This window comes from Nocardioides sp. CCNWLW239, assembly GCF_037137035.1.
GTDB lineage: Bacteria > Actinomycetota > Actinomycetes > Propionibacteriales > Nocardioidaceae > Nocardioides.
Map to the genome: position 1 here is coordinate 280,332 of NZ_JBBBNW010000003.1, position 112,598 is coordinate 392,929.

The following is a 112,598-nucleotide window of genomic DNA, read 5'->3' on the forward strand; positions in this document are numbered from 1 at the left end:
TGCTGCTCACGGTCGCGACCGTGAACCTGCTCGGCTGGGCGATCTCGGGTGCGTTGCTGTTCGTCGGCGCCGCCTGGTCCCTCGGCAGCCGCACGCTGGTGCGCGACGTGCTCGTCGGGCTCGTCCTCGCCGTCGCCAGCTGGTACGCCTTCCACGTCGGTCTGGGCATCCCGCTCACCCCTGGCGTGCTCGACGGGATCCTGTGAGGACTGACTGATGGACAACTTCCAACTGCTCATGGGCGGCCTCGAGTCCGCCCTGACCCCGATGAACCTGCTCTACGCCGCCCTCGGCGTGCTGCTGGGCACCTTCGTCGGCGTGCTGCCCGGCATCGGGCCGGCGATGGCCATCGCGCTGCTGCTGCCCGTGACGTACCGGCTCGAGCCGACCAGCGCCTTCATCATGTTCGCCGGCCTCTACTACGGCGGCATGTACGGCGGCTCCACCACCTCGATCCTGCTGAACACACCGGGGGAGTCCGCCTCGGTGATGACGGCACTGGAGGGCAACCGGATGGCCCGGGCGGGACGTGGCGCGCAGGCGCTGGCGACCGCCGCGGTCGGCTCGTTCATCGCCGGCACCATCGGCACGATCCTGGTGGCCTTCTTCTCCCCGGCGCTGGCCGATGTGGCCGTCGAGCTGGGCGCGCCCTCGTACTTCGCGCTGATGGTGCTGGCCCTGGTCATGACCACGACCGTGCTCGGCACCTCGGCCCTGCGCGGGTTCGCCGCGCTGTTCCTCGGCCTGTCGATCGGTCTGGTCGGACTCGACCTCAACACCGGTCAGCCGCGCCTCACCTTCGGGGTGACCCAGCTCGTCGACCGGCTCGACATCGTCGTGGTCGCGGTCGGCATCTTCGCCCTCGGCGAGGCACTCTGGGTGGCCGCGCACCTGCGGCGGAAGCCGGCGCACGTGATCCCGGTCGGCCGTCCCTGGCTCTCGCGCGACGACTGGGGCCGCTCCTGGAAGCCGTGGCTGCGCGGCACCGCGTTCGGGTTCCCGTTCGGCGCGCTGCCGGCCGGTGGCGCCGAGATCCCGACCTTCCTCTCCTACCTGACCGAGCGGAAGCTCTCCAAGCGCGACGACTTCGGCCGCGGTGCCATCGAGGGTGTCGCCGGTCCCGAGGCGGCCAACAACGCCTCGGCCGCCGGGATGTTCGTGCCGATGCTCGCCCTCGGTCTGCCGGTGACCGCCACCGCGGCGGTGATGCTCTCGGCGCTCCAGGGCTACGGCATCACGCCCGGACCGCAGCTGATGACCGATCACGCCGACCTGGTGTGGACGCTGCTGGCCAGCCTGCTGATCGGCAACACCCTGCTGCTGGTGCTCAACCTGCCGCTGGCGCCGCTGTGGGCGCGTCTGCTGCGGATCCCGCGACCGCAGCTCTACGCGGGCATCCTGTTCTTCGCCTGCCTCGGGGCGTACGCCACCAACATGGACCCCTTCGACATCGGGCTGCTGGTCGCGTTCGGTCTGCTCGGGCTGATGATGCGCCGCTTCGGTCTTCCGGTGCTACCGCTGATCCTCGGCGTCATCCTGGGGCCGCTCATGGAGACGAAGCTGCGCGAGGCGCTGACCATCTCGGGCGGTGACTACACGGCGCTGCTCAGCGAGCCGCTCGCAGTGGTCATCTACGTCCTGATCGCACTGTTCATCCTGGGCCGGCCGTTCATCGCCCGGCTCCGGGCACGGGCCGAGCAGTCGGCCGACCCCGACGAGCTCGAGGACGAGAAGGAGCTGGCACAGTCATGAGTGATACTCCCGCAGGTGGATGGGTGGTCGTAGCGTGGGCGCCCGACGTCTTCGGCGCGGTCGCGCTGGACTGGGCGCTCGCCGACGCCGAGCGTCGTGACCGGGGTGTCGTGGTCGTGAACGCCTCCCGGGGCGACGCCCTGGTCGACGACCGCTACGCCCTGGAGGACCAGGTCGCCGAGCTCGAGCGCCGGCTCACCGAGTCCGGCCGACCCCACGAGATCCGGCAGTCCATCGACCCGGACGTCGCCGGCGCCGTCCTCGACGCCGCCGAGCAGCTCGACGCCCGGCTGATCGTGGTCGGTCTGCGGCGGCGTACGCCGGTCGGCAAGCTGCTGATGGGCAGCGTCGCGCAACGGATCCTGCTCGGCGCCTCCTGCCCGGTCCTCTCCGTGAAGCCGGGCTCGGTGCCCGACTGATCCGACTTCGGGTCGCCGCGGCGACTTCGACGTGAGGAGCAGAGGTGAACCGACGGCCCCCGGTGCCGGTGAACATGGCACCGGGGGCGGACGGCTCGGCAGCCGATCAGGCTGGCGGAGTCACTCCACGCAGGACATCGATCTGGATGATGTCATCCGCAGCCCGTTGAAGCTTCGCATCGCTGGTCAGCAGAGGAAGATCGAGCTCGACGGCCAGCGCGACGAAGAGCGCGTCGTACATCCTCAGCATCTTCGTCGATGCGAGTCGAGCCGCGCGCTCCAAACGATCGGGGGTCGTCTCCTGCACCGTCACGCCGATGTCGTCGATCACACGAACCGCTGCGGCGAACTCGTCGGTGGTGAGCAGCTTGGTCAAGAGGCCCTTCTTCCGAAGGACGCCGGCGACCTCGATTCTCGCAAAATCGATCGTCGTCACAGAAGTCCGCTCGGTGATGAGGTCATCGTGGAGCTCCCGCGCATGTTCGAAGCCATCCTGGTCGACAAACCAGCGCACGAAGACGCCGGTGTCGACGACATAGGCGTCAGCCACGTCCGCCATCACGCAGGGCGTCAAGCTCCTCATCGACACCAGTCACGCCAGTCATCCGTTCCTGAACTGACCTGAGCGTCGCCACCGCCCGAATTCTGCGCTCGTCGCGGCGAATCAACTGCAGAACCGGGGCCAGTTGCTCTTCGGGCAACTGGTCCACCAGTTGGTGCAGTTCCTCACGCATCGCGCTCATGACGACAGTGTACGGCGCGACGGTTCGGTGTGTAGGGCGTGCGCCCGTCATACTTCACGGTGATGAGCACTGCCACCGAACCCTCCGCCGAGACCGCCCCGACCGACCAGCCGCTGGTGTCGGTCGCCATGGTCACCCTCGGGTGCACCCGCAACGAGGTGGACTCCGAGGAGCTCGCCGGTCGGCTGACGGCCGGCGGCTTCCGGCTGGTCGCCGACCCGGACGAGGCCGACACCGTGGTGGTCAACACCTGCGGCTTCGTCGAGCAGGCGAAGAAGGACTCGGTCGACACGCTGCTCGAGGCCGCCGACCTCAAGGAGAACGGCCGCGCGCAGGCTGTCGTCGCGGTCGGCTGCATGGCCGAGCGCTACGGCAAGGACCTGGCCGCCGAGCTGCCGGAGGCCGACGCGGTGCTCGGCTTCGACGACTACCCCGACATCGCCGCCAAGCTCCGGGCGATCCTGGCGGGCGAGACCCACCACCCCCACACCCCCCAGGACCGGCGCCTGCTACTCCCGATCTCCCCGGTCGAGCGCGACGCCTCCGCCATCTCGGTCCCCGGCATGGCTGCGGTCGACCAGGTGCCTGGTTTCGCCGGACGTACGCGGCTCGACGACGCCCCTTGGGCGCCGCTGAAGCTCGCCTCGGGCTGCGACCGGCGCTGCACCTTCTGCGCGATCCCGCAGTTCCGCGGCTCGTTCGTGTCGCGTCGGCCGAGCGACGTGCTCCACGAGGGCCAGTGGCTCGCGGAACAGGGCGTCAAGGAGCTCTTCCTGGTCTCGGAGAACTCCACCTCCTACGGCAAGGACCTCGGCGACATCCGGCTGCTCGAGACGCTCCTGCCGGAGCTGGCCGGCATCGACGGCATCGAGCGCGTCCGCGTCTCCTACCTGCAGCCCGCCGAGACCCGGCCTGACCTGCTCAAGGTCATCGCCACCACGCCCGGTGTGACGCCCTACTTCGACCTGAGCTTCCAGCACGCCTCCAACGCGGTCCTGCGGCGGATGAAGCGGTTCGGTGACCCGGAGAGCTTCCTCGGGCTGCTCGAGCAGATCCGTGGCTACGCGCCGACCGCCGGCGTACGCTCCAACGTCATCGTCGGTTTCCCCGGCGAGACCGAGGAGGACCTCGAGATCCTCACCGACTTCCTGGTCGCGGCGCGCATGGACGTCACCGGGGTCTTCGGCTACTCCGACGAGGAGGGCACCGAGGCCGCCGGTTTCGACGACTCCCTCAAGCTGGACGAGGACGAGATCCGCGCCCGGGTCGAGCACGTCAACGAGCTCGTCGAGGAGCTCACGGCCCAGCGCGCCGAGGAGCGGATCGGGGAGCAGGTCGTCGTCCTCGTCGAGGAGGTCGCCGACGGGGAGATTCTCGGCCGGGCCGCCCACCAGGGGCCCGAGGTCGACGGGATGACCTCGCTCGAGGGTGATGTCGAGGGCGTACGTCCGGGTGATCTCGTGACCGCCACCGTCACCGCCTCCGAAGGCGTTGACCTCGTCGCGACGGTGAACGGCTAGGGTGCGGCTCGTGGACGAGACGACGGCGGCCGAGAAGACCAGCAACTGGAACGTACCCAACGCGCTGACCACGCTGCGGATCCTCGCGGTGCCGTTCTTCGCGTGGGCGCTGCTCGCCGACGGCGGCGACAACCCGACCCTGCGCTGGGTCGCGTTCGCGATCTTCGCGCTGGCGATGATCACCGACAAGATCGACGGTGACCTGGCCCGCAAGCACAACCTGATCACCGACTTCGGCAAGATCGCCGACCCGATCGCCGACAAGGCGGTCACCGGGATGGCGTTCATCGGCCTCTCGATCGTCGGCGACATCTGGTGGTGGGTCACCATCATCGTGCTGCTGCGCGAGTGGAGCGTCACGCTGCTGCGGCTCTCGGTGCTGAAGAAGATCGTGATCGCGGCCGACCAGCTCGGCAAGATCAAGACCACCGTGCAGGCGGTCGCGCTCGGCGGCCTGCTGCTGCCGCTCCCGCACGGCTCGGCGCACGGCGGCGCATTCGGCGACGCCCTCGCCCTCGAGCTGCTCTTCTACGCCTTCCAGGCCTGTCTCGCGGTCGCGGTCGCGCTGACGATGTGGTCGGGTGCGCAGTTCTTCCACGGCGTGTGGAAGCAGCGCGCCTCGTTCCGCTCCTGACCGCGCTCATCCAGAGTTGCGGGTAGTTGAAACTCCGTTACCGGACGTTCATCGAAGTTCCCCGCCACGAGGGCGCACCTCGCGTTATGGTCACGTGGTTTCGGTCGGTGCTGATTCGGGCAGACCGCCCAACCTCATCAACCTTCCACGCGGGGAGTCATCCATGTTCTCAGCACGTCAGGTGCTCGGTTCAGCGGTCGGCCTGACCGCGGCCGTCGCCGGCCTCGGCGCGGTCGCCATCCCGTCCGCCCAGGCCACCACCGAGCCCGTCGCCATCGCCGACATCCAGGGCACCGGCACCACCAGCCCGTACGACGGCCAGACGGTCACCACCAGCGGCATCGTCACCGCGGCCTACCCGTCGGGCGGCTTCTTCGGGTTCTACCTCCAGACGCCCGGCACCGGCGGAGCGCTCGACCTCGCGTCCCACGACGCCTCCGACGCGGTCTTCGTCTACCAGCCCCGGTCGGCTGGCCCGGTCACGGTCGAGCCAGGAGACGCGGTGACGGTGACCGGTGAGGTGACCGAGTACGCCGGACTGACCGAGGTGTCGGTGCCGACCGCTTCCGGGATCGTCACCGACGGCACCGGGTCGATCGAGCCGGTCGTCTCGCAGTGGCCGGCGACCGACGCGCAGAAGGAGTCCCTGGAGGGCATGCTCTTCGCGCCGCAGGGCGAGGTCACGGTGAGCAACACCTATGGTGTCGAGAACTTCGGCGAGCTCGGCCTCGCCCACGGTGACCGCCCGCTGATCCAGCCGACCGAGGTGGCCCGGCCCGGGTCCGACGAGGCCGCGGCGGTCGAGGCCGACAACGCCGCTCGCGGGATCGTGCTCGACGACGGCTCCTCGACCACGCTGCGTCCGCCGACGAGTCGCACGATCCCCTACGTCTCCAACACCTCGCCCGTCGTGGTCGGTGCGTCCGTCGACTTCCGCGGCCCGGTGATCCTCTCCGAGGGCGGTTCGCCCTCGGCGCCGACCTACCGGCTCCAGCCCACCCGCGTCGCCACCGCCGACCCCGCGTCGTGGCCGGCAGACTTCGGCGACGTACGCAGCTCCGCACCCGACGCGGCCAAGATCGGCCACGCCGACGTGAAGATCGCCTCCTTCAACGTCCTCAACTACTTCACCACGCTGGGCGACGCGAACGACGACAACATCGGGGACGGTGGCTGCACCGCCTACAAGGACCGGTCCGGCGACGGCAACAACGTCAGCGGCGGCTGCGACCAGCGTGGTGCCTGGGACCCGGCCGACTTCGCTCGCCAGCAGTCGAAGATCGTCTCCGCGATCAACGCGCTCGACGCCGACGTCGTCGGGCTGATGGAGATCGAGAACTCGGCGCGCTTGGGCGAGACGCCCGACGAGGCGACCCGCTCGCTGGTCGCCGCGCTCAACGCGGCCGCCGGCCGCGAGGTCTGGACCGCCAACCCGTCCTCGGCAGAGCTGCCCGACGCCGCCGGCTCTGACGTGATCACCAACGCGATCATCTACAAGCGCTCAGCCGTACGCCGCCTCGGCGAGGCCCGCGCGCTGGGCGACCAGAGCGGCGACGACGAGGCCTTCGGCAACGCCCGTGAGCCGATCGGCCAGATCTTCAAGCCCGTCGACGGCGGCGCCCCGTTCTTCTTCGTGGTCAACCACTTCAAGTCGAAGGGCTCGCCCGGTCCGTGGCCGGGCGACGGTGACACCGGCGACGGCCAGGGCGCCTCGAACGAGTCGCGGGTCCGGCAGGCGACCGCGCTGGTCTCGTGGGTCTCCTCGATCCGGTCCCAGACCGGGGTTGCCGACGTGGCACTGGCCGGTGACTTCAACGCCTACACCCAGGAGGACCCGATGCAGGTCCTCTACGAGGCCGGCTACGCCGACTCCGAGACGTTGAGCGGCAACGAGGAGTACAGCTACTCCTTCTCCGGCCTGTCCGGCTCGCTCGACCACGTACTGCTCAACCAGCACGCCCAGCGCCGATTCACCGGCTCGGACATCTGGAAGATCAACTCGGGGGAGTCGCTGCTCCTCGAATACAGCCGCTACAACTACACCGGCGCCGACCTGCACACCGACTCGCCGTTCCGCTCCTCCGACCACGACCCGGTCGTCGTCGGGCTGAAGCGCAACGCCGGTCGCTGAGACCGCGCCGAGTCGGCTCGTCACGACGAGCCGACTCGGTGGCGGGTTCGTCCGCTACGTTCCTTACATGGGAAATGTCGAAGAACTCCACGCTGCCCTGCGGGACGCGGACGCCACGCTGGCGACGGCCGAGTCCCTGACCGCCGGACGTCTGGCCGCGATGCTCACCGACCCTCCGGGGGCGTCGAAGACGTTCCGCGGGGGTTTCGTGACGTACGCGACGGAGCTGAAGCACCTCCTGCTGGGCGTCCCCGTCTCGGTGATCGAGACCGTGGGGGTGGTCTCCGCGGAGTGCGCCGCGGCGATGGCCGCCGGTGCGAGGGAGCGGTCGGGATCGACGTACGGGCTCGCGACCACGGGTGTGGCCGGGCCCGAGGAGCAGGAGGGAAAGCCCGTCGGGACGGTGTATCTGGGCGTTTCCGGTCCGCACGGCGAAACAACGGCGCTGCTCGGGCTGTCGGGCTCGCGCATGGAGATCCAGCGTGATACGTGTTTGTTCGCTGTCGATGAACTACTCCGACTACTTCGGCGGGAACATCGAACGGTCAGGTAGCGTTGGACAAGGACGTCACCCAGATGTCGGTGACTTGTGAACTGTAGGAGGCTGACCGCAATGGTGCTCTTCCGTCGACTGCTCGGCGAGGTGCTTCGTGCCCAGCGGCTCGAGCGCGGGATGACCCTGCGCGAGGTCTCCGCCGAGGCACGCGTGAGTCTCGGTTACATCTCCGAGGTCGAGCGTGGCCAGAAGGAGGCCTCCTCCGAGCTTCTCGCCTCGCTCTGCAGCGCCCTCGACGTGGCGCTCTCCGACGTGCTTCGCGACGTGTCCGACGCGGTCGCCCTCGAGGAGGCGACCATCCTCCGGATGCCGGTCCGCGCCACGGCCGACGTCGCCGCCGCCTGATCCTCCCCAATCTCGGGGAGATTCTTTCCCAGGTGTCTCAAGACGGACGTTTCCGTCTCCTTGCATGATGTGGGCCCACGACGGGCCCCGGTTTCATGGGGAGATGGTGTCATGCACATGGCTGTCGAGAACGAGCTTCCAGACATGGCGGTCCCGGCGTCGCGACGAGATCCCGCCCTGCTCGAGGCCGAGCTCTTCGGGCTGGAGGAGACCCTGAACATCCTCCGCGACGAGTTCTCCTCGGTCGCCCCCAGCGAGCGCGTCCACGTCGTCCGGCACATGCGTGACACGCGCGTGCGGATCGCGCGGATCCGGATGCAGCTGCTGCACGGCTTTCCGTCCTAGGACTGACACCTGGGGCAGTGGTAGGCCGGGCGCTCCTTGCCGAGGGGGCCGACCTTGGTCAGCGTGACCGCGCCGCCGCAGCGCCGGCACGTGCGGCGGCCGTAGACCCACATCTGCCGGGAGCGTGACCAGTCGGCCTTCATCAGGTCGCGGGTGCGCTGGAGCATCCGGGGGAGCTTGTCGCCGGCCTCCGCGACCGTACGCAGCGGGCTGATCCCGGCGATGAAGCAGGTCTCCGCGGCGTAGATCGTGCCGATGCCGGCGAGGTTCGTCTGGTCGCGCAGCGCCTCGAAGAGGAGTCGATCGGGCTCGCGGGTGAGACGCTCGAGGGCCGCATCAGGATCCCAGTCGTCGGCGAGGATGTCCGGGCCGATATGGGCGAGCAGCCGCTCCTCCTCATCACGACGGACGAGCTCGACGATGCCGAGCAGGAAGCCGACCGCCTCGGTCTGCTCGGTGCGGAGCACCACCCGCGCCTGGAAGCCGGGCTTCGGCCAGCGCCGGCCGGCTTCGAGGATCCGCCAGGACCCCTCCATCTTCAGGTGGGTGTGCAGCGTCCACTCGCCCGTGGGATGGTCGATCCGGGTCAGCAGGTGCTTGCCGCGGGAGACGGTCTCGCGGACCGTGCCGCCGGACAGGTCGACGGTGGCCAGCTGCGGGACCCGGAAGTCCGTACGCGTGAGCACCTGCCCCGACAGTCCCTTGTCGAGTCGCCTGGCGGTGCGGAGGACCGCGTCACCCTCGGGCACGTCCTCACCTGCCCGGTGAGGTCAGGCGCAGGCCGCGCGGGGTGGCGATGAAGCCGGCGTACTGGAGCGCCTGCCGCAGCGGGGTCTCTCCCGAGCCGAGCAACGGGGCGCCGTCGGCCTTCTCGACCGTCAGCCGTCCCAGCGCGCCACGACGGACGGCATCGGCGAGGGCTTCGGCGGCCGGCTCGAGGAGGTTGGGGTCCTCGGACCAGGTCAGCAGTGTGCGGCCGCCGCGCTCGACGTACAGTGCCAGCTCGCCGTCGACCAGCACCACGATGGCGCCCGCCTTGCGTCCTGGCCGGTGGCCCTCCTCCGAGACCGGCCAGGGAAGCGCCGCGCCGTAGGGATTGGCGGGGTCGGTCGCGGCGAGCGCGAGCGCGACGGGCTTGTCGGAGGGGGCGACCCGGGAGAACGTACGCAGCCGGTCGACCGAGCCCGCGGTGCCGAACTGGGCGGCACCCAGGCCCTCGACGAAGTAGCCCCGCCTGGCCCTTCCGGACTCCTCGAAGGCGCTGAGCACCTTGTAGACGGCGGCGAATCCTCCGGGCGTGCGCTCGGACTGCACCGCGCCGCGGGTGACCACGCCGTGACGCTCCAGCAGTCGCTCGGCGGCCGCGTGGGCGCGCTTGGTCGGATCCGGGTCGGGCTCGGGCAGGATCGTCCACCGCCCGGCCGCCTCCGGGAGGCTGGCCCGGGCCGGCATCCGCGCGCCTCCGGTGTAGCGGCCGCCCCGGGCACGCGGCGGTGGGCGTCTCGAGCGGTGCGAAGGAGTGCCGGATCGGGTCAGCGCCCGCAGCGGCAGCAGCGTGTCGTTGCTGACCCGGCCCGACCAGACCAGCTCCCACAGCGCTGCGCTCAGGTCGGCGTCGCTCGGCGTCTTCTCGTCGCCGGCCGCCACGGTCCGGGCGAGCTGGTGGAAGAACCAGGCGCCACCGGGCTCCAGGGCTTCGAGGAGCCGTTCGGCCAGCGGACCCGGCGGCATCTCGGTGGGCGGTGGCAGGGTCAGCTCGGCGGTGTCGGCCGGGTGCAGCGAGACCCAGCCGTCGGTGCCCGGCAGGGTGCCGTGGCCGGCCCAGAGCACCTCGCCGCCGGCGGTGAGCTCGTCGAGGTATGCCGGCTCGTAGTCGACCACTCGTGCCGGGAGGATCAGGCTCTCCAGCGCACTGGCCGGCACCGGGCAGCCGGCGAGCTGGTCGACCACGCTCAGCACCCCGTCGACCCCGCGCAGCGCGCCCTTGCGTACGGACGCCTTCTGCCACGCCGGAAGGAACCTGCCCAGCGCCGCCGGCTCGACGGGCTCGACCTCCTTGCGCAGCCGGGCCAGGGAGCGCCGGCGCAGCATCCGGAGCACGTCGGCGTCACACCACTCCAGCCCGCTTCCGCCCGGCCGGAACTCGCCGTCGAGCACCCGCCCGCGTGCCGAGAGCCGGGCCAGGGCGTGCCGCACGACCGCCTCACCCAGCCCCAGCCTGGCAGCCACATCGGCGGCTGTGAACGGCCCGTGCGACCGGGCATACCGCGAGACCAGATCGCCGACCGGGTCCTCGACGGGCTCGGTGAACGCCGACGGTACGCCCGGCGGAACCGCCACGCCCAGCCCGTCCCTGAGCCTGGCCACGTCCTCGACCACCGCCCACCGAGCTTCTCCCGCGACCCGAACCTCGACCACCCGCCGCGCCGTCGCCAGCGTTTCCAACATCGCCGAGACGTCACCCCGGTCGGCCGAGGCGTCGCTGGCGTCGGCCGAGAGGTCGCTGGCGTCGGTCGAAACGTCACTGGCGCTGGCCGAGACGTCCGTAGGTGACGTCTCGGCCGATGGGGCTGACGCCTCGGCCGACGTACGTGACGCCTCGGCAGGGGTGGTGCGTGACGTGACCTCGTCGAGGGTGAGGGGGCCGATGGTGCGGATGAGGTCGGTGATGCCCTCGGCGCCACGGGCGCGTCGGCCGGGGGCGAGGCGCTGCAGCTCGGACTCCACCTCGGCCAGCACCTCGGGGTCGAGCAGCTCGCGGAGCTCGGCGCGGCCGAGGAGCTCGGCAAGAAGGCCCTGGTCGAGGGTGAGTGCGGCGGCGCGGCGTTCGGCCAGCGGGGAGTCGCCCTCGTAGAGGAACTGGGCGACGTAGCCGAACAGGAGCGACTGGGCGTAGGGCGACGGGGTCGGGGTGGCGACATCGACGATGGAGATCTCGCGCCGGTCGATGCGCTGGAGGAGGCCGACGAGGGAGGGGAGGTCGTAGACGTCGCGGAGACACTCGCGGACGGCCTCGAGGATGATCGGGAAGCTCGGGTAGTGCGAGGCGACCTCGAGCAGGGCGGCGGAGCGCTGGCGCTGCTGCCACAGCGGCGAGCGCCGGCCCGGGTCGCGACGGGGGAGGAGCAGCGCTCGCGCCGCGCACTCGCGGAAGCGGCTGGCGAAGAGGGCCGAGCCACCGACCTCGGTGGTGACCAGGTCCTCGATCTCGTCGGGCTCGAAGACGATCAGCTCGCCGGTCGGCGCTTCGGCATCGGTGTCGGGGAGCCGGATCACGATGCCGTCGTCGCTGTCGATCGCCTGCCCGTCGACGCCGTAGCGCTCGCGGATCCGGGCATTGATCGCCAAGGCCCATGGGGCATGGACGGGGCGGCCGTAGGGGGAGTGGACGACCAGCCGCCAGTCGCCGAGCTCGTCGCGGAACCGCTCGACGACGATGGTGCTGTCGGAGGGGATGACGTTGGTGGCCTCGGTCTGCTCGTGCAGGTAGGTGACCAGGTTGGCGGCGGCGTAGGTGTCCAGGCCGTCTTCCTGCGCCCGCGCCTCGGCCTTCGCCCGGGGCAGCGCGGCGAGCTCGCGGGCGTAGGCACCGACGGCCTCGCCGAGCTCGGCGGGACGGCCCAGCGAGTCGCCCTTCCAGAACGGCAACCTGCCCGGGATCCCCGGAGCCGGGGTCACCAGCACCCGGTCGTGGGTGATGTCCTCGATCCGCCAGGACGTCGCGCCCAGTGCGAACACGTCGCCGACCCGCGACTCGTAGACCATCTCCTCATCGAGCTCGCCGACGCGTCTCCCCACACCTTCCCCGACCAGATAGACGCCGAAGAGGCCACGGTCGGGAATCGTGCCACCGCTGGTGACGGCGAGCCGCTGCGCGCCCGGCCGCCCGGTGACGGTCCCGGCGACCCGGTCCCACACGATGCGCGGGCGCAGCTCGGCGAACTCCTCGCTCGGATAGCGCCCGGCGAGCAGATCGAGGGTGGCGTCGTAGGCGGAGCGGGGGAGTGTGGCGTAGGACGCGGTCCGCCTGACCATCGTGAACAGCTCGTCGACGTCCCAGGTGTCCAGTGCGGTGGCGGCGACGATCTGCTGGGCGAGCACGTCGAGCGGGTTGGCCGGCAGGCTCATCGACTCGATCAGCCCGGCGCGCATCCGTTGCACCGAGACCGCGGTCTGGGCTAGGTCGCCGCGATGCTTCGGGAAGAGCACCCCGCGAGAGACCTCGCCGACCTGGTGGCCGGCCCGCCCGACGCGCTGGAGCGCGGAGGCGACGCTCGGCGGTGACTCGATCTGGACCACGAGGTCGACCGCACCCATGTCGATGCCGAGCTCGAGGCTCGAGGTCGCGACCACCGCGGGCAGGCGACCGGACTTGAGGTCGTCCTCGATGAGCGCGCGCTGCTCCTTGGACACCGAGCCGTGGTGGGCCTTGGCGATCACCGGGGCCGCGCCGTGCGACTGCCCCGACTGCGCCATCACCTGTGCAGGCGGCGGCCCCGTCTGGAAGACGCGGTCAGAGGCGATCTCGTTGAGCCGCGCGGTCAGTCGCTCCGCGATCCGGCGGGAGTTGGCGAAGACGATGGTGGAACGGTGAGCGGTGACCAGGTCGGCGACATGCTCCTCGACGTGCGGCCAGATCGAGGAGGCTCGCTGGGGATCGTCGTCCTCCTCCTCGCTGTAGGGGCTCGGCGCGGTCATGTCCTCGACCGGCACGACGACGCTCAGGTCCCACCGCTTCTCGGCAGGGGGCGCGACGATCTCGACGGGCTGCGCGCCGCCGAGATAGCGCGCCACCTCCTCCAGCGGCCGCACGGTCGCGGAGAGCCCGATCCGCTGGGCCGGCTTCTTCAGCAGAGCATCGAGGCGCTCCAGCGTCAGCGCCAGGTGGGAGCCGCGCTTGGTCGCCGCCACCGCATGCACCTCGTCGACGATCACCGTCTCGACGCTGCGCAGCGTCTCGCGCGCCTGGCTGGTCAGCATCAGGAACAGCGACTCGGGTGTGGTGATCAGGATGTCCGGGGGAGCGGTCGTCAGGCGTCGCCGGTCCGCCGCGGTGGTGTCACCCGAGCGCACCCCCACCCGCACCTCGGGCGCCTCGACGCCCAACCGCTCGGCGGTCTGACGGATCCCCACCAGCGGACTGCGCAGGTTGCGCTCGACGTCGACGCCGAGCGCCTTGAGCGGGGAGATGTAGAGGACCCGGCAACGCTCCTTCTTCTCCGGCACCGGCTCGGTCAGCAGCTTGTCGATCGACCACAGGAACGCGCTGAGCGTCTTCCCCGACCCGGTGGGCGCCACGACCAGCGCGTTGCGCCCCGCCCCGATCGCCTCCCAGGCTCCCGCCTGTGCCGCGGTCGGCGCAGCGAAGGCAGCCTGGAACCACGTACGTGTCGGGTCGCTGAACTGCGCCAACGCCGAATCCGTGCTGCCGCTCATGGGACAAACCTAGTCGCGACCACCGACACTCAGCGGTCACACTGACGTCATGCACCTCATCGTCCTCTTCGGCCCGCAGGCGGTCGGCAAGATGAGCGTCGGCCGGGAGATCGCGTCCCGGACGACCTACCGCCTGCTGCACAACCACGCCACGATCGAGCCGCTGCTGGAGGTCTTCGACTGGGGGACCCAGCCGTTCACCATCCTGAAGAGGGAGTTCCGCAGGCGCGTGATCGAGGAGGCGGTGGCGTACGACCTTCCGGGGTTGATCCTGACCTACGCCTGGGCGCTGGACGTTCCTGCGGACACCGCGGAGGTCGAGCGGATGATCGCGCCCGCGGTCGAGGCGGGCGCGCGGATCGACTTCGTCGAGCTGTACGCCGACGTGGCGATCCGGCTCGCCCGCGAGGGCACGCCCGAACGGCTGGCTGCGAAGCCGTCCAAGCGCGACGGCGAATGGGCACGCAGGGACGTCATCAGCGCGAACGAGCGCTGGGAGCTCTCGACAGGTCCCGAGGTGCCGTTCCCGCTCGACTTCCCGCACTTCGTCATCGACAACACCGATCTGTCCGCAGCCGAGGTGGCCGAGAAGATCATCGCGAGGCTGGGGCTGCCGAGCTGAACATCCCCCACCGCCGACCGGGATGTGGTCCAATCCCGCTGTGGACCTCGCGCTCGACCTGACGGACCGATCGGTCAGATCAGCATCGCTCTACCAGGCTCTGCGCGACGCGCTCGGTGACGGCAGGCTGAAGGCGGGCGACCGTCTTCCCGCGAGCCGGGCGCTGGCCAAGGACCTCGGCATCTCGCGCAACACGGTCGCCACCGTCTACGAGCGTCTGGTGGCGGAGGGTTTCCTGGAGTCGCGCGTGGGCGCGGGGACGTACGTCGCCGAGACCACCCGACGTCACCGGGACAAGGCCCCAGGAGCCCTGAGCCCGCGCCCCGGCTGGCGGTGGGCTCCCCGGCCGACGAGCGGAGAGGCCGCGGCCCCGGCGTACGACCTGCGGGTGGGGATCCCCGACGCCGAGCTCTTCCCGTTCGACACCTGGCGACGGATCCTGACCGCCGAGTCGCGACTGCGGGGTCACCATCCCGGGACCTATGCCGGGCCCGCCGGTCTGCCGAGGCTGCGCGAGGCGCTGGCGCACACGGTGGCCTACCACCGCGGGGTGCGGGCCGACCCGGGCCAGATCGTGGTCACCAACGGCACCCAGCAGGCGCTCGACCTCATCGCCCGGGTGCTCCTGGAGCCGGGCGACATCGTCGCGGTGGAGGACCCGGGCTACCCGTCCGCGCGCGACCTCTTCGCCTCCCACGGGGCCCGCGTCGTGCCGGTCCCGGTCGACGAGGACGGGCTGGTCGTCGACCGCCTCCCGGAGCAGACGAGGCTCGTCTACACGACCCCGAGCCACCAGTTCCCGCTCGGCGTACGCCTCTCCCTCCCACGTCGCCGAGCCCTGCTCGCGTTCGCCGACACCCACGGTGCGGGCATCGTCGAGGACGACTACGACAGCGAGTTCCGGTTCACCGAACGGCCCCTCGAACCGCTGCACGCCCTCGACGACCAGGGCCGGGTGATCTACGTCGGCACCTTCTCCAAGTCGCTGCTGCCGAGCCTGCGCACCGGCTACCTGGTCGCGCCGGACTCCTTGGTCGACAGCCTGGTCGCCGCCAAGCAGCTCACCGACGCCTTCGGCCCCGTCCAGTCCCAGGCCGCGCTGGCCCGCTTCTTGGAGGAGGGCCTGCTCGCCCGCCACGTACGCAAGGCGTCCAAGACGTACGCCGAGCGTCGATCTCTCCTCCTCGAGACCCTTGCGACCTGGCCGGTCGAGGTGCTCCCGTCGGCTGCCGGGCTGCACCTCTCCGCCTACGCGGAGCTCCCAGGCGACCTGCCCGAACGCGCCGCCGCCGAGGGGCTGGCGCTGGACACGATCGCCGCTCACCGCTTGCTGCCCGGCCACGACGGGCTGTTCCTAGGCTACGGAGCCGTCCGGACAGAGAGCCTGCCCCGCGGGCTCCAGATCTTGGCCGCTCTTGCGGGCTGGGCCTGACCGGTCTCGGCGTGACGTGGCCAGCGACCACGCCAGACCGGCCCCGCCACAGAGCACCGGGCCGAGCAGGTGGGCACCGGTGAGACCCAGCAGGATCAGTGCCGCGACCAGTGAGCAGACCGCTGCCCACCACGAGCGCCCACCGCGCGGCAGCAGCCGCAGCGCGGCCGCCGCCCCGACCACGTAGAGCAGCGCGAACGTGCCCGAGGCCATCAGCAGAGCAGCATCGGTGGAGGCACCGACGACCCAGGTCACCGCGAGGGTGCCCAGCGCGACCGCGCAGATCGTGAGCAGCGAGCGCCGCGGGATCGCGGACGCCGGAGCGGCCAGGAACCGCGGCAGCCCGCCCTCACGGGCCAGCGACGCCCCCAGCCGCGACCCGCCTGCGAAGTAGGCGTTGATCGCTCCGATGGTCAGCAGCACCGCGACGACGGCGGTGACCGGCCGCGCGGGTTCTCCGAAGCCCAGGACGAGCAGATCCGCCAACGGTGCGGCCCCGGACGTCGACCCGAGCGAGGCCACCGTCACGAACGCGATCCCGAGGTAGAGCACGGTCACCACGACCAGCGCGATGACGGTCGCCCGGCGGATGTCGCGCGTCGGGTCGCGATACTCGGCCGAGAGCGACGACAGGATCTCCCAGCCCGCGAACGCCCACACCAGCATCGCCGCGGCGGTGCCGACGGAGCCCCACCCGTACGGCGCGAACGGCGTCAGGCGGCCCAGCTCGGCGTGCGGCAGCGCCACCAGGACCGCGACCGCGAGCAGCACCGCGATCGACCCGGCGATGGCCAGCTGCACACCTCCGGACACCTTGATCCCGAACCAGTTCATGACGGTGACCAGCACGATGATCGCCGCGGTCGCCGCCAGGTTCATGCCCTGGCCGCCACCGAACGCGTCGGCGACGTACGCGCCACCGAACCCGGCAGCGACCGGCGCCCCCACACCGATGGTCAGGTAGAACGCCCAGCCGACCATCGTGGCGACGTGCGAGTTGAACGCGAGCCGAGCGTAGGTCGCCACCCCGCCGCCGTCCGGATGCCGCGCGCCGAGCGCAGCGAACGTGGCCGCCAGCGGCACCGAGAGCACGATCAGCGCCAGCCAGGCCACGAGCGAGGCCGGCCCGGCCTCGCTCGCCGCCAGGGCGGGCAGGGAGATGACACCGGTGCCGAGCACTGCACCGAGGGTGAGAGCCGCGCCCTGGGGCACGGAGAGTCCGTCGTTGTTCACGACAGCGACGCTAGTGAGCGCAGCGCCCGCTGCGCCCGGCCAATCCGGCGTCCGTCTCCTGGGCCAATCCGAGCCGATCAGCGTACGTTGCGTCGCACCCGCTCCTCATACGCCGCCCGTGCCGCCGGGTCGACGCCGGCGAGCAGCTGCGAGGCGTTGGTGGCTCGGTCGACGAAGTCCTGGAACCGGCGAGGCATCGCCTGGGTGATCTTGGTCAGCGACTGGGCCCAGCCAGGCACCCAGACCTCAGGCCGCGGCTCGCGGATGACCGACTCGATCGCCTCCGCGACGTCCTCGGCGGTGACCGGCTTCATCCCCTTGGCGGGCGGCACGCCGTCGGAGAGCTCGGTCTGCACGACCGCCGGGAGGATGAGCGAGACGTCGACCCCGGAGGGTGCCAGCTCCATCCGCAGCGCCTCGGAGAAGCCGACCACGGCGAACTTCGAGGCCGAGTAGGTCGCCGCGTCGGGCACCGGCACCCGGCCGACGGCCGAGGCGACGTTGACGATGTGGCCCTGCCCGCGGTCGACCATGGCCGGTGCGACGGCCTTGATCCCGTTGATCGGGCCGTGCACGTTGACCTCGAAGATCGCCCGGGTGAGCGCGTCGTCCTCCTTCAGGGCCGGGCCGAGCGGCATGATCCCGGCGTTGTTGACCAGCACGTCCCAGGGGCCCAGGTCGGCGACGGCGTCGAGAAACGTCCGCCAGGAGGCCGGGTCGGTGACGTCCAGGCGTGCCGCCTTGACCCGTGACCCGGACGAGTCCACGACGTCGGCGAGCAGGTCGGGGTCGAGGTCGCCCACGGCGACGGAGGCCCCGGCACGAGCCAGGCGCTCGACGGTGGCGCGGCCGATGCCGCGGGCGCCACCGGTGACGATGACGGACATTCCCTCGATGGGACGGCTCATGACTCTCCTTCGCTGCTGCGGACCAGGCTGCGTACGGCTTTTCTGTCGGTCTTCCCGACGCTGGTGACGGGCACGGCGTCGAGGATCCGCACCTCGCGCGGATATTTGTGCGGTGCGAGCCGTGTCTTGGCGAAGGCGATCAGCTCCTCGGGAGTGGTGCGCACGCCGGGATGGAGGGCGACGACCGCGACGACCTCCTCGCCTCGCTGGGTGTCGGGGCGGCCGACCACCGCCGCGGCCGTCACCGCCTCGTGGGCGAGCAGCGCGTCCTCGACGTCGCGCGGGAAGATGTTGAACCCGCCGCGGATGATCAGGTCCTTGATCCGGTCGTCGACGTAGAGGTAGCCGTCGGCGTCGAAGTGGCCGATGTCGCCGGTGTGCAGCCAGCCGTCGACGACGGTGCTCGCGGTCTGCTCGGGATCGTTCCAGTAGCCCTGCATCACCCCGGGACCACGCACCCAGATCTCGCCCTCCTCGCCCGTCGGCACCGGTGAACCGTCGGGGCCGGCGATGATCACCTCGGCGTGGGACAGCGGCTTGCCGACGCTGCCCGGTCGCGACTCCTCCAGCGTCGAGGCGGCGATCACCGCGCTCGACTCGGTGCAGCCGTATCCCTCCAGGATCGTCACCCCGAAGGCCTCCTCGGCCTTCTCCCGCAGCGCCGGCAGCAGCGGCGCGCCACCGCTGCCGAAGGAGCGCAGCGAGCTCAGGTCGTAGTCCTGGTAGGGCTGGTCGAGCAGCATCTGCAGCATCGAGGGCACCACCGTGCTCGCCTCCACCCGGTGCTCCTGGGCGAGCTCGAGCCATCCCTTGGCGTCGAACCACCGCTGCAGCACCGAGCTCTGCGGGCGCGAGGAGTGCAGGCCGCTGATGACCACGATCAGGCCGTACGCATGGGAGAGCGGCAGCGGCAACAGCCACCGTGTGGTGCCCTGGCTCTCTCCGACCCGGTGGAGCGCGTGACCGGACTCCCACAGCCCGCGGTGGCTGAGCATCACGCCCTTGGCCCGGCCGGTGGTGCCACCGGTGTAGAGCAGTGCAGCGAGGTCGCCGTCGCCGCGTGGAGCGATGTCGATCGGGGCGGCGCCCTCCAGACTCTCGTACGCCACCACCCCCGGCTCCTCGCCGACGTCTCCGGCGACGATGACGGTGAGCTCGAGACCCTCCGAGGCGGCCCGCACCAACGGCAGCAGCTCGGGCGTGACGATCGCGGCCCTGGCCCCGGAGTCCTCCAGGATGTGGCGCAGCTCGGGCGGGGTCTGCAGGAAGATCACCGGAGTCACGACGGCACCGACGCGCCACAGGGCTCGGTAGCTGACGAACACCTCCGGCGTGTTCATGGTGAGCACCACCACCCGGTCACCCGGCTCGATCCCGAGCTCGCGCAGACCGCCGGCGACCCGGGCGGACCGCTCGGCGATCTCACCCGACGAGTGCCAGGTGCCTTCGAAGAAGATCGCGGGGTGATCGCCGAGCCGGGCATAGGACTCCTCGGCCAGCACCGCCAGGTTGTGGGCGCCGGGCCCTGCCAACTGTCCGCTCATCGTGCCCCCAGCTTCCGCAGCGCCTTGAGCTGTCCGTTGCCGAGCGCGACGAACTTCTCGATCGTCTGCCCCTTGAACGGCCCGATCGGGCCCATCCGGGAGGCCGCGACGGTCTGGGCGTCGGTGAACTTCCGGATCCCGTCCGCGCCGTGGCGGCGTCCGAGCCCGCTCGATCCCATGCCGCCCATCCCTGCCTCGATGCTTCCTGCCGCCAGCGCGGCGCCGTCGTTGATGTTGACCGCGCCGGCACGGATGCGGCGGGCGATCATGTCGGCCTCGCGTACGTTCTTGCTGAACACGCTGGCCGAGAGCCCGGCCTCGCCCTGGTTGGCGATGCGGACCGCCTCCTCGTCGGAGTCGGCGCGGTAGAGCGCCACGACCGGGCCGAAGGTCTCACCTAGGCACAGGTCCATCTCGTCGGTGACTCCTTCCAGCACCGTCGGGGCGAACGCATAGGGCCCCACCTCGGGGAGCGGCTCGCCGCCGGCGAGCACGGTCGCCCCCTTCATCACCGCGTCGGTGACGTGCGCGGTGACCTTGTCGAGCTGCGCCTGCGAGGCCAGCGAGCCGACGTCGACCGAGTAGTCGAAGACCTGACCGACCACCTGGCCCTCGGTCTCCGCGACCAGCGCCTGCCGGAAGGCGTCGTAGACGTCGGTGTGCACCACCACACGCTCGATGTGGACGCACATCTGGCCGGTGTTGGCGAACGCCGCGATCACCGTGCCGCGGGCGGCCTGGGCGAGGTCGGCGTCGCGGCGGACGATGAGCGGGTTCTTTCCACCGAGCTCCAGGGAGGCGCCGATCAGCCGGCCCGCGGCCCGCTGGGCCACGATCCTTCCCGTCGCCGTCGAGCCGGTGAAGGCGATGTAGTCGACGTTGTCGATGACCGCCTCGCCGGTGGCCGCTCCCGGACCGGTGACGACCTGCCAGACGTGCTCGGGCAGCCCGGCCTCGGCCATCAGCGCCCGCGCCCACAGCAGCGTCAACGGCGCCTGCGGGTCGGCCTTGCTGATCACAGCCGCGCCGGCCAGCAGGGCCGGGATGGCGTCACCGACCCCGAGGTAGAGCGGGTAGTTCCACGGCGAGATGATCCCGACGACCTTCTTCGGGACCCGCACCTCCTTCACCGAGGTGACGCCGGGGATGGCGCCGCGGACCCGTTGGTCGGCCAGGTAGGCCGGGCCGCGGCGGGCGTAGTGGCGAGCGATGGTGCCGACCTGCAGGATCTCCTGCCAGGCGTGGAAACGGGCCTTGCCCATCTCCCACTGGATCAGGTCGAGCACCTCGTCCTGGCGCTCGACCAGCAGGTCGTGGAAGCGGAGCATGACCTCGGCACGGTCCCGGAACTCGAGCGTGGCCCAGTCGGGCTGTGCGGCTCGTGCCGTGGCCGCCGCCTCGGCGACGTCCGCTGCGGTGACCGACGGCACCGGGGCCGTCGGCAGGGCGTCGTATGGTGCGGTCGCGGTCAACGTGCCGTCGCCGCCCGAGACCGGGGCTGACACCCAGCGGGTCCAGGAGGCGAGCCGCGCGTCGTCGACCCATCCGGGACGTACGCTCGCGGCCTCCGTTGTCTTCGTGGTCATCGGTCTCCTCAGATCCGGGTCAGTTGGATGGGGTTGCCGTCCTTCGGGAACGGCAGCGAGCTGTTGTCGAGCGGTGCGCGGTAGCCGGGGGAGACGCTCCACCGGTAGTCGCGCAGGAGCCGGTGCAGGATCGACTTGACCTCCAGGCCGGCGAAGTAGAGGCCGATGCACTTGTGCACCCCGCCGCCGAAGGGCTCCCAGGCCATCCGATGGCTCTTGTCCTCCCGCCGGTGCGGCGCGAACCGCTCGGGGTCGAAGACAGACGGGTTGGTCCAGAGTTCTTCCATCATGTGGCTGAACTGGACCCCGACCATCACGCCCGTGTCCTCTGGGATCCTGACGCCGAGGAGACGGGTCTCCTTGACCGTACGCCGGATCAGCGCCGGCACCGGAGCGCGCAGTCGCAGCGCCTCCTTCATGACCAGGTCGAGGCTGGTGAGGCTCTCGAGTTCGGGCATCGTCGGCGCGGGGCCGAGCGCGAGGGACTCCTCGCGGCAGCGTTGCTGCCACTGCGGATGCTGGCCGAGATACTGCAGCATCGTCGAGGTGGTGATGGTCGAGGTGTCGTGCGCGGCCATCATCAGGAAGATCATGTGGTTGACGACGTCCTCGTCGCTGAACCGCTCGCCGTCGTCGGTCTCGATGTGGCATAGCACCGAGAAGATGTCGTCGGTCTGCTGTGCTCGCTTGGCCGGCAGATAGTGGCGCAGGAAGCCCTCCAGCACCTTCCGGCCGCGGAACGCGCGGCCCCAGCGGGTGAACGGAACATCGGCACGTACGACGCCCGCGGCCGCCTGCACGCAGGCGATGAACGCCCGGTTGACCCGGTCCATCTCGGCCCGGCTGGTCTCGGCCGCGCCGCCCATGAAGATGTCCGCGGCGATGTCGAGGGTCAGCTGCTTGAGCCTCGGGTAGGCCTGGAACGCCGGCGCGTTGGCCCAACCGCGCATGCCCTGGGCGATCGCCGGATGCATCGCGGCGGTGTAGGTGGCGAGCCGGTCGCGGGTGAAGGCCTCCTGCAGGATCCGGCGGTGGGCGTGGTGCTCCTCGAAGTCGAGCAGCATCAGGCCGCGGTCGAAGAAGGGACCGACGATCTGACCCCACGCCGGCCCGTTGGCGTACGCCTTGTCCTTGTTGCGCAGCACCGCCTCGCAGGCGTCCGGCCCGAGCGCGACCACCGCGGTCTCGCCGGCGCGGAAGAACGGCGAGACCGGACCGTACGTCTCCCACTGGTGTCGATAGAAGCCGACCGGGTCCCGGGAGTAGTCCAGCAGCCGGCCGACCCAGGGCAGGCCGCGGTCGCCGGGGGCGAGTCGTGGGATCTCGCGAAGTGTCTCGGTCGCTGTCATGGTGCCTGATCCATCGTCTGACCTCCCGGTCCCGAGTGACGTGTCCGAGGTTAGTCAGGTAGAACGTGTTCCCGCAGCCGTTCGCGCGCTCCGGTGGTCGAGCTTGTCGAGATGACCTGCCACCGCGATCTCACCCGTGGGCGGTCGGGCATGGATGCGCCGTGTCCGTTGTTGAGATGGGCGTGGAGAGCTACGAGTCAGTGGTGATCGGTGCTGGTCAGGCCGGGTTGTCGGCGTCCTACCACCTCAGCCGGCTGGGCGTACGCCACGTCGTGCTCGACGCCGAGCGGCGCCCCGGTGGCGCCTGGCAGCATCGCTGGGACTCGCTGACCATGCACGACGTGCACGGTGTCGCCGACCTGCCGGACGGACGGGCACCGGGGGAGTCCGGTGAACAGGCCAACGTCGCGGTGCCGAGCTGGTTCGGGCTCTACGAGTCGATGCACGACCTTCCGGTGGAGCGCCCGGTGAAGGTCACCTCGGTGACGTCGGCCGGGGACCTGCTCGCGGTGCACTCTGCCGACGGGCGTACGTGGTTCACCCGCACCCTCGTCAACGCGACCGGCACCTGGACGCGGCCGTTCGTCCCGCACTACCCGGGCGCCTCGACGTTCCTGGGGGAGCAGGTGCACACCCACGACTACCCTGGCGCCGAGCACTTCCGGGGTTCACGGGTCGCTGTCGTCGGTGGAGGCGCGTCGGCGGTGCAGTTCCTCGGCGAGCTCGCGCCGGTGACCTCGGTGCTCTGGGTCACGCGGCGGGAGCCGGTCTGGCGCTCCGACTTCGACGCCGAACGCGGCCGCGAGGCCGTCACGCTGGTCGCCGAGCGGGTCGAGGCCGGCCTGCCGCCGGCGAGCGTTGTGAGCGTCACCGGCCTCTCGCTGCGCCCGCAGGAGCAGGAGGCCGCGCGGCTCGGGGTCTACGAGCGCCGGCTGCCCATGTTCGCCCGGATCGAGCCGACCGGGCTGCGCTGGGAGTCAGGGGAGTTCGAGCCGGTCGACGCGATCCTGTGGGCCACCGGGTTCCGCCCTGCCGTCACCCACCTCGCGCCGCTGCATCTGCGCAGCCCGCACGGCGGGATCCCGCTGCTGCGCGAGTCCGCTGACGTGCAGACAGCGGTCACCGCTGCGTACGACCCGCGCGTCCAGCTCGTCGGCTACGGCCCCTCCGCGAGCACCATCGGAGCCAATCGTGCCGGCCGGGCCGCCGCGCGCGCCGTACGCCGGCAGCTGGCCGCGTCCGGCGAGCTCGTGACTCAGTGAGCCGTCGTCATAGCGCGCCGAGATCGGCGGAGATCCAGTGCTCTGGCGTGAGCCGGATCGTGACCTCGGGCGGAAAGCTCGCGGCCTGCGCTAGGTAGGCATCGGCCGCCTCGGGAGGCAGGTAGCGCCGCGCCATCGCCTCTGCTTCGCCCTCCGCGGCATCCGCGATCTGTACCGGCCCTTCGATGGACACGTAGCGGACCGTCGGGTCGAGGCGCTCGACCATCAGGGTGCAGCGTCCTGCGGCTCTGATGAGCTTGGCCTTCAGCGAGTCCTTTCCGGTGACGAACCAGGCGTCGCCGCCGGGGGTGTAGTCGTACCAGATCGGGACCGTCAGGGGTGCTCGTCCGTCTTCTCGGGCTACGGAGAGGGCTGCGATCAGGGGTTGGGTCAGGAGCTCTTCGCGGTCTGCTAGTGGGATGCCCATGTGGTTGACGGTACGTCGGGGTGGCGGGGTGGTCGAGCCTGCCGATCTCCCTGCCGGGGCGTTTCTTGTGGGTTGGGCTGGGCCGCCGACCCTCCTTCTACGGTCTTCTCGATCTGGACCGGCGTCAAGGACGCCCTTCGGGCGCCGGCTTCGCCGGCCGCTTCGCGGTCCTGGACTCCGGACCAGATCGAGAAAAACTTGGCTGGCTATCGGGACGGCGGCCCCGGTGTGGCCGGGAGGCGATCTCTGCTCGGGACGGCAAGGTTTCGCGGGATGAAGGGTGGCCCTTCGGGCCACTTACCAACCACAAGAACGACGACGTACGCACACCGCTAAAACCACAGTTGACCTGCACCTATGGATGGTTAGGTATCCAATCTGAGCGTAGAATCAGAGCCATCACAACACGCCTCTCAACACTCCGGGAAGGAGGAGGCAACGATGAGTCTGGACAGCAGGATCGACGCGACCACATCAAGCATCGACGCCTCCCTCGACGACCTCCTCGACCGGGACCCGATCTACTGGCCCACCTCCCAGAAGAAGGCGATGCTGGCCTGGCTCGCGAAGACCGAAGCACGACAGGCTGCGTTGAGACTGCGGATCCTGGCCGCCTCCGGTGACATCGCCGCTGAGACGGGCGACAAGGACGCCTCCGCGTGGATGCGGGCCGAACTCCTGGTCGACAAGGGCACCGCGAGATCTGCGATCAAGCTCGCCGGCGCGCTGAACAGATACGACCTCGTCGCCGCCGAACTTGCTGCCGGCCAACTGTCCGAGGCGAAAGCCCAGGTCATCACCCGTGCCCTCGACACGCTAGATGCCGACCCGGTCGTTACCCGGGAGGACCTGGTGCTCGCGGAGAAGCTGTTGGTCGAGGAGGCCAGTCGGTTGACCGCCAACCAGCTCCGCATCGCCGGCAAACGGATTCTGGAACGGGTCGACCCGGTCCGGTTCGACGAAGCCGAAGCCCAAGCACTCCTCGCCGAAGAGCAACGCGCCTTACAGAAGACCGCATTGCGGATCTGGGACAACCGGGATGGGACCGTCGGGTTCGAGGGTGTGCTGCCGGTCTCGGTCGGGATGCGGTTCAAGACCATGGTCGAGGCCTACGCCCAGCCCCGTAAGCAGCAGTTGGTGGAGAAGGGTGCGGTGCTGCCGCCGTGGGAACGACTCTTGGGCCACGGGTTCGCGAGGCTGCTCGAGACCATCGACCCTGCCGTCCTGCCCCGACACGGCGGTGACGCGACCGTCGTGAATGTTGTGATCTCCCTCGAGGATCTCCGCAAAGAGCTCGGGACCGCGACACTTGGGTTCGACGAGACCAACGGCACCACCATCACCGCCGCTGAGGCCAGGAAGATGGCCTGCAACGCCACCATCATCCCCTGGATCCTGGGCAGCGACGGTGAGGTTCTCGATGCCGGTCGCGCGAGCAGGTTCTTCCAGCCCATCCAGCGCAAAGCGCTCCGGTTGCAGCAGAAGTGCTGCCAGGCCGAAGGGTGTGACATGCCACCGGAATGGTGCGATGCCCATCACCTCGATCCCTGGAGCACCGGAGGAAGGACCGACCTCAAAGACGGGGTCTTGTTGTGCCCACATCATCACCGGCTCGCGCACCTACCGGCGTACACGCACGAGCGGCTACCCGACGGCACCATCAGATTCACCCGTCGGTCTTAGGATCCGCGACCCGGAACAACCTGCGCCGAAAGATGAGTATCGGCGCTCACGCCAGATCGGAGAGGACCTTCGACACTGGGCAGGTGAAAACTCTGTGGGTGGTGCTGGCCGTCGTGGCGCTGACTCTGGTCGGCGGTGTCGGGGCGTTCTGGGTGTGGGCTCAGGGAGCGCCCGCGGAGGCGCGGACGCACACGCGCGCGGTGGCGATCTTCAACGCGATGGAGACCTATGCCGGCTCAACGGTCTACGACCAGGCGCGCGAGGGGGAGCGGGAGGGCGAGGTGGAGATCATGGTGGCGACAGACAGCCCCGACGACGGACGTCGGATCGTGCTGGCCATCACGGCACACCACGAGTGCAGGACCAACTGGGAGTGCGCCACCAGGATCTGGCCCGACTCCTCGAACACCTACTCCGCCACGCGCTGCTTCGAGTGGTCGGAGCAACGCGAGTGGGACACCGCCGACGAGGTCGACTGCCCGAAGACGAGGGAGATCGACACGACTCCGGCGGAGACCGTCGAGCTGCCGGACGATGCCGAGGCTCGGCTCGAGAAGGCACTGCGCGCGGACGAGCCGGCGGCGAGCGTACGTGCTCTCACCGATCTTCCGGGGCTCGCGGTGCGGGAGGAGGGGGCGCGGCTCTACGTCGCCTCCGGCGGGGTCACCGGTTACTGGAGCGGGCGGGCGGCCACTGGCTGTCTGCTGGGGTGGAGGGTCGGCGGGGAGGTCGAGGTCGTGCGCCTCTCCGCGAGCCCGCACGAGGATCCGTTGAGCTGCAGCTGGGAGGATGCTCGAGCCCGGGCGCAGGAGTGATCGTGTTGGCCGTCCGGGGAGACTGAAGGCATGCGACGGATCGGTGTGCTGGGTGGGATGAGCTGGGAGTCGACGGCGGAGTACTACCGCCTGCTCAACGAGATCGCGGCGGAACGGCTCGGCGGGCTGCACTCGGCAGACCTGCTCGTACGCTCCGTGGACTTCGCCGAGATCGAGGAGATGCAGGCCGCCGGCGAGTGGGAGCGGGCGGGGGAGCGGCTCGCCGTGGAGGCGGGCACCCTCAGCGATGCCGGGGCGGAGGTGATCGTGCTGGCGACCAACACGATGCACAAGGTGGCGGGCGCGTTGGAGACGACCTACGGCGACCGGTTCCTGCATCTCGGGGACACCACCGCGACAGCGGTGCGTACGGCGGGCGTCCGCCAGGTGGGCCTGCTCGGCACCGGGTTCACGATGTCGCAGCCGTTCTACGCCGACCGGCTCCGTGGCCACGGTCTCGACGTCACCGTCCCCGGCGAGCGGGACCAGGAGACTGTGCACCGGATCATCTACGAGGAGCTGTGCCTGGGGAGGTTCCTGGACAGCTCACGCGAGGCGTACCTCGAGGTCATCGACCGGCTGGTCGCCGACGGGTGCGAGGGCGTGATCCTGGGCTGCACCGAGATCGAGCTGCTCCTGCCGATGGAGACGTACGCCGGTGTGCCGCTGTTCCCGACGACCCGGCTGCACTGCGAGGCCGCGATCGTGGCGGCGCTCAGGCCCGAGGATCAGCGCGGTGCTGCAGCCCACTCCTCGGCGAGGATCGCGTAGGAGAGACCGTCGAGCCAGCCGCGGGTGCGGTGTAGGGAGTCCTTGACCGTGTGCGACTCACGTCGCATCCCGAGGCGCTCCATCAGCCGCCAGGACGCCACGTTGTCGGCGAAGCACTCCGCCACCACGCGACGCAGCCCCAGCGGCCCGAAGCAGACGTCCATCACCGCGCGCACGGCCTCGGTGGCGTAGCCGTTGCCCTGGTGGTCGGGGGCGATGGTCCAGCCGAGCTCGGCCTGGGTGCCGTTGGCCTGCTCGCGCACCTCGGTCTGCGACCACGGGTCGGTGATCCGCAGCATCAGGTCGCCGACGATGACGCCGTCGCGTTCGATCACCAGGGCAGGCTCCAGCACGTCGGGGCGCTCGAAGATCCGGCGGTAGGCGTCGATGTCCGCGAACGCGCTCGTCACCCACTCGGCCACCTCGGGGAGGCTCCGGAAGGCCCAGGTCGGCTCGATGTCGTCCAGCGACATCCGACGGATCACGAGCCGTTCGGTGCGCAGCGGCCACTCGGCCTTCACCAGCGGATCGGGGCGGGTGTCGATCATGCGCTCACCTTCGCATCTTCCCGCTCCGGGACGCCACCGAGTTCTTCGGGGAGATCGTCGTGGCGTACGACCAAGGAGGTGACCGCGCGGGTGAGGCAGACGTAGAGGCGGCGGAGACCGGTGCCGCGGTCCGGCTCACCGGCGACGATCGCGGCGGGGTCGGAGACGACCACGTGGTCGAACTCGAGGCCCTTCGCCAGCGAGGCCGGGACCAGGTCGAGATGGGCGTCGAACTCGGTCTCCTCGTCTGCTGGCACCCCGATCTCGGCGAAGGCGAGCCCGGCCTCGGTCAGCTCGACGCGGACCGCCGCCAGCGAGGCGTCGGGCACGATCAGGCCCACCGACCCGGGGCGCTCCAACGCGCCGGCGAGCGCCTCGACGACGGTCGAGGTGGTGAAGGTGAGGTCGCCGCGCGCCCGCCGCACCGCGACCGGCGGCTCCAGATCGGGTGCGATGTGGGGGAGGAGCCGGGCGGCGTACGCGATCACGTCGGCCGGCACCCGGAACCCGCGGGTCAGCTGCTCGACATGGCCGTCGGGCTTACCGAGATGAGCCAGCGCATCGGCCCAGGAGGACGAGGCCCACGGTGTGGTCGCCTGGGCCAGGTCGCCGAGGATCGTCAGTGACCCGGTGGTCGAGCGGCGGCCGAGAGCGCGGAGCATCATCGCGGAGAGGTCCTGGGCCTCGTCGGCGACGATGTGGGCCACCGACGGCGTACGGTCGAGCAGGTCGGCGATCTCGTCGAGGAGCACCAGGTCGGCCAGCGACCAGCGGGCCGCTCCGGCCGAGCGGGGCGGTCGCTCCCACAGCAGCGCCTCCTGCTCGGCCTCGTCCAGCACGCCGTCGGCCACCTCCGCCAGCCATGCCGCGTCGGTGAACAGACGGAACAGGACACGCGCGGGCTTCAGATCGGGCCAGAGCGCGGCGGCGTAGTCCTTGACCGGCTTGGTCCGCGCCACCGCATCGTGCACCCGGTCGTCGGGCGAGTCGCCCGATCGCTCCATCTGGACCAGCACCCGGTGAGCGAGCGCGCGGGGGAGCAGGGCGCGGCCCGCGGCGTACCGCAGATCGTTGGCGCGCAGCCCGTCCAGCGCTTCCCGGGCCTCGTAGGACGGCACCCGCCAGCGCCGCGACCCGCGCGGGACGACCAAGGCCTCCTCGGGCTCGCGGACGTGGGACCAGACCGCCCGGCGGAGCACCTCGGCCATGCGTACGTCGCCCTTCAGCGTCGCCACCGGCGCGCTCTCCTCCGTCCGGACCGCGCCGTAGCCGGAGACCAGCTCCGCGATCGTCGCCTGCTTGGCCTCGATCTCGCCGAGCGCGGGGAGCACGTCGCGGATGTAGCGCAGGAACGAGGCGTTCGGCCCGATGATCAGCACCCCGCGCCGGGTCAGCTGGTCGCGGTGTGCATAGAGAAGGTAGGCCGCGCGGTGCAGCCCTACGGCCGTCTTCCCGGTCCCGGGGGCACCCTGCACGACGATCGTCTGCGACAGGTCGGCACGGACCAGGACGTCCTGCTCGGGCTGGATGGTGGCGACGATGTCGCGCATCGGCCCCACGCGGGGTCGCTCGATCTCGGCCTCGAGGATCGCCGAGTGCTCCTGCTCCGACCCGGCGTCGGTGAGCGACTCGTCCTCGAAGGCGGTCAGCTCGCCGTGGGAGAAGCCGTAGCGCCGTCGCCGCTCCAGACCCATCGGAACGGTCCGTGACGCCCGGTAGAACGGGACGCTCACCGGTGCCCGCCAGTCGACCACCATCGGGTCGCCGGCGCTGTCGGTGATGTGTCGCCGGCCGATGTGGAAGCTCTCCTCGCCGGCGGCCTCGGTCCGGTCGATGCGGCCGAAGAAGAGCGGTACGTCCGGATCGTCGGCGAGCTGCTCGAGCCTTCGCGCGAGCGTGGCGTCGAGGATCTCGGCGCTGACCCAGTTTCCGGCGTCGGAGGAGTCCAGCGCTTCCACCCGCCGGCGCATCCGGGCCAGATCCTGCCGGGAAGCGGCCAGGTGGGCCCGTTCGGCCTCGAGATCGTCGTGGGTGGCGGACCCGTCGCTGGGTGCGTCTATGGGCATGACTGGATCATCGCTCCTCCGTCGGCTGCTGGGGTGGTTCGACCGGGCGTGGGGTCAAAGGGTCCAACATAGGCGACCGCCACGCGGCCGCCCAACAGGTTTAACGCGCCGCGTAACGGCCACCTTGCCGGCCACCGGGATGCAACAATTGGCGCGTGAGCCTGTTCGATCGCTTCCGGAACCGCGGGTCGCGCATGAGCCGTCCCACGGGCGAGAGCTACACCGGATCCACCAGGGTGCGCGCTGCGGACTCCACCGACCAGAAGCATCTCGAGCAGTTCGTCGAGACCCGAAGGGGCGTCGAGGGGTTCGTCGAGCCGCGCACCGCCGTCAGCGAGGTGACCCTGCTGCTGGTCGCCCACGACGGCGAGTGGACCCGACGGCGGGTGCCGTCGGCGCAGTGGGCGCACACGTTCGCCAACAAGCACCAGGTCCCGTCCTACGACGCGGCCGTGGTCGGCGTACCGCAGCGGATGCGCGACTACAACCGGCGCCAGAAGCAGCAGGGCACGCAGGGTCAGTAGGCGTCGAGCGCCCGTCGGCCCGACGAACGCCGACGAACTCGGTCGAGACTGTCGGCGCTCGCCACTAGTCTTTGCCGACGTGGGTGACGACCTGATGATCTCGGCGCGCGGGCTGCGCAAGTCCTTCGGCGGCTTCGAGGCGGTGCGCGGCATCGACGTGTCGGTGCGGCCCGGGGTTGCCTACGGATTCCTGGGGCCCAACGGCGCCGGCAAGTCCTCGACGATGCGGATGATCTGCTGCGTCTCGCCGCCGAGCGACGGAGAGCTGCGGGTCTTCGGGATGGACCCGGCCAAGGACGGGCCGAAGATCAAGGCGCGGCTCGGGGTGTGCCCGCAGGAGGACACCCTCGACGTCGAGCTCAACGTCTACGACAACCTCTTCGTCTACGGTCGCTACTTCGGGCTGCCGAGGGCCGAGGTGAAGGGCCGGATCGAGGAGCTGCTCGACTTCGTCCAGCTCACCGACAAGGCCAAGGCGAAGGTCGACGACCTCTCCGGCGGCATGAAGCGGCGCCTGACGATCGCCCGCAGCCTGATCAACCGCCCCGAGATCCTGGTGCTCGACGAGCCGACCACGGGCCTGGACCCGCAGGCGCGCCATGTCATCTGGGACCGGCTCTTCCGGCTCAAGCAGGCGGGCGTCACCCTGCTGCTGACCACCCACTACATGGACGAGGCCGAGCAGCTGTGCGATGAGCTCGTGGTGATGGACCAGGGCCGGATCGTCGCCCACGGCACCCCGCTGGGACTGATCCAGCAGCACTCCACCCGCGAGGTCGCCGAGCTGCGCTTCGGCGTGGGCGAGCACGAGGCGCTCGCCGCCAAGGTGGAGGACCTCGCCGAGCGGATCGAGGTGCTGCCCGACCGGCTGCTGCTCTACAGCGACGACGGCGAGGCGGTCATCGAGGCCGTCCACAGCCGCGACCTGGCGCCGGTGGCCACCCTGGTGCGGCGCGCCTCGCTCGAGGACGTCTTCCTGCACCTGACCGGCCGGACGTTGGTCGACTGATGGCCGACTACGCCGACTCGGGCCCGGCCACCGCGCCGACCGCGCCCTCGGGGCTGGTCGCGGGTGCCCTGCGGATGGTCGACTACTGGCTCACGGTCGTGGCCCGCACCTGGAAGGGCGGGGTGATCACCACCTTCGTGACGCCGTTCTTCTACGTGCTCGCGCTGGGCGTGCTGCTGGGTGGTTTCGTGACGGCCGATCCGGCCACACTCGAGGGCGCGGACTCCTATCTGGCGTTCGTCGCGCCGGGCATGGTCGCCGCCCATGCGATGACGATCGCATTCTCCGAGATGACCTATCCCGTCTACGGCATGGTCAAGTGGCAGCGGATCTATTTCTCGATGATCGCCTCACCGCTGACCGCGTCCCACATCGTGCTGGCCCAGCTGGGCTTCCTGGTGCTGCGCACGCTCTTCGCCTGCGGCGTCTTCCTGCTCGTCCTGGCGCCCTTCGGGGTCTTCGAGACCTGGTGGGGTGTCCTCGTCGCGTGGCTGGCGCAGGGGCTGGTCGTGCTGGCCTTCGGTGCCCCGGTGCTGCTCTTCTCGCTCTCGATCAAGAGCGAGGAGTCCTTCGCGCTGATCTTCCGGCTCGGGATGATCCCGCTGACCCTCTTCTCCGGCACGTTCTTCCCCGTCGCCAACCTGGGGCCGGTGCTGGAGAAGGTCGCGATGGCCTCACCGCTGTGGCAGGGCGTCAACCTGACCCGGATGCTCGCGCTGGGCGAGATCGACTGGGGCCTGGCCGCGATCCACGTCGTCTACCTCGGGTTGCTCAGCGCGGTCTGCTGGTGGTTCGCGGTCCGCCGGCTCGGCGAGAGGCTGGTCTCCTGAGATGGCACTCTTCAATGCTGCCGTGGGCGCCACCGTCGCCCGGCCGCTGCGTGGCGGCGAGGCCGCCCGGCTGCTGCTGTGGCGCAACGTCCTCGTCTACCGGCGGGCCTGGCTGGTGTTCGTCACCGGCTTCCTGGAGCCGGTCTTCTACCTGTTCTCCATCGGGATCGGCGTGGGCGCGATGGTGGTCGGCTTCGAATACGCCGGGAAGCCGGTCGACTACCGCGAGTTCGTCGCGCCCGGCATGATCGCCGCCTCGGCGATGAACGGGTCGCTGCTGGACGCGACGTTCAACTTCTTCTTCAAGCTCAAATACAACAAGCTCTACGACCAGATGCTGGCCACGCCGCTGCGCACCGTCGACATCGCGGTCGGCGAGCTCCTCTGGAACCAGCTGCGCAGCGGGATCTACGTGACGGCGTTCCTGCTGATCATGGTCGCGATGGACCTCGTGCACTCCTGGTGGGCGCTCCTGGTCGTGCCCGCGGCGCTGCTGATCGGGTCGGCCTTCGGAGCCGTGGGCATGGCCCTGACGACCTACATGACCTCCTGGCAGGACTTCGAGAAGGTCACGCTCGCGATGATGCCGATGTTCCTGTTCAGCGCCACCTTCTTCCCGGTCACGGCCTACCCCGAGTGGCTGCGGTGGGTCGTGGAGGTCACGCCGCTCTACCGAGGCGTCGTGCTGTGCCGGGACCTGACCCTCGGGGTGCCGTCGTGGGGCGCGCTGGTCTCGGTGGTCTATCTGCTGGTGTTCGGTGCGATCGGGCTCGTCGTCGTGCGACGGCGGCTCGACTCCCTACTCCTCACCTGACCGGCAGCAACTCGCGTCTCACAGGCAGGATCTCCCTCGTGGCGGAGCGGTCGGGCCGTCAGGATTGAGTCATGACCTACGACGCGATCACGCCCGACACCAAGGACTGGACCTGGGTCCTCGACCGGCCGTGCCCGGAGTGCGGGTTCACCGCCGGAGCGGTGACCGCGGACCAGCTGCCCGAGATCGTGCGGGACAACGCGACGTACTGGGAGGTCTATCTCGCCGGGGACAACGTGCGCGACCGGCCGCAGCCGGGGGTGTGGTCGGCACTGGAGTACGCCGCCCACGTACGTGACGTCCATCGGGTCTTCGCCGAGCGGGTGGCGCTGATGCTGACCGAGGACGAGCCGCAGTTCGCCAACTGGGACCAGGACGCCACCGCCCGAGAGTCCGACTACGCCGGCCAGGACCCCGACGTCGTCGCGGAGGAGCTGATGGACGCCGCCGATCTGGTGGCCACGACCTACGAGAAGGTCCCGCCGGACGCGTGGGGCCGCCGCGGGGTCCGCTCCAACGGCGACGTGTTCAGCATCGAGTCGCTGGGGCGCTACCACCTCCATGACGTCGTCCACCACCTGTGGGACGTACGCTCCGCCGCCAAGCAGGCGACGGTCGCCGCCTACGACGCCAGCGTGGCGACGTACGTCCAGGCCACCTCGTTCTCGGAGCAGACCCGTTCGCTCCTCGACCGGTTCCTGGCCGAGCTCGAGCCCGGCGACCACGTCCTCGAGATCGGCACCGGACCGGGCCACGACGCGAAGGCGCTCGAGGCCGGGGGAGTGCGGGTGCGACGCACCGACATCAGTGAGGGGTTCGTGGCGCACCTGCGCAAGCAGGGGTACGCCGCGGCCTGCCTGGACCCGCTCACCGACGACCTGCGCGACCCGGTTCACCCCGACGACCCCTACGCCGCGGTCTGGGCCTCGGCGACGTTGCTGCACGTGGCCAGGGACGACTTCGGGACGGTGCTCGGGCGGCTCGCCGAGGTCACTCGGCCGGGCGGTGCGCTGCACGTGTCGATGAAGGAGGGTGACGGCGAGGAGTGGACCAACCGCGGCCACGTGGAGGCTCCTCGGCTCTTCGTCTACTGGCGCGAGGCCGAGCTGCGGGCGGCGCTGGAGGCTGCCGGCTGGGAGGTGCTGGAGGTCGGGCACGCCGACGGCCGGCTGGGCGACGTCTGGCTCGACGTGCTCGCCCGCCGGCGTTCCTGAGGCTGAGTAGCATTCGGGGCGATGAGACACACGGAGTTCTGGTCCCGGATGGACGACGCGCTCGGCGCGGGCTACGCGCGAGCGTGGGCGCGCCAGTTCGTGATGGGCGACCTGGGCGGTCGCACCGCCCAGGAGGCGCTCGACGACGGCGTGCCTCCCAAGGAGGTCTGGGCCGCGGTCTGGAAGGCCCTGGAGCTGCCGGCGCGTGAGCGGTGACGCTGGTCGAGCAGTCCGCGGTGGCCGCGGTCCAGAAGCGCACCATTCTCACCCTGGTCGCCACCCAGGCGGTCGGGGCGATGGGGATCACGATCGGCATCGCGACCGCCTCGCTGCTGGCGCGCGACCTGTCCGGCTCGGAGTCGATGGCAGGGCTCTCCCAGACGACCCAGGTGCTGGGTGCCGCGGTGGCTGCGTACGTTCTCGGGCGGGTGATGGATGCACGCGGGCGCCGGTTCGGGCTGCTGGCGGGCTACCTGCTCGGGGCCGCCGGAGGGCTGCTGGCCGTGGTGGCCGGAGTGGTCGGCTCGATGGCGCTGCTGCTGGTCGGCGCGGTGCTGCTGGGCGCGACGACAGCAGCGAACAACGGCGCTCGCTATGCGGCCACCGACCTGGCGCCGGCGACGAGTCGCGCGCGGGCGTTGTCGGTCGTGGTCTGGGCGACCACGTTCGGCGCCGTCGTCGGACCCAACCTGACCGGGGTCGCCGAGCTCTTCACCGATGCGGTCGGGATCCCGGTGCTCACCGGGCCGTTCGCTCTCGGTGCTGTCGCGATGCTGGCGGCGGCGCTGGTGGTCGGGATCTTCCTGCGTCCCGATCCGCTGCTGGTCGCTCGGGAGGGCGCTCCGCCCGCTGAGTCGTCACCGGCGGTCGAGCCTGTCGAGACGACCAGCTGGCGTCGCGCGCTCGCAGTGATCCGGGCGCGGCCCGCGCTCGCGGCGGCGGTGGTCGGACAGGCCGCGGCGCACGCCACGATGGTGGCGGTGATGGTGATGACCCCGCTCCACATGGAGCACGGTGGCGCCGGCCTGGAGATCATCGGCCTGGTGATCAGCGGGCACGTCCTGGGCATGTTCGCCTTCGCACCGGTCGCCGGCTGGCTCGCAGACCGCGTCGGCCGGGCCGATGTGATGGCGCTCGGCGGCGGGGTGCTCCTGGTCGCTCTGGTGCTGTGTGCCGCGGCCCCGGAGGGCAGCTCCGGACGCATCTTCGCCGGGCTCTTCCTGCTCGGCCTCGGCTGGTCGCTGGCGACGATCGCGGCCGCCACCTCGGTCGCGGACCACACTCCGCTGGAGGTGCGTGCCGACGTGCAGGGCACCGCCGACCTGATCATGGGCGTTGCCGCTGCTGCCGCGGGGGCGGTGTCCGGGATCGTCGTCGACGTAGCCGGATATCCGGTGCTCGCGCTCGGCACGATCCTGCTCGTCGTGGTGCTGTTCGGGGCGGCGTACGTGGGACGTCGGACGGCCTGACGTCTGCCGGAGCGGGCAGGGCCGGTGGCCGGCGCCTGCCCGCTCGACATCGTCAGCCCAGGAGCTTCTCCATGGTGTCGATCTCGGCCGTCTGGGACTCGATGATCGTCCCGGCCAGGTCGACGGCGGGCTTGAACCGGCCCTCGTCCTGCTCGGTCTCGGACATCTCGATCGCGCCCTCGTGGTGCTCGATCATCATCGTCAGCCACATGTCGCCGAACTCGGCGTCAGAGGCGTTCTCGAGGGCGTCCATGTCCTCGGCCGACATCATCCCGGGCATGTCGTCGTCCATGCCCTCCATCGCGTCGGACATGCTGCTGTCCTCCTCACCGTGACCCTCGTGACCGCCGTTGACGTGGTCGCGCATGGTCGAGGGCACTTCCTCACCCCACTCCTGGAGCCACCCGGACATGGTCTCGATCTCGGGGCTCTGGGCCGCGCGGATCGAGTCCGCGAGCTCTTGGACCTCGGGCTCGAGCTCGCGGTCCATGGTCAGGTCGACCATCGACAGCGCCTGGGCGTGGTGCTGGATCATGTCGGTCGCGAAGGCGACGTCGGCCTTGTTGTGCTCGGTCTCCGAGAGTTCCTGTGGCTGGGCGCTCTCCTCGCTGCCACCGCAGGCGGACAGTGTCAGCAGCGCGGCCAGGCCTGCCGCCGCCCAGGTTGTGCGGATGAGGTGTCGTTGCGTACGCATCTGTTGTTTCTCCTCGTCATGTGCTGTTCTCGGGCATCGCCGACCCGGCTGCGGACCGAGGCGCGGGCCTCGGATCGCGGCCAGGTCAGGCTGCTCAGCACCTGATGACGGAGTAAGCCCATGCGGAGGGCGGGCCGGTCGCGGGATGGGTGGCGCGGGGCGGGGACACCGTGCTGTGGGACCAGCTGAGGGCCCGGCGGAACCACCAGACGGGCGTACGCCGCCACAACCCGCTCAGGAGCAGCACGCCCGCCGCGAGCAGGAACGCGACGCACATCATCATCGCCGCATGTCCCTCACCGCCAGGGTGATCAGCGGGAGCGGTCGATCCGTGCTCGGCATGGTCGAGAGCATGGGAGTGGTCGACGTGGACCGCGGGCAGGCTCAGCGAGGCGTGCTCGCCACCGGCGCGGGTGCCGTGAAGACTCAACGCGTGCATGGCCAGCAGGCCGGCGACCGTGACCACGACCGCTGCCAGCAGACCGACGCGCGCGACCCGGGTCGTTCGCTGCTGTCGTCGCGCTGCCGTCCACACACAGCACACCCTAAGGAGTCGTCCGCCGTCGGACAAAGCGGGCTCGGGGTCGGGATACCGCTTGCGGACGTATACCCCCATGGGGTATGAATTGCGGAGTAGGAACAGCCAACGATCGAGCAAGGGAGCGACATGACGTCGCACGACGAGCACGCGCACGCCGGACACGACCACGCCGAGCACCAGCACTCGGTGCACGAGGGTCACGGCGACCACGGCGGGCATACCGGACACGGTGGGCACGCCGGGCACGGTGGGCACGCCGGGCACGGTGGCGGGATCAACGCGATGGCGGCGAGCGCCACGCTGCACTGCCTCACCGGGTGTGCGATCGGTGAGATCGCCGGACTGATGATCGGGACTGCGGTCGGGCTGAGCACGGGATGGACGATCGTCCTGGCCGTCACGCTGGCCTTCGTCTTCGGCTACACCCTCTCGACGCTGCCGCTGCTCAAGTCGGGTCTGGCCGTGGGGGCGGCGTTCAGCGTCGTGCTCGCCGCCGACACCCTCTCGATCGCGGTGATGGAGCTGGTCGACAACCTGATCATGGCGCTCATCCCCGGCGCCATGGAGGCGGGCCTGGTCAACGTCGTGTTCTGGGTCGCGATGATGATCGCGCTCTCGGTGGCCTTCCTGGCGGCCTTCCCGGTCAACCGCTACCTGCTCCAGCGAGGCAAGGGGCATGCGCTCACGCATCAGTACCACGGTGCGGAGCCGGTCCGGGAGGGCTTCCGTCGCTTCATCCCGTCGTTCTCCACCGGGGCGCTCGCGGCCGTGATCATCGCGTTCATGCTCGGTGGCCTGTCGGTCGCTGTCGCCGACGAGCTCGGCGGCTCGACCCCTGCGGAGCAGAGCGAGATGCAGGGACACTGAGGACCTGGCCTCCCCGACACGCCCGAACAAGCGTTCGCATCGAACGCTTGTTCGGGTTAGTCTGTCGTGGTAGGTGGAGCGTGGTTCGTGCTATCGACCAGGCAAAAAACCGGGTCGTGAAACACCGTGCCAGAGGGTCCCGTTCAAAACTGTCGGTGGTCCCGTCTAGCGTCTGCCTTGATGACGACGAAGGCACGTGGACAAGCGGCAGGCAAGGGGAAGAAGTCTGCCCCTCAGGAAGGAAAGAACATGGCGGCAGGTGATCGCGAGAAGGCATTGGACGCCGCTCTCGCCAACATCGAGAGGCAATTCGGCAAGGGCTCGGTCATGCGGCTGGGCGACGAGACGAAGGCCCCCCTCGAGGTGATCCCGACCGGCTCGATCGCGCTCGACGTGGCGCTGGGCCTGGGTGGTCTGCCTCGCGGGCGAGTCATCGAGGTCTACGGTCCGGAGTCCTCGGGTAAGACGACGGTCGCGCTGCACGCCGTGGCCAACGCCCAGCGCGCCGGCGGCATCGTGGCGTTCATCGACGCCGAGCACGCGCTCGACCCGGAATACGCGAAGAACCTCGGCGTCGACACCGACGCCCTGCTGGTCTCCCAGCCGGACTCGGGTGAGCAGGCGCTGGAGATCGCCGACATGCTGATCCGCTCGGGTGCGCTCGACCTGATCGTCATCGACTCCGTCGCGGCGCTGGTGCCGCGCGCCGAGATCGAGGGCGAGATGGGTGACAGCCACGTCGGTCTGCAGGCTCGACTGATGAGCCAGGCCCTGCGGAAGATGACCGGTGCGCTCAACAACTCCGGCACGACGGCCATCTTCATCAACCAGCTGCGCGAGAAGATCGGCGTGATGTTCGGCTCGCCCGAGACCACGACCGGTGGTCGAGCGCTGAAGTTCTACTCCTCGGTGCGACTCGACGTGCGCCGGATCGAGACGCTCAAGGACGGCACCGACATGGTCGGCAACCGCACCCGCGTCAAGGTCGTGAAGAACAAGGTGGCCCCGCCGTTCAAGCAGGCCGAGTTCGACATCATGTACGGGAAGGGCATCTCCCGCGAGGGCGGCCTGATCGACGTCGGTGTCGAGGCTGGCCTGGTCCGCAAGGCCGGCGCTTGGTACACCTACGAGGGTGACCAGCTCGGTCAGGGCAAGGAGAACTCGCGCAACTTCCTCAAGGACAACCCCGACCTGGCCAACGAGCTGGAGAAGCGGATCCTGGAGAAGCTCGGCGTCGTGCCGACGGTCGAGGCTGAGAGCACGCCCGCGGCCGAGCCCGCCGGCGTCGAGGACTTCTAGGCCCCTCCGACCCCGTGGCTTCGTCCAAGCGTGACCGCTCGTCCACCCAGGATCCCTGGGTGGACGAGCGACCCGCGCCCGACTGGCTCGGAGACGTCTCCCTCGGCGTCGAGGCATGGGCCGGCAAGACCCCCACGGTCGAGCCGTCGCCCCCGTCGGTCGAGCCGTCGTCGCGACGACGGAGCGACGACGTGTCGAGGCCAACACGGTCGCGTCGACGGCAGAGCCGCCCGGCCGACCCCGCAGACCCCAGGAACGATCCCGAGCCCGACCACGAGGCGATCGCCCGCAAGATCCTCCTCGACGCCCTGACCGGCCAGGCGCGCAGCCGCAAGGAGCTCGCCGACAAGCTGGAGAAGAAGGAGGTCCCGGCCGCGCTGGCGACTCGGCTGCTGGACCGCTTCGAAGAGGTCGGCCTGATCGATGACGAGGCCTTCGCGAAGGCCTGGATCGCCAGCCGCCAGCCCGGAAAGGGCCTCGCGCGTCGTGCTCTGGCCCAGGAGCTGCGGCGCAAAGGCATCGACGACGAGGTGGCCCGCGACGCCCTCGACGAGATCGACCCCGACGACGAGCGCGAAGCCGGCCGCCGGATGGTGCGGCGCAAGCTGCGCTCCCTGGAACGCTTCGACGACCAGACCAAGACCCGGCGTCTGGTCGGGATGCTCGCCCGCAAGGGATACGGCGCCGGTGTGGCCTACAGCATCGTTCGCGAGGAGCTCTCGCTCGCCGATGACGATGACGCCGGTGGTCTCGTGTCAGAATCCGATCTGTGAGTGAGCAGCAAGAGCGCGAGATCCTGACCTACGACCTCTTCGGCACCGCGGTGCGCGACATCGCCCAGCAGGTCGTCGACAGCGGCTACGAGCCCGACATCGTGCTCTCCATCGCCCGTGGCGGTCTCGCCCTCGGGATGGGCCTGGGCTATGCGCTCGACGTGAAGAACCTGTCCGCGGTCAACGTGGAGTTCTACACCGGCGTCAACGAGCGTCTCGAGGTCCCGATGATGCTCCCGCCGACCCCTGCGGCCGTCGACCTGACCGGGATGAAGGTGCTCATCGCCGACGACGTCGCCGACACCGGCAAGACGCTGGAGATCGTCCACGACTTCTGCGAGGGCCATGTGGCCGAGGCCCGCACCGCGGTGATCTTCGAGAAGCCGTGGACGGTGATCAACGCCGACTACGTCTACAAGAAGACCGACCGCTGGATCGACTTCCCGTGGTCCTCCCAGCCGCCCCTCGTCGACCGCCGCGGCGGCCTGGCTCACTGACCCGCCAGCGTTAGCCTGAGGGCATGTTCACGCCGGTCGCTGTCCATACCGGGACCCAGCGCCTCGGCGGGGTGACGCGCCCGGGGGAGAGCTGGGCGGCGGCGGCGACGAGGATCGCCGGGCGACCTGCGTACGCTGTCGACCTCTCGGGCGAGGTGAAGGAGTTCTCCTCCGACCCGATGCCGGTGGTGGCGCTGCGGCCGATGACCCGCGGCGACCTCCCGCACCTCGTCCGGTGGCTCAACGCAGAGCACGTGCACCGCTGGTACTCCGTCGACGGTGACCCCACGCCCGAGTGGGTGGCCGAGAACTACGGGCCTGACATCGACGGCACGACGCCGGTGACCTTCTGGGTGATCGAGGTCAACGGGCGCTCGGTCGGCTTCTGCCAGGACTACCGGATCAGCGACGAACCCGATTACGCCCTGCTCACGCCCGACCCGGACGCGATCGGCTTCGACTACGCGATCGGCGAGCCGGCCTTCGTCGGCCGTGGCATCGGGCCGCGGATGGCCTGGGTCTGGCTCACCTCGATCCCGCGCCGCTATCCCGGTGCGACGACCTGTTTCGCCGCGCCCGACCACCGCAACGCCGCCTCCTTGCGGATGCTCGACAAGGTGGGCTTCGAGCGGGGCACCTGGTTCGACGAGCCGCAACCCGACGGCTCGACGACCACGATGGTCGGCTGCTCGCTGGATCTTCGGCGCGTACTCGGGTAAGCCGCTCCGCTCGCCACGGTCGCGGGCCTATCGTCGGGACATGAGCGAGTGTCAGCGAGCGACAATCAGCCTCAGGCCGTCGCATCCGTATCCTTTCCATTTCCCAACGGAGGCGACGGCATGAGCCTTCTCGACGAGCTGCGGCTGCCGGCCGGACCGGTGGACCTACGGACGTACGACACCAACTCCGCCCCCGGCGTCGGCGCCGACAAAGTGACCGGCAAGCAGGTGCTCGCCGAGCTGGGCCCGACGCTGATCGAGCTGCAGACCAAGCTGTTCGCGTCGAAGGAGGGCGACGACCCGAGGCGGGTGCTGCTGGTCCTGCAGGGGATGGACACCTCCGGCAAGGGCGGCGTGCTCAAGCACACCGTTGGACTGGTCGACCCGGTGGGTGTGAAGATCACCAGCTTCAAGGCGCCGACCGAGGAGGAACGGGCCCAGGACTTCCTGTGGCGGATCGAGAAGGCGGTGCCGGAACTCGGCTACCTCGGTGTCTTCGACCGTTCCCACTACGAGGACGTGCTGATCGGCCGCGTCCGCGAGCTCGCCTCCCCGTCGGAGATCGAGCGCCGATACGGAGCGATCAACGACTTCGAGAAGCGGCTGGCCGAGGACGGCACCGTGATCCTCAAGTGCATGCTGCACATCTCGCCCAAGGAGCAGAAGAAGCGCCTCCTGGCCCGGCTGGAGGACCCGACCAAGCACTGGAAGTACAGCCCCGGCGACATCGACGAGCGTCAGCTGTGGGACCGTTACCAGGAGGCGTACGAGATTGCGCTGGAGCGCACCAACACCGAGTACGCTCCGTGGTACCTCGTGCCGAGCGACAAGAAGTGGTATCGCAACCTGGCGATCGGCGAGCTGCTCCTGGAGACCCTGGACCGGCTCGATCTCGACTGGCCCGCGCCCAGCTTCGACATCGCCGAGGAGAAGAAGCGACTGGAAGAGGACACCATCTCGTGAGTCTGGAGACGGTGCGGGTGACGAGATATGTCACTCCGCTCCGGGAGGGCGGCAGCCTGCCCGGGATCGTGGAGGCCGATGACCTCGGCACCTATGTCTGCAAGTTCCGTGGCGCCGGTCAGGGGCTGCGGGTGCTGGTCGCGGAGGTGATCGTCACCGGCCTGTGCCGGGCGCTCGACATCCCGACCCCCGAACAGGTCGTGCTCGACCTGGATCCCGAGATCGCGCGCTACGAGGCCGACGAGGAGGTCCAGGACCTCCTCAACGTGAGCGCCGGCCTCAACCTCGGCATCGACTTCCTGGCGGGTGCGTTCGGCTACGACGCCGCCTACGCGCCCGACCCGGCGCTGGCGGGCCGGATCCTGTGGATGGACGCTCTGATCGCCAACGTCGACCGCTCATGGCGCAACCCCAACATGCTGCTGTGGAACGGTGCCCTCTACGTCATCGACCACGGGGCCTCGCTCTACTTCCACCACGTCTGGCCCGGGGGAGGCGGCGATCCGGCGCGCTACGCAGCGCAGCCGTTCGACACCTCCGAGCACATCCTGCGTGCCTTCTCCGCCGAGGCGCTCGCCCAGAACGACGACCTCGCTGCGCGTCTGGACGACGCGGTGCTGGAGAAGGTGCTCGCCGACGTACCCGACGAGTGGCTCGAGCCGGTCCCCGGCTACGGCACCCCCGAGTCGCTGCGCGAGCGCTACGTCGCGTTCCTGCGCGCCCGCCTCGACGGCGGGCGTCCGTGGCTGCCCGCGGCCGAGCCCGCGCAGGGGGCGTGATGGACGCCTACCAGTACGTCGTGCTCCGCTGCGTACCCCGTCCCGAACGCGAGGAGTTCCTCAACGTCGGCGTCGTCCTCTACTGCCCCGAGCAGAAGTTCCTCGCCGCCCGCTGGGCGCTGGACGAGCAGCGCCTGGCGACCTTCGCTCCGGGGCTCGACCTGTCTCTCGTGCGTGCCGCGCTGGAGTCGGTGGATCTGATCTGCGCAGGTGCGGCCCACGCCGGCTTCGGCGCGGGCATCCGTTCCACGGCCTACGGCATCCGGGCACTCTCCGACAACGAGTCCGCCCGCTTCGGCCTCCTCAAGGCGCCGAAGAGCACCGTCCTCCAGCCCGGCCCCGTCCACGGCGGCATGACCAGCGACGCTGCCGCCGAGCTCGAGCGCGTCTTCGCCCACCAGATCGCCTGATCGTCGAGGCGTCACCCCGGTCGGCCGAGACGTCAAATGCGTCGGCCGAGTGGTCACTGAAATGACCACTCGGCCGACGCGAGTGACGTCTCGGCTGGGTCGGATCAGACCGGGACGAGTTCGACCGCGCCGACGGCGTAGCGGGCCAGGATGGTGCGGGCCACCTCGGGGTGGGCGCCCATCGGGTCGCTGACCGCGACGGCGCCGGCCTCGAGCGCGAGCTCCTTGGCCCGGTCGGGCAGCTGCCCGGGAGCCAGGAAGAGCATGCCGACGGCGATGTGGCGGCGACCCTCGGCGCGGAAGGCACGGACGGCCTCGCCGGTCGCGGGCGGAGCGGCCGAGGCGTACGCAGCCACGACCGGCAGCTTGTGGTGGGCACCCCAGATCCGGGCCAGTCGGGCCACCGACTGGTTGGCCAGCGAGTCCGAGGAGCCGGCGGCGGCCAGGACCAGCGCGTCGAGCTCGCGGACCCGGGCGGCCTTGAGGGAGGCCCGCAGGCGCTCGTCGAGCACCTGCAGGAAGACGCTCTCGAGGCCGAGGATCGCGCTGGTGTGGATGCGCAGGCCGGAGTGGCGCGCAGTGGCCTCGGCGATGACCGAGGGTACGTCGACGCGGGCGTGGAATGCCTCGGTCAGCAGGAGCGGCACGACGACGATCTCGTCGTGGCCGGCCTTGACCAGCTTGTCGATGACGGCCTGGAAACGCGGCCGGGAGTGGTCGAGGAAGGCGGCTTCGATGCGGAGGTCGGGGCGCAGGGCGCGCACCTCGGCGATCAGGGCGTTGATGGTCGCGGCGGACTGCGGATCGCGGCTGCCGTGAGCCAGGGCTACCAGAGCGGGAGCTGCCATTGTCTTCATCCTTCGGTGTTGCAGGGAAAGTCTGTGGTGTTCTGCGCCTTCGGGCGGCGCGGCCGGTTCAAGCGTGGATTCCGCACTCGGTCTTGCCGGTGCCGGCCCATCGCCCGCTGCGCGGGTCCTCACCGGGGGCGACCCGGCGGGTGCACGGCGCGCAGCCGATCGACGGATAGCCGTCATAGACGAGCGGGTTCACGAGTACGCCGTTGTCCTCGATATATCGCTCGACCTGCTCGTCGGACCATCGCGCCATCGGCGAGACCTTGACCTTCTGGCGTTTGGCGTCCCAGCCGATCACCGGCGCGATGACCCGGTTCTTGGTCTCCGCGCGGCGCAGGCCGGTGGCCCAGGCGTCGTAGGAGGCGAGCGAGTCGGCCAGCGGCTTGACCTTGCGAAGCGCGCAGCACAGGTCGGGGTCGGTCCGGTAGAGGTCCTTGCCGTATTCGGCGTCCTGCTCCGCCACGCTCTGCACGGGGGTGATCGTCAGCAGGTTGACCGGCATGGTCGCCTCGACGGCGTCGCGGGTGCCGATCGTCTCGATGAAGTGGTAACCGGTGTCGAGGAAGACCACGTCGATCCCGGGGACGACCTTGGAGGCCAGATGCGCGAGGACCGCGTCGCCCATCGACGACGTGATCGCGAACCGCTCACCGAAGGTGGCCGCGGCCCACTCGATGATCGTCTCGGCCGGGGCGAGCTCGAGCTCCGCGCCCCAGTGGGACACGATCTCGCGCAGCTCCTCGGGCGTTCGTCCCTCGGTGTCCACCGCGCGATTGGCCCGGGCGGCTGCTGTGCTGACACTCATCGGTGCGCCTCCTTCGTGGTTGCCCGAGAGATCTGCCCCAGTGACTTCAGCTGGAAGGCCCGCAGGCAGGCGCGGCACTCCCAGGACCCGTGCGTCGCCTCGTGCGGCCACAGGTCGGTCTCCCCGCAGAACGGGCAGTGGAACGGGGTGCTGGCACGTGAGGTCATGCAGGCACCTCGTCCAAGGTCTTCTCGCCACGGAGCAGCACTTCGTCGGCGCGCGCGGTCCAGGCCGAGAAGGTCTCGTCCTGCTCGCGGTCGGCGAGGTAGTTGACCACCAGCGCCGAGATGTAGTCGTCGAGCCCGGCCGAGGTCACCTTGTGCGCCCGCAGCTTGCGCCCGAAGTTGGCGGTCAGCCCGGTCGCACCGCCCAGGTGCACCTGGAAGCCCTCGACCTGGTTGCCGTCGTCGTCGAGGACCAGCTGGCCCTTGAGGCCGATGTCGGCGACCTGGGTGCGGGCGCAGGCGTTGGGGCAGCCGTTGACGTTGACGGTGATGGAAGCATCGAGCTCGGGGAACCGCGACTCGAGCGAGGAGATCAGGTCGCGGGCCCGGTCCTTGGTGTCCACGATCGCGAGCTTGCAGAACTCGATGCCGGTGCACGCCATCGTGTTCTGGCGCCAGTTGGAGGGCCGGGCGGAGAAGCCGATGGCATCCAGGTCGGTGACCAGGTCCTCGACGACCGCGGGGTCGACCCCGATGAGCACGATCTTCTGGTACGGAGTGAGCCGAGCGCCCTCGACGGCGAACTTCTCCATGACGCCGGCGAGCTCGACCAGGTGGGTGCCGGAGATGCGGCCGGCGATCGGGGCCAGGCCGACGTACTTCTTGCCGTCCTTCTGGTCGTGGATGCCGACGTGGTCGCGGTGACCCAGCGGCGACTCGGGGGAGGGGTTGGAGACGAGCGGACGCTCCAGGTACTCGTTCTCGAGCACCTCGCGGAACTTCTCCTTGCCCCAGTCGGCCACCAGGAACTTCAGCCGCGCCCGCGAGCGCAGCCGGCGGTAGCCGTAGTCGCGGAAGATGCCCGCGACACCGGCCCACACGTCGGCGACCTCCTCGAGCGGCACCCACACGCCGAGCTTCTCGGCCAGACGCGGGTTGGTGGAGAGACCACCGCCGACCCAGACGTCGAAGCCGGGACCGTGTTCGGGGTGGACGGTGCCGACGAAGGCGATGTCGTTGATCTCGGGCGCCACGTCGTGGGACGGGTGGCCGGTCAGCGCGGTCTTGAACTTGCGCGGGAAGTTCGAGAAGGCCGGGTCGCCCAGGTAGCGGGACTCGATCTCGCGCAGCGCCGAGGTGCCGTCGATGATCTCGTCGGCAGCGACGCCGGCGACGGGCGAGCCGAGGAACGGGCGCGGCGAGTCACCGCACGCCTCGGTCGAGTGCAGCCCGACCTCCTCGAGGCGCGACCAGATCTCCGGGACGTTCTCGATCTCGATCCAGTGGTACTGGATGTTCTCGCGGTCGGTGATGTCGGCGGTGTCCCGAGCGAAGTCGATGCCGATCTGACCGAGCGTGCGCACCGCGGCGGAGGAGAGCAGCTTGCCGTCGGAGCGGACCCGCATCATGAAGTAGCGGTCGTCGAGCTCCTCTTCCTCGAGGATCGCGGTCTTGCCGCCGTCGATCCCGGGCTTGCGCTGGGTGTAGAGCCCGAACCAGCGGAACCGACCGCGCATGTCTGCCGGGTCGATCGAGTCGAACCCCCGCTTGGAGTAGGTGTAGAGGATCCGGTCGCGAACGTTGAGCGGGTCGTCGTTCTTCTTCGACTCCTCGTTCTTGTTCAGCGGCTCGGTGTAGCCGAGGGCCCACTGACCCTCGCCCTTCTTGGGTCGCGGGATCTCGGTCCGGGTGGCGCGCTTGGCCTGAAACCGGTTGTCGCTCATGTCAGAGAAACCTTTGCGTCGGTCGTGGACGCACGGCGGAGCAGGGACGTGCTCGCGGCGAGCGCCCGGGATGTCTGTCGGGCGGCGGGCCAGCGGCTCGACGCGTGAAATTGCGGAGCGCTGGGCGTCAGTGGCGCCAACAGATCGAGCTGCGGATGCGGCAATAGTCCACGTGGCGTCGAACCACGAGGTGCGCATGTGTTGCAGCAGTGACCATGTCAAGGAGTCTCAGGTAGCGGACGGTCTGCACGCAATCCGGAATCCCGATATATGAGACGTCGGTCCGGTATGTGGGACGTTCCCGCTTGTTCACGCGGCGGATGTGGCCGAGGTCACCCCTTGGTCACGATCTGCCAACTCCCTGGAGTGGCCGAACATTCCCGCAGACGGTGATAGGTGACCTGCACGGCCCACTGGTGGACCACGATGCTGCTCTCGTCCGCGCGGCTGACTAGGCTGTGATCCATGAGCGATCTGTCTGCCCCGGTGAATTCAGGCACTGTGAGTTCTGCCTACAACCAAGCCCTCGAGGTCATCGCCTCCGTGGAGCCCCGCATCGCCGAGGCGACCAAGCAGGAGCTCGCCGACCAGCGAGCCAGCCTCAAGCTGATCGCGAGCGAGAACTACGCGAGCCCCGCCACGCTGATGACGATGGGCACCTGGTTCTCTGACAAGTACGCCGAGGGCACCGTCGGTCACCGCTTCTACGCCGGCTGCCAGAACGTCGACACCGTCGAGTCGATCGCCGCCGAGCACGCCCGCGAGCTCTTCGGCGCCGAGTACGCCTATGTGCAGCCCCACTCCGGCATCGACGCCAACCTGACGGCCTACTGGGCGATCCTCGCCCACCGCGTCGAGGGCCCGTGGCTGGAGAAGATGGCCGTCAAGAACATGAACGAGCTCTCCGAGGCGGACTGGGAGACGCTGCGCGCCGAGCTCGGCAACCAGCGCCTGCTCGGCATGAGCCTGGACGCCGGCGGCCACCTCACCCACGGCTTCCGCCCCAACATCTCGGGCAAGATGTTCCACCAGAACCAGTACGGCACCGACCCCGAGACCGGCCTGCTCGACTACGACGCCCTGCGCGCCAAGGCACGCGAGTTCCAGCCGCTGATCATCGTGGCCGGCTACTCCGCCTACCCGCGCCGGGTGAACTTCGCCAAGATGCGCGAGATCGCCGACGAGGTCGGCGCCACCCTGATGGTCGACATGGCCCACTTCGCCGGCCTCGTCGCCGGCAAGGTGTTCCAGGGCGAGGAGAACCCGGTTCCCTACGCCGACGTCGTCACGAGCACCTCCCACAAGTCGCTCCGCGGCCCGCGCGGCGGCTTCATCCTGGCCACCGAGGAGTACGCCCCGAGCGTCGACCGCGGCTGCCCGATGGTCCTCGGCGGCCCGCTCTCGCACGTGATGGCCGCCAAGGCCGTCGCCTTCGCCGAGGCGAAGCAGGAGAGCTTCCAGGCATACGCCCAGGACGTGGCCGACAACGCCAAGAGCCTCGCCGAGGGCTTCCTCAAGCGCGGCGCCAAGCTGGTCACCGGCGGCACCGACAACCACCTCGTCCTGCTGGACGTGACGAGCTTCGGCCTCACCGGCCGCCAGGCGGAGTCGGCGCTGCTCGACTCCGGCGTGGTCACCAACCGCAACTCGGTCCCGGCCGACCCCAACGGCGCCTGGTACACCTCGGGCATCCGCCTCGGCACCCCGGCCCTGACCACCCGCGGCTTCGGCGCCGACGAGTTCGACCGCGTCGCCGAGCTCATCGTCGACGTGCTGTTGAAGACCACCCCAGGCACCACGAAGGCCGGCGGTCCGTCCAAGGCGTCCTACGCCATCGAGGACGGCGTCGCCGACAACACGAAGGCCGCCGCGGCGGAGCTGCTCGCCAAGTTCCCGCTGTACCCCGGTCTCGACCTCGTCTGATCCCATGAGCGAGCGTCAGCGAGCGGCAATCAGCCTCAGGCCGCCACGTCCGTATGATCGCGCTTGCGCTACGGTCGTGGCGGCATGAGTGCTCCGAAGCGACCGAGCTCGATCCCTGGCGCGGAGGCCCCTGAGAAGGTGGTCCCGACCGCAGAGGTACGTGTCGTCACCGAGGAGGAGTGGCCAGCGCTGAAGAAGGTGCGCCTGGCCGCCCTCCAGGACACCCCGAGAGCGTTCTGGGCGTCCTACGACGAGGTGGTCACCTGGCCCGACGAGCGTTGGCGGCTGTGGGCGGCCTCGGGTGCCGCCTACATCGCCTGGCTCGGCGAGAAGCCCTCGGGCCTCGCCGCCGGGATCATCCACGACGACGAGCACCACCTGATCAACATGTGGCTCGCGCCCGAGGCGCGCGGTCATGGTCTCGCGGAGGGCCTCATCCAGGCCGTCGCCGGCTGGGCGCGTCGGGACGGCGCCACCGTGCTGACCCTGTGGGTCGTCGACGGCAACGAGTCCGGGCGCCGCCTCTACGAGCGTCTCGGCTTCGAGCTCACCGGTGAGACCCAGCCCTTCCCCGAGGGCGACCCGCGCACCGAGTCGAAGATGGCCCTGCGCCTCACCTGACCTCGGTCCCGACCACTAGAATCGGCCCGGTGACGGACGATGTCGAGGTCAGTGCGCTGGCCATCAACGTGAGCATCCCGGACGACCTGCAGTGGACCGACAGCAGACGGGACGTGGCGTTCCGGCTCACCACGCTCAACGTACGCCTCCTGCCCGACGGCCGCCTCGCCGCCAAGGCCTACGGCCGTCCGGTCGAGGGAGGCCGCGGCGCCTACACCTCGTTCCCGGTGCCCGACCGGCCCGAGCTGACCGGGCTCATCGGGGAAGCGGCGAAGGTCGCCGCGGAGCGCTGGCGCGCGGCGTACGCTCCGGAGCATGACGCCCGCTGAGGTCGACGCCTACCTGGCGACCCTGGACGGTTGCCGCCACAAACCGCGCGGCTGGTACGTCCACGATCGCCTGGTCGCCAGGCTCGTCGATCCGACGACGCTGCTCGTCCGGGTTCCGATCGAGCGACGCGAGGAGCTGATCGGACGCTGGCCGGAGGCGTTCGGCATCCCGCCGAGGCTCGAGGCGCACCACAAGATCGAGGTCTACCTCGACCGCGCCGCCCCCGACGCCGTGCGCGAGGCGATCCGGATCGCGTGGGAGTTCCAGCGCTGAAGGCGCCGGCGCGTTTGTGGAAACCGGCCCGGCGCTATGCCGGCTTGCGCCACACCGAGACGTGGCTCAGGGACTCGCTGGTGAACGCGGAGCGGTCCCAGCCGCCGTACCTCGCCTCCAGCGTCATGCCGGCGAGCCGGGCCATCAGGTCGCACTCGGCCGGCCAGATGTAGCGATGGTGGGAGGCGCCGCGTCGGTAGGTCTCGCCGTCCTTGGTGAAGTGGTGCGAGGTCAGCAGCTGTGTGGCGGTGTCCATGGTGTCGAGGCCGACGTGACGGTCGGAGACGTCGAACGTGGTCGCCACCGAGGTCGGTGGCAGCAGCCGCAGCGTCGGCACCCACAGCTCGATCACGAACCTTCCTCCCGGCGCCAGATGCCGGGCGGCGTTGGCGAAGCAGGCGACCTGCTCGTCCTGGGTCAGCAGGTTGGAGATCGTGTTGTAGACCAGGTAGACCAACGAGTACGTCCCCACCCCGGGCGCTTCGGCGGCAGCCATGTCGCCGACGACGACCGGGATCTCCTCCTCGGTGACCTTGCGCCGCAGGACGTCGACCATCGGCTGGGAGAGCTCGATGCCGGTGACCGGCACAACCAGGTCCCGCAGAGGTACGCCGATCCGCCCCGTTCCGATGGCGAGCTCGAGCGCGGGGCCGCCGTCGGCGACCTCGGCCAGGAAGCGGGCGACCGGTCCGGTCACCTCCGGTGAGTTGACCCAGTCGTCCGGGTCGTCGTAGCTCTCGGCCGTGTCGCGGGTCCACAGGTCGCTGCTCGTCATGGGCATCGACTCTGCCGGTCGGAGTGCCCCGCGCGCGAACGATTTACCGCCAGGAGTAGCCGACCTCGGGCCGACCGCCGCCGGGCCCGTAGCGGACCCCGCGCGTGGCCAGGCCCTGGTCGGCCAGGTGCTCGAGATAGCGCCGAGCGGTCACCCGTGACGCCCCGACCACGGCGGCGACCTCGCTCGCGGAGAGGTCGCCGCCGGCCTCGCGCAGCGCGGCCGTGACCGCCCGCAGCGTCTCCGCGCTCATGCCCTTCGGCAACGGAGTGCTGCCGGTGGGGCGCAGGGACCCGAGGAGCTGGTCGACCTCGTCCTGCACGACCTCCTCGGGAGCGGCGTCGAGGCGGGCGCGGTAGTCGGCGTACTGCTCGAGCTTGTCCCGGAAGGTCGCGAACGTGAACGGCTTGAGCAGGTAGAGCACGACTCCCTGGACGACGGCCTGACGCACCACCTTGGTGTCCCGCGCGGCGGTCACCGCGATCACGTCGCACAGGTGCCCGGCGGCCCGGAGCCTGCTGAGCAGCCCGAGCCCGTGGCCGTCGGGCAGGTTCATGTCGAGCAGGATCAGGTCCACCGGGGCGCCGGCGTCGCGGGCAGCGTCGAGGGCGCGCATCGCCTCCCGCGCCGAGCGCGCGACCCCGGCCAGGGCGAAGCCCGAGACCCGCCCGACGTACTCGGCATGCGCCTCGGCGGCCAGCCCCTCGTCCTCGACGACCAGCACCCGAACGGTCATGCTGCCGCCTCCGTGATGAGAGCAGCAGCGTACGGAACCGGGGGCATGAGCCCGATGGTCGCTCGCAGTCGCTCGTTCATGAGTCCACCTCCGTGGCGAGGGTGACCATGAACTCGGCGCCACCGAGGTGCGAGCGGCCGACGCTGACCGTGCCGTCGTGGCGTCGCGCGATCTGGCCGACCAGGGCGAGACCCAGCCCGCGGCCCGTGCCGGGCTCGGCCTTCGTGGTCCATCCGCGATCGAGGACGCGTGCGGAGGCGGCGGCGTCGAGGCCCGGTCCGCTGTCGCCCACCCGGACCGTGAGGGTGTCACCCTCGCCGGTGAGGCGGACCTCGATCTGGCGGGGTTCCACGTCGGCGACGGCATCGAAGGCATTGTCGACCAGGTTGCCCAGCACGGTCACCAGGTCGCGAGACGCGACGCCCGAGCCAGGTGGCAGCTCGCCTTCGATGCGCAGCTCGATGCCGCGCTCGGCCGCCTCGGCCGACTTGCCGAGCAGGAGTGCGGCGACGATGGGGTCCTCGACGGCGCCGACGACCTGGTCGGTGAGCAGCTGGGCGACCTGCAGCTCCTCGGTGGCGAACTCGACGGCTTCGTGGGATCTGTCCATCTCGATGAGCGACACCACGGTGTGCAGGCGGTTGGCCGCCTCGTGGTTCTGCGACCGGAGGGACTCGGTGAGCCGGCGTACGACCTCGAGCTCCCCGGTCACCGACCGCAGCTCGGTGTGGTCGCGCAGCGTCACCACGGCGCCGACGTCACGTCCGTCCCACCGGGCGGGGGCCGAGGAGACCACCAGCATCCGCTCGCCCGCGAGGTAGAGGTCGTCCGACTCGGCGGTGCGGCCGCGGGCGGCGGCGACCAGCCCGGGTGCCAGGCCGAGATCCTCGATCCGGGTGCCGACCACGTCCTCGGGGAGCGCCAGGAGCCGTCGTGCCTCGTCGTTGACCAGCTGGACGCGACCCTCCCCGTCGAGCAGCAGCAGGCCCTCGCGGACGGAGTGGAGGACGGCGGAGTAGTACTCGTACATCCGCGCCAGCTCGCGCTCACCCATGCCGTGGGTGAGCCGGTGCAGGCGCCGGCTCAGCAGCCAGGCACCGGCCAGACCGGCGGCCAGCACGAGAGCGCCGCACAGCAGCACGATCCCGACGTCGCGCTTGAGCCCGCGGTTGATGTCGCTGACCGTGATGCCGACCGACACCAGCGCGACGACCTCACCGTCGTCCTCGACCGGCACCACCGCCCGGACCGACGGCCCGAGCGTGCCCGTGTACTCCTGGGTGAACACCTCGCCGTCCGGCGCGCCGCCGAGGTCACCGACGAACTTCCCGCCGATCTGGTCAGGGTCGGTATGGGTGTAGCGGGTGCGGTCGAGGGCCATCACGACGACGAAGTCGGTGTCGGTGTCGCGGCGTACCTCCGTCGTCCACGGCTGGAGGCTTGTCGTCGGTTCGTCGCCGCTCAGGGCGGTGGTGAGGGTGGGCGAGTCGGCGACGGTCTCAGCCACGGCCACGGCGCGCTGCGTGGCGCGACTGTAAGAGTCGCGACGGGCATCGTAGGACGCCATCAGGATGCCGGTGACGACCAGCAGAAGCACTGTGCCGAACTGCAGGAGCAGGACCTGCTGGGCCACCGGACGGTCGCGGAGTCCGCGAGGTAGGGGCAGCGGGACACGAGGCACGTCCTCATTCTGGCCCACCTCGGCGGCATCCCCGAGATGCGGCGTCGGCGTCGCGAACACAACGAACACAACAGTGACGGTCGTCACGTTCTGCCGGAGAGTTGCCCGGGTTGCCTTGGAGGGCACCGGACGCAGCGGACCAGGAGGAACGATGAGTACGACCAGCAGCGAGACACGACCCAAGAAGGACCGGACACACTATCTCTACATAGCGGTGATCGTCGCGGTGCTGCTCGGCATCCTGGTCGGGCTGGCCGCCCCGTCGTTCGCGGTGCAGCTGAAGCCGATCGGGACCGCGTTCGTGAACCTGATCAAGATGATGATCCAGCCGATCATCTTCTGCACGCTGGTGATCGGGGTCGGCTCCGTGGCCAGCGCGGCCAAGGTCGGCAAGGTCGGCGGCCTGGCGCTGGCGTACTTCATCGCGATGTCGACCGTCGCCCTCGCCATCGGTGTGATCGTCGGCAACCTCATCGACCCGGGCACGGGCCTCCAGATCAGCTCGGACGCGTCCAGCGCGGGCCAGGAGGCCGCCTCGGAGGGTCACGGGAGCACCACGGACTTCCTGCTCAGCATCATCCCGACCAGCCTGTTCTCGGCGCTGACCTCCGGCGTGGTGCTGCAGACCCTGCTCGTCGCACTGCTGGTCGGGTTCGCGCTCCAGCGGATGGGCGAGTCCGGCAAGCCGATCCTCAACGCGATCATCGCGATCCAGAACCTGATCTTCCGTGTGCTCGCGATGATCATGTGGGCTGCCCCGGTCGGTGCCTTCGGCGCCATCGCCGGTGTCGTGGGGGAGACCGGTGTCGACGCGCTCAAGAGCCTCGCGGTGATCATGATCGCCTTCTACCTCACCTGCGGGATCTTCGTTTTCGTCATCCTCGGCGCGCTGCTCAAGCTGGCCACCGGCGTCAACCTGTTCAAGCTGCTCAAGTACCTCGCCCGCGAGTTCCTGCTGATCCTCTCCACCAGCTCCTCCGAGTCCGCCCTCCCGCGCCTGATCGCGAAGATGGAGCACGCGGGTGTCGAGAAGGCGACGGTCGGCGTGGTGGTCCCCACGGGCTACTCGTTCAACCTGGACGGCACCGCGATCTACCTGACCATGGCCTCGATCTTCATCGCGGACGCGATGGGTGACCCGCTGAGCATCGGGGAGCAGATCGGTCTGCTGCTGTTCATGATGATCGCCTCCAAGGGTGCTGCGGGCGTCACCGGCGCCGGCCTTGCGACGCTCGCCGGTGGGCTCCAGTCCCACCGTCCCGAGCTGGTCGACGGCGTCGGTCTCATCGTCGGTATCGACCGGTTCATGTCCGAGGCTCGTGCGCTGACCAACTTCGCGGGCAACTCGGTCGCCACCGTCCTGGTCGGGCACTGGACGAAGACCGTCGACCACGCCCAGCTCGACCGGGTGCTTGCCGGCAAGGACCCGTTCGACGAGACCACCATGATCGACGACCACGCCGCCTCTCCGCCCCCGGCGGAGGACGAGAAGACGCTGGTCTGATCCCGTCGACGCCGAGGCCGTACGCCGCACCCCGATGCGCCGCGTACGGCCTCGGCGTCGGTCTACCTGTTGCGGTAGAGGATCCGCGCCAGCTCGAACGGCGCGACCCGCCACGGCCCGATCGGCTCGTCGTCGAGCCCGATCCGGCCGAGCGCGGCGATGATCCACGAGAACGCGAAGCAGCCGATGCCGGCGACGGCCCAGATCCCGACCGTACGCCAGGCCAGGTCGCCGCCGAAGGCTCGGAAGATGCCGACGACGGCACCGATCACGGCGATCGCTCCGATCAGCCAGAAGAGGATCGCGCAGATGACGGCCGCCAGCCGGCCGGCCACTGCCAGCGGGTCGCGAGGAGGCTCGTGATGAGGTCCCTGATGGGGAGCGTGGGGATAGTTCATTTGGTGGCTGATTCTGGCCTACCCGGGCCGTCCGAGTCACGCCGGGATGGTGGGTCCGGCTGACGCCGGCGCGGCTGACCGGTATCCTCCTGCGCGTTCTCGGGTGAGTGTTCGACTATTTGCCCGGGACATCGATCACCGGTAACCGGTAGTGTTACTTGGATCACATGACGAGGCGCCGCCTCGTGGACCCCCACATGGCCTGCGTGGCACGCCTCCGTGAATCAGATGACGATGGGGTTCGCGCAGGGGGACGAGCAGATCGGGCTCCTCTCGGCGATCTCGACGAGCCTCGGTTTCGAGCCGGTGGCCTGGCTGCGGATCTCCGACTACAACCTCAACGACCTGCTCCTGATCGTGATCATGATCTGGTTGCAGGCGGGGTTCGCGATGGTGCTGCTCTCCTCGGCGATCAAGGGTGTGCCCGACGACACCGTGGAGGCCGCGCGCATCGACGGGGCCAGCGAGGTCCAGATCTTCTTCAGGGTCGTCGTGCCACAGATCTGGCCGACGGTGATCGTGGTCTTCGTGACCATCCTCATCCTGGTCCTGAAGGTCTTCGACATCGTCTACGTCATGGCCGGAGGCCGCTCGGGCACCTCGGTGCTGGCCAACACCTTCTTCGTGGAGCTCTTCGAGTTCGGCGACGCGGGCCGGGCGGCGGCGGTCGTGGTCGTCCTGATGGTCGCCGTGATCCCGGTGATGATCTACCAGATGCGCCAGTTCAAGAAGCAGGAGGCCCGCTGATGAAGAGCCTCAACCTGGGCAGCGTCGCTGTCCGCGTCGGCATCGTCCTGCTGTGCGTGCTCTGGTTCATCCCGACCCTCGGCCTGCTGGTCTCGTCGTTCCGCGATGAGGCCGACGTGAAGTCGAGCGGCTGGTGGACGGTCTTCACCGACCCGTTCAACGTGTCTCAGTGGACCTTCGACAGCTACTCCCAGGTCCTCGAGAGCGGGATGGCCAACGCCTTCGTGAACTCGCTCGTGGTCTCCATCCCGGCAACGGTGCTGCCGATCATGATCGCTGCGTTTGCTGCGTACGCGTTCACGTTCATGCGGTTCCCGGGACGCAACGTGCTGTTCATGGTGATCGTCGGTCTGCTGGTCGTGCCGTTGCAGGTGGCGTTCGTGCCGCTGCTCAGCCTGTTCAGCGACTACGAGCTCAACGGCACCTTCCTGGCGGTGTGGCTGGCGCACACCGCGTTCGGGATGCCGCTGGCGGTCTACATCCTGCGCAACTACATGGCCGGCCTGCCGCACGAGATCATCGAGTCGGCCGAGATCGACGGAGCCTCTCACTTCCAGACCTTCTGGAGGCTGATCGTGCCGATGTCGGTGCCTGCGCTGGCCGCGTTCGCGATCTTCCAGTTCCTCTGGGTCTGGAACGACCTCCTCGTCGCGCTCATCTTCCTCGGGGCGGGCGACAACGAGGTGGTCACGATCACCCTGCGTGACCTGATCGGCGACCGCGGCCAGGAGTGGCACCTGCTCACCGCGGGTGCGTTCATCACGATGACGGTGCCGCTGCTGGTGTTCTTCTCGTTGCAGCGCTACTTCGTCCGTGGGCTCACCGCCGGGTCCGTGAAGGGCTGAACGAGCCGGGTTCGGTGGTACGCAACGGGCGCCATGTCGATGACATGGCGCCCGTTCACGTATGCCGCGGCCTGCCGGGGATAGGGTCTGTGACGTGTCCGAGACTTCCGCGTACGCCCCCAAGTGGGCGGGGACCGAGCAGGTCTCTCTTCCCGAGACGGTGCGCTCGCCGTGGTGGCAGCTCGGGCGCCGGCTGCTGGCGGCGCTGGCGATCATGGTCGGGACCGTTCTGCTGGTCTACTTCGACCGTGACGCGTACGCCGACAACAACGACCCGACCGGCCAGGTCAACCTGGTCGACGCGATCTACTACACGACCGTCACGCTGAGCACGACGGGCTACGGCGACATCGCGCCGGTCGCAGAGCATGCCCGGATGATCAACGCGTTCATCATCACGCCGGCTCGCATCGCGTTCCTGGTGCTGCTGATCGGCACCACCCTCGAGGTCCTCACCAAGCAGGGCCGTGACCTCATCCGAGTCGCTCGCTGGAGGAAGAACATGTCCCAGCACATCGTCGTCGTGGGCTATGGCACCAAGGGCCGCAGTGCGGTGGAGACGCTGCTCAGCAGCGGTCTGAGGCCCGAGGAGTTCGTGGTCGTCGACCCTGACCCGGTGGCCCGCTCCGATGCCCACTCCGACGGGCTGGCGGTCGTCACCGGTGACGCCACCCGGCGTGAGGTGCTGATGCGGGCCGGCGTCAAGGACGCCGAGCAGGTCATCATCACCACCAACCGTGACGACTCCAACGTGCTCACGATCCTGACCGTGCGCCAGATCAACCCCGAGGCGTGGATCGTCGCCGCGGCCCGGGAGCGCGAGAACGCGCCGTTGATGAAGCAGTCCGGTGCGGACTCGGTGATCACCTCCGCCGACGCGGTCGGCCGGTTGATGGGCCTGTCCACGATCTCGCCGACGCTGGGCACCGTCATGGAGGATCTGCTCAACTCCGGCACCGGGCTCGAGGTCGGCGAGCGCGACCTGCTGGTCAACGAGGTCGGCAAGCAGCCTCAGCAGCTGGCCGACCAGGTGATCGCGGTCGTACGCGACGAGAAGGTCTTCCGCTACTTCGATCCGGTCGTCGGCACGCTGTCGCGAGGGGACCGGCTGATCGTCGTGCGAGCGGCGCGCGAGCTGCCCTGGGCGCCGCGTCCGGGGACGCACGGTGAGGACACGGCAGACGCCGCTGACGCTGGGGCGAAATAGAAGTCAGCCGCTGGCGTCTCGGGTCACCAGCGGCTGACATGGAAAACATTAGCCGACGTCTCGGCGAGCATCAAAGAGTTGATCTGCACTTTTATGAAGATGGCCCAGATGGGCTATGCGGAGTAGTCCGAGACGGTGAGGCGTGGCGGTTTCCGGGCGCTGCGCCGAGCCTGGGATGATGTACGCATGACCGAGGCGCCCCACAGCCCCGGGTCTGCCGACGAGCAGCCGGGCCTGTCCGAGAACGAGAAGCGACTGCTCGACTTCGAGCGCTCCTGGTGGTCGGCCGGCACCGGCCGCGACGAGGCCGTCCGCGAGCAGTTGGGGATGACTGCGGCCGACTATCACCGCGCGGTCAACGACCTGATCGACAAGCCCGAGGCGCTCGCCTACGACGGCGTCCTGGTGCGTCGGCTGCGGCGCCAGCGCGACGCGCGGCGCACCCAGCGCTCGAGAAGCCCGCGGCCATAGTCTTGTCGGGCCAGCCCCGGTAGTCCGGCGGGATCATTTGCAGCCCTGTGCAATGCAGGTGCTTGCACATTCACATTTCTGTCGGCTAATGTTCTTCCTGTCAGCCGCTGGTGACCCGAGACGCCAGCGGCTGACTTCTATTTTGCCGAGACGTCAGCCCCGCCGGCCGAGACGTCAGCGGCGTCGATCGAGACGGCACTCTGCTGCCAGGTCGGCCGACGGCAGTGACGCCTCGGCCGACGTACCCGACGCCTCGGCAGGGGTTGGTCAGTCGCGGGCGGTGAGGATGAGCGGGCCGTCGTCCGTGATCGCGACGGTGTGCTCCATGTGGGCGCCGCGGGAGCCGTCGGCGCTGCGCAGGGTCCAGCCGTCGGGATCGGTGAAGATCTCGTCGGTGGTGTGCAGGAACCACGGCTCGATCGCGATGACGAGGCCGGGCTGCAGCTTGAAGCCGCGGCCGGGGCGGCCGTCGTTGGCGATGTGCGGGTCGCCGTGCATGGTGCGGCCGACGCCGTGGCCGCCGAACTGGGTGTTGATCTTGAGGCCCTTGGCGCGGGCCACGCTGGCGATCGCGTGGGAGATGTCGCCGACCTTGTTGCCGACGCGGGCGGCGTCGATGCCCGCGGCGAGCGCCTCGGTGGTGGTCTCGATCAGGTCGAGGTCCTCCTGGCGGGGCGTACCGACCACGACGGAGAGGGCCGAGTCGGAGACCCAGCCGTCGACGCTGGCGGCGAAGTCGACGCTGAGCAGGTCGCCGTCCTGCAGCGTGTAGTCGAAGGGCAGGCCGTGCAGCACCGCGTCGTTGACCGAGGTGCAGAGCACCTTGCCGAACGGGCTGGCACCGAAGCTCGGGTGGTAGTCGATGTAGCACGACTCCGCGCCGCGGTCCTTGATCATCTTGTGCGCCAGCTCATCGAGCTCGAGCAGGTTCACACCCACGGCGGCGTGCTCGCGGAGTGCGGTCAGGACATCGGCCACGAATCGGCCGGCGGGCTTCATCTGCTCGATCTGGGTCGGCGTGCGCAGTTCGATCACAGGCACAGACTATCCTGAGAACCGTTCTCAGTTGAATTCTCCGGAGCCCATCACGTCGGGCTCGGCTTCAGCAGATTTCACCGCTTCGGGCTCCGCTTCAGCAACGGGCATCGCGCAACGCGGCCGCCTTCGAGGTCAGGAACCGACGCTCGGCGAGGTTGGTGGCCCGCGCCGAGGCGAGATCGTACGCAGCGGCCGCGCCGTCCAGGTCCCCGGCGAGCTCGAGCAGATGAGCGCGAACCGCGGGGACGCGGGGATGGTCGGCGAATCCGCTGTCCCCGTTCTCGGCGCAGTCGCGCAGGAGCCCGTCGAGCAGCGCGAGCGCGGGGCCCGGCCCGTCGGCGTAGCCCACCGCGACGGCCTTGTTGAGCGTCACGATCGGACTGGGTGCGACCTTCTCCAGCAATCCGTAGAGCGCGGTGATCTGCAGCCAGTCGGTCTCCTCCGCCGAGGTCGCGCGGTTGTGCAGCGCGGCGATGGCGGCCTGGATCTGGTAGGTCCCCGGCCGACCGGTGCCGATGACTGCATCGATCAGGGCGATGCCCTCGCGGCTGCGCTCGGACCGCCACAGGCTCCGGTCCTGGTCGGCCAGCGGCACCACCGCGCCGTGCGCGTCGACCCGGGCCGGGCGGCGGGCGTCGAGCATCAGCATGAGTGCCAGGAGCCCGCCGAGCTCGCCGTGGTCGCTCCCCGTCATCCGGGCGAGCGCAGTGCGGGCGAGCCGGGTCAGCCGGATCGCCTCGGCACACAGATCGACCCGCTGCAGGTGGTCGCCTTCGGTGGCGACGTACCCCTCGTTGAAGAGCAGGTAGAGCACCTTCAACATCGCCGGGATGCGCGCGGCGAGGTCGGCGGTGCCGTCGATCCCGAGCGACCGGCCCTTGATCGTGGCCTTCGCCCGGGAGATCCGCTGCGCCATCGTCTTCTCCGGGACGAGGTAGGCGTGCGCGATCTCCCGAGTGGTGAGCCCGCCGACCGCACGCAGGGTCAGTGCCACCGCCGAGGCCGGGGTGAGGCTGGGATGGCAGCAGAGCAGGAGTACGTCCAGGGAGTCGTCGATCGCTGACGTCTCCTGTCCTTCGGGCTCGGCGAGGTGGTCGGCACGCTCGCGCTCGCGTCGGCGCGACTCGCTGCGCTTGGCGTCGACGAGGCGGCGCATCGCGGTGGTGACCAGCCAGCCACGAGGCTGCTCCGGAACGCCTCGTTCCGGCCAGGTGCGTACGGCCTCGATCAACGCCTCCTGGACGGCGTCCTCGGCGGCGTCGAAGTCACCGGAGCGGCGGGTGACGACGGCGACGACCTGCGGGGTGAGGTCCCGCAGGAGGTCAGCCGGCAGAGCCTCGGTCACTCGATGCTCGCCTCGCCGAAGGCGATGGTGTCGTCGAGCGAGGAGTTGTCGGTGCCGTGGTACATCCGGCGCACCTGGATCGGCTGCTCGATCGGCCGCCCGCCCGGCCCCGGCGCGGCGGAGTAGAGGCCGGCGATCTCCAGTGCGCGCTCCTGGGTCTCGGCGTCGATGATCATGTAGCCGGCGACCCACTCCTTGAACTCCTGGAACGGACCGTCGGTGACGGTCTTGTCGGTGCCGTCGGAGGTCACCACGAACGCCTGGTCCGGCGGGGTCAGTGCCTCGACGTGCACCAGCTCGCCCGACTCGGTCAGGGCCTTGTTGAGCGCTTCGTAATAGCTCATGTGGCCCTGCACCTCCTCCGGCTTCCACCCGGCCATCCCGCCGGGAGTCTCGTCGGTGCCACCCTGGTAGTCGAGGATCATCAGATAGCGAGGCATGTCCTCACCCTTCCACTTCGGGCGCTGCTGGTCAGCGCCATTCACCGGGGGAACGGAGCCGGCCGCCCGATAACTACATGCTTCGCCCTACGACTTCGGCGTAGGTTTCTCGCCGTGCTGAAAGCCTATGACGAACAGCTGCGAACCGATGCCGAGACCTCCGGGGCGGTGTCGGTGACCCGGCACGGGCCGCTGCGCCTCGCGACCTTCGGCGGCGGACGAGGATTCATCTCCTATCAGGACCTCGACGGGGCCGACGCGGCCGGCGTCGAGGAGCTGGTCGCCGCGGCGGTCGCGCACTTCGACGCCGACCCGGCGATCGAGGAGGTCGAGTGGAAGACCCGCGGCCACGACCGCGCCCCGGGGCTGCACGACACGCTGCTGCGGCACGGTTTCACGCCTGATGAGCCGGAGTCGATCATGGTCGGCGAGGCCGCGCTCCTGGCCGTCGACGTGCCCCTGCCGGACGGGATCGGCCTGCGCACCATCACCAGCGAGCAGGACGTACGTGCCGCCAGCATCGTGCAGGACGGCATCTTCGGCTCGCCGCCCTCGGAGGCCCGGGTCGAGAGCCAGCTGCGTGGGATAGCGGCGGGGGAGAGCGAGATGTGGGTCGCCGAGGCAGACGGCGAGATCATCAGCGCCGGCCGGATCGACATGGTGCAGGGCACGGAATTCGCCGGCATCTGGGGCGGAGCGACGCTGGAGAAGTGGCGCGGGCGCGGCATCTACCGCGCCCTGACCGCCGCACGCGCCCGCACCGCCATCGCCCGGGGCAAGCGCTACATCCACAGCGACTCCACCGAGTTCTCCCGGCCGATCCTGGAGCGCTCGGGGCTGGTGAAGGTCGGCACCACCACGCCCTACGTTCGGCGCAGCCCTCGGTGATCAGGGCGCGACCGACGCGTCCTGCCCGGAGGTAGCCAGCGACTCGGCGATCCGCCCGCTCGTCTTCAGGTCCTCGACCAGCTCGTGCAGAAAGCTCACGGTGGCCGGGCGATGGTCGCGCGCGACCGCCACGGCCTGACGGATCTCCATGAACCGCGGCTCGACCAGTCGCAGACCGGGGTCGGCGGCTATATGCCGGGCGAGGGGCTGCCGGATCCCGGCAGCGACCTCGAGCCCGAGCTCGCGGAAGGCGTCGATCCCGTCGGTGCCGCGTACGACCTCGGCGTTCTGCAGCGTGCGGGTCAGGAAGAGGTCGTAGGCCGAGCCTTCCTTCACGCCGACCCGGACGCCGGGGCGATCGACGTCGTCGGCGGTCCGGATCGGGGAGTCGGCGGCGACGGCATAGACGCCCTCGATCAGGACGTACGGCGCGGTGAACTCGACCTCGGCGGCCCGGGCGGGATCGACCGCGAGGAAGGCGACGTCGGCGGCCCCGGTGCGCAGCGCCTCGAAGGACTTGCGGGCGGCGTCGAAGCACTGGAAGGACACCGGTACGCCGAGCCGGCTCGCCAGCTCCCGGGCGATGTCCACGGTGACCCCGCTCGGCGCCTCGGGCGTGCCCTGGGCGAGGACGGGGTTGCCGAGGTTGATCGAGGCGCGCAGGGCTCCGGTCGGCGCCAGGTCGGCGGCGAGCTGGATCGGGTCAGTCATCAGGGTCCTTCGGCAGGAGGGTACGGATCGGACTACCGGCCAGCCAGGCGGCGATGTCCTCGACGGCGCCGCCGTAGAAGCGGTGGTAGTTGTCCTCGGTGACGTAGCCGAGGTGCGGGGTCGCGATCACGTTCGGCAGGTGACGCAGCACGTCGTCGGCGGGCAGCGGTTCGATGTCGAAGACGTCCAGACCGGCGCCGGCGATCGTGCCGGACCCGAGGTGAGCGATGAGCGCCTCGGTGTCGACCAGCCCGGCGCGCGAGGTGTTGACCAGGTGGGCGGTCGGCTTCATCGAGGCCAGGTCGGCGTGTCCGACGATGTGTCGTGTGGTCTCTGACAGCACGAGATGGAGCGAGACGATGTCGCTGGTCTCGAACAGGGTGGCCTTGTCGACCGCGCGCACCCCGAGCGGCTCGGCGCGCTCGGCGGTGAGGTGAGGGCTCCACGCCATCACCTCCATCCCGAACGCCTGCCCGACGGCAGCGACCCGGGCCCCGATCTTGCCGAGACCGAGCAGGCCGAGCGTGTGGCCGTGCAGGTCGCTCCCGACGGTCCGCTGCCAGCCGTGGCTGGTCGCCTCGGTGACGACGTGGCGGGTCAGCGCGTGGATCAGCGCCCAGGTCAGCTCGACCGGTGGGTGCGGGCTCGACGGCGTGCCGCACACGGTGACCCCGAGCCGGCCTGCCGCGGCGAGATCGATCGACGCGTTGCGCATCCCGGTCGTGACCAGCAGCTTCAGGGCAGGAAGCCGCTCCAGGACGGAGGCTGGGAACGGCGTACGCTCCCGCATCGCCACCACGATCTCGGCACCGTCGAGCGCCCGGACCAGCGCGTCCGGCCCGAGGTGCTCGGTCAGCGAGGTCACCTCGACCCCGTCGAGAGAGTCCCATGCGGCGTACGTCCTCGCCACGTCCTGATAGTCGTCGAGAATCACGCAGCGCACGAGCAGAGCGTACGAGGTCGGTCAGTAGCGGTTCAGCAGGTGATCGGGCACGAGGTCGAGGAAGGTGGTCAGGTCTGCCAGGCGTGGTTCGAGGTCCTCCGCTCGCGCGGGTCCGTCCACGACCACGACCAGCCAGGTTCCGTCGAACTGGTAGCGGGCCGGGTTGCGGAGGAGGTGGTCGCGCATCTCGTTGTGGAGGACCTCCGTGGAGAACGACGTGCGGGTCGTCTCCACGGCATACGCGCGCTCGAAGGTGTCGCTGCGGCGCTCCGGCCGCAGATGCAGCCACGGGTGGAGGTGCCCGAGATCGAATCCGACCAGATGGAGAGACTCCGAGCGATAGCGGTAGAGGCCCTGGACCAGGAGCTCCCGCTCGAACGACCTGTGCTCGTAGGAGAGGAACGGCAGGCCGGCGTGGGTGCCGGTGACTACGTTGACCGCCCGCGGCTCGGGGGTGATCGCCGAGTCCACCGCCGTCGGCATCAGCTGGAATCTCGTCGGCAAGCTCTCGTCCCTGCTCGCATAGGTCCAGCCGCGGCTCGCGCACAGGGCCACGTAGGTGGCGTCGGGGCCGGAGTCTCGGGTCAGCCTGCGCATCCTGACTCCGGTCACGGTTGCGACCACGGCGGCATAGAGGGCGTACGCAAGCACGGCCGCGGCCAGGACGTGGACGAGTCCGATGTCGTCGGGCATGGGGAAGAGTGTGCCGAAGCCTCGGCCGGAGCGGGGCCGGAGTGTGCGATCTGCTGAGGGCAGATCTGCCCACGGCAGATTCGCTGGAATCCGGCGTACGCCTGGATCAGGCTCGACAGCATGACCCAGACACCCATCACGGCCGGGCCGCTCGACGAGCAGCTCACGGCGCGCCTGCAGAACCAGAGGATCATCGTGCTCGGCCAGGAGGTGGACGACGCGATCGCGAACCGGATCTGCGCGCAGCTGCTCCTGCTCAGCGCCGAGGACCCGCACCGCGACATCTCTCTCTACATCAACTCACCAGGCGGCTCGGTGACCGCCGGGATGGCGATCTACGACGTGATGCACCTGATCCCCAACGACGTCTCCACGCTCGGGATGGGGATGGCGGCCAGCATGGGGCAGTTCCTGCTCACCGCCGGTACGCCGGGCAAGCGCTACGTGCTGCCGCACACCGAGGTGCTGCTGCACAAGGGGTCCGCGGGGATCGGTGGCTCGGCGGCCGACATCGAGGTGCAGGCCGCGCGGCTGGCGCGGATGACCCAGCAGATGCTCGAGATCACCGCCGCCCACACCGGCCAGAGCGTCGCGCAGATCGACCAGGACTCGCTGCGCGACCGGTGGTTCACCGCCGAGGAGGCGCGCGAGTACGGGTTCGTGGACGAGGTGCTCAGCGACGTGCAGTCGGTGACGCCGGTGCAGCAGCGCAGTGCGGCCTTCGGTCTCACCGCGGCTGGGGGTGCCCGATGAGCTCCTACACGATTCCCTCGGTCATCGAGAAGACCCCACGTGGCGAGCGGGCGCTCGACGTCTACAGCCGCCTGCTGTCGGACCGGATCGTCTATCTCGGTACGCCGATCGACGACGGGGTCGCCAACGTGGTCATCGCGCAGCTGATCCACCTGGAGTCGGACGCGCCCGACCGGCAGATCGAGCTCTATCTCAACTCACCCGGCGGTGACCCCACCGCGATGCTGGGCATCTACGACACGATGCAGTTCTTGCGTTCTCCGGTGGCGACCACCTGCGTCGGCCAGGCGGCGGGCTCGGCGGCCGTGCTGCTTGCGGCGGGGGAGCCGGGGCGACGAATGGTCCTCCCGCACGCACGGGTCGTGCTGCAGCAGCCGGGCCAGGACGGTCAGCGGGGCGATGTCACCGACCTGCAGGTCGCGGCGAAGGAGATCGGCCGGGTGCGAGCCGAGATGGACACGCTGCTGGCGCGCCACACCGGCCATGGCACGGACCAGATCCACGCCGACACCGAGCGCGACCTCGTCCTCGGTGCCGAGGAGGCGGTGGCGTACGGGCTGGTGGACGCGGTGCTGGAGAGCCGCAAGCTCGCCGCGGTGTGAGCTGGGTGTCTCGGCAGGGTCAGGCGGCGAGAGCCATCGGGCCGGACGGGCGGGCGCCCGCGCGCAGCGTGCGGGTGACCCGCTCGGTGAGGTCGACGAGGCCGAGGCCCAGCGCACCACCGACCGCCTCGAGCACCTCGGAGCTGGGCTCCTTGCGTCCGCGCTCGATCTCGGAGAGATATTGCGTCGAGACACCTGCGTCGCCTGCGACGTCGGCGAGCGTACGCTCCTGGCGGGATCGCTCCTCGCGGATCACCTGGCCGGCGGCCTCACGCCACAGCGGCGCCGGCTTGTCGCGGTCCGGCAACGGATGGCCGGGGAACCTGATCACTTCGCCCATGTCCACACCTTAGCGCTCCGGGGGAGGGCGAGGTGGCGCGTTCGCGCGGGGCGAACGCACGTCCCACCTGGGGTTATATCGGTCGAACGATAGATGACGAGGACTTGCCAGCAGGCCCCGACACTCCGATAGTGGTCGCACAGTTTCGATCTTTGTAGGTCTACTGTGCACGACCAGAGAACTTGTCGAGTCGTTGGTATCACGGGGGAATCGTGTTGCATCGCAAGCAGATCGCCTTGGCCGGAATGGCAACAGGACTGGCCATGACGAGCATCGGGATCGGTGGGTTGATCGTCGGCAACGCCGGCGCCGAGGAGCCAGGACACAGCTTTGCCACGGACGAGGCCGGGGTCACCCTGATCTCGCCGGTGTCGCCGGTGGGGCCGCTGGAGAAGTCGTCCTCGACGCCGTCGCAGACCGGGCCGACCAGCCAGGCCCCGGGAAGCGAAGCCCCTGAGACAAGTGACGCGGCCGACCCGGTCCCGGCGAGCCCGCGCTCGATCGAGGAGTCCGTGCCGGGTTCGAGCACCCCGGTTCCGGCACGTCCCACGCAGGTTCCGTGGGACCCGACGCCGTCCGACCGGCCGAGCGACCCGAGCGGGTCCCCGAGCGAGCCCACCAAGTCGCCGACCCCTACCGAGTCGCCGACCCAGTCGCCGAGCGAGCCCACCGAGTCGCCGAGCGAGCCGACGGAGACGCCGAGCGAGTCGGACTCCGGCGAGCCGACCCCGTCCGATCCCGCAAACTGACTGATCCGGCCCGGTCCGGGCTCTCGACTGTCGCCCCGATGCCCCGGGGAGGGTAACGCTCGCGCCGTGTCTGCCCTACGCTGTGCGCCTCATCCAGCGCAGGGCAGGCATCGGGAGTCGAGTTGCAGAGCAAGCAGGTCGCCGTGGCAGGCATCTTGACCGGCGGGGTGGTCGCCGGTCTCGGCGTGGTCGTCTTCGTCGCTGGTCTGGCGGGGGCCGAGCGCCCTGATCGTGATCCGGTGATCGGGTATGAGGACGTCGACAACTCCTATCCCGATGTGGATCAGTTGCCGCCGCTGCCCGCCTCGACGCTGTCCGGCCGGCCGTCCGCGCGCCCGGGCGGGGTCGGAGGGGGCCGTGACGGTGCGACGTACGAGCCGGCGGAGCCCACCCCGACAGCGGCCGAGGACTCGGGCGGCCGGACTGCGCCGCGCGAGCCGCTCGAGCCCGGTGGGAAGACCGATGCTCCGACGCCCGTCTCGACCCCCACGCGTACGCCTGACCCTGAGCCGACCGCGGAGCCGACCGAACCCGTCGAGCAGTCCACGGAGCCGACGCCGACGGAAACCGCGACCCCGAGCGCGGACCCGCAGTAGGTCGCCCGGACCGGTGGCTAGCCGGTTCGGGCGAACGTCACCACCCGCGCTCTCGCCACTCGGCCAGATGAGGGCGCTCGGCGCCGAGCGTGGAGTCGTCGCCGTGGCCGGGGTAGAACCAGGTGTCGTCGGGCAGGGTGGCGAAGACGCGCTCCTCGACGTCGTCGAGCAGCTGCGCGAAACGTACGGGATCCTGCTGGGTGTTCCCCACGCCGCCTGGGAAGAGACTGTCCCCCGTCCACAGGTGAGGTGTGCCTTCGGGGTCTCGGTAGACGAGCGCGACCGATCCCGGCGTGTGACCGCGCAGCGCGATGACCTCGAGGGTGCAGTCACCGACGGCGACGGTGTCGCCGTGCGAGAGCGTGCGGGAGATGGGTACGCCGGTGGCTTCCGTGATCGCGGACGCGTCGGGTTCGCCGGCGAGCGTGGCGGCGCCTGTGGCCTCGACGACGTCCGCCAGGGCTCGGTGGTGGTCCCAGTGCTGGTGGGTGGTGACGACTGTGGCCAGCTCGTCGCCGACGAGGGGGAGCAGGGTCTCGGGTTCGGCGGCGGCGTCGATGAGGAGCTGGTCGCCGGTGGATCGACAGCGCAGCAGATAGCAGTTGTTGGACATCTGCGGGTCGACGGCCACCTTGGTGACGGTCAGCCCGCCGAGCTCGCGTACGTCGGCCGGGCCGCCCGGTTTCACGGCGCCTGTATAAGTGGAGGGGACATCGCTCATGCCCCCATGCAAGCACGTCCGACGTCGGCACAAGCAAAATTGTCGGTGCTCCGTGAGAGGGTTCGATCTGGAGTCTTCTTGGCGTCGTATGATGCGAACATCTGTTCGACGCGGTAGCGCGATGCGATAGCACTGAACGAGGAAAGAACGTGGCGGAGCAGCAACTGATCATCCGGGGAGCCCGGGAGCACAACCTCAAGGACGTCTCCCTTGACCTGCCCAGGGACTCGATGATCGTGTTCACCGGCCTGTCCGGGAGCGGCAAGTCGAGCCTCGCGTTCGACACCATCTTCGCGGAGGGCCAGCGTCGCTACGTCGAATCTCTGTCGGCGTACGCGCGACAGTTCCTCGGCCAGATGGACAAGCCCGACGTCGACTTCATCGAGGGGCTCTCCCCGGCGGTCTCGATCGACCAGAAGTCGACCTCGAAGAACCCGCGCTCGACGGTCGGCACCATCACCGAGGTCTACGACTACCTGCGACTGCTCTACGCCCGCGCCGGGCGCCCACACTGCCCGACCTGTGGCGCGCCGATCGAGCGGCAGACGCCGCAGCAGATCGTCGACCATGTGCTCACCCTCGAGGAGGGGCGCCGTTTCCAGGTGCTCTCGCCGGTGATCCGGGCGCGCAAGGGGGAATACGTCGAGCTCTTCAGCCAGCTCCAGCAGCAGGGCTACTCGCGCGTCCGGGTCGATGGCGAGACCCACCAGCTCGACGCGCCGCCCAAGCTCGAGAAGCAGAAGAAGCACACCATCGAGGTGGTCATCGACCGGCTCGCCGTCAAGGAGTCCGCCAAGCGGCGCCTGACCGACTCGGTCGAGACCGCCCTGGAGCTGGCCGGCGGCCTGGTCGTCTTCGACTTCGTCGACACGGGCGAGCAGATGAAGTTCTCCGAGCGGATGTCGTGCCCCAACGACCACCTGCTCGACACCGACGAGCTCGAGCCGCGGTCGTTCTCCTTCAACTCGCCCTTCGGGGCGTGCCCGGCCTGCACCGGCCTCGGCACCCGGATGGAGGTCGACCCGGAGCTGGTCGTCCCCAACCCGGGCGCCACGCTGGCCGAGGGTGCTCTGCAGCCCTGGTCGCAGGCCCACGTCGCCGAATACTTCCTCCGCCTCCTCGAGGCGCTCGGGGGTGAGCTCGGCTTCGACCTCGACACCCCGTGGGACGAGATCCCGGCCGCCGGACAGAAGGCGATCCTCGACGGTCACGGTCACAAGGTGCATGTGGTCTCGGTCAACCGCTACGGCCGACGCCGCTCCTACGACGCGGAGTTCGAGGGTGTGCGCCGCTGGGTCGAGCGCCGCCACAAGGAGGCGGAGTCCGACACCACCCGGGAGCGCTTCGAGGGCTACATGCGCCAGGTTCCGTGCCCGACCTGCAAGGGCACCCGGCTCAAGCCGGTCTCGACCTCGGTGACGCTGGGGGAGCGCAGCGAGGGCGGGCTCAACATCGCCGAGCTCTGCGCGCTGCCGATCAACGAGGCCGCCGAGTGGCTCGACCGGGTCGAGCTCAGCGGCCGAGAGCGGCAGATCGCCGAGCAGGTGCTCAAGGAGATCCAGGCGCGGCTGCGCTTCCTCCTCGACGTGGGGCTGGACTACCTGTCGCTCGAGCGGCCCTCGGGATCGCTCTCCGGCGGCGAGGCTCAGCGGATCCGCTTGGCGACCCAGATCGGGTCCGGTCTGGTCGGCGTCCTCTACGTCCTGGACGAGCCCTCGATCGGCCTGCACCAGCGTGACAACCACCGGCTGATCGAGACTCTCGAGCGGCTCAAGCGGCTCGGCAACACCCTCATCGTCGTCGAGCACGACGAGGACACCATCAAGGTCGCCGACTGGGTCGTCGACATCGGCCCCGGTGCCGGTGAGCACGGTGGCCAGGTGATCCACTCCGGCACGGTCGAGGAGCTGCTCGCCAACGAGCACTCGGTGACTGGTCAGTATCTGGCCGGCCGCCGTGAGATCGCCGTCCCGGCCGTCCGCCGCCCGCGCACCGCCGGACGGGAGCTGACCGTCCACGGAGCCCGGGAGAACAACCTCAAGGACATCGACGTCACCTTCCCGCTGGGGCTCTTCCTCGCGGTCACCGGCGTCTCGGGCTCGGGCAAGTCGACGCTCGTCAACGACATCCTCTACACCGCGCTGGCCAAGGAGTTCTACCGCGCCCGCACGGTCCCGGGCCGGCACACCAAGATCTCCGGCCTGGACAACGTCGACAAGGTGATCCACGTCGACCAGTCCCCGATCGGCCGCACCCCGCGGTCCAACCCGGCCACCTACACCGGCGTCTTCGACCACATCCGCAAGCTCTTCGCCTCCACCCCGGAGGCCAAGATGCGGGGCTATCTGCAGGGCCGGTTCTCCTTCAACGTCAAGGGCGGCCGCTGCGAGGCCTGCTCGGGTGACGGCACGATCAAGATCGAGATGAACTTCCTGCCGGACGTCTACGTCCCGTGCGAGGTCTGCCACGGCGCGCGCTACAACCGCGAGACGCTCGAGGTGCACTACAAGGGCAAGTCGATCGCCGAGGTGCTCGACATGCCGATCGAGGAGGCCGTCGAGTTCTTCGCGGCCGTGCCCGCGATCGCGCGCCACATGAAGACCCTGGTCGAGGTCGGCCTCGGCTACGTGCGGCTCGGTCAGCCCGCGACCACCCTCTCCGGCGGTGAGGCGCAGCGGGTCAAGCTCTCGGCCGAGCTGCAGAAGCGCTCGACCGGCAAGACGCTCTACGTCCTCGACGAGCCGACCACCGGCCTCCACTTCGAGGACATCCGCAAGCTGATCGGCGTGCTCTCCTCGTTGGTCGACAAGGGAAACACGGTGCTGGTCATCGAGCACAATCTCGACGTCATCAAGACCGCCGACTGGATCATCGACATGGGCCCGGAGGGCGGCAACCGCGGCGGCACGGTGATCGCCGAGGGCACCCCGGAGACCGTCGCCGCCACACCCGGCAGCCACACCGGCAGCTTCCTTGCCCCACTGCTCGACGGCAAGGCCGCCGAGCAGCCCCCGGCGAAGCCGGTGAAGGCGAAGGCCGCCCCGGAGACGAAGGCCACGGCCAAGAAGACCGCGGCGAAGAAGGCAGCGGCCAAGAAGAAGCCGGCGACGCGGAACAAGGTCAGCACGTCCTGACCTGAGAACCAGATTTGCCAGACGGGTCGCGCTCGGCGGGCGACGTGACCCGTCGGCGGGCCTATTCTGGACGCCATGAGCAAATCTCGCATCACCAGGCGGAAGGTCGTCACCGGCACGGCGGTGACCGCGGTCGGCGTACCTCTCCTGGCCGCCTGCGGCAGCGGTGACGGAGACACGGGTTCCGACTCCTCGGGTGACACCGGGTCGGGTGGCAGCGGCCCGCTGGTCGCGACCAGCGACGTACCGGTCGGCGGGGGAGTGATCGTCGCCGACCGCAACCTGGTGGCCACCCAGCCCACCGAAGGCACCTTCAAGGTCTTCTCCGCGGTCTGCACCCATCGCAACTGCGCGGTCACGAAGGTCGCCGGCGGCACCATCGACTGCCCGTGCCACGGCAGCCGGTTCTCGATCGAGGACGGCTCGGTGACGCAGGGCCCGGCGACGACCGGGCTCGAGGAAGTCGACTTCGAGGTCGCCGACGGCGAGATCGTCCCCAGCTGACCCCTCCCTGCCGAAGCGTCAGCTCTGCAGGCCGAAACGTCACGTACGTCGGCCGAGTGGGCAGCGCGCTGCCCACTCGGCCGGCCGCAGCGACGCCTCGGCCGGGCGGGGTCAGGTGCGCGCGAGTGCTTGGGCCCGCCACAGCTCGTCGCGCGGGGAGCGCCGCCGGTCGAGACGAGCATCGAGCAGCACCCGGGCCTCGTCCCAGCGGTCGGCGCGGAGCAGACCGGCGATGCGCGCCTCCTCGATGATCTCCCGCTGCGCGTCGGAACCCCCGAGGCGGCGGATCGACGGCGCGAGCACGGCGAGCCGGTCGGCGGCGGCCGAGTTCGCACCACGGGCCATCAGCTCCAGCGCCTCGGCGAGCGGAGAGACGACGGTCGCCATGGTCGGATGTACGTGCCCGGCGGCCCAGGACCGCAGCTCGTCGAGCGCCCCGATGTCACCGGTGGCGAGGTGGGCCACGGCGGTGTGCATGGCCAGGAACGGCGTGGCGGGCCGGGTCATGGTCTCGCGGCCGGTGACGCGTACGACCGCGGCGATGTCGGGGACGTCGTGTGCGCCCGGGGTGAGCGCCCAGCGGAACAGCAGCGACCCGGAGTCGACCAGTGCCCGGCAGCCCAGTGCGTTACCGGGCTGGAGCTGGGTCTCGTAGCGGCGGCGTACGGCATCCAGGTCGCCCAAGGAGAGCTCGTGCAGCGCGGCATGCCACGAGAAGTGCGACAGCGAGTCGATCTCGGCGCCGTCGCCGAGCACCCAGGAGGACATCCAGGCGAGGCCCGCCTCGTGATCTCCGGTCTCGTAGTGCGCATGCGCCCGGGCATGGGCCGAGTGGCCGGCGCCGGGCTCCACCGCCAGCGAGGCGCAGGAGAGCGCCATCGCGTCGTCGAAGCGACGCTGCTCCTGGCGTACGAACGCGAGCAGGCCGGCGAACCACCAGTCGTCGCCGTAGGCCGGCACCGCGCGCTCCACGATCGCCCACGCTTCCTCGGGCACCTCGGTGGCCCCGGCGAAGGCGATGGTCGGCACCGCGGTCGACAGCAGCAGCGCGTCGCGTGGGAAGGCCGCCAGGTGGTCGATCAGCGGCCGCGGGTTGCCGCGGATGTGTGCCTCGACCGCGTGTACGTGGCTGCGCTCGCGCTCGGTCGCGCGCCGCGCGTGCAGGCGAGCCTGCTGCAGGCGCGCGGCCACGTCGACGGGAGCACACATCTCGTGCCCGAGCAGGGCAAGCGCCGCGTGGCCCAGCGCGAAGGTCGGGTCGAGGACGATCGAGGCCGCGAACGAGGACAGCGCGCCATCTCGCAGACGAAGCACGTCGAGCAGCCCCTGGGAGTAGCTCAGGGCGGCTTCGTCGCTGGTGGTCAGCGCGTATCCATAGCGATCACGACAAGGCACATAACAATACTAGACCACTAGACTTTAAAACCCAGGGCATGAGCGCCCGATTTCCCCAGACTCAGGGAGCGGCGAGCTCGCCGGAGCCTCGGGGGATCAGTCGGGTGCCGATGGTGACGGTCTGAAGCGGGCCGTCGGAGTCGCCGGCGATGCGCTGGAAGAGCAGGCGTGCGGCGGCCGCGCCCATGGCACCCGGATCCTGTGCGACGACGGTGAGGCCGGGCTGGAGGAGGTCGCCGAGCTCGACGTCGTCGAAGCCGACCAGCGCCAGCCGCGCGTCGCGTCGGGCGAGCTCGCGAAGGACGCTGACTGTGGTGCGGCTGTTGCCGCACAGCAGCGCGGTCGCCGGCGTCGGCCCGTCCAGCAGCCGGTCCAGCGCGTCGGCGGTGGATGCGGGGGAAGGGGGCGCCTGGGTGACGAGCTCGTCGGAGACGGCGATCCCTGCGGCCTCCAACGCCTCGCGATAGCCACGCAGGCGCTCGCCGGCGGTGTAGATCTCGGGCGCGTCGCCGATGAAGCCGATGCGCCGGTGTCCGTGGGAGAGCAGATGCTCCACTCCGCGTCGGCTACCACCACGGTTGTCGGTGAGGATCATGTCGGCCTCGATGTCGCCGGGCGGGCGGTCGACGAACACCACCGGGATACCGGCCCGCATCTCCGGGAGGAGATAGGAGTGGCTGGAGCCGGCCGGCACGATGATCAGGCCGTCCACGCGCCGCTCGCAGAACGCGAGGGCGAGATCGCGTTCCCGGTCGGAGTCCTCGGCCGAGGATCCGGCGAAGACCATCGTCCCGTGCTCACGGGCGACGTCCTCGACGGCCCGGGACAGGATCGAGTAGAACGGGTCGGCGACGTCCTCGAGCAGCAGCCCGATCGTGCCGGAGCGTCCCTGCCGGAGATCGCGAGCGCTGGCGTTGCGCCGGAACCCGAGTTCGGCGATCGACTCGAGCACCGCTGTCCGGAGGTCGTCGTTGACGTTCGACTCGCCGTTGACCACCCGCGACACGGTCTTCAGGCTCACTCCGGCCGCCGCCGCCACGTCCTTCATGGTCGGGCGGCGCTGATGACGGTTCTGGTCGAAGACGGGTGATGCCACGTGCTCAGCGTAGACGCAGTTGCGAGCGTGACAACGATGTCTGCCTGGTTCTCGCGGACGGATAGAAATTTAGGGTGATCAGGACAGTCCCCGCGTAAATCCTTCCGAATCTCGTTGACAACGTTGTCATCTCACGATTCCATCAGGGTGGCCCCCATGTGAAGGAGATCACACCCATGCATCGTTGGGACGCATCACCCAGAACCCGTGGCAGAGCCGTACGCCTGGCCGCGATGATCACAGCAACAGCGGCGCTGACGATCGGGATGAGCGGAACCGCCCCGGCGCTCGCCACCCCGGAGGCGGAGCCGTCCGCACCGAAGAGTGACACCGCTGACCCCCAGCAGACCGCCGAAGGCGGTGACTGGAGCACCTCCCTCGAGGAGGACGATCCCCAGCCCACCTGGGCTGACCTCGTCGATACCGACGAGGACGGCAAGCGACGTACCTCCGGTGTGGCCGGTCCGGACCCCTCCGGCATCCCCGGCGACATCGCCTCGCACATCACCGGCGTCAGCGCCAGCGGAGAGAACACCGGCTCCGGGGAGGGGGCCGCCGAGCTCGTCGACGGCGACATCAACACCAAGTGGCTCACCTTCGCGACCACCGGCTGGGTCCAGATCCAGCTCGACCAGCCGATCAGCGTCGTCAGGTACGCCCTCACCTCGGCCAACGACGCGGCGGAACGTGACCCGAAGGACTGGGTGATCCAGGGCTCGACCGACGGCCAGAACTGGACCACCGTCGACCGACGCACCGGCCAGTCGTGGGACGAGCGGTTCCAGACCCGCGAGTTCGAGATCGCCTCCCCGCAGGCCTACTCCCACTACCGCATCGACATCTCCGCCAACCAGAGCGGCGGCATCATCCAGCTCGCCGAGTGGCAGCTCTCCGACGGCTCCGAGCCCCCGCCGCCGCTGGAGAACATGACCAGCCACCCCGACGACGGCCCCGCCTCGGCGTACGCCGCGAAGTCGAAGGTCGGCTTCACCGGCACCCACGCCTTCGAGTACGCCGGAAAGATCACCGGCGAGAAGGGTCACTCCTACAACCGCGTCTTCGACGTCGACATCCCGGTCGGCAAGGAGACCGAGCTCTCCTACCTGGTCTTCCCGGAGTTCGTCGAGGGCGACCTGAGCTACCCGAGCACCTACACCGCGGTCGACCTGGCCTTCACCGACGGCACGCTGCTCTCCGAGCTCGGAGCGCTCGACGCGCAGGGCTACGAACTGTCCCCGGAGGGCCAGGGCGAGTCGAAGTCGCTCTACACCAACCAGTGGAACAAGAAGACGTCCGTCATCGGCGAGGTCGCGGCCGGCAAGACGATCGACCGGATCCTGGTCGCCGTCGACGCGCCGAGCGGCCCGACGAAGTTCCGCGGCTGGTACGACGACATCGAGATCACCGCCTCCCCGAAGACACCCCAGGTGACCAGCCGCGTCGACTACGCCGTCACCACCCGAGGCACCCAGTCCAGCGGGAGCTTCTCGCGGGGCAACAACATCCCGGCGACCGCGGTCCCGCACGGCTTCAACTTCTGGGCGCCGATGACCAACGCCGGCTCGCTGTCGTGGTTCTACCGCTATCACCAGGACAACGACGCCCAGAACCGGACGAGCCTGCAGGCGCTCACGCTGAGCCACGAGACCAGTCCCTGGATGGGTGACCGGCAGACCTTCCAGGTGATGCCGTCGTCCGCCGAGGGCGTCCCTGACCCGGCCCGCAAGGCACGCGCGCTCACCTTCGAGCACGACAACGAGACCGCCCGGCCGTACTACTACAAGGTCGGCTTCGACAACGGACAGAGCGCCGAGATCGCACCGACCGACCACGCCGCGGTGTTCCGGTTCACCTATCCCGGTGACGATGCGAGCCTGGTGTTCGACAACGTCAACAACGACGGCGGCCTGACCCTCGACCCGGCGGCGGGAACCCTGCAGGGCTTCACCGACACCCGCAGCGGCCTGTCCAACGGCGCGACCCGGATGTACGTCTACGCGACCTTCGACCAGCCGGTCACCGGCGGCGGGAAGTACGCCACCGGAGAGCGCCCGAACGTCCAGGGCCACCTGAAGTTCGATGCCGGCGCGGACAGGACCGTGACGATGCGCATCGCCACCAGCCTGATCGGCATCGACCAGGCCAAGCGCAACCTGCAGCTCGAGGTCGCCGACGACTCCTTCGACACGGTCAAGGAGAAGGCGAAGGCGCTGTGGCAGGACAAGCTCGACGTCCTCGACATCAAGGGCGCGACCAAGGACCAGAGGACCACCGTCTACTCCAACCTCGCCCGGCTGTTCCTCTACCCCAACTCGGGCCACGAGAACACCGGCACCGAGGACGAGCCGGTCTGGAAGCACGCCGTCCAGTCGACCTCGGGCGACAGCAACCCGCCGGGCACCACGCCCACCCACACCGGGGCCGAGATCAAGGACGGCAAGGTCTATGTGAACAACGGCTTCTGGGACACCTACCGCACCACCTGGGCGGCCTACTCGCTCCTGGAGCCGAGCCAGGCGGCCGAGATGGTCAACGGGTTCGTGCAGCAGTACAAGGACAACGGCTGGATCTCGCGCTGGTCATCGCCGGGCTACGCCAACCTGATGACCGGCACCAGCTCGGACGTCTCCTTCGCCGACGCGTACGTCAAGGGTGTCGAGGGCATCGACGCCGAGGCCGCCTACGCGGCCGCCGTGAAGAACGCCACCGTCCGGCCTCCGGGCTCCGCGACCAACTCCAACGTCGGCCGCAAGGGCATGCAGACCTCGGTGTTCCTCGGCTACACGCCTGCGGCCGTGAGCGAGGGCGTCTCCTGGGGACTCGAGGGCTACATCAACGACTACGGCATCGGGAACATGGCCGCGAAGCTCGCAGCACGCGACGGGATCTCCGGCGCCGAGCGGAAGCGGCTGAAGGAGGAGTCGGAATACTTCCTCAACCGCGCCCGCAACTACGTCAACACCTTCGACACCAAGGTGGGCTTCTTCCAGGGCCGCAACGCCGACGGCACCTTCAAGAAGTCGCCGGCCGACTACAACCCGCTGGTGTGGGGCAGCGACCACGACTACACCGAGACCAACGGCTGGAACTTCGCGTTCCACACCCCGCAGGACGGCCAGGGCCTGGCCAACCTCTACGGCGGTCGCGGTGGGCTGGCGAAGAAGCTCGACACCTTCTTCTCCACTCCGGAGACGGGGGAGTACCCCGGTTCCTACGGCGGCATCATCCACGAGATCCGCGAGGCCCGGGACGTACGCATGGGCCAGTGGGGCTTCTCCAACCAGGTCAGCCACCACATCCCGTGGATGTACACCTACGCCGGCCAGCCGTGGAAGACGCAGGAGATCGTCCGCGAGACCCTGCGCAGGATGTACACCGGCTCCGAGATCGGCCAGGGCTACGCCGGCGACGAGGACAACGGCGAGACCTCGGCCTGGCACCTGTTCGCCTCCCTCGGTCTCTACCCGCTCCAGATGGGCAGCGAGAACCTCGTGCTCGGCTCGCCGCTGTTCACCGAGGCCACCCTCCACCTCGAGGGCGGCAAGGACCTGGTGATCAAGGCACCGGACAACTCCACGGAGAACGTCTACGTGCAGGGCGTCACGATCGACGGCAAGCGGTGGGACAAGACGTACGTCGCCCATGAGGAGCTCGCCGACGGCGGCACCATCGAGTTCGACATGGGCTCGAAGCCGTCGAGCTGGGGCACCTCGCCCAGCGCCGTGCCGCCGTCGCTGACCAACGGTTCCCAGCCGGCCAGGCCGATCGCAGACAGGTCCGGCGCGGGCAAGGGCACGGTGAGCGCCAGCGGGAGCGACGGCGAGACGCTCGTCGACAACGACTCCGGAACGCAGACGACCGTGGCCGGCGACGGCTGGGTCGAGTACCGGTTCAGCGCACGCAAGGTGCCGGTCTCCTTCTACACCCTCACCAACGGCGCCGACGGTCGCTCCCCGAGCGGCTGGGTCGTCAAGGGATCCAACGACGGCGCCGACTGGAAGGTCCTCGACCGGCGCTCGGGCGAGACGTTCGACTGGCAGCAGGCGACCCGTCCGTTCAAGCTCGAGTCGGAGTCGAGGTTCAACCGGATCCGGATCGAGTTCACCGGGCCGGCCGCCGAGCAGATCACGCTCTCGGAGGTGGAGCTGCTGGGCTGACGCCGTCTCGACGGACACGACGATGCCCGGCCGGTTCGATCCGGCCGGGCATCGTCCGTCCCGCCTGCGAGGAGACTGTCGGTGCCCGCTACTAGGGTTGGGACGTGCCCGATCCGCAGAGCTATCGCCCCAGAGCTGGAGACATCCCCACCCAGCCCGGGGTCTACCGGTTCCGCGACCCGAAGGGGCGGGTGATCTACGTCGGCAAGGCGATCAACCTGCGCCAGCGGCTCGCGAACTACTTCCAGCCGATCCCGTCGCTGCACCCCCGCACGGCGACAATGGTCACCACCGCGGCCAGCGTCGAGTGGACGACGGTCAACAACGACATCGAGGCGCTCCAGCTCGAATACACCTGGATCAAGGAGTTCGACCCGCGGTTCAACGTCAAGTACCGCGACGACAAGTCCTACCCCTGGCTGGCGGTGACCGTCTCCGAGGAGTTCCCGCGGGTGATGGTCGGCCGCGGCGCCAAGCGCAAGGGCACCCGCTACTTCGGCCCCTACGGCCACGCCTGGGCGATCCGCGAGACGGTCGACATCCTGCTGCGGGTCTTCCCGATGCGCTCGTGCAGCAACGGGGTCTTCAAGCGCTCCCAGCAGATCGGCCGGCCCTGCCTGCTCGGCTACATCGACAAGTGCACCGCTCCCTGCGTCGGCAACATCTCCGCCGAGGAGCACCGCGAGATCGTCGACGACTTCTGCGACTTCATGGCCGGCCACACCACGGCGTTCACGAAGCGGATCGAGAAGGAGATGTACGCCGCGTCCGAGGCCCTCGACTTCGAGAAGGCCGCGCGCCTGCGCGACGACCTGGGTGCGATGCAGCGTGCCCTGGAGAAGCAGGCCGTCGTGCTCGGCGACGGAGCCGACGCCGACGTGATCGCTCTGGCCGAGGACCCGCTCGAGGTGGGCGTGCAGATCTTCTACGTACGCGGCGGCCGCATCAAGGGCCAGCGCGGCTGGGTCGCCGACCGGATGGACGACGCCGACACCGCCGGTCTGGTCGAGCACTTCCTGCTCCAGCTCTACGCCGGCGAAGACGCTGAGGCGATCCCGCGCGAGATCCTGGTCCCGGCCCTGCCGCCCGACCACGAGACGCTCGAGGAGCTGCTCTCCGACGTACGCAAGGCGAAGGTGCGGATCCGGGTTCCCCAGCGCGGAGACAAGAAGACGCTCCAGGAGACCGTCGAGAAGAACGCCAAGCAGGCTCTCGCGCTCCACAAGACCAAGCGCGCCAGCGACCTGACCACCCGCAACCGGGCGCTGGAGGAGATCCAGGAGGCGCTCGAGCTCGAGGAGGTGCCCCTGCGGATCGAGTGCTACGACATCTCCCACCTGCAGGGCACCGAGATCGTGGCCAGCATGGTGGTCTTCGAGGACGGGCTCGCCCGCAAGTCGGAATACCGGCGCTTCATCATCAAGGGCCAGGACGGCTCCGACGACGTCAAGGCGATGCACGAGGTGATCACCCGGCGGTTCAAGCGGCTGCTCGACGAGCAGTCCACGTCGATCGTCTCGACCGAGGTCGAGGGCGCCAGTGGGCCGATGCTGGTCGACCCGGAGACCGGCCGACCCCGCAAGTTCGCCTACGCCCCGGGGCTGGTCGTCGTGGACGGTGGCGCCCCCCAGGTCGCGGCCGCGCAGCGGGCCTTGACCGAGCTCGGCATCGACGACATCCCGGTGGTGGGGCTGGCCAAGCGCCTGGAGGAGGTCTGGGTGCCCGACGAGGAGGACCCGGTCATCCTGCCGAGGTCCTCGGAGGGTCTCTACCTGCTGCAGCGGGTCCGCGACGAGGCGCACCGGTTCGCGATCAGCCACCACCGCGGCCGCCGCTCCAAGTCCATGGTGGAGAGCCTGCTCGACGACGTACCCGGCCTCGGCGAGGTGCGCCGCAAGACGCTGATGAAGCACTTCGGCTCGCTGAAGAAGCTCCGGACCGCGACCGTGGAGGAGATCGCCCAGGTGCCCGGCATCGGCCCCGGCACGGCGACGGCGATCAAGACCGCTGTGGAGCAGACGGCGAAGAATGGCAAGGTTAGCGGCATCAACGTCACCACCGGCGAGATCATCGAGGAGTAGGTCATGCACAAGGGGGAGGTCGTCGTCATCACCGGCATGACCGGTGCCGGGCGGAGCACCGCCGCCAAGGAGCTGGAGGATCTGGGCTACTACGTCGTCGACAACCTGCCGCCGAGCCTGCTCCCACAGGTGGTCGAGCGGGTCGACGCCGCCCGGGGCCCGGAGCAGCCGGTGGCGGTCGTGACCGACGTACGTTCGGGGTCCTTCTTCGCCGAGCTCGAGGAGATCGTGGCCAAGGGAGCCACCGGGCGGCGTACGACGCTGGTCTTCCTCGATGCCGCCGACGACACGCTCGTACGCCGTCAGGAGGCCGCCCGGCGGCCGCACCCGATGCAGCGCGGCAACGAGCGGCTGCTGGACGCGCTCGAGCGCGAGCGGGTGGTGCTGGCCAACCTGCGTGGTGCCGCCGACCTGGTCATCGACACCACCCAGCTCAACGTGCACCAGCTCACCGCCAGGATCGCGGAGGCGTTCGGCACCCCGGAGCGGACGACGCTGAAGGTGTCGGTGGTGAGCTTCGGGTTCAAATACGGGATCCCGGTCGATGCCGACTTCATGGCGGACATGCGGTTCCTGCCCAACCCGCACTGGGTGCCAGAGCTGAAGGACGGCAACGGGCGCGACAATCCTGACGTCGCCAGCTATGTCTACTCACGCCCTGGTGCGGAGGAGTTCCTGAGCGGGTATGTTCCGGTGCTCATCGGCGTGACCAAGGGCTACCTCCACGAAGGAAAGAGGTTCATGCGCGTGGCAATCGGGTGCACAGGCGGCAAGCACCGCAGCGTGGCGATGGCGGAGGAGATCTCCAGGAGGCTGCGAGATGCCGGCCTGGACGCGAAGGCGATCCACCGAGACCTCGGGCGGGAGTGAGCGTGGCCGGGGCCGACCGACCCGGGGCAGATGCCCAGGCCGTCGTCGCCCTGGGGGGAGGGCACGGACTCCACGCGTCGCTGAGCGCGCTGCGGCTGCTGGTCGACGACCTGACCGTCGATCAGCTCACCGCGATCGTGACGGTCGCCGACAACGGCGGCTCGAGCGGCCGGCTTCGCCGCGAGTTCGGTGTGCTTCCTCCGGGCGATCTGCGGATGGCTCTCGCGGCGCTGTGCGGCGAGGACCGCTGGGACGACACCTGGGCGCAGGTGCTGCAGCACCGCTTCGCCGGTGAGGGCGAGATGCGCGGCCACAACCTCGGCAACCTGCTGATCGTGGGGTTGTGGGAGCAGCTCGGCGACCACGTCGAGGCGCTCGACTGGGTCGGTCGCCTGCTGGGCGCCAAGGGCCGGGTCCTGCCGATGGCGCTGGTGCCGATGGACATCGTCGCCGACGTACGCGGCCTGGTGCCCGGGTCTCCGGAGGCCCTCACCTCGGTGCAGGGTCAGGTCGAGGTCGCCAGCACCGACGGGATGATCGAGTCGATCCGGCTCATCCCTGACAACCCGCCGGCAGCGCCGGATGCGGTCGCGGCGATCCACGACGCGGAGTGGGTGTTCTTGGGCCCCGGGTCGTGGTTCACCTCGGTCCTGCCACACCTGATGGTCCGAGCGCTGCGTGAGGCCCTGGTAGCGACGTCAGCGAAGATCGTCGTCGTGCTCAATCTCGGCGAGCAGCCGGGGGAGACGACCGGCTTCGGACCCGCCGAGCACCTCTCGGTCCTTCTCGACCATGCCCCCGACCTCCGCATCCACACCGTCCTCGTCGACTCCTCCCTCGACGGCCTCGACGAGCTGTCGCGGGTGGCCGAGAAGTGCGGCGCGCAGGTCGAGGTGGCCGACGTCGCCGTCGGCGACGGGACTCCTCGCCACGACCCGGAGCGGCTCGCCGCTGCGTACGCGAGGGTGATCGGGGCGGGCTGACCGAAGCCGCGTCATCAGGCTTCGGGTGCGCCGTCCTACCCTCCGTAAGCCTCGCTCTGGGCCCACACAGATTGCTCTGAGGTGGAACCGATTCGAGGGTCGTTGACAACAATGAAAGACTCTCCGACATGGCGATGACGGGACAGGTGAAGGCCGAGCTGGCCTCCACTCAGATCACCAAGACATGCTGCCGCAAGGCAGAGGTTGCCTCGACGTTGAGGTTCGCTGGGGGGATCCACATCGTGGCCGGCAGGATCGTGGTCGAGGCTGAGCTCGACACCGGTCTGGCGGCTCGGAGATTGAAGCGAGACATCGCCGACGTCTTCGGTCACGAGGCAGAGGTGGCTCTCATCCAGGCGAGCGGGCTTCGCAAGGGCAGCCGCTACATCGTGCGCGTGGTCAAGGACGGTGAGGCGCTGGCGCGCCAGACCGGCCTTCTCGACCAGCGTGGCCGGCCGGTGCGGGGTCTCCCGCCCGCGGTCGTCTCCGGCGGAGCCTGCGACGCCGTCGCCGCCTGGCGTGGCGCCTTCCTGGCCCACGGCTCGCTCACCGAGCCCGGTCGCTCCTCCTCGATGGAGGTGACCTGCCCGGGCTCGGAGTCGGCTCTGGCCCTCGTCGGTGTCGCTCGTCGGATCGGCATCTCCGCCAAGCCCCGCGAGGTACGCGGCGTCGACCGCGTCGTGATCCGTGACGGTGACGCGATCGGCCAGCTGTTGACCCGCCTGGGCGCTCATGAGTCGCTGATGGCCTGGGAAGAGCGCCGGATGCGCCGTGAGGTCCGCGCCACCGCCAACCGGCTGGCCAACTTCGACGACGCCAACCTGCGCCGCTCGGCACGTGCCGCCGTGGCGGCGGGGGCGCGTGTCGAGCGTGCCTTGGAGATCCTCGGCGACGACATCCCCGACCACCTTCGCCAGGCCGGCAAGCTCCGTCTGGAGCACAAGCAGGCCTCGCTCGAGGAGCTCGGCCAGCTGCACGACCCCGTGCTGACCAAGGATGCGATCGCGGGCCGGATCCGGCGGCTGCTGGCGATGGCGGACAAGCGTGCCGAGGAGCTCGGCATCCCCGACACCGAGGCGTCGCTGACCGCGGAGATGCTCGCCGAGGACGCCTGAGAGCGACATCCACGACCTGAAACCGGCCCGAGCCCCTCGACTGATCGAGGGGCTCGGGCCGTTTGCTACTCGTCCGTCTTTTGGAACGATCCAACCCAGTCTCCCGCTGTTCAGAGGCGCTGGGTAGTGTCGGCGTCAGCGGGTGATCCCGCGCACAATCTTTTCGACGCGAACCAGGAGTCCACGTGACAGTTCGAGTAGGCATCAACGGGTTCGGCCGGATCGGCCGCAACTTCTTCCGCGCGGTGCGCGCCTCCGACCTCGACATCGAGATCGTCGGGGTCAACGACCTCAGCGACAACGCGACCCTCGCGACGCTGCTGAAGTACGACACCATCCTCGGCCCGCTCGACGCCGACGTGTCCGCCACCGAGGACGCGATCGTCGTCGACGGCAAGGAGATCAAGGCGTACGCCGAGCGTGACCCGGCCAACATTCCTTGGAAGGACCTCGACGTCGACGTCGTGATCGAGTCGACCGGCTTCTTCACCGACGCCACCAAGGCGCGCGCCCACATCGACTCCGGCGGTGCGAAGAAGGTGATCATCTCCGCTCCGGCGAAGAACGACGACGCCACCATCGTGATGGGCGTCAACGAGAAGGACTACGACCCCGAGAACCACACGGTCATCTCCAACGCCTCGTGCACGACCAACTGCCTGGCGCCGCTGGCCAAGGCACTCAACGACGGCATCGGCATCAACCAGGGCCTGATGACCACCGTCCACGCCTACACCGCCGACCAGAACCTTCAGGACAACATCCACAAGGACATGCGCCGCGCCCGCGCGGCCGCGCTCAACGTCGTGCCCACCTCGACCGGCGCCGCCAAGGCGATCGGTCTGGTGCTGCCGGAGCTGAAGGGCAAGCTCGACGGCTACGCCCTGCGGGTGCCGGTGCCGACCGGCTCGATCGTCGACCTCTCCTTCGAGGCCTCGCGCGAGACCTCGGTCGAGGAGATCAACGCGATCATGGAGAAGGCAGCCGACGGGAAATACCTCGTCTACTCGACCGACCCGATCGTCTCCTCCGACATCGTCACCAACCCGGCGTCGTCGATCTTCGACGCCCCGCTGACCAAGGTGATCGGCAACCAGGTCAAGGTGGCAGCGTGGTATGACAACGAGTGGGGCTACTCCAACCGGCTCGGTGACCTGGTGGCCTACGTTGGCGCGAGCCTGTGACCCAACGACCTGCCTCACAGGTTAGGGTCTAGCCCGTTATGTCTCTGAATCTCACGCAGCTCATCGAGCAGGGTGTCGCGGGCAAGCGAGTTCTCGTGCGCTCCGACCTCAACGTCCCGTTGGAAGGCACGACGATCACCGACGACGGTCGCATCCGTGCCTCGGTGCCCACGATCAAGGCGCTGGCCGACGCCGGCGCCAAGGTCGTGGTGGTCGCCCACCTCGGTCGGCCGAAGGGAGAGCCGGACCCGGCCTACTCGCTGGCTCCCGTGGCCACCCGACTCGGTGAGCTGCTCGGTGCCGAGGTCGCCTTCGCGACCGACACCGTCGGCGACTCGGCGAGCTCGGTGGTGGGCAGCCTCGGCGACGGTCAGGTCGCTCTGCTGGAGAACGTACGCTTCAACGCGGGCGAGACCAGCAAGGACGACGTCGAGCGGGCGACCTTCGCCGCCCAGCTCGCCGCCCTGGTCGACGCCTTCGTCTCCGACGGGTTCGGCGTGGTCCATCGCAAGCAGGCCTCGGTCTATGACGTCGCCAAGCTGCTCCCGAGCGCGCAGGGCGACCTGGTGGCCACCGAGATCGACGTGCTCAAGCGGCTCACCGAGACTCCCGAGCGGCCGTACGTGGTCGTCCTCGGCGGCTCGAAGGTCTCCGACAAGCTCGGCGTGATCGACAACCTGCTCGGCAAGGCCGACAAGCTGCTCATCGGCGGTGGCATGGTCTTCACCTTCCTCAAGGCCCAGGGCAACGAGGTCGGCCAGTCGCTGCTCGAGGAGGACCAGATCCTCACGGTGCTCGGCTATCTCGAGCGCGCCGAGGAGATCGGCGTCGAGATCCTGCTGCCGACCGACATCGTGGTCGCCGACTCGTTCGGTGACGAGGCCTCTGCCCGTGTGGTCGCGGCCAACGCGATCCCGCCCGAGTCGCTCGGGCTCGACATCGGCCCGGAGTCGGCGCAGACCTACGCTGCCGCGCTCGAGGGCGCCCAGACGGTCTTCTGGAACGGCCCCATGGGCGTCTTCGAGCAGGCCGCGTTCGCCGAGGGCACCCGCGCGGTCGCCCAGGCGCTCACCACGATCGACGGCCTCTCGGTCGTCGGTGGCGGCGACTCCGCCGCGGCGATCCGGCAGCTCGGGTTCTCCGACGACCAGTTCGGCCACATCTCGACCGGTGGCGGCGCCTCGCTCGAATACCTCGAGGGCAAGACCCTCCCGGGCGTCGCCGTGCTCGACGAGGCGACCGCGGTCGGGGGACTGGGCTGATGGCGGCCAAGAAGGCTGCGGGGCGCACCCCGCTCATCGCCGGCAACTGGAAGATGAACCTCAACCACCAAGAAGCGGTGGTCCTGGTCCAGAAGCTCGCCTGGACGCTCTCGGACAAGCGCCACGACTTCACTGCCGTGGAGGTGGCGGTCTTCCCGCCGTTCACCGACATCCGCTCGGTGCAGACCCTGGTCGACGGCGACAAGATGCGGATCACCTATGGCGCCCAGAACGTCTCCACCCAGGAGTCCGGCGCCTACACCGGCGAGGTCTCGGCCGCGATGCTGGCCAAGCTCGGCTGCTCCTACGTGATCGTCGGTCACTCCGAGCGCCGCGAGCACTACGGCGAGACCGACGCGATCGTCGCGCAGAAGGCCAAGATCGCCCTCAAGCACAACATCACCCCGATCGTCTGCGTCGGTGAGGGCCTCGAGGTCCGCCAGGCAGGCAACCACCTCGAGCACTGCACCGGTCAGGCCGAAGCCTCGCTGGCGGGCCTGACCGAGGCCGAGGTCGGCCAGGTCGTCATCGCCTACGAGCCGGTCTGGGCGATCGGCACCGGCGAGACCGCCACCGCGCAGGACGCCCAGGAGGTCTGCGCCGGCATCCGGGAGCGGCTGGAGAAGGTCTACGGGGCGGAGGTCGCCGGCGGCGTACGCATCCTCTACGGAGGGTCCGTGAAGCCCAACAACGTGGCCGCGCTGATGCAGGAGTCCGACGTCGACGGAGCGCTGGTGGGTGGTGCGAGCCTCTCGGTCGAGGACTTCGCGGCGATCTCCCGCTACTACGACCTGCCAGTTCTCTAGGCCAGTGCGGTAGGTTGACCGCTCTCCAGATAGGATTTCAACGTGGAACTTCTCTTCACCATCATCCTGGTCGTCGCAAGCGTGCTGATGATCGTTCTCGTGCTCCTCCACAAGGGCCGCGGCGGCGGACTCTCCGACATGTTCGGTGGCGGCGTCTCGAGCTCGCTGGGTGGATCCTCGGTCGTCGAGCGCAATCTCGACCGCCTCACCATCGGCATCGGAGTGATCTGGTTCGCCTGTGTGATCGCGCTTGGTCTGTTGATGGCTTACTGAGCCATTCCCCTTCAACGCGCACGCGATAGCGTCTAAACTCATTCGACGCTGGACGGAGATTTTGCCGTCCACTTCCCCCAAAGTGGCCTCTCGGGGCTGCGAACTTTAAGTTGAGAGAGGACACCGCAGCACCATGGCAGGTGGAGGGAACGCGATTCGGGGCTCCCGAGTCGGTGCTGGGCCGATGGGTGAGGCGGAGCGTGGCGAAGCTGCGCCGCGAAAGGCCGTCACCTACTTCTGTGCCAACGCACATCGCTCGGTCATCACCTTCGCCGTCGAGGCGACGCCGCCGGACTCGTGGGACTGCCCCAAGTGTGGGCTTCCCGCTGGTCTCGACGAGGAGAACGCGCCCCCGGCGCCGAAGATCGAGCCTTACAAGACCCACCTCGCCTACGTGAAGGAGCGCCGCTCCGACGCGGAGGCCGAGGACATCCTGGAGGAGGCCATCGCCCTCCTCCGCTCCCGCCGGAAGTCCGGCGAGATCATCTTCTGAACCCCGGCCGAGTCGGCGCATCTGCTCCAAGCAGAGGCGCCGACTCGGCGCATTTGTCCCGCTGGAGACGCGTGAGTCGGCTCCTCTGTCCCGTCTGAAGCGAACGAGTCGGCGCAACTGTCCCGTTCAGCTTGCCAGCCGTCCACCGCGTCGGCGGAGCGCCCGATGGTGCAGTTGCCGGATGCGTACGTCTGCGTCTCCGGTACGCGTGAAGAGATCGTTCTTCGTGAACGCCTCGACCAGCCATCCTTCACGGCATACGTCCAGGCGCCGTTCCCGGTCGCGTAGCTGCTGGCCGGGGGAGGAGTGCCACTCCGCGCCGTCGTACTCGACGGCGGCGAGAAGGTCCTCGTTGCCCAGATCGAGGCGGGCGACGAACTCCCCGGTCACGGTGGAGACCTCGATCTGCGGCGTCATGGGAAGCCGCGCTTGATGGCATCGCAGACCCAGCACCGCTTCCGGCGGCGACTCGAACCTGCCGTCCGCCAGCGGGCCGATCTCGCGAAGTGTCGTCACCCATCGCTGACCGCGGAACTGTTCGATCCCCTCGATGAACTCCTCAGGATCGTACGCACCGAGTCGATGCATCATCGAGACTCCGGCGATCGCCTCGTCAGGCCAGCGGACGCGACCGAGATCCCAGGCCGTACGCAGCGCACTGGTCACCCTCAGGCCACCGATCTCGTCGGTCTCGCTGTCCGACACGGTGCGCTCGCCGCTGCTCGCGATGTCGTTGCGGAGACGGCCGCGGCCGGCCGGGCGGAAGAACGAGAGCGGGCGAAGGCCGATGTGCTCGCCGGGGGCGAGGATCATCTCGGCTCCGAGGAGCCAGCCGGCATGTCGGTCGACGACGATGCAGTCGGCGGGCGCGACCAATCTCAAGCAGGCGGCGCGGATGGCCAGGGAGTCGCCCACCTCGGTGGCCAGATATACGCCCTTCATGGGGCGCCGTACGAGGCCTGTCTCGAGAAGCGTGCCAAGCCGCCTCCGTGAGATCCCCGCGTCGCGGGCCATCTTGAAGGTGAAGGGCTCGGTCGCCGGCAACGGGAAGGTGCTCCCGAGGCTTCCGTTGAACAGCATCTCGTTGATGTCCATGCCCAGAGTCTGGGAGTCAGTCCCCGGTACCACCACCGGACGACGGCGGCCTGTGGAAAAGTCTGTGGACAACGTGGGACTCACGCGCCGACTCGCTTCGTTCCAGTGGGACTGATGTGCCGAGTCGGCGCCTCTGCGTGGGACAGACGCGCCGACTCGGCGGGTCGGTCAGCAGGTGGCGCCGAAGATGGACTCGGCGTACTCCGGGTGGTCGATGAACGGGTTCCGGTTGTGCTGGTAGGTCGAGTAGATCTTGTTGTTGCGCGCCTGCTCGGCGGTGGTGACGGGGTCGGCGCTGTGCCAGGCCAGGAGGACGCAGACCTTGCCGAGGTAGCTGGTCGCGCCGTTGACGGCGTTGTTGACCTCCAGGTCGGCGAAGCCGTCGTCGCCGTTGTAGCGAACGGCCATGTAGAGGATGCCGCGGGCCAGGTCGCCCTTCACGCTGTCGCGGGGCTCGAAGGAGTCGGCGTCGGTCCAGCAGTCGCTGCACTCCGCGACGGCCGAGCCGCCGAGGTCGAAGTCCTTGTTGCCCCGGGTGGAGTTGACGGTGACGTCCTCGGGCCGCAGATGGTGCACGTCGGTGCCGGGGCCGTTGCTGGTTCCGAAGTCACCGTGGCTCTGCGGCCAGGTGTGCTCGCGGTTCCAGTTGTTCGCGTCGCCGCCGTTGTTCGTCTTCGGCGTGGAGACCCCGGAGTAGAACTCGATCACGTTCGCCGAGTTGTTCGGGTCCTGGTCGAGCACCTTCAGCGCCTCCCACACCGCGCTGTAGGTCATCGTGGTGTGCCCGTCGATGATGTTGTGCAGCGCCGACTTCAGCACCGAACCGGACAGGCCCGCGGCGGAGTCGTAGTAGCCCGCCGGGATGTTCGGGTCCGGGGTGGGGCTGGTGGTGGGGGTGGGCGTCGGGGTCGGCGTGGACCCGGCGAACGCGAAGGCGGTGGCGTTCTTGTGCCCAGGGTGAGAGAAGTACGCCGTCAGGGTGCCGGTGACATCGATCTGGCGGCCCTTCAGGCTCGGGTTGGACCGCAGGCCCCACGAGCTGCGGAAGGCGTCGGGGATCTGCACGTAGAGCATCCGTGACGTGCTGGCCTCCGCGGCCGAGTCGGCGATCGCGAGGGCGTAGTCGTTGGGATAGTTGCTGGTCACGACGGTGTTGGTCGCGGTGGGCTGGCCGACGACGTAGCCGCGCACCGTGGCCGTCGAGCCGTTCTGGGTCGCGATCGCCGTGGATACGGTGATCGTGGCCGCCTGGGCCGGGGCGGTCGTGATGACGACCGCCATGAAGCTCGCCAGGGCGAGGGCAACGAGGCTGGCCAGGGTGAGGCGCAGCCGCCGAGAGGCGCTGAAGGACATGCTCGGATGGTGGCAGTCGGCACGTGGTCGGGGAACCCGCTGCGGGAAAGATTTACCTGCCGTTAGCAACCTGGGTAACGGAGTTCCCGAGACATTTGCGCCGACTCGGCGCTTCTGGGTGGGACAGTCGCGCCGAGTCGGGTGGGGGTCAGAGCTTGGACGCGGCTGCGCGGTCCAAGAACCAGGTCGTCTCGTTGGTGCCGACGACGCCGGTGGCGGGGATCTCGTTGATCGGGGCTCCGGCGTGGGCCTTGGCAACGGCATCGGCCTTGCCTTCGCCACTCACCAGGAACCAGACGGTCGAGGACCGTCGGAGAGCCTCGAACGTGAAGGTGATGCGCTCCGGCGGGGGCTTGGGGGAGTCGGTGACGCCGACGGCGATCGTGCCCGTCGCCTCGAGCTGCGGGAACCCGGGGAAGAGGGATGCGATGTGTCCGTCGGGGCCGACGCCGAGCATCAGGATGTCGAAGCCGCCCGAGCCGTGGCTGCGTACGTCCTCGGAGAACTGGGCTGCGGCCTCGTCGACGCTCAGGCCGGAGTCGGTGGCAGGCATCTCGTGGATGCGGTGGTCCGGGACACCGACCTCGGTCAGGAAGGCGGCGCGGGCCTGGCCGGCGTTGCGGTCGGGGGAGTCGGCGGCGACATAGCGCTCGTCGCCGAAGAAGAAGTCGACCGCGCCCCAGTCGACGCCCGACTCGGGTGCGAGCCGCGCGATCTCGCGATGGATCGCCTCGGCGATGGTGCCGCCGGTGAGACCGATGGTGGGTACGTCGCCTGCGGCCTGGAGGTCGGCAAGACGGCTGAGGAACTCTCCGGCGACCGCGGAGGCCAGTGCCTCGGCGGTGTCGTGGACCTCGATCAGTGACTCGGGATGACCGTCGCTGGTCACGTGCGCTTCTCTCTGTAGTAGGCGATGAGGGATCGGGTGGAGGCGTCCTGCTGCTCGGCCGTCTTCTCGTCACCGGAGACGGCCGGGCTGATCTGCACGGCGAGCTGCTTGCCGAGCTCGACGCCCCACTGGTCGAAGGAGTCGATGCCCCACACGACACCCTGGGTGAAGGTGATGTGCTCGTAGAGGGCGATCAGCTGACCCAGCACACCAGGGGTCAGCGACGGAGCCATGATCGAGGTGGTCGGGCGGTTGCCGGAGAAGACCCGTGCGTTGACGATGTCCTCGGCGGTGCCCTCGGCGCGCACCTCCTCGGCGGTCTTGCCGAACGCCAGCGCCTGGGTCTGGGCGAAGAAGTTGGCCAGGAACAGCTCGTGCACGTCGATGTCGCCGTCCGCGAGCGGGTAGGCCGGGTTGGCGAACGCGATGAAGTCGGCCGGGATGACCCGGGTGCCCTGGTGGATCAGCTGGTAGAACGCGTGCTGGCCGTTGGTGCCGGGCTCGCCCCAGAAGACCTCTCCGGTCGCCGACGTCACCGCGGTGCCGTCCCACCGCACCGACTTGCCGTTGGACTCCATGGTCAGCTGCTGCAGATAGGCAGGGAACCGGTGCAGCAGCTGGGAGTAGGGCAGCACGGCGTGGGTCTGAGCGTCGAAGAAGTTGACGTACCAGACGTTCAGGAGACCCATCAGGGCAGGCACGTTGCGGGCGATCGGCGTCGTACGGAAGTGCTCGTCGATGGCGTGGAAGCCACCGAGGAACTCGGTGAACCCCTCGGGACCGATGGCGATCGCCAGGGAGGTGCCGATGGCGGAGTCCACCGAGTAGCGGCCGCCGACCCAGTCCCAGAAGCCGAAGGCGTTCTCCGGGTCGATCCCGAAGTCGGCGACCTTGTCCAGCGCGGTGGAGACTGCCACGAAGTGCTTCTTCACGGCGTCGCCGGCATCGACGCCGTCTCCGAGCGCGTCGAGCAGCCAGGCGCGCGCCAGGCGCGCGTTGGTCAGCGTCTCCAGCGTCGAGAAGGTCTTCGAGGAGACGATGAACAGCGTGGTCGCCGGGTCGAGCCCTGTGAGCTTCTGTCCCGCGTCGGTCGGGTCGATGTTGGAGATGAACCGGCACTCGATCTCCGGGTGGCGGAACGGCTCCAACGCCTCGTAGGCCATCACCGGGCCCAGGTCGGACCCGCCGATGCCGATGTTGACGACGGTCCGGATCCGCTCGCCGGTGACGCCCTTCCACTCGCCGGACCGGACCCGGTCGGCGAAGTCGAAGACCTTCCTCAGGGTCTCGTGGACCCCGGGGACGACATCGGTGCCGTCGACGGTGAGGGACGCATCAGCAGGGAGACGCAGCGCGGTGTGGAGCACCGCGCGGTCCTCGGTGACGTTGATGTGCTCGCCGGCGAGCATCGCGTCGCGCCGTGCCTCCAGGCCGACCTGCTCGGCGAGGGCCAGCAGGTCGGCGAGGATGTCGTCGGTGAGGAGGTTCTTGGAGAGGTCGACGTGGAGGTCGGCCGCCTCGAAGGTGAAGCGTGAGGCCCGGCCGGGATCATCGGCGAACCACGAGCGCAGGTCGGGCTCAAGGCCGTCCCGTCGCTCGGTGAGCGCCTTCCAAGCGTCTGTCGTCGTCGCGTCGACCGGACCCCCGCCCACTACTTGACCGCCTCGATCTGGCCCTTGACGGTGTCGACGAGCTCGACCCAGGAGGCCTTGAACTTGTCCACGCCCTCGGTCTCGAGCACGAGGAAGACGTCGTCGACGTCGACCCCGACCGAGCGCAGCGACTCGAAGACGGTCGCGGCCTCGGCGCCCTTGCCGGTGACGACGTCACCCTTGACCTCGCCGTGGTCGGCGAAGGCCTCCATGGTCTTCTCCGGCATCGTGTTGACCGTGTCGGCGACGACCAGGTCGGTGACGTAGAGAGTGTCCGGGTAGGCCGGGTTCTTGACCCCGGTCGAGGCCCACAGCGGCCGCTGGGCGTTGGCGCCCTCGGCGGCCAGCGCGGTCCAGCGCTCGCACTGGTGGACCTCCTCGAAGGCGGCGTACGCGGCGATGGCGTTGGCCACCGCGGCCTTGCCGAGCAGCGCGGTGGCCTCGGGGGTGCCGATCGCCTCGAGCCGCTTGTCGATCTCGGTGTCCACGCGGGAGACGAAGAACGAGGCGACGCTGCGGATGGTGGACAGGTCCTTGCCGGCAGCCTTGGCCTGCTCCAGGCCGGTCAGGTAGGCGTCCATCACCGCACGGTAGCGCTCGACCGAGAAGATCAGCGTCACGTTGACCGAGATGCCCTCGGCGATCGCGGCGGTGATCGCGGGCAGACCCTCCAGGGTCGCCGGGATCTTGATCAGCACGTTGGGACGGTCGACGGCGGCCCACAGCGCCTTCGCGGAGGCGATGGTCGCGTCGGTGTCGTTGGCCAGGGTCGGCTCGACCTCGATCGAGACCCGGCCGTCGTCCTTGGTCGCGTCGGCGACGGGCGCGAGGATGTCGCAGGCGTTGCGTACGTCCTCGGTGGTGAGGCCGAAGATGACCTCGTCGACGTTCTTGCCCTCGGCCACGAGCGCGCGCAGCTGCTCGTCGTAGCGCTCGCCGTTGGAGATCGCGGAGGCGAAGATGGTCGGGTTGGTGGTCACCCCGACGACGGACTTCTCCTTGACGAGATCGGCGAGGTTGCCGGTCTCGATCCGCTCTCGGGAGAGGTCGTCGAGCCAGATGGACACGCCGGCGTCGGCCAGCGCCTTGAGACGGTCAGACATATTTCATGCTCCCTTGTTGGTGGCGGCGAGGCTCTCCTTGGCGGCCGTGACGACCGCCTCAGGAGTGAAGCCGTACTCCTTGAACAGCAGCGCTCCGGACGCCGAGGCGCCGAAGTGCTCGAGCGACACGATCCGGCCGGCGTCGCCGACGTACTCCCGCCAGCCCTGCTTCACCCCGGCCTCGACGCTGACGCGCGCCTTGACGTTGGGCGGGATCACCGAGTCGCGGTAGTCCTGGTCCTGGGCGTCGAACCACTCCAGGCACGGCAGCGAGACGACGCGGGCACCGATGCCCTCCTTGGCCAGCTCCTCGCGGGCGGCCACGGCGTACTGGACCTCCGAGCCGGTGCCGAGCAGCACGACGTCCACGGTCCCGGTGGGGGAGTCGAGGAGTACGTAGCCACCCTTCGCCACGCCTTCGGTGGTGGCGAATCCGTCCACCCCGCGCGGGAACGTCGGCAGCGCCTGACGGGTCAGGATGAGCGCCGAGGGGCGGTCGTGGTGCTTGAGCACCTCGAGCCAGGCGGCGGCGGTCTCGTTGGCGTCGGCGGGACGGACCACGTCGAGGCCCGGGATGGCCCGGACGGCGGCGAGGTGCTCGACCGGCTGGTGGGTCGGACCGTCCTCGCCGAGACCGACGGAGTCGTGGGTCCAGACGTGGATCACCGGCAGCTTGGAGAGCGCCCCGACGCGGACGGCGCCGCGCATGTAGTCGGAGAACTGGAAGAAGGTGCCGCCGAAGGCCTTCGTCGGCGAGTGGGCCACGATGCCGTTGAGGATCGCCCCCATGGCGTGCTCGCGGATGCCGAAGTGGAGCACGCGGCCCGCGTAGGGGTCGCCCTTCCACTCGTGGGTGGAGCGGTCCTCCGGGACGAAGCTGGGTGCACCGGAGATGGTGGTGTTGTTGGAGCCGGCGAGGTCGGCCGAGCCGCCCCACAACTCGGGCAGCACCGGCGCGAGCGCGTTGATCACCTTGCCGGAGGCGGCGCGGGTCGCGATGCCCTTGGCGTCGGCCTCGAAGAAGGGCAGCGCGTCGGCGATGCCGTCGGGGAGCTCCCCGGCCTGCATCCGCTCGAGCAGCTTCGCGCCCTCGGGGTTGGCCTCGGCCCAGGCGGCCTCCTCGGCACGCCAGGCCTCCTCGGCCTTCTCGCCGCGCTCGATGAGCTTGCGGGTGTGGGCGAGCACCTCGGGGTCGACGTCGAAGGACTTCTCCGGGTCGAAGCCCAGCACCTTCTTGGTCGCGGCGACCTCCTCGGCGCCGAGGGCGGAGCCGTGGGCGGCCTCGGTGTTCTGCGCGTTGGGGGCCGGCCAGGCGATGATGGTCCGCAGCACGATCAGCGACGGCTTGTCGGTGACCTCGTTGGCCGCGGTGATGGCGTCGAACAGCGCCGGCACGTCCTCGGAGTACTCGGTGCCGTCGTGGGTCCAGTCGACCTCCTGGACGTGCCAGCCGTAAGCCTCGTAGCGGGCCGCGACGTCCTCGGTGAACGCGACGTTGGTGTCGCCCTCGATCGAGATCCGGTTGGCGTCGTAGATCATCGTGAGGTTGCCGAGCTTCTGCGTGCCCGCGATCGAGCTCGCCTCGGCGCTGACGCCCTCCTGCAGGTCGCCGTCGCCGGCCAGGACGTAGGTCTTGTGGTCGAACGGGCTCGGCTCGTCGACCGGGGTGTCCGGGTCGAGCAGGCCCCGCAGCCGACGCTGGGCCATCGCGATACCGACGGCGTTGGCGACACCCTGGCCGAGCGGGCCGGTGGTCACCTCCACGCCGCGGGTGTGGCCGCGCTCGGGGTGGCCCGGCGTGAGGGAGCCCCAGGTGCGCAGACTCTCCAGGTCGCCGAGCTCGAGGCCGAAGCCGCCGAGGTAGAGCTGGATGTAGAGGGAGATGCTCGAGTGGCCGACGGAGAGCACGAACCGGTCACGGCCGAGCCAGTCGGTGTCGGCCGGGTTGTGCTTCATCACCTTCTGGAAGAGCAGGTACGCCGCCGGGGCCAGGCTCATCGCGGTGCCAGGGTGGCCGTTGCCGACCTTCTGCACGGAGTCCATGGCGAGAACGCGGACGGTGTCCACGGCCTTGCTGTCCAGATCGGTCCACTCGAGTACAGGTTTGGTGCTCACGAGGTGCCTTTTCAAAATAGGTGGAATCAATTGGGTGGAGTCCACTTGGGAAGTACGTGGGCTGGCCGTGGGGGCTGCCGAATCCGAGCCTACTCACGCCCCGGGTTAGACTGCGAGCCGCATGCTGTGAACTGCTTGTAGGTGCCGCATGTGAAGCCTCAACCCGATCGAGAAGGATCTTCTCAGTGACGCACGTCGAACAGCCGGTCCCCGACCTCGACCAGCGTAGCGACCGCGCGTCAATGCGCGATGTCATCTCGGCGTACGTCTCCTTGACGAAGCCCCGCGTGATCGAGCTGCTGCTGCTGACCACCGTGCCGGTGATGTTCTTCGCCGCGCAGGGTGTTCCGGGTGTCGGCCTGGTGGCCGCCACGGTCATCGGCGGGATCTTCTCGGCCGGCTCGGCCTCGGTCTTCAACTGCGTCTACGACCGCGACATCGACGAGCAGATGCGGCGTACGCGGCGCCGGGCGCTGCCGCGGCACGTGGTCACCCCACGCGCGGCCTTGATCTTCGGGTCGGTGCTGGCCGTGCTGTCGGTGCTGGTGCTCGGGTTCTTCGTGAACTGGCTCTCCGCCGGCCTCTCGCTGGCCGCGAACGCCTTCTACGTCTTCGTCTACACGATGCTGCTCAAGCGGCGCACCACCCAGAACATCGTCTGGGGCGGCATCGCCGGATGCTTCCCGACCCTGATCGGCTGGACCGCGGTCACCAACCAGGTCTCCTGGGAGCCCCTGATCCTGTTCATGGTCGTCTTCTTCTGGACCCCGCCGCACACCTGGGCGCTGGCGCTGCGCTACCGCGAGGACTACGCGCAGGTCGACGTGCCCATGCTGCCCGTGGTCAAGTCCGCCCGCCACGTCGGCGGCCAGATCGTGGCGTACTCCTGGGTCATGGTCGCCACCTCGCTCCTGCTGTGGCCCGTCGCCTCCACCGGCTGGCTCTACCCGGTGGCCGCCATCGGCCTCGGCGCCGTCTTCCTCGTCCAGGCCCACCAGCTGCACGCGCGTGCCAAGGGCACCGAGGACCTCACCAAGATCCGCCCCATGCAGCTCTTCCACTCGAGCAACCTCTACCTGAGCCTGCTCTTCGTCGCCCTAGCGGTCGACCCGCTGCTCCGCTGAAATCCCGTACTCAACAACGTAGGAGGGCTGGAGTCACCTGGTGACTCCAGCCCTCCTACGTTTTCTTGACTCCGCATTCTCCGGGGACGGGGAGTGTTGGGATCCGTCTGGCTCGTACGCTGTGCGCGTGGGGAACGGCGAATGGGCTCGCCAGCTTGCCGCCCTGCCGCTTCATCACAGATGAGGGTGAAGTGGTGAGTCCCGCAGGGGATCGTTGACGGGTCTGTCTCGGAACGAAGCCCGCGGGCCTCGACGGCTCAGGCGGTGTGGGCGCGGGTGGCGCGGACGACGCGGGCGAGGCCGGCGGAGATGAGGGCGGCGCCGAGCATGTGGAAGCCGACGAGGACGACCGGGAGATCGGTGAGGTACTGCACCCAGCCGATCAGGCCCTGCGCGAGCTCGATGGCCAGCAGGACGATCGTGACCTGACGGACGTAGGCGTGCTTGCGGCCGAGCCACAGCGTCACCAGGGTCGCGGCGATGAGCGCGTAGACGGCGTAGGCGTGGATGTGGGACATCAGGGCCGGGTCGAGGCCGGTGCGGCGGGAGTCGAGGTCGCCGGAGTGGGGGCCGGAGCCGGTCACGACGGTGCCGAGCCACAGCGAGAGCCAGCCGACGGCGAAGGTGACGACGGCGGCGATGCGTACGGTCTGCGGCGCGGCGTCGCGAACCGGGGAGCGGAGCTCGTCGAGCAGCCAGACGCACAGACCGACCATCGCCATCGAGGCGAGCAGGTGGAGCGCGACGACGTAGGGGTTGAGCTCGGTGAGCACGGTGATCCCGCCGATGACGCCCTGGAGCGGTACGCCACAGGCGATGACGATCGCCAGGTTGCGGATGACCCCTCGGCGGTTCCAGACGGCGACCACAACGGTGATGGCGATGGCGGCCAGGACGTAGGTCAGCAGCCGGTTGCCGAACTCGATGACCCCGTTGATCCCGAGCGCCTCGTGAGCCACGTAGGACTCCTCGGTGCACTTGGGCCAGGTGGGACAGCCGAGACCAGAACCGGTCAGCCGGACCACTGCGCCGGTGACCACGATCCCGATGTTGGCGATCAGGTTGGCGATCGCCAGCCCGAACGCGTGGGCTCGGAGCCAGGCGAGGACCTTGTCCTTGGCCGAGCGGCCGGGTCCGGTGGAGGGCTCGGTGGTGATCATTCCCACTTGAACGTCCTAGCTGTGAGGGTGGAGCCGAGGACGGCCCAGATCAGGAGTACGCCGAGGTCTCGCCAGGCCGGGGTGCCGTCGAGGAACGCGGTGCGTACCGCCTCACCGAGCGCGCCCGACGGCAGCCAGCGAGCGACGTCTCCGTAGGCGCCGTAGGCCGTCAGCGGCAGCACCACGGCACCGCCGGCCAAGAGAAGCAGATAGATGAGGTTGGCCGCGGCCAGCGTCGCCTCGGCGCGCAGCACGCCGGCGACGAAGAGGCCGAGCGAGGCGAAAGCCAGGGTGCCCATGGCGATGGCCAGGAAGAAGGCGAGGACGGTGCCGAAGCCCGCGGCAGGGGTCCAGCCGAGGATCTGGCCGACGGCGCCGATGACGAAGAGCTGCACGAGCTGTACGCAGCCGAGCGCGAGCACCTTGCCGGCGAGCAGGCCGGTGCGGGGGAGCGGGGAGGCGCCGAGTCGCTTGATCACGCCGTAGCGCCGCTCGAAGCCGGTCGCGATCGCGAGACTGGTGAAAGAGGTCGACATGATCGCCAGTGCGAGGACGCCCGGGGTGAGGACGTCGACGAGCGCGCGATCCGTGCCGAGGTCGAGGTCGATCGCGTTGCCGGCGGTGACACCGCCGACCAGGACCATGACCGGGATCACCACGGCCAGGAGGAGCTGCTCCCCGTTGCGGAGCATCAACTTGGCCTCCATCAGCGCCTGCGCGACCACCTGCCGGGTGATCGGGGCGCTGCCCGGCATCGGGGTGAAGGTCCCCGTAGCCACCTCAGACATGTTCGATCCCCTCGGAGAGACGGAGGTCGCCGGTGAGATCGAGGAAGACGTCCTCGAGGCTCCGGCGGCCCAGGGTCAGCGACTCCGGGAGGACGTCGTTCTCCTCGCACCAGCGGCTCACCTTGGCGAGCGTGGTGGGGTCGGCCTTGCCGGTCACCCGCATCGAGCGTTCGTCGAGCAGGATGACCTCGGTGTCCTCGCCGAGCGCCACACGCAGGGACTCGCGGGCGCCGGGTGGGAACGGCTTGGTCACGACCAGCCGGACGGTGGCGGTCGCGCCGCCTCGGGTCAGCTCCAGCGGAGTCCCGGAGGCGATCATGCGGCCGCGGTCGATGATGTGCACCTGGTCGGCCAGCTCCTCGGCCTCCTCCAGGTAGTGGGTGGTCAGCACGACGGTGACGCCGTCGGCGCGCAGCTCGCGGAGCAGCTCCCAGGTCGTACGCCGCCCCTGCGGGTCCATCCCTGCCGTCGGCTCATCCACGAACACCAGCTCCGGGCGACCGACCAGCGCCATCGCCAGCCCGAGCCGCTGCTGCTGCCCACCGGAGAGCCGTCGGTAGGGCGTGCGGCCGCACTCGCCCAGGCCGAGTCGATCGGCCAGATAGTCGATGTCCAACGGGTGTGCGTGCAGGCGTGCGATGTGGCGCAGCATCTCCATCGCGCGTACGCCGCTCCACGCCCCTTGCCCCTGCAGCATCACCCCGATCCGGGGGAGCAGCTGCTTGCGGTCGGCGATCGGGTCGAGCCCGAGCACACGCACCGAGCCCTGCTGAGGCTTGCGATAGCCCTCGCACGTCTCCAGCGTGGTCGTCTTCCCCGCGCCGTTGGGCCCGAGCACGGCCGTGATCGAGCCTGCCGCGACGCTCAGCGAAAGACCGTCGACGGCGGTCTTGTCGCCGTAGGCCATGCGCAGGTCGCGTACCTCGACAGCGGGGCTGGCGACGGAAGATTCCACGGCCGCAGTCTAAGAAGGCGCACGCCACCGGCCCAATCGCGTACCTGTGCATCGTTGGATTCTTAGGCGTCTATCAGGACGTTGGCCGCCCAACTCCCACCGAAGGACGGCCAACGCGGGGATGTGACGGTGATACCCGCAGGGTCATGACGCGATTGCAGAACCACAAGATCTGCACAGAAGATCAACATCCCAGGGTCATCGGGAGCGGTCAGGAATCGAGAAGCAGCAGGGATCCGGGATTCCTAGAGTCGAGACATGATCACTCTTCAGACCATCACCCTCGACGCAACCGACCCCACGGACGCCCGGGCGTTCTACGACAAGGCCTTCGGCCTCACCGACCAGATCTCCGTACGCCAGGGCCCGGGCACCGGCGCCGGCCGGCCGTTCACGGTCTCGCTGGTCGTCAGCCAGCCCTCGACGGTCGACAGCCTCGTCGACTCGGCACTCGCGGCCGGCGCCACCTCCCTCAAGCCGGTCGAGAAGTCCTTCTGGGGCTACGGCGGGATCGTGCAGGCCCCCGACGGATCCGTCTGGAAGGTCGCGACCTCCGCCAAGAAGGACCGCGGTCCCGCCACCAGGGAGATCGACGACATCGTGCTGCTCCTCGGGGTCGCCGACGTCAAGGCGAGCAAGAAGTTCTACGCCGAGCGCGGGCTCGGCGTGAAGCGGAGCTTCGGCGGCAAGTACGCCGAGTTCGAGGCCGCTCCCGGCGCCGTCCAGCTCGCAATCTACCCCCGCCACGCCCTGGAGAAGGAGACTGGGGTCCCGCTCGACCCGGCTGCTGCGTACGGGATCGTCCTGGGTGGCGGCAGCGAGGCCTTCACCGACCCGGACGGGTTCACCTGGCAGGCTGGGGACCATGGCACGCACGATCGCGACGAACACGACCGTTGATCTCGAGGGGCTCCTGGAGTTCGTACGCCCCCGGCACCAGATGATCCTGGTGACCAGCAGAGCCGACGGGTCCCCGCAGCTCTCGCCGGTCACCGGCGGCGTCGACGACGATGGCCGGATCGTGATCGCGACCTACCCGGAGCGCGCCAAGACCCGCAACGCCCGAGTACGGCCCCAGGTCAGCGTGATGGTCCTCTCCGACGAGTGGAACGGTGCCTGGGTCCAGGTCGACGGCGACGCCGAGGTCCTCGACGCAACCGAGGGGGAGGCTGCGCTGGACGCGTTCGTCACCTACTTCCGCAACATCTCCGGCGAGCACTCCGACTGGGACGAATACCGCCAGGCCATGGTCGACCAGGGCAAGTCCCTCCTCCGGATCACCCCGACGCGCTGGGGCCCGATCGCCACCGGAGGTTTCCCAGCCCGCCTCGCCTGAGTGGGGCAGGGCGGTTTGTCGATGAGTGGGTGATTACCGGGCGGGGGCGCTGGGGCCGGCCTCGGTGCCTTCGAGTGGTCGCTTTGGGCTCGAAGGTGACCGGGCCGAAGGCCCATAATGACCACTTCTCCAGTGGAGGCGGCCGACGAGCAGGCCAGTCGGACGCACCAGCACAGTGTGGTCGTACCGAGTCTTCCGGAAGGGCTGACGCTCGCATCTTCAGGTCTTAACGTTGAGGCCCGTGAAGTCTCAGCAGGCGTTCCTGGCGACGGTCGTGGCGGTCGGCACGTTGCTCGTCGGGTGCGGCGAGACGGATGGGCCAGGGTCGGCACTGGCCGAGAAGTGGTCTCGACCGGGAGGCCCGGAGAGCGATTTCCTGTCCAAGGGCTCGTGGACCGCGACCGACGAGCTGTGGATCTACGCCAACATCGACTCCTCCCGGATCGAAGCCGTACGCCTTGACGACGGCACTGAGGCATGGCATCTGCCGCTCGAGGAGAACGTGTGCGAGATCTCGCCGGTGAACGAGGCCGGGCTCGTCGCCGTACGTGACCATCCATCCGGATCGCACAGCTGCGACCGCGTCACCGTCGTGGACACCGCCGACGGCGACGTGGTGTGGTCGGAGACGTTCGAGTCGATCGGTGGACGCTCCGAGGGTGGCGGCATGGTCGGGCTGACCGAGACCACCGCGTCGGTCACCACCGCGTGCGCGATCGAGCGCTGGGACGCGGCGACCGGTGATCGCCTGGAGCCGCTGAGGGCTCGCGGCGGGTCCACCGAGCTCGGCTCGTTCGGCTGCCGGGTGGCGACCACCGGCCGCACGGGCCTGATTCCCGAGAAGGACGGCCTCGTCGGCGTCGACGTCGATACCGGCAAGCGCGTGTGGACCGTCGCCGGGGCCGATCCCTACGTAGGCGCGCTCTATGCCACCGAGCCGATCGTCGCCGACCTCGGGTTCGAGGGAACGCAGGGCGTACGCGCCATCGACCCCGGCAGCGGCCAGGTCGGGAAGATCATCGGCCGGTCCTTGGACGCCGGCGCCACGACGCCGACTCTCGGGTCGGCCGCCGTCGTGGACGAACGGATCTTCGGCTCGTATGGCGAGGAGCCGTCCGGGTCCGACGACGCCGGCGCCGTTCGAGCGTGGGACCTGAGCTCGGGGACCGAAGCGTGGAGCCGGGTGGGCGAAGCCGGCGACACCTTCTTGGGCGCCGACGAGAACGGCGTCTACATCGGTCGTGGCGCCCAGTCCGAGTCCGGCTATCGCGTGGTCCGTCGCGACCTCGACGACGGCTCCGACGAGGTCGTCGGCACCGTGGAGGCCAGCCCGGCCGTGGTGACGAAGGTCGGTGACCTGCTGCTGGTGGGCACCGTCGACGCGTCGAGCGGCGACAGCGAGACGACGGCCCTCGAGCTGCCGTCGACGGGCAGCTGAGGAGCGGCTCGGTGCGAAAACCAGTGGCACCGGACGTACGCCGCTGACTACCGTTTCCGGCACAGCAACACGGACGAGGAGATGAGCATGCGTAGGACGGTCGAGATCCGCTCCGCCGCCGGGAATCCCGGTCAGGCGGACGAGACCTGCCTGCGCTCCGACCTCCGCTCGGACCGCATCGGCCAGGAGCCGCCGACGCGCTGAGTCACAGCGCCGTCCGTCGAAGGGCCGCTCCGCCGAAACAGACCCCGGCCGGAGCGGCTCTTTCGCATGCCCGGCCAGACTCGAGGAGAGTGAAGAATGATGAACGAGTTCCCGATCGCCCTGGCCGGCGCCCAGGCCGAGACCCTGATGTGGGCACGCCCGCACGAGATCGAGCACGCAGCCCAGGACCAGCTGCGCAACATCTCCCGGCTGCCGTGGGTGCACGGCGTTCGCGTCATGCCCGACGTACACCTTGGCAAGGGCGCCACGGTCGGCTCCGTCGTCGCGATGAAGGACGCCGTCTCGCCGAGCGCGGTCGGTGTCGACATCGGCTGCGGGATGATGGCGGTCAAGACCTCCGTCACGACCAGCGACCTGCCCGACGACCTCGGCCCGCTGCGGTCGGCGATCGAGGAGGCCGTCCCGGTCGGGTTCCAGGCGAACGACGGCCAGGCCGGCGTCGTCCGCAAGGACCTGAAGCTGAAGGTCGCCTTCGACAAGCTCTTCGGAGGCTTCGAGGAGCTGCGGGCGCCCAAGCTCGACGACCGACACAAGCGGGCGGTCGCACAGTGCGGCTCCCTCGGCGGCGGAAATCACTTCATCGAGGTGACCTCCGACGACGACGGTGCGATCTGGCTGATGCTGCACAGCGGATCCCGCAACATCGGCAAGGAGATCGCGGAGCGGCACATCTACGCGGCCAAGGGGCTCGAGCACAACCTGGGCCTGCCGGACCGAGACCTGGCGGTCTTCCTGGCCGGCACCGCGGAGATGGACGCCTACCTGCACGACCTCTACTGGGCCCAGGACTACGCCAAGCTCAACCGGCGGATCATGATGGCGACCGTCAAGGGCGTCTTCGCGCGCTTCTTCCCGTCGGTGGTGTGGGGTCGTGAGGTCAACGCCCACCACAACTACGTCGCCCGGGAGACCTACGACGGCGTCGACCTGGTGGTCACCCGCAAGGGCGCGATCTCGGCCAAGTCCGACGAGTTCGGGCTGATCCCCGGGTCGATGGGCACCGGCTCGTACGTCGTCCGCGGGCTCGGCAACGAGGCCTCCTACTGCTCCGCCTCCCACGGAGCGGGCCGGAAGATGTCGCGGACGAAGGCGAAGAAGACGTTCAGCGTCGACGACCTGCGTGCTCAGACCGACGGTGTCGAGTGCCGCAAGGACGCCGGCGTCGTCGACGAGATCCCCGGTGCCTACAAGTCCCTGGAGAGCGTCATCGAGGCCCAGACCGACCTTGTCTCGGTCGAGGCCCGCCTGCGCACGCTGCTCTGCGTCAAGGGATGAGGTTGTGAAGCTGAGCGTGGCCTATCGGTCACGCTCAGCTTCACAACCCTCGGGAACGCTGCCAGATCCCCAGCCGGTGGCTCCAGGGGAGCCGCGGGTTCAGCCGGAGCGGCTCGGAGAGGTGGACCAGGTCGAAGTCGGGACCGAGGGCGTGGGTCATGTCCTCCGGGACGTACGTCCACGGCGGGCCCGCCTCGTCGCTCGGACGGTCGACGGGGAAGACCCCCGATGCGACCCGCCCGCCGGGGCGTACGACCGCGCGGGCCAGGTCGCCGACGCGACCGCGCCAGGCGGGTGGCAGGGCGCAGAAGAAGGTGTGGTCCCACATCAGGTCGACCGGCCCGCCGGTAGCGCCCAGGACGTCGTCGACGTCGAGTGCGTCGCCGACCACGTAGGTGAGGTCCGGGTAGTGCTCCGCCGCGTAGGCGGCCGCGGTGGGCGAGAGGTCCACGACCGTCGTACGCCACCCGGCAGCCGCCAGCCCGGCAGCATCGTGCCCCCGGCCGGCGCCGGGCGCGAACGCGGTGCCGGGCTCCCCGAACAGCGCGATGTCCTCCTCGAGGTATGCCAAGGGTGCGCCGAGGTCCCAGGCGGTCGTGCCGCGGACGTAGGCGGACTCCCAGTCCGTGGGGTCGTTGACGGTCATGGCCACAGTCTCTCAGCCGGGACACGAGAGATGGTTCCGTGTGCCATCGCCGACCGGTACGCTTTCGAACATGAGATCGACTGGCGGTGCGTCCGGGCGTGACGTACCGCTGCCGTTCGAGCTCGTTCCCGTGGCAGCGGCGCCACCCGCGAAGCGGTCACCTGTGCCCGTGCCGGAGGACGCCACGCAGGTCCACCGTCTCGTCGGTGCCCACCTCACCTCCCGCGGTCTGCCACCGGGGTCCGACCTGGTGATCAATCCCCGTCGCCCCAGACGCGGTGAGGTGGCGGTCGTCCGCTCCGGCGGCCGCACCCGGGTCGGCATCTTCGACCTCGAACGCGGTCGCGCGGTCCTGCGCTCCGATCGCGGCATCCGCTGGCTGCCGCCCGACGCCGTCTACGTCGGTGTCGCCGCCCTCGTCTCGCCGACCCTCGACGGGATGCCGACGGGCTGATCGCTTCCTGTCGGCGCCGGGTGAGGATGTGGCGTCGGCACCTTCCCTCTGCATCAAGGGTTGAGGTCGTTCAGCTTCAGCACTCGACCCTCGCCGACCGTGGTCACCACCGAGGCGTCCGCACCGGTGACCAGAACGGCGGAGGAGTCGTCGACGAACCAGATCGGGTACGCCGCCGATGCGGCCCGTTCCCGGGCCCACGCCTCGGTGCGTTCGGGCATCACGCTCGGAGCCAGGTGCGGCTTGAGGTAGACGTCAAGCAGGGGCAGGGGAGCGGTGGGTGCCGAGCCGGTGACCGCGGCCTCGCCGGCATCCCCGAAGACAGCGACCCCATCAGCCAGATGGCGGCTCCAGATCATCGAGCCGGCGCTCTGCCCGACGTACACCTTCTCGCGGCTGACCTGCTCGAACATCGGTGCCAGCCCGTTGCGCTCGATCGCCGCGGCCAGGACGTACTGGTTCCCACCCTGCACGTAGACCACGTCCGCCGCCTCGAACCTGTCGCTCAGATCCGGTGTCGGTGCCGCGACGTCGACGAGGTCGATGGAGGTCCAGCCGAGACCGGCCAGGTGGGCGAGACTGTCGATCAGCCACCGCTTGTCACCGTCGGAGCCGAGCGTGGCCGTCAGCACCACCATGAGCCGGGACTCCGCGAGCGGCCGGTCGACCAAGCTGGTCAGCGTGTGCAGCAGTGTGTCGTTGCAGATTCCGTTGGCGGTCAGCAACATTCGTCGTCCACGTGGTCCTGCCATGGCGTCAGGCTAACGACCGACGGGGAGGGGCTCCCGCAGTGGTGTGTGCCATGTCGAGGAGAGCCACCCTCGGGCGTCGATGACCGGCCGAGTCGTGATCCGTTCGGCCTGCCTGTCGCTTAACCTCGCCACATGAGTTCTCGGGGTGGTGAGTTCGTGTGGAGACACGCGGTGGCGGCGGTGGTGCTGGCATTGGTGGGAGCAGGGCTGTGCGGATGCGGGGTGAGCAGGAATCCGTACGCCGAGGTGCCGCGGCTGAAGGTGGCCTGGATCGCGCCCGTCGAGGGATCACCCTTGCTCACCGAGCGCTGGGCGACAGAGGACCTGTGGATCTCCTTCGACTCGAGATCGAGCCGGCTCGTCGCGCTGAACCTGGAGGACGGGTCGACTGCTTGGACACTGGCGTCGAGAAAGCTCTGTGGGCTCTCCGACGTCAATGCCGACGGCCTGTTGGCAGTCCGCTCGGGTGCCGTACCTGACTGTGACGAGGTGCGAGTGATCGACACGGCGACGGGCGAGGAACTCTGGTCGACGGAGGTGGGGGACGACGAGAACAACCCCGTGACAGCCGGTCAGATCGGCCTGAGCGGTCAGACCGTCAGCGCGGCCGGCGTGTGCGGAGTCGACCGTTGGGAGGTGGGCTCAGGGCGGAAATTGGCCTCCTTGACGGGGACTCGGCGTCATCCGGATCTGCCCGGTCGCTGCCGGGCGGCACTCACCTCCTCCGACCTCGCCGTGATCGTCGATTCGAATGCTCTGGTCGGCTACGACGTCGACACGGGGAAGAGACGTTGGTCGGCGAAGGGGAAGGACGCCGACATCGCCTCGCTCCACGCCACTGACCAGGTGCTGGCCGAGATCCAACTGGACGGTGTCTCCGGACTCCGGACGATCGATCCGGCCTCTGGGGAGATCGGGCCGATCATCGGGCGGCCCAGGGGACGCTACCTGTCACCCCATCCTGTCGAGGTGGTCGGCAACCGGGTCGTCGGCAGCTACGACCGATCCTCCAGGCCGAGTCCCAGCGGGACCTATGAGTCTGCCGTCCGGGTGTGGGACCCCGAGAGCGGCAAGGAGTTGGGAAGCTGGCCGGGGAAAGAAGGCGACGACTATCTCGGCGCCAGCGAGGATGGCGTCTACATGGGCCGTGAGGTGCCGGACGGCCGATCCGAGCACGGGACCGCCTACTGGGTCACGCGGGCGGACTGGACAGGGGGACCGGCTCGAACGGTCGGCTGGATCGAGGACGACGCGATCGGCTCGGGTTCGGTGGTGGGTGATCTGGTGATCGAAGCCGGCTTCGGCGAGCTCGAGGACGGTTCCTATGGGCACCGCGTTGTGGCCTACACGCTGCCCACAAGGACGACCGCCGATCCGATTCCGCGCTCGAAGAACGTCGAGCGGCCGAGCTGGGCGAGCGGGGACGTACGCCCCGACCCGCAGGTCGATCCCTGTGCAGAGGTGCGTGAGGAGACGTTGCGCGGCCTCGGGTTCACCGCAACGCTCGAGCGGGAGGTCCCTCTGGACTGCGAGTGGGCTGAGGGATCCGTGACCCTGTCCACACACGCCGAGGTCATGCGGCCCGACTCCACCGCGAGCGCGACCGCCAGGGCCCGGGAGTGGGTGTCGTCCGCGCGTGACCCGACGACGTCATCGGTCGCGGTCGACGGCCTCGGGGACGAGGCGTGGGCCTCAGTGTCGACACTGGTCGCGAAAGGGCCGACTGCGCACTTTGAGCTCGGCGATCCGAGGATGTCGCGCACGGAGATCATTGTCGCGGTGCGTCAGCGGAATGTCGTCGCGCTGGTACGACTGACCGACATCGGGGATCATCGCGAGGGCAGGCTCCCTCCAGGCTCAGTCGCCCGTGAGACCGGCGCGATGGCCGCGTTGAAAGACATACTCGGAGCTGCCGGAGCCGAGGTGAAGGTGCCCGATGCGGTGAGCGACGGGCCGGTCACCGACGTGCCGGACATGTGCGCTGCGGTCGCCGACGACGTACGTGATCTCCTTCCGGGAGCGAAGCCGACCGATCTGACGTCGCCGGGCGATGCTCGCCTCCGGGGCTGTCTGTGGGCGACGCGGGAGGCCGGCTACATCCATTCTCACGTGCAGGTCGTCGCGTATGCGGTCGGGCCCAGCCCGATCACCGGCGCGACCGGGTCCGTGGCGGCCGAGGAGGTCTTCGCCGACAGCCGAGGCGAGCTTGCGACGCCGCGTAGGGACCAGAAGTGGGACGAGTCGGTGATGGCGGAGGGCTCGGACGGATACGTCGACGCCAGCCATCTTCGAGTTCGCAGGGACAACGTGATCCTGGTCGTCGACATCGGTCTCCGCGACCGGGACAAACCATCGGCCTCGAAGGTCGCTCCACGCGTCGCCGACCGCGCGATGAAGGCGATTCTGCGGTGATCGGGAGCAAGTAAGGGTTGCCTTCGTTGAATCGCCTGGGGGAATAACGTCACAATGGTGTTGTGAAATTCGACGAGAGCACTTTGCCCAGGAATGGGCACAGCGCAGAGACCAGCGAGGAGAGCACCCGGCAGCGGGTCGCTCGCTCGCTGCTCGTCGACGGCCCGCAGACGGCTGCGGCGCTGGCCAAGAGGCTCGACCTCACGCCGGCGGCGGTCAGGCGCCACCTGGACGCCCTGGCCGAGGAGGAGGCGGTGGAGCAGCGTGAGCCGCGCACCGCGTCCACTCGTGGGCGAGGCCGTCCCGCCAAGCTCTTCGCGCTCACCGACCAGGGTCGGGACGGCTTCGAGAAGAAGTACGACGACCTGGCGGTCGAGGCGCTGCGGTTCCTCTCCGAGGTGGCCGGCGAGGAGGCCGTGCGGGAATTCGCGGAGCGCCGCGCGGCGTTCATCAAGCAGGGACTGGACCGGATCGCCGCCGGCGAGACGGACCTCAGCCCCGCGCAGGTGCTCGCCAACGTGTTCACGGCCAACGGCTATGCAGCCTCCGTCAAGGAGCTGCCGCTGATCAACGGCCACGACGCCGGTGAGCAGCTGTGCCAGCAGCACTGCCCGGTCGCCCACGTCGCCCAGGAGTTCCCCGAGCTCTGCGAGGCGGAGACAGAGGCGATCGCGAAGCTGCTCGGCACCCACGTACAACGCTTGGCCACCATCGCTCACGGCGACGGCGTCTGCACGACCCACATCCCTCCCGGATCTTCCGGGTCGGGCGAAGTTTCGAAGAAGAAGGAGCAGGTCACGACATGACCTCCATCGAGGAGCTCAACCCCGAGCTGAAGGGCATCGGGAAGTACGAGTTCGGCTGGTCCGATCCCGACGTCGCTGGTGCCTCCGCGCAGCGTGGCCTCAACGACGCTGTCGTGCGCGACATCTCCGGCAAGAAGTCGGAGCCGCAGTGGATGCTCGACCTGCGCCTGAAGGGCCTCAAGCTCTTCGGCCGCAAGCCGATGCCCACCTGGGGCTCGGACCTCTCCGAGATCGACTTCGAGAACATCAAGTACTTCGTGCGTTCCTCGGAGAAGCAGGCCCAGAGCTGGGAGGACCTGCCCGAGGACATCAAGAACACCTACGACAAGCTCGGCATCCCGGAGGCGGAGAAGCAGCGCCTGGTCGCCGGTGTCGCCGCGCAGTACGAGTCGGAGGTCGTCTACCACTCGATCCGCGAGGACCTCGAGGAGAAGGGCGTTCTCTTCCTCGACACCGACACCGCGCTCAAGGAGCACCCGGAGATCTTCCAGGAGTACTTCGGCACGGTCATCCCGGTCGGCGACAACAAGTTCGCCGCGCTGAACACCGCGGTGTGGTCGGGTGGCTCGTTCATCTACGTGCCCAAGGGCGTCCACGTCGACATCCCGCTGCAGGCCTACTTCCGGATCAACACCGAGAACATGGGCCAGTTCGAGCGCACCCTGATCATCGCCGACGAGGACTCCTACGTTCACTACGTCGAGGGCTGCACCGCGCCGATCTACCAGTCCGACTCGCTGCACTCCGCGGTCGTCGAGATCATCGTGAAGAAGAACGCTCGCGTTCGCTACACGACCATCCAGAACTGGTCGAACAACGTCTACAACCTGGTCACCAAGCGCGCCGTCTGCGAGGAGGGCGCGACCATGGAGTGGGTCGACGGCAACATCGGCTCCAAGGTGACCATGAAGTACCCGGCGGTCTACCTGATGGGTGAGCACGCCAAGGGCGAGACCCTCTCCATCGCCTTCGCCGGCGAGGGCCAGCACCAGGACGCGGGCGCCAAGATGGTCCACGCCGCGCCGAACACCTCCTCGAGCATCCTGTCGAAGTCGGTGGCTCGCGGTGGCGGCCGGACGTCCTACCGTGGCCTGGTCCAGGTCAACGAGGGCGCGCACGGCTCCAAGTCGAACGTGCTCTGCGACGCGCTCCTGGTCGACCAGATCTCGCGCTCGGACACCTACCCCTACGTCGACATCCGCGAGGACGACGTCTCGATGGGTCACGAGGCATCCGTCTCGAAGGTCTCCGCCGACCAGCTGTTCTACCTGATGTCCCGCGGCATGGCCGAGGACGAGGCGATGGCGATGATCGTGCGCGGCTTCGTCGAGCCGATCGCCAAGGAGCTCCCGATGGAGTACGCCCTCGAGCTGAACCGCCTGATCGAACTGCAGATGGAAGGAGCGGTCGGCTGATGACCGCAGCTGTACAGGAGGCCCTGGAGCTCGACAAGGTCGAGTCCCACCTCCACCCCGAGGGCTCTTTCGACGTCGAGGCGCACGAGGTGCCGAAGGGTCGCGAGGAGATCTGGCGGTTCACGCCGCTCAAGCGCCTCAAGGGCGTCCACGACGACGCGCCGTTCGCTGACGGCGCGACCAAGGTGGAGATCGAGGCCGCCACCGGCGTGACCGTCGAGACCGTTGCGGCCGATGACGCCGTACGCGGCTCCTCCGGCCTGGTCCCGACCGACCGCGTCTCGGCGCGGGCCTGGGCGGCCAGCACCGGGGCGACCGTCGTGCGCATCCCGACCGACACCGTCGTCGAGGGCGCGACCGTGATCCGCCACCACGGCACCGGCTCGGAGACCGCCGGCGCCGGCCACGCGGTGATCGTCGCGGAGAAGTTCGCCAAGGCGACCGTCGTGCTCGTCTTCGAGGGCTCTGCCGTCGTCGCCGACAACATCGAGATCGTCGTCGAGGACGGCGCCGACCTCACCGTCGTCTCCGTCCAGGACTGGGCCGACGACGCCGTCCACCTCTCCACCCAGCACGCCAAGGTCGGCCGCGACGCCAACCTGAAGCACGTCTCGGTGAGCTTCGGCGGCGACGTCGTGCGTCATGACTTCTCGGCCGAGTACGCGGGCCCCGGCGGCTCCGTGGAGTCGCTCGGTCTCTACTTCGCCGACGCCGGTCAGCACATCGAGCACCGCCTCTTCGTCGACCACACCGCGCCGAAGACCAAGTCCAACGTCATCTACAAGGGCGCGCTGCAGGGCGAGAAGGCCCACGCGGTCTGGATCGGCAACGTGCTGATCCGCAAGGAGGCCGAGGGCATCGAGACGTATGAGGAGAACCGCAACCTCATCCTCACCGACGGTGCCTGGGCCGACTCCGTGCCCAACCTGGAGATCGAGACCGGCGAGATCGAGGGCGCGGGCCACGCGTCGGCGATCGGCCGGTTCGACGACGAGCAGCTCTTCTACCTGCAGAGCCGCGGCATCTCCGAGACCGAGGCCAAGCGCCTGGTCGTGCACGGCTTCTTCAACGACCTCATCCGCCAGATCGGGGTTCCCGAGCTGGAGGAGAAGCTGACCACCACGGTCGAAGCCGAGCTCGCCAAAAACATCAACATTCTTATCGAGAAGGACGCAATCGCATGAGCACGCTTGAGATCAAGGACCTCACGGTCTCGGTCGAGACCGAGGACGGCCCGAAGGAGATCCTCAAGGGCGTCACGCTGACCATCAACTCCGGCGAGACCCACGCGATCATGGGCCCCAACGGCTCGGGCAAGTCGACGCTCGCCTACTCGATCGCCGGCCACCCGAAATACACGATCACCGGCGGCACCGTCACCCTCGACGGTGAGGACGTCCTGGAGATGTCCGTCGACGAGCGCGCCAAGGCCGGTCTCTTCCTGGCGATGCAATACCCAGTCGAGGTCCCCGGCGTGAGCGTGGCCAACTTCCTGCGCACCGCGAAGACCGCCCTGACCGGCGAGGCCCCCAAGCTGCGCACCTGGGTCAAGGACGTCAACGGTGCGATGGACAAGATGCACCTGGACCCGTCCTTCTCGCAGCGCTCGGTGAACGAGGGCTTCTCCGGTGGCGAGAAGAAGCGTCACGAGATCGCCCAGCTCGACATCCTCGACCCGGCCTTCGCGCTGCTCGACGAGATCGACTCCGGTCTCGACATCGACGCGCTCAAGGTCGTCTCCGAGGGCATCAACGACTTCCGCGCCCGCGAGGGCAAGTCGGTCCTGCTGATCACCCACTACACCCGCATCCTGCGCTACATCAAGCCTGACCACGTGCACGTCTTC

Annotated in this window: 110 protein-coding genes (2 of these 110 cut by a window edge); 67 read left to right on the forward strand and 43 right to left on the reverse strand. The window is 69.4% G+C overall.

The genetic code is table 11. The annotated features are described in order from the left end of the window. The 3 genes in view from WBG06_RS13145 to WBG06_RS13155 are tightly spaced (at most 10 nt apart) and all read left to right on the forward strand, a layout consistent with a single transcriptional unit that may run on beyond the window. Positions 1-206, forward strand: partial view of a tripartite tricarboxylate transporter TctB family protein gene (locus tag WBG06_RS13145; RefSeq protein WP_336737237.1) — the 3' end only. It extends 319 nt beyond the left edge of the window; only the last 206 of its 525 coding nucleotides appear in the window; its start codon lies beyond the left edge, outside the window; its stop codon occupies positions 204-206. 10 nt (positions 207-216) lie between these two features. Further along, a complete protein-coding gene (locus WBG06_RS13150) occupies positions 217-1,752 on the forward strand; it encodes a tripartite tricarboxylate transporter permease (RefSeq protein ID WP_336737238.1) in 1,536 nt (511 codons plus the stop codon). Then, positions 1,749-2,171 (forward strand): universal stress protein, encoded by a 423-nt coding sequence (locus WBG06_RS13155; RefSeq protein WP_336737239.1) that lies wholly within the window; start codon positions 1,749-1,751, stop codon positions 2,169-2,171. Before WBG06_RS13150 ends, WBG06_RS13155 begins: the two co-directional genes overlap by 4 nt. 106 nt (positions 2,172-2,277) lie before the next feature. On the opposite strand, the gene WBG06_RS13160 is transcribed toward WBG06_RS13155, so the two are convergent. Next, positions 2,278-2,721 (reverse strand): type II toxin-antitoxin system VapC family toxin, encoded by a 444-nt coding sequence (locus tag WBG06_RS13160; RefSeq protein WP_336737240.1) that lies wholly within the window; start codon positions 2,719-2,721, stop codon positions 2,278-2,280. After that, the gene (locus WBG06_RS13165; protein ID WP_336737241.1) at positions 2,714-2,914 is read right to left on the reverse strand and encodes a hypothetical protein; all 201 of its coding nucleotides are present in this window, start codon (positions 2,912-2,914) and stop codon (positions 2,714-2,716) included. The genes WBG06_RS13160 and WBG06_RS13165 overlap by 8 nt, the downstream gene beginning before the upstream one ends. Positions 2,915-3,030: 116 nt before the next feature. Here WBG06_RS13165 and rimO point away from each other — a divergent pair, with 116 nt between their 5' ends. The 6 genes from rimO (at position 3,031) to WBG06_RS13195 (ending at position 8,445) form a co-directional block, all read left to right on the forward strand. After that, the gene (rimO, locus tag WBG06_RS13170) at positions 3,031-4,434 is read left to right on the forward strand and encodes a 30S ribosomal protein S12 methylthiotransferase RimO (RefSeq protein WP_336738056.1); all 1,404 of its coding nucleotides are present in this window, start codon (positions 3,031-3,033) and stop codon (positions 4,432-4,434) included. Positions 4,435-4,444: 10 nt separating this feature from the next. After that, positions 4,445-5,068: a CDP-diacylglycerol--glycerol-3-phosphate 3-phosphatidyltransferase gene (pgsA, locus tag WBG06_RS13175; RefSeq protein ID WP_336737242.1), complete on the forward strand. Its 624-nt coding sequence runs from the start codon at positions 4,445-4,447 to the stop codon at positions 5,066-5,068. Positions 5,069-5,231: 163 nt separating this feature from the next. Then, positions 5,232-7,199 carry an ExeM/NucH family extracellular endonuclease gene (locus WBG06_RS13180; protein WP_336737243.1) on the forward strand — a complete coding sequence of 656 codons (1,968 nt, stop codon included), beginning with the start codon at positions 5,232-5,234 and terminating at the stop codon, positions 7,197-7,199. 67 nt (positions 7,200-7,266) lie between these two features. Further along, positions 7,267-7,752 (forward strand): CinA family protein, encoded by a 486-nt coding sequence (locus tag WBG06_RS13185; protein WP_336737245.1) that lies wholly within the window; start codon positions 7,267-7,269, stop codon positions 7,750-7,752. Positions 7,753-7,812: 60 nt separating this feature from the next. Next, positions 7,813-8,100: a helix-turn-helix domain-containing protein gene (locus WBG06_RS13190; protein WP_336737246.1), complete on the forward strand. Its 288-nt coding sequence runs from the start codon at positions 7,813-7,815 to the stop codon at positions 8,098-8,100. A gap of 117 nt (positions 8,101-8,217) precedes the next feature. Next, positions 8,218-8,445: a hypothetical protein gene (locus WBG06_RS13195; RefSeq protein ID WP_336737247.1), complete on the forward strand. Its 228-nt coding sequence runs from the start codon at positions 8,218-8,220 to the stop codon at positions 8,443-8,445. Here WBG06_RS13195 and WBG06_RS13200 read toward each other — a convergent pair. Then, positions 8,442-9,194 carry a DNA-formamidopyrimidine glycosylase family protein gene (locus tag WBG06_RS13200; RefSeq protein WP_336737248.1) on the reverse strand — a complete coding sequence of 251 codons (753 nt, stop codon included), beginning with the start codon at positions 9,192-9,194 and terminating at the stop codon, positions 8,442-8,444. The genes WBG06_RS13195 and WBG06_RS13200 overlap by 4 nt on opposite strands. 4 nt (positions 9,195-9,198) lie before the next feature. Further along, positions 9,199-13,881 (reverse strand): Lhr family ATP-dependent helicase, encoded by a 4,683-nt coding sequence (locus WBG06_RS13205; RefSeq protein WP_336737249.1) that lies wholly within the window; start codon positions 13,879-13,881, stop codon positions 9,199-9,201. A gap of 49 nt (positions 13,882-13,930) precedes the next feature. Here WBG06_RS13205 and WBG06_RS13210 point away from each other — a divergent pair, with 49 nt between their 5' ends. Both WBG06_RS13210 and pdxR read left to right on the forward strand, forming a co-directional pair. Beyond that, positions 13,931-14,503: a hypothetical protein gene (locus WBG06_RS13210; protein ID WP_336737250.1), complete on the forward strand. Its 573-nt coding sequence runs from the start codon at positions 13,931-13,933 to the stop codon at positions 14,501-14,503. A gap of 40 nt (positions 14,504-14,543) precedes the next feature. Further along, positions 14,544-15,935, forward strand: a complete 1,392-nt coding sequence (gene pdxR / locus WBG06_RS13215) for a MocR-like pyridoxine biosynthesis transcription factor PdxR (protein ID WP_336737251.1) — start codon at positions 14,544-14,546, stop codon at positions 15,933-15,935. Here the strand turns inward: pdxR and WBG06_RS13220 are convergent. From WBG06_RS13220 to WBG06_RS13240, 5 genes are all read right to left on the reverse strand, one after another. Further along, on the reverse strand, positions 15,858-17,168 hold the full coding sequence (locus WBG06_RS13220) for an APC family permease (RefSeq protein WP_336737252.1): 1,311 nt from the start codon (positions 17,166-17,168) through the stop codon (positions 15,858-15,860). The two genes, pdxR and WBG06_RS13220, sit on opposite strands and share 78 nt — an antisense overlap. Before the next feature lie 77 nt (positions 17,169-17,245). Continuing rightward, on the reverse strand, positions 17,246-18,076 hold the full coding sequence (locus WBG06_RS13225) for an SDR family oxidoreductase (RefSeq protein ID WP_336737253.1): 831 nt from the start codon (positions 18,074-18,076) through the stop codon (positions 17,246-17,248). Next, entirely contained in the window at positions 18,073-19,620 is a 1,548-nt protein-coding gene (locus WBG06_RS13230) for a class I adenylate-forming enzyme family protein (RefSeq protein ID WP_336737254.1), read from the reverse strand. Before WBG06_RS13230 ends, WBG06_RS13225 begins: the two co-directional genes overlap by 4 nt. Beyond that, positions 19,617-21,206, reverse strand: coding sequence for a succinic semialdehyde dehydrogenase (locus tag WBG06_RS13235; protein WP_336737255.1), 1,590 nt, complete (start codon positions 21,204-21,206; stop codon positions 19,617-19,619). Before WBG06_RS13235 ends, WBG06_RS13230 begins: the two co-directional genes overlap by 4 nt. Positions 21,207-21,214: 8 nt before the next feature. Then, entirely contained in the window at positions 21,215-22,555 is a 1,341-nt protein-coding gene (locus WBG06_RS13240; protein ID WP_336737256.1) for a cytochrome P450, read from the reverse strand. Positions 22,556-22,716: 161 nt separating this feature from the next. Here WBG06_RS13240 and WBG06_RS13245 point away from each other — a divergent pair, with 161 nt between their 5' ends. After that, a complete protein-coding gene (locus tag WBG06_RS13245; RefSeq protein ID WP_336737257.1) occupies positions 22,717-23,817 on the forward strand; it encodes an NAD(P)-binding domain-containing protein in 1,101 nt (366 codons plus the stop codon). 7 nt (positions 23,818-23,824) lie between these two features. On the opposite strand, the gene WBG06_RS13250 is transcribed toward WBG06_RS13245, so the two are convergent. After that, positions 23,825-24,244: a pyridoxamine 5'-phosphate oxidase family protein gene (locus tag WBG06_RS13250; RefSeq protein WP_336737258.1), complete on the reverse strand. Its 420-nt coding sequence runs from the start codon at positions 24,242-24,244 to the stop codon at positions 23,825-23,827. Positions 24,245-24,685: 441 nt separating this feature from the next. Here WBG06_RS13250 and WBG06_RS13255 point away from each other — a divergent pair, with 441 nt between their 5' ends. The 3 genes from WBG06_RS13255 to WBG06_RS13265 all read left to right on the forward strand — a co-directional run bounded on the left by WBG06_RS13255 (position 24,686) and on the right by WBG06_RS13265 (position 27,513). After that, complete coding sequence (locus tag WBG06_RS13255; protein WP_336737259.1) at positions 24,686-25,927, forward strand: HNH endonuclease signature motif containing protein; 1,242 nt, start codon at positions 24,686-24,688, stop codon at positions 25,925-25,927. 83 nt (positions 25,928-26,010) lie between these two features. Then, positions 26,011-26,742, forward strand: coding sequence for a hypothetical protein (locus WBG06_RS13260; protein WP_336737260.1), 732 nt, complete (start codon positions 26,011-26,013; stop codon positions 26,740-26,742). Between the two features lie 30 nt (positions 26,743-26,772). Continuing rightward, the gene (locus tag WBG06_RS13265; RefSeq protein ID WP_336737261.1) at positions 26,773-27,513 is read left to right on the forward strand and encodes an aspartate/glutamate racemase family protein; all 741 of its coding nucleotides are present in this window, start codon (positions 26,773-26,775) and stop codon (positions 27,511-27,513) included. On the opposite strand, the gene WBG06_RS13270 is transcribed toward WBG06_RS13265, so the two are convergent. Then, the gene (locus WBG06_RS13270) at positions 27,471-28,061 is read right to left on the reverse strand and encodes a GNAT family N-acetyltransferase (RefSeq protein WP_336737262.1); all 591 of its coding nucleotides are present in this window, start codon (positions 28,059-28,061) and stop codon (positions 27,471-27,473) included. The two genes, WBG06_RS13265 and WBG06_RS13270, sit on opposite strands and share 43 nt — an antisense overlap. Further along, entirely contained in the window at positions 28,058-30,127 is a 2,070-nt protein-coding gene (locus tag WBG06_RS13275; RefSeq protein WP_336737263.1) for a HelD family protein, read from the reverse strand. The genes WBG06_RS13270 and WBG06_RS13275 overlap by 4 nt, the downstream gene beginning before the upstream one ends. A gap of 194 nt (positions 30,128-30,321) precedes the next feature. Here WBG06_RS13275 and WBG06_RS13280 point away from each other — a divergent pair, with 194 nt between their 5' ends. The 7 genes from WBG06_RS13280 (at position 30,322) to WBG06_RS13310 (ending at position 35,987) form a co-directional block, all read left to right on the forward strand. Next, complete coding sequence (locus WBG06_RS13280; protein WP_336737264.1) at positions 30,322-30,651, forward strand: hypothetical protein; 330 nt, start codon at positions 30,322-30,324, stop codon at positions 30,649-30,651. A 79-nt stretch (positions 30,652-30,730) separates the two neighbouring features. After that, on the forward strand, positions 30,731-31,660 hold the full coding sequence (locus WBG06_RS13285; RefSeq protein WP_442945459.1) for an ABC transporter ATP-binding protein: 930 nt from the start codon (positions 30,731-30,733) through the stop codon (positions 31,658-31,660). Beyond that, positions 31,660-32,490, forward strand: coding sequence for an ABC transporter permease (locus WBG06_RS13290; RefSeq protein ID WP_336737265.1), 831 nt, complete (start codon positions 31,660-31,662; stop codon positions 32,488-32,490). Before WBG06_RS13285 ends, WBG06_RS13290 begins: the two co-directional genes overlap by 1 nt. A gap of 1 nt (position 32,491) precedes the next feature. Further along, positions 32,492-33,304, forward strand: a complete 813-nt coding sequence (locus WBG06_RS13295; protein ID WP_336737266.1) for an ABC transporter permease — start codon at positions 32,492-32,494, stop codon at positions 33,302-33,304. Positions 33,305-33,375: 71 nt separating this feature from the next. Further along, the gene (locus WBG06_RS13300) at positions 33,376-34,518 is read left to right on the forward strand and encodes a methyltransferase domain-containing protein (protein WP_336737267.1); all 1,143 of its coding nucleotides are present in this window, start codon (positions 33,376-33,378) and stop codon (positions 34,516-34,518) included. A 21-nt stretch (positions 34,519-34,539) separates the two neighbouring features. Continuing rightward, positions 34,540-34,734: a DUF3046 domain-containing protein gene (locus tag WBG06_RS13305; protein WP_336737268.1), complete on the forward strand. Its 195-nt coding sequence runs from the start codon at positions 34,540-34,542 to the stop codon at positions 34,732-34,734. Then, positions 34,731-35,987, forward strand: coding sequence for an MFS transporter (locus WBG06_RS13310; RefSeq protein ID WP_336737269.1), 1,257 nt, complete (start codon positions 34,731-34,733; stop codon positions 35,985-35,987). The genes WBG06_RS13305 and WBG06_RS13310 overlap by 4 nt, the downstream gene beginning before the upstream one ends. A 52-nt stretch (positions 35,988-36,039) precedes the next feature. On the opposite strand, the gene WBG06_RS13315 is transcribed toward WBG06_RS13310, so the two are convergent. Both WBG06_RS13315 and WBG06_RS13320 read right to left on the reverse strand, forming a co-directional pair. Beyond that, positions 36,040-36,681: a DUF305 domain-containing protein gene (locus tag WBG06_RS13315; protein WP_336737270.1), complete on the reverse strand. Its 642-nt coding sequence runs from the start codon at positions 36,679-36,681 to the stop codon at positions 36,040-36,042. 94 nt (positions 36,682-36,775) lie between these two features. After that, the gene (locus tag WBG06_RS13320; RefSeq protein ID WP_336737271.1) at positions 36,776-37,216 is read right to left on the reverse strand and encodes a DUF6153 family protein; all 441 of its coding nucleotides are present in this window, start codon (positions 37,214-37,216) and stop codon (positions 36,776-36,778) included. A 132-nt stretch (positions 37,217-37,348) separates the two neighbouring features. Between WBG06_RS13320 and WBG06_RS13325 the strand changes: the two genes are divergently transcribed. The 8 genes from WBG06_RS13325 to WBG06_RS13360 all read left to right on the forward strand — a co-directional run bounded on the left by WBG06_RS13325 (position 37,349) and on the right by WBG06_RS13360 (position 43,529). Then, a complete protein-coding gene (locus WBG06_RS13325; protein WP_336737272.1) occupies positions 37,349-38,089 on the forward strand; it encodes a DUF4396 domain-containing protein in 741 nt (246 codons plus the stop codon). Between the two features lie 249 nt (positions 38,090-38,338). Further along, positions 38,339-39,388 (forward strand): recombinase RecA, encoded by a 1,050-nt coding sequence (gene recA / locus WBG06_RS13330; protein ID WP_336737273.1) that lies wholly within the window; start codon positions 38,339-38,341, stop codon positions 39,386-39,388. Between the two features lie 59 nt (positions 39,389-39,447). Further along, positions 39,448-40,161, forward strand: a complete 714-nt coding sequence (locus WBG06_RS13335; protein WP_336737274.1) for a regulatory protein RecX — start codon at positions 39,448-39,450, stop codon at positions 40,159-40,161. After that, a complete protein-coding gene (locus WBG06_RS13340; protein ID WP_336737275.1) occupies positions 40,158-40,658 on the forward strand; it encodes a phosphoribosyltransferase in 501 nt (166 codons plus the stop codon). The genes WBG06_RS13335 and WBG06_RS13340 overlap by 4 nt, the downstream gene beginning before the upstream one ends. Before the next feature lie 23 nt (positions 40,659-40,681). Then, positions 40,682-41,377: a GNAT family N-acetyltransferase gene (locus WBG06_RS13345; RefSeq protein ID WP_336737276.1), complete on the forward strand. Its 696-nt coding sequence runs from the start codon at positions 40,682-40,684 to the stop codon at positions 41,375-41,377. Between the two features lie 120 nt (positions 41,378-41,497). Beyond that, the gene (locus WBG06_RS13350) at positions 41,498-42,340 is read left to right on the forward strand and encodes a PPK2 family polyphosphate kinase (protein ID WP_336737277.1); all 843 of its coding nucleotides are present in this window, start codon (positions 41,498-41,500) and stop codon (positions 42,338-42,340) included. Continuing rightward, positions 42,337-43,119 carry a HipA family kinase gene (locus WBG06_RS13355; protein ID WP_336737278.1) on the forward strand — a complete coding sequence of 261 codons (783 nt, stop codon included), beginning with the start codon at positions 42,337-42,339 and terminating at the stop codon, positions 43,117-43,119. The genes WBG06_RS13350 and WBG06_RS13355 overlap by 4 nt, the downstream gene beginning before the upstream one ends. Beyond that, complete coding sequence (locus WBG06_RS13360) at positions 43,119-43,529, forward strand: DUF3037 domain-containing protein (RefSeq protein WP_336737279.1); 411 nt, start codon at positions 43,119-43,121, stop codon at positions 43,527-43,529. Before WBG06_RS13355 ends, WBG06_RS13360 begins: the two co-directional genes overlap by 1 nt. 104 nt (positions 43,530-43,633) lie before the next feature. On the opposite strand, the gene WBG06_RS13365 is transcribed toward WBG06_RS13360, so the two are convergent. The 4 genes from WBG06_RS13365 to WBG06_RS13380 form a co-directional block, all read right to left on the reverse strand. Further along, on the reverse strand, positions 43,634-44,377 hold the full coding sequence (locus WBG06_RS13365; protein WP_336737280.1) for a sirohydrochlorin chelatase: 744 nt from the start codon (positions 44,375-44,377) through the stop codon (positions 43,634-43,636). Positions 44,378-44,444: 67 nt separating this feature from the next. Then, positions 44,445-45,188 (reverse strand): phosphoadenylyl-sulfate reductase, encoded by a 744-nt coding sequence (locus WBG06_RS13370; RefSeq protein ID WP_141792939.1) that lies wholly within the window; start codon positions 45,186-45,188, stop codon positions 44,445-44,447. Beyond that, the gene (locus WBG06_RS13375; protein WP_336737281.1) at positions 45,185-45,355 is read right to left on the reverse strand and encodes a hypothetical protein; all 171 of its coding nucleotides are present in this window, start codon (positions 45,353-45,355) and stop codon (positions 45,185-45,187) included. The genes WBG06_RS13370 and WBG06_RS13375 overlap by 4 nt, the downstream gene beginning before the upstream one ends. Next, entirely contained in the window at positions 45,352-47,076 is a 1,725-nt protein-coding gene (locus tag WBG06_RS13380) for a nitrite/sulfite reductase (RefSeq protein ID WP_336737282.1), read from the reverse strand. Before WBG06_RS13380 ends, WBG06_RS13375 begins: the two co-directional genes overlap by 4 nt. A gap of 465 nt (positions 47,077-47,541) precedes the next feature. Between WBG06_RS13380 and WBG06_RS13385 the strand changes: the two genes are divergently transcribed. From WBG06_RS13385 to WBG06_RS13400, 4 genes are all read left to right on the forward strand, one after another. Further along, positions 47,542-48,999, forward strand: coding sequence for a glycine hydroxymethyltransferase (locus WBG06_RS13385; RefSeq protein WP_336737283.1), 1,458 nt, complete (start codon positions 47,542-47,544; stop codon positions 48,997-48,999). Positions 49,000-49,083: 84 nt separating this feature from the next. Then, the gene (locus WBG06_RS13390; protein WP_336737285.1) at positions 49,084-49,620 is read left to right on the forward strand and encodes a GNAT family N-acetyltransferase; all 537 of its coding nucleotides are present in this window, start codon (positions 49,084-49,086) and stop codon (positions 49,618-49,620) included. A 29-nt stretch (positions 49,621-49,649) separates the two neighbouring features. After that, positions 49,650-49,949 carry a hypothetical protein gene (locus WBG06_RS13395; protein WP_336737286.1) on the forward strand — a complete coding sequence of 100 codons (300 nt, stop codon included), beginning with the start codon at positions 49,650-49,652 and terminating at the stop codon, positions 49,947-49,949. Continuing rightward, complete coding sequence (locus tag WBG06_RS13400) at positions 49,936-50,223, forward strand: hypothetical protein (RefSeq protein ID WP_336737287.1); 288 nt, start codon at positions 49,936-49,938, stop codon at positions 50,221-50,223. The genes WBG06_RS13395 and WBG06_RS13400 overlap by 14 nt, the downstream gene beginning before the upstream one ends. Before the next feature lie 34 nt (positions 50,224-50,257). Here WBG06_RS13400 and WBG06_RS13405 read toward each other — a convergent pair whose 3' ends face one another. The 3 genes from WBG06_RS13405 to WBG06_RS13415 form a co-directional block, all read right to left on the reverse strand. Then, positions 50,258-50,998, reverse strand: a complete 741-nt coding sequence (locus WBG06_RS13405) for a class I SAM-dependent DNA methyltransferase (RefSeq protein ID WP_336737288.1) — start codon at positions 50,996-50,998, stop codon at positions 50,258-50,260. A gap of 43 nt (positions 50,999-51,041) precedes the next feature. Continuing rightward, a complete protein-coding gene (locus WBG06_RS13410; protein WP_336737289.1) occupies positions 51,042-51,734 on the reverse strand; it encodes a response regulator in 693 nt (230 codons plus the stop codon). Positions 51,735-51,810: 76 nt separating this feature from the next. Beyond that, positions 51,811-53,415 carry a sensor histidine kinase gene (locus WBG06_RS13415; RefSeq protein ID WP_336737290.1) on the reverse strand — a complete coding sequence of 535 codons (1,605 nt, stop codon included), beginning with the start codon at positions 53,413-53,415 and terminating at the stop codon, positions 51,811-51,813. Between the two features lie 151 nt (positions 53,416-53,566). On the opposite strand from WBG06_RS13415, the gene WBG06_RS13420 reads away from it, so the two are divergent. Beyond that, on the forward strand, positions 53,567-54,919 hold the full coding sequence (locus WBG06_RS13420) for a cation:dicarboxylate symporter family transporter (protein WP_336737291.1): 1,353 nt from the start codon (positions 53,567-53,569) through the stop codon (positions 54,917-54,919). Between the two features lie 62 nt (positions 54,920-54,981). Here the strand turns inward: WBG06_RS13420 and WBG06_RS13425 are convergent, their stop codons facing one another. Continuing rightward, the gene (locus WBG06_RS13425; RefSeq protein ID WP_336737293.1) at positions 54,982-55,317 is read right to left on the reverse strand and encodes a hypothetical protein; all 336 of its coding nucleotides are present in this window, start codon (positions 55,315-55,317) and stop codon (positions 54,982-54,984) included. A gap of 228 nt (positions 55,318-55,545) precedes the next feature. On the opposite strand from WBG06_RS13425, the gene WBG06_RS13430 reads away from it, so the two are divergent. The 4 genes from WBG06_RS13430 to WBG06_RS13445 all read left to right on the forward strand — a co-directional run bounded on the left by WBG06_RS13430 (position 55,546) and on the right by WBG06_RS13445 (position 58,587). Beyond that, entirely contained in the window at positions 55,546-56,064 is a 519-nt protein-coding gene (locus WBG06_RS13430; protein WP_336738058.1) for a carbohydrate ABC transporter permease, read from the forward strand. Then, entirely contained in the window at positions 56,064-56,909 is an 846-nt protein-coding gene (locus tag WBG06_RS13435) for a carbohydrate ABC transporter permease (RefSeq protein WP_336737294.1), read from the forward strand. Before WBG06_RS13430 ends, WBG06_RS13435 begins: the two co-directional genes overlap by 1 nt. 94 nt (positions 56,910-57,003) lie before the next feature. Continuing rightward, positions 57,004-58,116: a potassium channel family protein gene (locus WBG06_RS13440; RefSeq protein ID WP_336737295.1), complete on the forward strand. Its 1,113-nt coding sequence runs from the start codon at positions 57,004-57,006 to the stop codon at positions 58,114-58,116. Between the two features lie 186 nt (positions 58,117-58,302). Then, on the forward strand, positions 58,303-58,587 hold the full coding sequence (locus tag WBG06_RS13445; RefSeq protein ID WP_336737296.1) for a DUF3263 domain-containing protein: 285 nt from the start codon (positions 58,303-58,305) through the stop codon (positions 58,585-58,587). A gap of 267 nt (positions 58,588-58,854) precedes the next feature. Here the strand turns inward: WBG06_RS13445 and map are convergent, their stop codons facing one another. From map to WBG06_RS13460, 3 genes are all read right to left on the reverse strand, one after another. Beyond that, complete coding sequence (gene map / locus WBG06_RS13450; protein WP_336738059.1) at positions 58,855-59,622, reverse strand: type I methionyl aminopeptidase; 768 nt, start codon at positions 59,620-59,622, stop codon at positions 58,855-58,857. A gap of 97 nt (positions 59,623-59,719) precedes the next feature. Continuing rightward, a complete protein-coding gene (locus WBG06_RS13455) occupies positions 59,720-60,970 on the reverse strand; it encodes an RNA polymerase sigma factor (RefSeq protein ID WP_336737297.1) in 1,251 nt (416 codons plus the stop codon). Next, complete coding sequence (locus WBG06_RS13460) at positions 60,967-61,410, reverse strand: YciI family protein (protein ID WP_221208837.1); 444 nt, start codon at positions 61,408-61,410, stop codon at positions 60,967-60,969. Before WBG06_RS13460 ends, WBG06_RS13455 begins: the two co-directional genes overlap by 4 nt. A gap of 114 nt (positions 61,411-61,524) precedes the next feature. Between WBG06_RS13460 and WBG06_RS13465 the strand changes: the two genes are divergently transcribed. Then, entirely contained in the window at positions 61,525-62,298 is a 774-nt protein-coding gene (locus tag WBG06_RS13465) for a GNAT family N-acetyltransferase (RefSeq protein WP_336737298.1), read from the forward strand. Here the strand turns inward: WBG06_RS13465 and WBG06_RS13470 are convergent, their stop codons facing one another. The 3 genes from WBG06_RS13470 to WBG06_RS13480 are packed head-to-tail and all read right to left on the reverse strand — an operon-like array spanning position 62,299 to position 64,645. Beyond that, positions 62,299-63,009 carry a transporter substrate-binding domain-containing protein gene (locus WBG06_RS13470; RefSeq protein WP_336737299.1) on the reverse strand — a complete coding sequence of 237 codons (711 nt, stop codon included), beginning with the start codon at positions 63,007-63,009 and terminating at the stop codon, positions 62,299-62,301. Further along, entirely contained in the window at positions 63,002-63,952 is a 951-nt protein-coding gene (locus WBG06_RS13475) for a D-2-hydroxyacid dehydrogenase family protein (protein ID WP_336737300.1), read from the reverse strand. The genes WBG06_RS13470 and WBG06_RS13475 overlap by 8 nt, the downstream gene beginning before the upstream one ends. A 21-nt stretch (positions 63,953-63,973) precedes the next feature. Next, positions 63,974-64,645 (reverse strand): hypothetical protein, encoded by a 672-nt coding sequence (locus WBG06_RS13480; RefSeq protein WP_336737301.1) that lies wholly within the window; start codon positions 64,643-64,645, stop codon positions 63,974-63,976. Between the two features lie 120 nt (positions 64,646-64,765). Here WBG06_RS13480 and WBG06_RS13485 point away from each other — a divergent pair, with 120 nt between their 5' ends. Together WBG06_RS13485 and WBG06_RS13490 are read left to right on the forward strand one after the other, a co-directional pair. Then, positions 64,766-65,398, forward strand: coding sequence for a ClpP family protease (locus WBG06_RS13485; protein WP_336737302.1), 633 nt, complete (start codon positions 64,766-64,768; stop codon positions 65,396-65,398). Continuing rightward, positions 65,395-66,000 carry a ClpP family protease gene (locus tag WBG06_RS13490; RefSeq protein WP_336737303.1) on the forward strand — a complete coding sequence of 202 codons (606 nt, stop codon included), beginning with the start codon at positions 65,395-65,397 and terminating at the stop codon, positions 65,998-66,000. Before WBG06_RS13485 ends, WBG06_RS13490 begins: the two co-directional genes overlap by 4 nt. A 19-nt stretch (positions 66,001-66,019) precedes the next feature. On the opposite strand, the gene WBG06_RS13495 is transcribed toward WBG06_RS13490, so the two are convergent. After that, entirely contained in the window at positions 66,020-66,340 is a 321-nt protein-coding gene (locus WBG06_RS13495) for a helix-turn-helix domain-containing protein (RefSeq protein ID WP_336737304.1), read from the reverse strand. A gap of 263 nt (positions 66,341-66,603) precedes the next feature. Here WBG06_RS13495 and WBG06_RS13500 point away from each other — a divergent pair, with 263 nt between their 5' ends. Both WBG06_RS13500 and WBG06_RS13505 read left to right on the forward strand, forming a co-directional pair. Further along, on the forward strand, positions 66,604-67,089 hold the full coding sequence (locus WBG06_RS13500) for a hypothetical protein (protein WP_336737306.1): 486 nt from the start codon (positions 66,604-66,606) through the stop codon (positions 67,087-67,089). Positions 67,090-67,232: 143 nt separating this feature from the next. After that, entirely contained in the window at positions 67,233-67,685 is a 453-nt protein-coding gene (locus WBG06_RS13505; RefSeq protein WP_336737307.1) for a hypothetical protein, read from the forward strand. Positions 67,686-67,722: 37 nt separating this feature from the next. Here WBG06_RS13505 and WBG06_RS13510 read toward each other — a convergent pair whose 3' ends face one another. Beyond that, positions 67,723-68,406: an MBL fold metallo-hydrolase gene (locus WBG06_RS13510; RefSeq protein WP_336737308.1), complete on the reverse strand. Its 684-nt coding sequence runs from the start codon at positions 68,404-68,406 to the stop codon at positions 67,723-67,725. Between the two features lie 149 nt (positions 68,407-68,555). Here WBG06_RS13510 and uvrA point away from each other — a divergent pair, with 149 nt between their 5' ends. Both uvrA and WBG06_RS13520 read left to right on the forward strand, forming a co-directional pair. Continuing rightward, a complete protein-coding gene (gene uvrA, locus WBG06_RS13515) occupies positions 68,556-71,540 on the forward strand; it encodes an excinuclease ABC subunit UvrA (RefSeq protein WP_336737309.1) in 2,985 nt (994 codons plus the stop codon). Between the two features lie 75 nt (positions 71,541-71,615). Further along, a complete protein-coding gene (locus WBG06_RS13520; RefSeq protein ID WP_336737311.1) occupies positions 71,616-72,044 on the forward strand; it encodes a Rieske (2Fe-2S) protein in 429 nt (142 codons plus the stop codon). Positions 72,045-72,155: 111 nt separating this feature from the next. Here WBG06_RS13520 and WBG06_RS13525 read toward each other — a convergent pair whose 3' ends face one another. Next, the gene (locus WBG06_RS13525; RefSeq protein ID WP_336737312.1) at positions 72,156-73,439 is read right to left on the reverse strand and encodes a pyridine nucleotide-disulfide oxidoreductase; all 1,284 of its coding nucleotides are present in this window, start codon (positions 73,437-73,439) and stop codon (positions 72,156-72,158) included. Between the two features lie 61 nt (positions 73,440-73,500). Then, the gene (locus tag WBG06_RS13530; protein ID WP_336737313.1) at positions 73,501-74,535 is read right to left on the reverse strand and encodes a LacI family DNA-binding transcriptional regulator; all 1,035 of its coding nucleotides are present in this window, start codon (positions 74,533-74,535) and stop codon (positions 73,501-73,503) included. Between the two features lie 233 nt (positions 74,536-74,768). Between WBG06_RS13530 and WBG06_RS13535 the strand changes: the two genes are divergently transcribed. From WBG06_RS13535 to WBG06_RS13580, 10 genes are all read left to right on the forward strand, one after another. Next, positions 74,769-78,692, forward strand: coding sequence for a GH92 family glycosyl hydrolase (locus WBG06_RS13535; protein ID WP_336737314.1), 3,924 nt, complete (start codon positions 74,769-74,771; stop codon positions 78,690-78,692). Positions 78,693-78,796: 104 nt separating this feature from the next. Further along, positions 78,797-80,773, forward strand: a complete 1,977-nt coding sequence (gene uvrC, locus WBG06_RS13540) for an excinuclease ABC subunit UvrC (RefSeq protein WP_336737315.1) — start codon at positions 78,797-78,799, stop codon at positions 80,771-80,773. Between the two features lie 3 nt (positions 80,774-80,776). Continuing rightward, on the forward strand, positions 80,777-81,643 hold the full coding sequence (gene rapZ, locus WBG06_RS13545; protein ID WP_336737316.1) for an RNase adapter RapZ: 867 nt from the start codon (positions 80,777-80,779) through the stop codon (positions 81,641-81,643). A gap of 2 nt (positions 81,644-81,645) precedes the next feature. Continuing rightward, positions 81,646-82,626, forward strand: coding sequence for a gluconeogenesis factor YvcK family protein (locus tag WBG06_RS13550; RefSeq protein WP_336737317.1), 981 nt, complete (start codon positions 81,646-81,648; stop codon positions 82,624-82,626). Between the two features lie 128 nt (positions 82,627-82,754). After that, positions 82,755-83,741: a DNA-binding protein WhiA gene (whiA, locus tag WBG06_RS13555; RefSeq protein ID WP_008357163.1), complete on the forward strand. Its 987-nt coding sequence runs from the start codon at positions 82,755-82,757 to the stop codon at positions 83,739-83,741. Positions 83,742-83,926: 185 nt separating this feature from the next. Next, positions 83,927-84,925: a type I glyceraldehyde-3-phosphate dehydrogenase gene (gene gap, locus WBG06_RS13560; RefSeq protein ID WP_336737318.1), complete on the forward strand. Its 999-nt coding sequence runs from the start codon at positions 83,927-83,929 to the stop codon at positions 84,923-84,925. 38 nt (positions 84,926-84,963) lie between these two features. After that, positions 84,964-86,187 (forward strand): phosphoglycerate kinase, encoded by a 1,224-nt coding sequence (locus WBG06_RS13565; protein WP_336737319.1) that lies wholly within the window; start codon positions 84,964-84,966, stop codon positions 86,185-86,187. Beyond that, positions 86,187-86,993, forward strand: coding sequence for a triose-phosphate isomerase (tpiA, locus tag WBG06_RS13570; protein WP_336737320.1), 807 nt, complete (start codon positions 86,187-86,189; stop codon positions 86,991-86,993). The genes WBG06_RS13565 and tpiA overlap by 1 nt, the downstream gene beginning before the upstream one ends. A gap of 42 nt (positions 86,994-87,035) precedes the next feature. Further along, positions 87,036-87,266: a preprotein translocase subunit SecG gene (secG, locus tag WBG06_RS13575; RefSeq protein ID WP_336737321.1), complete on the forward strand. Its 231-nt coding sequence runs from the start codon at positions 87,036-87,038 to the stop codon at positions 87,264-87,266. Positions 87,267-87,399: 133 nt separating this feature from the next. Then, entirely contained in the window at positions 87,400-87,759 is a 360-nt protein-coding gene (locus WBG06_RS13580; protein WP_008357153.1) for an RNA polymerase-binding protein RbpA, read from the forward strand. Positions 87,760-87,885: 126 nt separating this feature from the next. Here the strand turns inward: WBG06_RS13580 and WBG06_RS13585 are convergent, their stop codons facing one another. From WBG06_RS13585 to tkt, 6 genes are all read right to left on the reverse strand, one after another. Continuing rightward, positions 87,886-88,854: a hypothetical protein gene (locus tag WBG06_RS13585; protein ID WP_336737322.1), complete on the reverse strand. Its 969-nt coding sequence runs from the start codon at positions 88,852-88,854 to the stop codon at positions 87,886-87,888. A 168-nt stretch (positions 88,855-89,022) separates the two neighbouring features. Beyond that, on the reverse strand, positions 89,023-90,207 hold the full coding sequence (locus WBG06_RS13590; RefSeq protein ID WP_336737323.1) for an endonuclease: 1,185 nt from the start codon (positions 90,205-90,207) through the stop codon (positions 89,023-89,025). Between the two features lie 148 nt (positions 90,208-90,355). Beyond that, a complete protein-coding gene (pgl, locus tag WBG06_RS13595; RefSeq protein WP_336737324.1) occupies positions 90,356-91,096 on the reverse strand; it encodes a 6-phosphogluconolactonase in 741 nt (246 codons plus the stop codon). Beyond that, positions 91,093-92,748 (reverse strand): glucose-6-phosphate isomerase, encoded by a 1,656-nt coding sequence (gene pgi, locus WBG06_RS13600; RefSeq protein WP_336737325.1) that lies wholly within the window; start codon positions 92,746-92,748, stop codon positions 91,093-91,095. Before pgi ends, pgl begins: the two co-directional genes overlap by 4 nt. Next, positions 92,748-93,851: a transaldolase gene (gene tal / locus WBG06_RS13605; protein ID WP_336737326.1), complete on the reverse strand. Its 1,104-nt coding sequence runs from the start codon at positions 93,849-93,851 to the stop codon at positions 92,748-92,750. Before tal ends, pgi begins: the two co-directional genes overlap by 1 nt. Positions 93,852-93,854: 3 nt before the next feature. Further along, complete coding sequence (gene tkt / locus WBG06_RS13610) at positions 93,855-95,966, reverse strand: transketolase (RefSeq protein WP_336737327.1); 2,112 nt, start codon at positions 95,964-95,966, stop codon at positions 93,855-93,857. Between the two features lie 185 nt (positions 95,967-96,151). Between tkt and WBG06_RS13615 the strand changes: the two genes are divergently transcribed. Next, positions 96,152-97,090, forward strand: a complete 939-nt coding sequence (locus WBG06_RS13615) for a heme o synthase (protein WP_336737328.1) — start codon at positions 96,152-96,154, stop codon at positions 97,088-97,090. A 257-nt stretch (positions 97,091-97,347) separates the two neighbouring features. Here WBG06_RS13615 and WBG06_RS13620 read toward each other — a convergent pair whose 3' ends face one another. From WBG06_RS13620 to WBG06_RS13630, 3 genes are read right to left on the reverse strand one after another with little or no spacing between them, the layout of a single operon-like run. After that, on the reverse strand, positions 97,348-98,250 hold the full coding sequence (locus tag WBG06_RS13620) for a COX15/CtaA family protein (RefSeq protein ID WP_336738060.1): 903 nt from the start codon (positions 98,248-98,250) through the stop codon (positions 97,348-97,350). Then, complete coding sequence (locus WBG06_RS13625) at positions 98,247-99,038, reverse strand: ABC transporter permease (protein WP_336737329.1); 792 nt, start codon at positions 99,036-99,038, stop codon at positions 98,247-98,249. Before WBG06_RS13625 ends, WBG06_RS13620 begins: the two co-directional genes overlap by 4 nt. Next, on the reverse strand, positions 99,031-99,993 hold the full coding sequence (locus WBG06_RS13630) for an ABC transporter ATP-binding protein (protein ID WP_442945460.1): 963 nt from the start codon (positions 99,991-99,993) through the stop codon (positions 99,031-99,033). Before WBG06_RS13630 ends, WBG06_RS13625 begins: the two co-directional genes overlap by 8 nt. A gap of 258 nt (positions 99,994-100,251) precedes the next feature. Here WBG06_RS13630 and WBG06_RS13635 point away from each other — a divergent pair, with 258 nt between their 5' ends. The 4 genes from WBG06_RS13635 (at position 100,252) to WBG06_RS13650 (ending at position 104,267) form a co-directional block, all read left to right on the forward strand. Next, on the forward strand, positions 100,252-100,893 hold the full coding sequence (locus WBG06_RS13635) for a glyoxalase (RefSeq protein ID WP_336737330.1): 642 nt from the start codon (positions 100,252-100,254) through the stop codon (positions 100,891-100,893). Beyond that, a complete protein-coding gene (locus WBG06_RS13640; protein WP_336737331.1) occupies positions 100,859-101,329 on the forward strand; it encodes a PPOX class F420-dependent oxidoreductase in 471 nt (156 codons plus the stop codon). Before WBG06_RS13635 ends, WBG06_RS13640 begins: the two co-directional genes overlap by 35 nt. A gap of 241 nt (positions 101,330-101,570) precedes the next feature. Continuing rightward, on the forward strand, positions 101,571-102,767 hold the full coding sequence (locus tag WBG06_RS13645) for an outer membrane protein assembly factor BamB family protein (RefSeq protein WP_336737333.1): 1,197 nt from the start codon (positions 101,571-101,573) through the stop codon (positions 102,765-102,767). Between the two features lie 303 nt (positions 102,768-103,070). Continuing rightward, on the forward strand, positions 103,071-104,267 hold the full coding sequence (locus tag WBG06_RS13650; protein WP_442945461.1) for an RtcB family protein: 1,197 nt from the start codon (positions 103,071-103,073) through the stop codon (positions 104,265-104,267). A gap of 40 nt (positions 104,268-104,307) precedes the next feature. On the opposite strand, the gene WBG06_RS13655 is transcribed toward WBG06_RS13650, so the two are convergent. After that, a complete protein-coding gene (locus WBG06_RS13655) occupies positions 104,308-104,913 on the reverse strand; it encodes a methyltransferase domain-containing protein (protein WP_336737334.1) in 606 nt (201 codons plus the stop codon). 70 nt (positions 104,914-104,983) lie between these two features. Between WBG06_RS13655 and WBG06_RS13660 the strand changes: the two genes are divergently transcribed. Further along, a complete protein-coding gene (locus WBG06_RS13660; RefSeq protein WP_336737335.1) occupies positions 104,984-105,367 on the forward strand; it encodes a hypothetical protein in 384 nt (127 codons plus the stop codon). A gap of 53 nt (positions 105,368-105,420) precedes the next feature. Here the strand turns inward: WBG06_RS13660 and WBG06_RS13665 are convergent, their stop codons facing one another. After that, positions 105,421-106,119 carry a Type 1 glutamine amidotransferase-like domain-containing protein gene (locus tag WBG06_RS13665; RefSeq protein WP_336737336.1) on the reverse strand — a complete coding sequence of 233 codons (699 nt, stop codon included), beginning with the start codon at positions 106,117-106,119 and terminating at the stop codon, positions 105,421-105,423. A 132-nt stretch (positions 106,120-106,251) separates the two neighbouring features. Between WBG06_RS13665 and WBG06_RS13670 the strand changes: the two genes are divergently transcribed. The 5 genes from WBG06_RS13670 to sufC all read left to right on the forward strand — a co-directional run. Beyond that, entirely contained in the window at positions 106,252-108,531 is a 2,280-nt protein-coding gene (locus WBG06_RS13670) for an outer membrane protein assembly factor BamB family protein (RefSeq protein WP_336737337.1), read from the forward strand. An 83-nt stretch (positions 108,532-108,614) separates the two neighbouring features. Then, positions 108,615-109,337, forward strand: a complete 723-nt coding sequence (locus tag WBG06_RS13675) for a helix-turn-helix transcriptional regulator (RefSeq protein WP_336737338.1) — start codon at positions 108,615-108,617, stop codon at positions 109,335-109,337. Beyond that, positions 109,334-110,752, forward strand: a complete 1,419-nt coding sequence (gene sufB, locus WBG06_RS13680) for a Fe-S cluster assembly protein SufB (RefSeq protein WP_336737339.1) — start codon at positions 109,334-109,336, stop codon at positions 110,750-110,752. Before WBG06_RS13675 ends, sufB begins: the two co-directional genes overlap by 4 nt. Next, positions 110,752-111,936, forward strand: coding sequence for a Fe-S cluster assembly protein SufD (gene sufD, locus WBG06_RS13685; protein ID WP_336737340.1), 1,185 nt, complete (start codon positions 110,752-110,754; stop codon positions 111,934-111,936). Before sufB ends, sufD begins: the two co-directional genes overlap by 1 nt. Next, on the forward strand, positions 111,933-112,598 hold the 5' portion of the coding sequence (gene sufC / locus WBG06_RS13690; RefSeq protein WP_336737341.1) for a Fe-S cluster assembly ATPase SufC. The gene runs 93 nt beyond the window's last position; the window shows 666 of its 759 coding nt (coding positions 1-666); it begins with the start codon at positions 111,933-111,935; its stop codon lies off the right edge, out of view. Before sufD ends, sufC begins: the two co-directional genes overlap by 4 nt.

Coding starts and splice junctions, on each gene's coding strand:
- WBG06_RS13150 (WP_336737238.1), top strand. CDS start 217: ATGGACAACTTCCAACTGCTCATGGGCGGCCTCGAGTCCGCCCTGACC.
- WBG06_RS13155 (WP_336737239.1), top strand. CDS start 1,749: ATGAGTGATACTCCCGCAGGTGGATGGGTGGTCGTAGCGTGGGCGCCC.
- WBG06_RS13165 (WP_336737241.1), bottom strand. CDS start 2,914: ATGAGCGCGATGCGTGAGGAACTGCACCAACTGGTGGACCAGTTGCCC.
- WBG06_RS13180 (WP_336737243.1), top strand. CDS start 5,232: ATGTTCTCAGCACGTCAGGTGCTCGGTTCAGCGGTCGGCCTGACCGCG.
- WBG06_RS13185 (WP_336737245.1), top strand. CDS start 7,267: ATGGGAAATGTCGAAGAACTCCACGCTGCCCTGCGGGACGCGGACGCC.
- WBG06_RS13190 (WP_336737246.1), top strand. CDS start 7,813: ATGGTGCTCTTCCGTCGACTGCTCGGCGAGGTGCTTCGTGCCCAGCGG.
- WBG06_RS13195 (WP_336737247.1), top strand. CDS start 8,218: ATGGCTGTCGAGAACGAGCTTCCAGACATGGCGGTCCCGGCGTCGCGA.
- WBG06_RS13205 (WP_336737249.1), bottom strand. CDS start 13,881: ATGAGCGGCAGCACGGATTCGGCGTTGGCGCAGTTCAGCGACCCGACA.
- WBG06_RS13210 (WP_336737250.1), top strand. CDS start 13,931: ATGCACCTCATCGTCCTCTTCGGCCCGCAGGCGGTCGGCAAGATGAGC.
- WBG06_RS13225 (WP_336737253.1), bottom strand. CDS start 18,076: ATGAGCCGTCCCATCGAGGGAATGTCCGTCATCGTCACCGGTGGCGCC.
- WBG06_RS13230 (WP_336737254.1), bottom strand. CDS start 19,620: ATGAGCGGACAGTTGGCAGGGCCCGGCGCCCACAACCTGGCGGTGCTG.
- WBG06_RS13235 (WP_336737255.1), bottom strand. CDS start 21,206: ATGACCACGAAGACAACGGAGGCCGCGAGCGTACGTCCCGGATGGGTC.
- WBG06_RS13240 (WP_336737256.1), bottom strand. CDS start 22,555: ATGACAGCGACCGAGACACTTCGCGAGATCCCACGACTCGCCCCCGGC.
- WBG06_RS13250 (WP_336737258.1), bottom strand. CDS start 24,244: ATGGGCATCCCACTAGCAGACCGCGAAGAGCTCCTGACCCAACCCCTG.
- WBG06_RS13255 (WP_336737259.1), top strand. CDS start 24,686: ATGAGTCTGGACAGCAGGATCGACGCGACCACATCAAGCATCGACGCC.
- WBG06_RS13265 (WP_336737261.1), top strand. CDS start 26,773: ATGCGACGGATCGGTGTGCTGGGTGGGATGAGCTGGGAGTCGACGGCG.
- WBG06_RS13270 (WP_336737262.1), bottom strand. CDS start 28,061: ATGATCGACACCCGCCCCGATCCGCTGGTGAAGGCCGAGTGGCCGCTG.
- WBG06_RS13275 (WP_336737263.1), bottom strand. CDS start 30,127: ATGCCCATAGACGCACCCAGCGACGGGTCCGCCACCCACGACGATCTC.
- WBG06_RS13280 (WP_336737264.1), top strand. CDS start 30,322: ATGAGCCGTCCCACGGGCGAGAGCTACACCGGATCCACCAGGGTGCGC.
- WBG06_RS13290 (WP_336737265.1), top strand. CDS start 31,660: ATGGCCGACTACGCCGACTCGGGCCCGGCCACCGCGCCGACCGCGCCC.
- WBG06_RS13295 (WP_336737266.1), top strand. CDS start 32,492: ATGGCACTCTTCAATGCTGCCGTGGGCGCCACCGTCGCCCGGCCGCTG.
- WBG06_RS13300 (WP_336737267.1), top strand. CDS start 33,376: ATGACCTACGACGCGATCACGCCCGACACCAAGGACTGGACCTGGGTC.
- WBG06_RS13305 (WP_336737268.1), top strand. CDS start 34,540: ATGAGACACACGGAGTTCTGGTCCCGGATGGACGACGCGCTCGGCGCG.
- WBG06_RS13315 (WP_336737270.1), bottom strand. CDS start 36,681: ATGCGTACGCAACGACACCTCATCCGCACAACCTGGGCGGCGGCAGGC.
- WBG06_RS13325 (WP_336737272.1), top strand. CDS start 37,349: ATGACGTCGCACGACGAGCACGCGCACGCCGGACACGACCACGCCGAG.
- recA (WP_336737273.1), top strand. CDS start 38,339: ATGGCGGCAGGTGATCGCGAGAAGGCATTGGACGCCGCTCTCGCCAAC.
- WBG06_RS13345 (WP_336737276.1), top strand. CDS start 40,682: ATGTTCACGCCGGTCGCTGTCCATACCGGGACCCAGCGCCTCGGCGGG.
- WBG06_RS13350 (WP_336737277.1), top strand. CDS start 41,498: ATGAGCCTTCTCGACGAGCTGCGGCTGCCGGCCGGACCGGTGGACCTA.
- WBG06_RS13360 (WP_336737279.1), top strand. CDS start 43,119: ATGGACGCCTACCAGTACGTCGTGCTCCGCTGCGTACCCCGTCCCGAA.
- WBG06_RS13365 (WP_336737280.1), bottom strand. CDS start 44,377: ATGGCAGCTCCCGCTCTGGTAGCCCTGGCTCACGGCAGCCGCGATCCG.
- WBG06_RS13370 (WP_141792939.1), bottom strand. CDS start 45,188: ATGAGTGTCAGCACAGCAGCCGCCCGGGCCAATCGCGCGGTGGACACC.
- WBG06_RS13375 (WP_336737281.1), bottom strand. CDS start 45,355: ATGACCTCACGTGCCAGCACCCCGTTCCACTGCCCGTTCTGCGGGGAG.
- WBG06_RS13380 (WP_336737282.1), bottom strand. CDS start 47,076: ATGAGCGACAACCGGTTTCAGGCCAAGCGCGCCACCCGGACCGAGATC.
- WBG06_RS13385 (WP_336737283.1), top strand. CDS start 47,542: ATGAGCGATCTGTCTGCCCCGGTGAATTCAGGCACTGTGAGTTCTGCC.
- WBG06_RS13390 (WP_336737285.1), top strand. CDS start 49,084: ATGAGTGCTCCGAAGCGACCGAGCTCGATCCCTGGCGCGGAGGCCCCT.
- WBG06_RS13400 (WP_336737287.1), top strand. CDS start 49,936: ATGACGCCCGCTGAGGTCGACGCCTACCTGGCGACCCTGGACGGTTGC.
- WBG06_RS13405 (WP_336737288.1), bottom strand. CDS start 50,998: ATGACGAGCAGCGACCTGTGGACCCGCGACACGGCCGAGAGCTACGAC.
- WBG06_RS13410 (WP_336737289.1), bottom strand. CDS start 51,734: ATGACCGTTCGGGTGCTGGTCGTCGAGGACGAGGGGCTGGCCGCCGAG.
- WBG06_RS13420 (WP_336737291.1), top strand. CDS start 53,567: ATGAGTACGACCAGCAGCGAGACACGACCCAAGAAGGACCGGACACAC.
- WBG06_RS13425 (WP_336737293.1), bottom strand. CDS start 55,317: ATGAACTATCCCCACGCTCCCCATCAGGGACCTCATCACGAGCCTCCT.
- WBG06_RS13430 (WP_336738058.1), top strand. CDS start 55,546: ATGACGATGGGGTTCGCGCAGGGGGACGAGCAGATCGGGCTCCTCTCG.
- WBG06_RS13435 (WP_336737294.1), top strand. CDS start 56,064: ATGAAGAGCCTCAACCTGGGCAGCGTCGCTGTCCGCGTCGGCATCGTC.
- WBG06_RS13445 (WP_336737296.1), top strand. CDS start 58,303: ATGACCGAGGCGCCCCACAGCCCCGGGTCTGCCGACGAGCAGCCGGGC.
- WBG06_RS13460 (WP_221208837.1), bottom strand. CDS start 61,410: ATGCCTCGCTATCTGATGATCCTCGACTACCAGGGTGGCACCGACGAG.
- WBG06_RS13470 (WP_336737299.1), bottom strand. CDS start 63,009: ATGACTGACCCGATCCAGCTCGCCGCCGACCTGGCGCCGACCGGAGCC.
- WBG06_RS13480 (WP_336737301.1), bottom strand. CDS start 64,645: ATGCCCGACGACATCGGACTCGTCCACGTCCTGGCCGCGGCCGTGCTT.
- WBG06_RS13485 (WP_336737302.1), top strand. CDS start 64,766: ATGACCCAGACACCCATCACGGCCGGGCCGCTCGACGAGCAGCTCACG.
- WBG06_RS13490 (WP_336737303.1), top strand. CDS start 65,395: ATGAGCTCCTACACGATTCCCTCGGTCATCGAGAAGACCCCACGTGGC.
- WBG06_RS13495 (WP_336737304.1), bottom strand. CDS start 66,340: ATGGGCGAAGTGATCAGGTTCCCCGGCCATCCGTTGCCGGACCGCGAC.
- WBG06_RS13500 (WP_336737306.1), top strand. CDS start 66,604: ATGACGAGCATCGGGATCGGTGGGTTGATCGTCGGCAACGCCGGCGCC.
- WBG06_RS13510 (WP_336737308.1), bottom strand. CDS start 68,406: ATGAGCGATGTCCCCTCCACTTATACAGGCGCCGTGAAACCGGGCGGC.
- WBG06_RS13520 (WP_336737311.1), top strand. CDS start 71,616: ATGAGCAAATCTCGCATCACCAGGCGGAAGGTCGTCACCGGCACGGCG.
- WBG06_RS13535 (WP_336737314.1), top strand. CDS start 74,769: ATGATCACAGCAACAGCGGCGCTGACGATCGGGATGAGCGGAACCGCC.
- rapZ (WP_336737316.1), top strand. CDS start 80,777: ATGCACAAGGGGGAGGTCGTCGTCATCACCGGCATGACCGGTGCCGGG.
- whiA (WP_008357163.1), top strand. CDS start 82,755: ATGGCGATGACGGGACAGGTGAAGGCCGAGCTGGCCTCCACTCAGATC.
- WBG06_RS13565 (WP_336737319.1), top strand. CDS start 84,964: ATGTCTCTGAATCTCACGCAGCTCATCGAGCAGGGTGTCGCGGGCAAG.
- tpiA (WP_336737320.1), top strand. CDS start 86,187: ATGGCGGCCAAGAAGGCTGCGGGGCGCACCCCGCTCATCGCCGGCAAC.
- WBG06_RS13580 (WP_008357153.1), top strand. CDS start 87,400: ATGGCAGGTGGAGGGAACGCGATTCGGGGCTCCCGAGTCGGTGCTGGG.
- WBG06_RS13585 (WP_336737322.1), bottom strand. CDS start 88,854: ATGGACATCAACGAGATGCTGTTCAACGGAAGCCTCGGGAGCACCTTC.
- WBG06_RS13590 (WP_336737323.1), bottom strand. CDS start 90,207: ATGTCCTTCAGCGCCTCTCGGCGGCTGCGCCTCACCCTGGCCAGCCTC.
- tal (WP_336737326.1), bottom strand. CDS start 93,851: ATGTCTGACCGTCTCAAGGCGCTGGCCGACGCCGGCGTGTCCATCTGG.
- WBG06_RS13620 (WP_336738060.1), bottom strand. CDS start 98,250: ATGATCACCACCGAGCCCTCCACCGGACCCGGCCGCTCGGCCAAGGAC.
- WBG06_RS13625 (WP_336737329.1), bottom strand. CDS start 99,038: ATGTCTGAGGTGGCTACGGGGACCTTCACCCCGATGCCGGGCAGCGCC.
- WBG06_RS13635 (WP_336737330.1), top strand. CDS start 100,252: ATGATCACTCTTCAGACCATCACCCTCGACGCAACCGACCCCACGGAC.
- WBG06_RS13640 (WP_336737331.1), top strand. CDS start 100,859: ATGGCACGCACGATCGCGACGAACACGACCGTTGATCTCGAGGGGCTC.
- WBG06_RS13650 (WP_442945461.1), top strand. CDS start 103,071: ATGAACGAGTTCCCGATCGCCCTGGCCGGCGCCCAGGCCGAGACCCTG.
- WBG06_RS13655 (WP_336737334.1), bottom strand. CDS start 104,913: ATGACCGTCAACGACCCCACGGACTGGGAGTCCGCCTACGTCCGCGGC.
- WBG06_RS13660 (WP_336737335.1), top strand. CDS start 104,984: ATGAGATCGACTGGCGGTGCGTCCGGGCGTGACGTACCGCTGCCGTTC.
- WBG06_RS13665 (WP_336737336.1), bottom strand. CDS start 106,119: ATGGCAGGACCACGTGGACGACGAATGTTGCTGACCGCCAACGGAATC.
- WBG06_RS13670 (WP_336737337.1), top strand. CDS start 106,252: ATGAGTTCTCGGGGTGGTGAGTTCGTGTGGAGACACGCGGTGGCGGCG.
- sufB (WP_336737339.1), top strand. CDS start 109,334: ATGACCTCCATCGAGGAGCTCAACCCCGAGCTGAAGGGCATCGGGAAG.
- sufD (WP_336737340.1), top strand. CDS start 110,752: ATGACCGCAGCTGTACAGGAGGCCCTGGAGCTCGACAAGGTCGAGTCC.